The sequence below is a fragment of the Flavobacterium sp. genome, from assembly GCF_024710485.1.
Taxonomy (GTDB): Bacteria; Bacteroidota; Bacteroidia; order Flavobacteriales; family Flavobacteriaceae; genus Flavobacterium.
Map to the genome: position 1 here is coordinate 57,672 of NZ_JANJUQ010000031.1, position 87,144 is coordinate 144,815.

The following is an 87,144-nucleotide window of genomic DNA, read 5'->3' on the forward strand; positions in this document are numbered from 1 at the left end:
AATCAATATTACCATAAATAATGTAAATACCGGAACCTATTTGGTTAAAGTAGTTACCGACAAAGGCAATACAACTAAGAAAATTATAATCCAACATTAATAATATTCCTCTTCAAAGAAATTCATTTGTTAAAGAACGATCTGGTTTTACTGGGTCGTTTTTTGTTCAGTATAAACCCATTTTCAAGTTTTTCTAATTAATATATAACTTTAAAAAATCAATAATTTTGTAGTCTTTTTACTTAAACAAAATAACTTAATGTGCATTTCATCGATTTTTTTATGCTTTTTATCGATTATTTCAAACCTTTTACCTAGTTTTGGTTCGTCAAAATAATCAAATGAAGAATTAAATAATCTTCAAAAAAACAATAATGCATAATTAAGCCCAGAATTATGAAAAAATTATTATCCAATTTCAAAAAAAGAAGTTTATTACTGCTGTTTTTATTTTCAGCAGCAGCCTTTTCACAGGTAACTATTAAAAGTCAAACCTTTGAAAATGTAGCATTAGATAATTTAAGCTACATTGTAACCTCTGCAAGCAATATTACTACAGCACCGGGAACTGGTGTTGCAGGAAGCACCGCGTTGAGTTTTAGAGGAAATTTAATGTATGCCACTTTCGAAAACATCGACATCACCGGTTACACCAATGTTGAAGTCAGCACAAACTTCGCTTCACTTGGCGTTGACATGGATGAAGATCTGTTCATTCAGTTCTCCTATGACAATGGAGTCAACTACCAAACACCTATAAAACTGGTAGATGGTAACAGTAACAAAAACTTAGCCTACGGGACGGCAGACGCCTCTGCAAACCCTTTTGTCTATAATATACCCGCAAGTAACAATAGTGTAAGATTTCGCATTTACTGCGTTGGGGTTGACAGTGCTGAATTTTATTATATCGATAATATTACTGTTCGCGGTATTGCCAGTCCGGAAATTAACTTACAAGCTAACGGAACCAATATTGCTTCCGGCAGCACTACCATAGCTACAGCTATAAATACCGACTTTGGAAGTACCGATAGAAATACAGGTACAGAAACAAGAACATTTACTATTGAAAATACAGGAATTGCTAATCTTAACATATCCTCTGTTACCACCAACAACAGTGAATTTACAGCAACAGTTTCCTCAAGTACTGTTGCACCGAATGCTTCAGCTATCCTAACAGTGGTTTTTAATCCGGCTGTAACAGGAACCAGAAACGGAGTAATCCAAATTAACAATAACGATAATAACGAAGGAACCTATACTTTTGTAGTGCAAGGTATCGGAACAGAACAAGAAATCAACATTCAAGGAGGAACTGTCCCTACAGATATAATCAATGGTTCAACAACTATTTCTGATGCTTTGGGCACTAACTTCGGTTCGCAACCGGGAACTAGAACATACAGTATTCAAAATACAGGAACAAGCCCACTAACACTGTCATCAGCTTCATCTTCTATTGCTGACTATACCGTAACATTCACACCGAGTACAATCCCTGCCGGTGAAACCGGTACACTAACCGTAGTTTATTATCCTACAGCCACAGGGACTCGCACAGCTACTATAACACTTTTAAACAACGATGCCAACGAAGGAACATACACTTTCAGAGTTTCAGGTACGGCTACCGATAAAGAAATTAACCTGAAAGGCAATACTATAAATATAGCTTCAGGAAGTACTACTATCGCCTTCGACAGAAACACAAATTTTGGTAATGCAGATATCAATTCAGGTAGTGTAACCAACAACTTCACCATAGAAAACACTGGAATTAACAGTCTATCCATTACATCAGTATCATCTAATAGTCCGGATTTCTTGGTGTCTTTCCCGGCAACCACCATTCCGGCTTACAGCTCAGTTACCTTACCGGTAACTTTTAACCCTACAGCTGCAGGAACCAGAAATGGTGTGATTACCATCAACAATAATGATAGTAATGAAGGAACTTATACCTTTGCAGTACGTGGTACCGGAACGGAACAAGAAATCAATGTGCAGGGCGGTGCAGGTCCAACCAACATTGCTAACGGCTCAGTTACCATCTCAACAACTTTGGGAACCAACTTCGGGTCTTCGGCAACAACCAGAACTTTCGTAATACAAAACGTTGGTACCAGCAACCTAAACATCAATTCGTTAACTTCTTCTCTAGCAGACTACACACTGAGTGTATCTTCCAATGTAGTGGCTCCCGGAAGCACAGAAACACTTACAATTGTATTTAATCCAACTGTAACCGGAACAAGAACAGCCACCATCACAATTGGCAGTAACGATAGCGATGAAAGTAATTATTCATTCGCAGTATCAGCCAATGTAACCGACAAGGAAATAAATGTTAAAGGAAATGGAGCCACAATAAGTAATGGCTATACTGTCATTACCGCCACAAGAAACACCGATTTTGGTAGTGTGGAAGTTGAAGGTGGGAGCGCAACCAACAGTTTTGTTATCGAAAACCTTGGAGGCCTTCCGTTAACTGTTTCAGCAGTCACTTGCAGTAATAATTATGACTATACCGTTACTTTTACCCCTACAGTAATCCCGGCTGGTGGTACAGCAACTTTTAGTGTCGAATTCAACCCTATTACTAACGGAGTAAGAACCGGTACAATTTATATCAACAACAACGATGCTGATGAAACTAACTACCGATTCAATATTTCCGGAAGAGGTTTACAAGACAACGATGGCGACTCGGTCGACAGTAGTATTGATATTGATGATGACAACGATGGTATAACCGATATCATAGAATGCGGAACTTGTTTAAGTGACCCATTCGTAAACGGAAGTTTTGAAACACCTGTAATTGCTGCTTCAAGTTATGCTATCCTACCAACCAGCAGCGTAAACGGTTGGCAAACCAGTGCCGAAAACTTCATCGAAATTTGGAGTAGCGGATTCAATGGTGTGCCGGCGGCTAGTGGTAATCAATTTGCCGAATTAAATGCTAATGTACCCGGAATATTATACCAAACGTTTTGTTTAAACGGTGCCGGTGGAACAATCAACTGGTCTATCAAACACAGAGGAAGATCAGGCGTTGACCAAGCTTTCGTAAAAATGGGTAGTTCTTTAGCCGATGCATTGGCCTCAACGCCTATCGTGGAAATGGTAGACGGAAATACAGCATGGGGAACTTACTCAGGAATTTACAGTATACCGGTGGGACAAACCCAAATCGTTATTACATTCCAAGCCGGTTATACCGGTTCAGGTAGCGCCTCAATCGGTAATTTTATCGACGATGTACAAATTGTAATCAACCAAGGTTGTATCGACTCAGACGGCGATGGTATTCCGGATACAGAAGATTTAGATTCTGATAACGACGGTATTCCGGATGTTGAAGAGGCTGGGTTCAAACAATACAGCAACAATACTTCAACTTTCGACAAGAGCAATCCTTCTCTTTGGACTGATGCCAATAACAATGGTATGAATGATTACATCGCAGCTTTGATTTCAGGCGGAACATATAATGTATTGAATAGTGATGGAGACGGATTAAGAAACTATTTAGATTTTGACAGTGATAACGACTCTTTCTTTGATGTAAATGAAGCCGGCGTATTAAACGGCGACGGCGACATCAACGATGATGGAAAAGGGGACGGAATCGATACAGATAAAGACGGAATTTTAGACATCTACGACAACTCGACTAACTTCGGTACCATAGCCAGAAGCTATGCACAAGATACCGATGGTGACGGCACTCCTGATTTCTTAGAATTAGACGCAAACAATGACGGTATTTTCGATATTACAACTTCTTTATATGACAATATCGACACCAACAACGATGGTAAAGTAGACGGAACTGCCGACGCTGACCGAGACGGAATCCTAGATGCATTCGATACTAATCCGGCTGTAAAAGGCTCGCCAAGAAACTTAAACAAAAAATTGTTATTGGATTTTGACGGAAGAAACGACTACGCAGAAAGTGCTCCTATAGTGGGCGGATTGGCCAATGCCTCTCTAATGGCTTGGATTGATTTAAGAAACGGTTACAGCAATGAAGGTGTAGTAGTAGGTCAAGACAAATTCCAAATCAAAGTGAACAGCGACAGAAAACTCGAAGCTTTGGTTAACAATACCTCTGTAACAAGTACTGATGCGCTTAATACCGCACAATGGTACCATGTGGCTGCAACTATCGGAGGCGGTGAATTAAAATTATACTTAAACGGAGGGTTGATTGCAACAAAAGCAGTTTCCGGAGGCATTCAAGCCGATGCAACTAACTTCACTTTAGGTAAAAACCCCGCTGCTGCTAATCAATTCTTCAATGGTAAAATAGATGAAGTGCGACTATTTAATGTGGCTTTAACTGACAGCCAATTACAAAGAATGGTATACCAAGAAATTGAAAACAATGGATCACAGGTTCGTGGAACCGTTATCCCAAGAGACATTCAAGCACTACCTTATGCCAACTTGATTCGTTATTATCGCATGGATACTTACAAAGATGATATCGTAGATGACTTAGTAACACCGGGCTTCGATACAGTAACGGGTATGAAAATGTACAACCATAAAAATATTTACACCCAGCAAGCACCTATGCCTTTTGTAACCAGAACAACAGGAAGCTTTGCTACTGCGGTAAATGACAGCACAAAAGACATCAGAGGCTTAGACTTAAACGAATATGATTATGCAATAGTACAAGTAAACCACAACATCACTGAACCATCAAATGTAACAACAATGGGAATGATAATAAATCCGGGAGTTGCAGTAAACATGAACAACGACAATAAGTTGGAAAACAAATGGTATTTAAAATTAGACGGTAAAATCGACTTGAGCGGCAAATCGCAATTAGTGCAAACAGCCGACAGCGAATTGGATGCTGCAAGTGCAGGATTCATCGAAAGAGATCAAACCGGACAATCCAACAAATTCAATTACAACTATTGGTCTTCACCGGTAAGTAGCATTAATAACACTACAATAAACCACGGTTATACAGTAGCAGGTGTAATGAAAGACGGTACAACCGCTACACCACAAAACATGCAGTGGACAACAGGCGTAAACAGCAGTGCTACCAGCCCAATCACTTTGAGTAGCTATTGGATTTTCAAATTCCAAAACCTGACCAACAGTTACGCTAACTGGACTACAGTAGGCCAAAACGGTACGTTGTTAGCCGGACAAGGGTTCACTTTGAAAGGATCCAGTGCGGCTACTCCGAAACAAAACTATACTTTCGTGGGTAAACCAAACAACGGGACTATTACTTCTTCAGTAGCAGCTAACAATTTGAACCTTTGCGGAAACCCTTATCCGTCAGCCATTGATGCCGATAAATTTATCGATGATAACATTGGGTCAATATCCGGAACTTTATTGTTCTGGGAACACTACAGCACCAATAATTCCCACAATACTATACAATATCAAGGTGGCTATGCTACTTATACTAAAGTGGGTGGAACAGCTCCTGTAGCTCCGGCCGGTATCAGCGGATTAGGAATCAGTGATAAACTAGCTAAAAGATTCATTCCTGTCGGACAAGGATTCTTTGTCAGCGGAAATGCAACAGGTGGTACAATTACCTTCAACAACAGTCAACGCATCTTTATCAAAGAAGACAATGCGAACTCGCAATACTTATTCAGAAATGCCGGAATGATGACTACTGCTCAAGCGGCCATCAATGCCGAAGACACTTTTGAAACACAACAATTTACCAAATTACGATTGGGATTTGTGTCGGCTAACAATTACCACCGTCAATTGTTATTAGGGTTTATGAATCAATTTGCAACCAGTGGATTCGACAATGGTTACGATGCTTTGAGTGCAGAAACCTTAGCGAGCGACATGTATTTCATGCAGGGAACATCAAAATTGAATATCATTGGCGACAGTTACTTTAATGCCAACAACAGCTATCCGTTAGGCATCAAAAATGCTACAGCTGGAAATGTAAAATTCAACTTGGATGCCAAAGAAAACTTGGCGGAAGACCAAGAAGTGTATATCTTCGATAACACTACCGGTATTTACCACAGTATCAAATCGCAGCCGTTTGAAATTAACTTACCGGCGGGCACTATCGAAAATCGTTTCTTCTTGAGATTCTCAACAAGCAGCTCATTGGGAACCAATGATAATGAATTGCAAAATGGTATTGCTGTGATGCACACGCAAACAGACAACACCATTCACATCAAAAACGAATTGATGGACGCTACCATTAAATCGGTGGAACTATACAACTTATTAGGGCAAAAAGTAGCCGATTGGTCATTAGAAAACCAATCAGCAACCGAAATGCACTTACCGGTTAGCAATGTAAGTACCGGAACTTACATTGTAAAAATCGCAACCGATAAAGGCGATATCAGCAAAAAGATTATGGTTAACTAATGAATTGGATTTGACAAAAAAAACTCTCCGTTTTGCTGCGGAGAGTTTTTATTTATTTTAACTGTAAAATGTAAAATTATGCTATTACTAATCACACTCAAGCTAATTTCGCTAAAATACCCGCTACATCAGTTTCCGATTGTTCGCCGGTTATTAGGTGCTTCAAAGTAAATAAATCTCCTTTGATTTCTTTAACTACAAAAGGAATCTGACGACGCTCGGCATGCTTAAACTGCTTATCAATTTTAGCCGCATCCGGATAAACCTCTGCTTTAACGCCTTTTGCTCTTAAGCTTGTTACTGCTTTCATCGCTTCAAAAGCCTGACTTTCGCCAAAATTCAAAAACAATACTTGGGTCGACGTACTAACTGTAGGCGGAAACAAATTCAACTCTTCCAACACCAAATAAATACGGTCTAAACCAAAAGAAATCCCAACGCCGCTCATATTTTTCAATCCGAAAATACCGGTCAAATCATCATATCTTCCGCCACCGCCTATAGAACCCATGGCCACGCCTTCAGGTGCCGCTACTTCAAAAATGGCTCCGGTATAATAATTCAATCCGCGTGCTAAAGTCACATCCAAATCCAATTGGGCTTTTTGCAACCCTAATCGGGTGACGTTGTCACAAATAAAACGCAGTTCCTCAATACCCTTTTTGCCTTCCTCAGAGGTGGCTAACAACTGTGACAATTTTTCTAATTTTGCTGCTATGCTTCCGGTAAAACTAAACAACGGCTGCACTTTCAACAAAGCAGCTTCCGAAATGCCTTTCTCCAACATTTCTTTTTTAACGCCTTCCTCCCCAATCTTGTCTAGCTTATCCAAAGACACGGTAAAATCAATCAATTTATCCGAAGCACCGATAACCTCAGCAATTCCGGATAAAATTTTGCGATTGTTAATTTTAATCGTCACGCCTGCTAATCCCAAAGCCGCAAAAACCGAATCGTACAATTGTACCAACTCAACTTCCTGCCACAAAGAAGTAGAACCTACCACATCGGCATCGCATTGGTAAAACTCTCTGAAACGTCCTTTTTGCGGACGGTCAGCACGCCAAACCGGTTGGATTTGGTAGCGTTTAAACGGAAACTCAATCTCGTTTTGGTGTTGCACTACATAACGCGCAAAAGGCACGGTTAAATCGTAACGCAAAGCTTTTTCGGAATTTTTTCCCGTGAGTTTTTTATAATTGCGGTTTTGCAATTCTTCCGCCGGAACTTTATCCAAATAATCCCCGGAATTCAATATCTTAAAAATCAGCCTGTCGCCTTCTTCCCCATATTTCCCCATAAGGGTTTCAGAGTTTTCAAACGAGGGTGTTTCTATAGGCTGGTACCCAAATTGCTCAAAATGACGACGCATAATCGAAATGATATAATTGCGTTTCGATACCTCAACAGGTGAAAAATCTCTCGTGCCTTTAGGAATACTTGGTTTTTGTGCCATTGTTAATTTGAAATATTAAATTTTAGATTTTAAATATCTAATATCTGATATTTAATATCTGATATTGCTTTGCAAATATCTTATTTTTTAAAACTATTTCCACCCGCCTTGCAATATTCTTGTAACAAAAGCTGTATTTTCGTGTCAAATAACCGTTATGATTGGATTATTCAGAGAAAACGTTAAAATTGCGTTGGGTTCTATTCGGGCGCAATTGCTTCGCACCATATTAACGGTGGTTATTATTGCTATTGGTATCACAGCTTTAGTAGGTATTTTAACGGTGGTTACCGCCATTGAGTACAACCTCAACTCGAGTTTTGCCTCCATGGGTTCAAACACCTTCAATATCAACCAATACGAATCAACCGGAAGACGCCGCGGTAATGAACCAATTGAAAAAATCAATCCCATCATCAGTTATCCCGAAGCAAAGGCTTTCAAAGAAAAATTCAATACGCCTTTTACCCAAACTTCCTTGTCCTTCATGGCTACTTCTAACGCCGAAGTAAAATTTGAAAACAAAAAAACCGACCCGGAAATTTCCGTTTTAGGCATCGACGAATTCTACTTAACCAATTCAGGATTAGAAGTAACCCAAGGCCGAAACTTCAATTCTTTTGATATTTCCAACAACGTATATTCCTGTATCCTCGGCTCCGACTTTGCCACCAAAGGATTGCTGAAAGACACCAACCCTATCGATAAAATCATCTCCGTGCGCGGGGCGAAATTTAAAGTCATCGGCGTACTTAAGGAAAAAGGTTCCACTTTCGGAAACAGCCAGGATTTGCGAGTAATGATTCCGATTCAAGTAGCGCGCTCCCTATTTTCAGCACCCAATATCAATTACTCTTTAAGCAGCATGGTATCAAAGAAAGAATTGCTCGACGAATCTATCGACAATGCCATCATCACCATGCGAAAAATTCGAAAATTGAATCCGGTGGAGGAAAATAACTTCGGAATTTCCCGCAGCGATGATTTGATCAATCGCATTGGAGAATTAACCGGTTTTTTATCATGGTCGGCTTGGATTATGGGTATCATTACCATCTTAGGTTCTTCCATCGCCTTGATGAATATTATGGTGGTTTCAGTTACTGAAAGAACTCGGGAAATCGGTGTTCGTAAAGCTTTAGGGGCTAAGAAAAGTACCATCGCCTTTCAGTTTTTTATAGAAACCTTAACCATCGGACAAATGGGTGGCTTTTTCGGGATTATCTTCGGAATACTAATTGGCTTTATAATTTGCTTAGTCGCCGATTGGGATTTTGTCATTCCGTGGGGAGCCATCATGGCGGCCTTTGTCACCAGTTTTATAGTGGCACTGGTTTCCGGTTTGTATCCGGCCATCAAAGCCTCACAACTTGACCCGATTGAAGCCTTGCGTTACGAATAACAGTTTATTTTACAGCCGATACCATTCGGTCATTACCGTAAATATCCTGATGCAATTGCACTTTCGTGAAACCAAAACTTTCCACCAAAGCAACCATTTCTTTACCGAGATATTGGTTAATTTCGAAGTACAACTTACCGTTAGCTGTTAAATGCTTTTGCGCTAAAGCCGCAATTTTTCGGTAAAACAGCAAGGCGTCGTTATCTTCTACAAACAAGGCTAAATGCGGTTCGTACTCCAATACATTCGGCTGGATTTCAGCTTTTTCCAAATGCCTAACATAGGGTGGATTGGATACAATAATATCAAATGATTGCCCTAAATCTTCCATCACCAGAATGTCTTGCAACCTAAAATGGACGACAACCTGATTCAACTCCGCATTTTTCTTAGCCATAGCCAATGCTTTTTCGGAAACATCAATGGCATAAACTTCCGCCTCGGGTAAATTTTGCTTCAACGCAATCGGAATACAACCACTGCCGGTGCCGATATCCAAAATACTCAACTTTGTACTTCGCACTTCGTACTTTGTACTTTTCAAAATCAACGAAACCAACTCTTCTGTCTCCGGTCTCGGAATCAACACACTCTCATTGACCAAAAACGGCAAGCCATAAAATTCCGTTTCGCCTAATATGTATTGAATCGGTTTATGCTTTTTCAGTTCCGCCAAAGCACTTTCCCAGCGCAACAACTGTAAGGCATCCATCTCCATTGCAGGTTCCAACGCCAAATCAATGCGCTTTTTGCGGTGGAAACTTTCCAACATCAAGTAAAAGAAACTTTCTATTTCCTTTTCGTCATACCAAGAAGAAAGTTCGTTAAGGAAAGTGGTTTTATAGTCTTTAAGCAACATCGGATTTCGAATTTATTTTTTGGGACTTAATGTTGTAATCATCCAAACCGGACAAGTAGAATGACCTGTATTACCCAAAGGTTCACAAAGGTATTCAAAGCCCGATTTTTGATACAAATGCTGGGCTGCTTTCATTTCGGGTAAGGTTTCGAGATAGCATTTTTCATAGCCGAATTCGGTCGCTTGAGCCAAACACCGTTGTATCATTTGAAAACCCAAACCTTTCCCTCGGGCTTCGGGTAAAAAATACATTTTTTGCAATTCGCAAATGTTCTCGGTTGAGTGCTCCAACTGACTAATACCGCCACCACCAACTATTTTACCATCGTGTTCTACCACAAAATAAACAGCCCGTGGTTGATCATAGGTTTCAAACATAAAATCAAGTTGCACATCAGCAAAAGCGGTTCCGGTTTTCGGAAACTGATCTACGATAAAAACGGCTCGGATAACCGCAGCAATTTGCGCATTATCATGCGGTTGGATTTCCCGAATTATAAAGTCACTCATTCTAAAAGTAATGTCTTATTTTTGTGTGGTGAAGATACATGAAAAATACCTATCGCGCTGTATCCAATTGGCCAAAAATGGCTTAGGGACTACGTATCCTAATCCGTTGGTAGGCAGTGTCATTGTGCACAACGGCAAAATTATAGGGGAAGGCTGGCACCGAAAAGCCGGTGAACCTCACGCCGAAGTACACGCTGTTAATTCAGTCAAAGACAAATCGCTGCTAAAAGAGTCTACCATTTACGTTTCGTTAGAACCTTGTAGTCACTTTGGCAAAACACCGCCTTGTTGCGACTTAATCATAGCCCACAAAATTCCGAAAGTGGTAATAGGCACCATCGATCCTTTCAGCAAAGTAGCCGGAACCGGCATCCAACGCTTAAAAGACAACGGCTGCGAAGTGACCGTTGGGGTATTGGAAAAAGAATGCCTTTCGTTAAACAAACGCTTTTTTACTTATCACAATAAAAAACGACCTTATATCATTTTGAAATGGGCAGAAAGCAGTGACGGATTTATAGCGCCTTTGACAAAAAGTAAAAAAGAGCCGGTTTGGTTATCCAACGAATATTCCCGTCAATTAGTCCACCAATGGCGTGCGGAAGAGCAAGCTATTTTAGTGGGTACACAAACGGTTTTAGACGATAATCCTAAACTGGATGTACGCGATTGGACCGGAAAAAACCCGACGCGAATCGTTTTAGACCGCCACGGAAAAATCGACTCAAACTACTTTGTAAACGATGGCAAAACCAAAACAGTCGTGATTACCGAACAAGAAAATTTAACAATTGGCGAAAATGTTAGCATAGAAATGATTACATTTGATACACAACTATCGCACAAGATAGCTGAAATAGTTTACCGATTGGGCTTGCAATCCATCATCATTGAAGGCGGAAGACAAACACTGCAAACGTTTATTGATGACCGTCTTTGGGATGAAGCCAGGGTTTTTGTGAGTGATACAATTGTAGGAAAAGGCATTCCGGCACCGCAACTGAATCGCATCGGAAAAACTACAAAAATTAAAACCGACCAACTAAACATCATTTTGAACCATGATTAACACTATCATTTTTGACTTTGGCGATGTTTTCATCGATTTAGAAAAAGAAAAATCCATTGAAGAGTTCAAAAAATTAGGTTTGGACGGTCCGAATGAAGAGTTGTTAGCCCAAAATGATTTGTTCGAAAAAGGGCAAATCAGTGAACTCGAATTCATACAAAGTTTTCAAAAATTCATTCCCAACGCTTCTATAGAAGAGATTATCAAAGCTTGGAATTCGTTAATTGGCGATTTCCCCTTGCACCGATTAGAATTTTTGCAAATGCTATCCAACAAATACCGCCTGTTTTTGTTAACCAATACCGATTCGATTCACATCAGTCGTTTTGAGCACAAAGTCGGCATGTCCTTCTACACCGATTTCTACCGTTGCTTCGAAAAAGTATATTACTCCTATGAAATGGGCATGCGAAAACCCGAGCCGGAAATTTTCAGTACTATACTCAAAAAACACGACTTATCGCCTAAAAGAACACTCTTCATAGACGATAAAAAAGACAATACCGATATAGCGCAAAGCTTGGGCTTGCATGTTTGGAATTTACAACCCGGCGTGGAAGATGTAGTCAACTTGTTCGAACAAAAACACCTGCCGCTCTAGCGCCCAAAGTCACAAATTTCAAGTTTCATTTCATTGAAAGATACCTACAATACCATTGCTTCTGCGGCACCGGAAATACTGTACAAAGAAAAAAACAGTAAGTTTTACGGTTATGCCTTTCCGGTTACTTCCGAAGAGGAAATCAAAGTTCACTTGGAACAATTGCGCAAACAACACTACGGCGCGGTGCATTTTTGCTATGCCTTCCAACTGGGCACAGACACCCTTTATTACAGAGCTAATGACGACGGCGAACCCAGTAATACAGCCGGCATGCCTATATACGGACAAATTCAGTCATTTGGACTCACCAATATTGTAGTAGTAGTGGTTCGGTTTTTCGGAGGCATCAAGTTAGGTGTTGGCGGCTTGATTTCAGCTTATCGAACAGCGGCACAAATGGTATTACAAGAAGCCGAAATCGTCGAAAAAACAATCGACATACACTACAAAATAGCATTCGATTATAAAAACATGAATAAGGTGATGCGCATTATCAAAGAAAACAACCTGACAATAGTGACCCAAAACATGAACGAAAGTTGCGAAATGGTAGTAGCCACACGAAAAAAAAATGCCGAAAAAATCTTCGACATTTTTACTCATTTGTTTGAAATTGAGATTCAAAAAATTTAATGGCTCATCACATCCAAAATATATTGTGGCGGCGGAATGGCTTTCCCCAATTTTACATCCACAAAAACCAACACAAAATGTGCAGTTGTTAATAACTCATCATTTTCGTTGCGAATTTCGCAATCAAATTCTATCTTCACTGAGGATTGACTTTTGAACTTGGTTATAACTGTAAGTAAGTCGTCATAACGCGCTGGCTTTTTGTAGTTTATGGTCATCGAAACTATCGGAAGGGCTATCCCGCTTTCCTCCATCGATTTATATGAAATCCCTTTATTTCTAAGCCATTCCACGCGTCCCATCTCAAAATAGGGCACATAATTCCCGTGGTAAACTACACTCATTTGATCGGTTTCGGAATAACGAACCCTAACTTGAATTTGATGTTCTTTCATCTGCTTTTTTTGCTTTTAATCTAGTTTTTAAAATCTCATTACAACAATATTTTTAAAAAATCAATACCGTTTAAATTTTTTTTAAAGAATTTTATTCACATATTTGTTATCCCGAAAAACAGGACATTTATCCTGTCACTTTTGTTAAAGAAACCTATCAATAATTACACTAATTTTAGACCAAAATATGAGCAAAACTGCGCAATCGGTATGGGAAAACTGTCTAGAGTTTATAAAAGACAATATTCAGGAACAAGCTTTCAAAACTTGGTTCGAGCCGATTAAGTCAGTGGAACTTACTGATAATGCTTTGTACATACAGGTACCCAGCAAATTCTTCTATGAATGGCTCGAAGAACACTATGTTAAATTACTGAAAGTAGCGTTAACCAAAGAACTCGGAAAAAACGCAAAGTTACTCTATAAAATCAAAATGGAAAACACTTATGGCAATAAACAACCGTTTACGGAACAATTGCCAAGTGCGCACCGCAGCCCGATAAAATCGCAAGACGTTGACGCTCCGTTTAAAAACCTGAATCCCGAACTGAAAAATCCTTTCGTAATTCCGGGCATCAGAAACTTAAAAATAGAGTCGCAACTCAACCCTAACTACAGCTTCGACAATTTCCTCGAAGGTGATTCTAACCGTTTAGCGCGCTCTGCCGGTATGGCGGTAGCCAATAAACCGGGCGGTACTTCTTTCAATCCATTGTTAATATTTGGTGGTGTAGGTTTAGGAAAAACGCACTTGGCACATGCTATAGGCGTTGAAATCAAAGACAAATACCCGGAAAAAACCGTGTTGTACATTTCTGCGGAAGTGTTCACCCAACAATACATAGATTCGGTTAAGAAAAACAACCGAAACGATTTCATCCATTTTTACCAATTAATTGATGTATTAATTATAGATGATGTTCAATTCCTATCCGGAAAATCAGGAACGCAGGATGTTTTCTTCCACATCTTTAATTACTTGCACCAAAACGGCAAACAGGTTATCTTAACCTCCGACAAAGCACCGGTTGACATGCAAGACATTGAGCAACGCTTGTTGTCGCGTTTCAAATGGGGATTGTCGGCCGAATTGCACCAACCGGATTACGAAACCCGTATTTCTATCTTGAAAAACATTTTGTACCGCGATGGCGTAGACATGCCGGAAGAAATTGTGGAATACGTGGCCCGCAACATCAAATCTAATGTTCGTGAACTGGAAGGCGCTATCATTTCTTTAATTGCACAATCTTCTTTCAATAAAAAAGAAGTGACTTTGGATTTGGCCAAAAGCGTAGTAGAGAAATTCGTTAAAAATGTAAAACGTGAAATATCCATCGATTACATCCAAAAAGTAGTATCCGATTATTTCCAATTGGATGTAGACACCCTACAATCCAAAACCAGAAAACGTCACGTAGTACAAGCCCGTCAATTGGCGATGTTCTTTGCTAAGAAATTCACCAAATCTTCTTTAGCCAACATCGGCTCTCAAATCGGCGACCGTGATCACGCTACTGTATTACACGCTTGTAAAACAGTTGACAACTTGGTTTCGACCGACAAACAATTCAAAAAGTTTGTTGAAGACATTCACAAAAAATTATCGTTGTAATCTGTTTTTAACCTTTTTACAACTCACAAATAAACAATATGCCCGTTAAAATTTTAATGGTTTGTTTGGGTAATATCTGCCGATCTCCCCTGGCAGAAGGTATACTCGCGTCTAAATTACCAAAAGGCAAATTTATCGTTGACTCTGCCGGCACTGGAAATTATCACATAGGAAAACAACCGGACCATCGTTCGATTGTAGTTGCGCAAAAAAACGGTTTAGATATTACCTATCAAAAAGCGCGACAGTTCTCCGCTAAAGACTTTGACGAATTTGATTATATTTATGTAATGGACAGTTCCAATTACGATAATGTCTTAGAACTGGCTAAAAGCGATGACCACAAAGCCAAAGTAGACATGATACTCAACCATCTTTTCCCGGGAGAAAATGTAGACGTACCCGATCCGTATTTCGGTTTGCAAAACGGTTTCGATATGGTTTATGAAATGCTGGATGAAACTTGCACCATTTTAGCACAAAAACTACAAGAAAAACACCCTTAAAGATAGTTATCTTCAACAAACAAAGCCGCACATTCATGAAAACGGACAGCCCAAAAGGAAAACTGTATTTAATTCCGACCACTTTGGGCGAAAGCGACCCTATGGAGGTATTGCCGCAAACTGTAAAAAGAGCCATCGACTTCATTAACCATTACATCGTTGAAAACGAAAAAACAGCCAGACGATTCATCAAAGCGGTGAATCCGCAAAAAGTACAAGCCGAACTTAAAATTGCATTGCTCAACAAGCACACGGAAGTGTCTGAGCACAATGCCATGATTAAGCCTTGTTTAGAAGGCATCAATGTTGGTTTAATGAGCGAAGCAGGCTGTCCCGGCGTAGCCGATCCCGGCGCAGTAATTGTAAAAATAGCACACGAAAAAGGCATTCAGGTAGTACCGTTAGTTGGCCCTTCTTCCATCCTATTGGCCATGATGGCTTCGGGTATGAATGGACAAAGCTTTGCTTTCAACGGTTACTTACCTATTGACAAAAACGATAAAAAATCGGCACTCAAAAACTTTGAAAAAATGTCGAGCGACAAAAATCAGTCGCAAATCTTTATAGAAACTCCCTACCGCAACAACAAACTTTTAGAAGATATTCTTTCGGCTTTGCAACCCAACACCCATTTGTGCATTGCGGCCGATATAACGCTGCCTACTGAGTACATCAAGACATTACGGGTGGCCGACTGGAAAAAAACAAAGGTCGACCTGCATAACAGACCGACCATTTTTATCATTCACAAGATGTAACTTAATTGATCTTGGCGTTTTTTATCGCCCGGATGCCATTGGTATCAAAACCTCCAAAATCTCTAAGGTAGGTTCTCACGGAGGTACCGTATTGGTCTTTCATTTTTCGTTCCCCATTGGTATTCAAAAAACGCTTAACCGAACCAACTCCACCCAAATGCGCCGCCGCTAAAATTCCGGATTCCGTAATCTTAACTCCGTCAACTACTTTCCCTTCAAAATAACGAATATAATCTCTTAACTCGTATTTGTTTTTAGAAAGTAATGTGACAAACGCCTTTTCCTGTAGTCTCGGATTATTCAAAAAACCTAAACTATCATGGATACCAATTGACTTTAGAGTCCCGACACCAAATTGGTATTTCCCCAAATAGCCAAGCGTATTAATTCTTCTGTATTTTCCTTGGGATTCTTTGTGCGCAATGGCTTCTTTGTAGCCAATAAAATACCTTCCGGTATACGGCACTCTGAGATTAACGTAATCTATGTTGTTTTGAGAAGGAAAAACATAGTGGAGTTCTTCATTTTCATCAACACCAAAACTGAAGTTGATTTGGGCATTGTAAGGTTTAAAACCTGAGCTTATAAAAGCTACTGTTAGTAGGATAGTTGAGTAAAATATTCCTTTTTTAATCATTAATTGTTATTTCTCAAGCGCTGTCACCGACATGAAATTACCGGCTGCAAATATACAACTAATTTTATAAAATTGACTATCAAGCAGTTAAACTGCTTTAAAAGTAGACGAAATGCCATTTCGACCCTCCTAAACCCTTGATTTCAAACGTTGGAGCCGGAATCTTGATGGTATTGCAAATTGTTAAAATCGTCTTAAGAAAATGCGATTTGGTTTCAATTTTAGTCAAATCAACGTCGAGACTAAGGTAAAATTGACGGTATCTTTTACTTTCGGGAAGAAAAATAGTGTTGACAAAAGCGTCATCCCCGGTAATCATCCCCTCGGCTCCGTAACCAATAGCCACATTCAACCATTTCGGTACTTTGCTTTTAGGGGCAAAAGAATGAATGTTAAACGACAACCAATAAGTCTGACCATTGTAATCTTTCAAGATTTGCTCTTGTAGCGAACTGCCTAAAACTTCAGGTCGAGCAGCAGCATAAGGCGTGGTATGAAAAGAAAATTTAGGGACGATGCGTTGCTCTTGCCAAAGCAATTCTTGAGAAACATACAAAGCGGTACCCGAAACATTGGCTGCCACATCGCCAAGCGAGGCTCCCCAATTAGCCGAATAGCCATCAAACACTTCAACAGTCGTCAAAAAAGCCAAACCTAAAGTCGCCCCGTAAAGCAACTGACTCTTTTGGTTGGCACCGGCCCACTTCATGGCATTAGCCCCTAAACTACCCAAATGATAAGCCGAAAATACATGGCCTGCTTTGTCCATCTGCAACCACTCGGCATTGTCATTGATAAAATGAAAATTAGATTTCGGATAATCGGCATACCAAACCTGATTCAAACCAACCAAGGCAGCAGTTCCCAACGCGGCTTCGGAAATCACCAGAGTTTTAAGTCGACTTTTATGCAGCGTGTCCGAAGGTTTCAAAAAAGCATTCAACCCTTTTTGTGCCCAAAGTAGTGAGGTACAAAACAGAAAAAAAAGTATGTAACCCTTGTGCTTCAAGAGTTATCGTTTGGTGCCTTGAGCATTCAACCAATCGGCATATTTTTTAGCATTCACATCGTGTTGCGCCATGGTAGCGGCAAACTCATGATAACCAAAACGCTCTACGCTGGCACAGAAATACAAATAATTATGTTGTTCCGGATTCAAAACCGCATCAATCGCATCAATATCCGGCATGGCAATGGGTCCCGGAGGCAATCCTTCGTTTTGGTAAGTGTTGTAAGGAGAAGCGATGAACAAATCATTGTACAATACACGTTTAATCACTTGCTCAAAATTGTTGTCACGCAACTTTAAAGCGTAAATCACCGTAGGATCGGCTTGCAATTTCATCCCGTCTCTTAAGCGATTTAAATATACACCGGCCACTGTCGGTCGCTCGCTTTTCTTTACAGTTTCTTTGTGAACAATCGAGGCCAAAGTAATCACTTGCACCGGCGTCATATTCAACTCGGCAGCTTTAGCCAATCGCTCTTTGGTCCAGAAACGATTGTACTCCTCCAACATTTTATCTCTGAATTTTTCAGCCGAAACGTTCCAATAGAATTCGTAAGTATTGGGTAAAAACATAGCAAAAACAGTCTCCTTGGTAAAACCATTCTTTTGCAAAAAGATACTGTCGCGGAAAGTCGCCAACAATTTAGTAGTGTCAGGCTCAATCTGCGAACTGATACGCTCGCACAAATTCTCCAATCGCTCCTGATTGTTAAAAGCCAATTGCACCGGTACATTTCTTCGCATAGCGCTAACCAACTGAAAGGCACTCATTCCTTTTTTCAACAAAAATCTTCCGGGTTTAACATTGTCGGGATAAGAGCGAAGTTGGGCAATCACCTCAAAATCGGACATATTTTTGATATAAGGCGAAATGATGTTTTGTACCGCATCGTAGGTAGCGCCGGTTGGAACTTCCACATACACTTCCTCTTTGTCAAAAGTGGTATTAGCTGTAAAGAATTTGATATACACTAACAAAACGACCAATAAACCAACGGCCGCTGTAATTTTAAAGATTTTACTTTTATTCAAAACCGAAACTGTTTTAGATTTATTTTTTTATCAATTGAAAAAGGGCTTCATCATGAAAACGATTATGGGTAAAATTCCAATCCTTCTTCACACCGATTTTTTCAAAACCAAAGGTAGTAAAAAGCGATAAACTCGCTGTGTTTTCCGTACTGATATTGGCATACAATTGATGCAATTGCAATTGCCCAAAGGCATAATCAATTACCAATCCTAAAGCCTCTTTACCGTAACCCGAATGTCTGTCACCTTCATCTTGGATAATAATGCCTACACCCGCACGCTGGTTCTTAGGATCAAAGTCGAATAAGTCTATCAAACCAATCGCATCTGGCGATTCCTTTTTACAAACAGCCAAACGCAACTGCTTGGCTTCGTATATGTCCTGATGAGCATTTTCTAAGTATTGACGAATAAGAAACCTGCTGTAAGGCGTTTGAGTATTACTGACTTCCCAAATCGATTCATCATTCTCCACAGCATAAACAAACTCCAAATCTTCGGGTTCGAGCGCACGCAAGTTAATCTTAGATCCCTTTAATGTAATCATATGATTTAAATTTCAATGGTACCACTAAAGACAAAGGTGGCCGGACCTTTAAGAAAAACATGGGTGTATTGATTCCCTTCTTTAACAAACGAAACCTCTAACTTTCCGCCTTCCACATCCAAATAAATATGATGCGATTGCGTTCTGCCGGTAGCATGCATGGCAATAGCCACCGCAGTAGCCCCGGTACCACAAGACAAGGTTTCATCTTCTACACCACGCTCGTAAGTACGCAAAGCAAAATGATTTTCCGAAAGTTGCTTGACGAAGTTCACATTGCTTCCCGGTTTTCCGTACAAGTCGGAATATCGAATTTTAGCGCCTTCGGTTTTTACATCAAAATGCGACAAATCTTCTACCATAGTTACATGATGCGGCGAACCGGTATTGAGAAAAACATAATCTTCTTTGATATGTACTTCGCTTACGTCTTTCATCCCCAAAGAAACCAAACCATTGTCAAAAACTGCTGCATGATGCGGTCCGTCAGCAGCGATAAAATTGGTATCATTTTGAATCAATTGCAAGCTTTTAGCAAAAGCCACTAAACAACGTCCGCCATTACCGCACATGGAACTTTCATTGCCGTCGGAATTGTAATACACCATCCTGAAATCAGCAGCCGCATCTTGCTCTAATAAGATAAGACCATCAGCCCCGATACCGAAACGGCGATCACACATTTTTTCAATGAGTGCCACATCGTTTTTAGGAAACCCAGCAGTTCTGTTGTCTATCATGACAAAGTCGTTCCCCGTGCCTTCGTATTTGTTAAAATTGATTGTCATAGCTGTGTTAAGTACCACAAATATAGCAAAATTTAAGATTGACTTAAAAATTGTTAAACGACCGTTAAAGGGTATTGACATGGAAATTGAAACTTTATAACTTTACTAAACAATTAAAAAAAACCGACAAGACGATGAAAAGAGTATCAAGTTTATTTTTAGTGTCTTTACTAAGCGGAGCTACTACTTTAGGAGCTTACAAATTATTCTTTGATAACAATGGAAGAGACAGTATCGTTACAACAGCTTCCGGTTCCTACGGAAGAGCCGTAGGATTATCAGGCGAAGCCATTGATTTTACAGAAGCTGCCGAAGCTGCGGTACACACAGTCGTGCACGTTAAAAATGTTTCCATCAGAACGGTATCTAATCCGATAATGGAGTTTTTCTACGGTCAACGTGGCGGTCAACAACAAGAACAAATCGGCACCGGTTCAGGCGTTATCATTTCGGAAGACGGTTATATCGTAACCAACAACCACGTGATTAAAGATGCCACCGAATTGGAAGTAACACTAAACAATAACAAGTCCTACAAAGCCAAACTCATCGGGACCGATTCTAAAATGGACATCGCACTATTGAAAATCAATGCCGATGAAAAATTACCGTATTCCACTTTTGCCGATTCCGATCAGGTAAAAGTAGGCGAATGGGTATTGGCCGTTGGGAATCCGTACAACTTAAACTCAACCGTAACCGCCGGTATCGTTTCGGCCAAAGCCAGAAATTTAGACAACCGCAACGGCATCCAATCGTTCATTCAAACCGATGCAGCAGTGAATCCGGGAAACAGTGGCGGTGCTTTGGTCAACACCCGTGGTGAATTGATAGGCATCAACACCATGATTTCCTCTCCTACCGGAAGCTATGCCGGCTATTCATTTGCCGTTCCTTCTAACATTACCCGAAAAATTATCGAAGACATCATGGAATTCGGTGGCGTACAAAGAGGTATTTTAGGGGTAGAAGGCAACGAATTGAACAGCAAAGCCTCCAACGAATTAGGCATCAAAGATACCGAAGGCTTCTACATCAACAAGGTAACTAAAAATTCTGGAGCCGAAAAAGCCGGCTTGCGCAAAGGCGATGTGATTAAAAAAATCGACAGTCAAAAAATCACTTCTTTTGCTGAACTAACCGGCTATATCAACACCAAACGCCCAAGCGACAAAGTTCAGGTAACTTATGTGCGCGACAACGAAACCAAAACGGCTTGGGTAACGCTGATTAAAAACGATATTTTCACCACTGAATTCAAGGGCTTGGAGTTGGAAAATATTGATAGTGCCGACAAGAAAAAATTCAGAATAGATTACGGTGTACGCATCAAAGAAATCAACAACGATAATTTGAGACCGTATTACGACCAACTCAAAGGCAACATCATCCTATCCGTAGACAATGTTAAAGCCACGGATGTAGAGACCATTTCGCGATTCTTAAACCGAAAAGACGAAAACCAAAGTGTCAGCATCCAAATGATTAACCGATTAGGACAAGTGATACAAATTATCATCTAAATACAAAATCATCTTACTTATTTTTCGAAGAAACCGGCCCTGCATTAGGTCGGTTTTTTTTATGATAAAAAAGTCACGAAATCGTTTTCGTGAAAGACTTCTATTTCATATTTTTGCGGCAAATTTTAAAAATTTCAACACAACTAAACACTTTCTTTTTTATGAGCAGCAACACTTTGTACGAGAAGGAATTATCATTCCAAGCCGACAGACGAAAAGCCGGAGTAGAATTCATCAAAATCATCAGCGATTTATGGTACGATAAGTCTATTGAATTGGTCCTTTTCAGAAACCAATTAATCGATCGAAACGTGAGTGATATCATGAATTTACACGAATACGCCGGCGAATTTGTGCAAAAGCCTATCAATGTTTTTGACTCGGTGGAAATTGCCAAAGCAATTTTAAACTTAGACTTACCGCCGTCTCGTATCGATATCGGAAAACTGACTTACGAATACCACTTGGAAGACAACAAATACAACGATGCTCGTGCGTTTGTAATCGACAAATTGAAAAATGCCAAAGACTCTAAAAACATCCAACCTAAAGATGTGGTTTTATATGGCTTTGGTCGTATCGGTCGCTTGTTAGCTCGTGAAATGATGAGTAAAATCGGCAAAGGACAACAACTTCGTTTACGCGCTATTGTAACCCGTGATCGCAACGACGCTTCTTCTTTGGAAAAAAGAGCTTCATTATTGCGTTACGATTCTGTACACGGCGACTTCGAAGGTTCAGTACAAGCCGATGTGGAAAACAATGCACTAATCATCAACGGAACCACCGTACACATCATTACGGCTGCCGGTCCGGAAGAAATAGATTATACAAAATACGGCATCAATGAAGCGCTGGTTATCGACAACACCGGAGCCTTCACTACTGAAGAAGCCTTGAAACGTCACCTAACTTCTAAAGGGGTAGACAAAGTATTGTTAACTGCACCTGGTAAAGGTGTTCCGAATATTGTTTACGGGGTTAACCACAACGATTACAATCCGGATGAAGTAAACATCTACTCAGCAGCGTCTTGTACTACCAATGCTATCACCCCAATTTTAGCCGCTGTAGAAGAAACGCTTGGCGTAGTAAAAGGGCATTTAGAAACCATTCATGCTTACACCAACGATCAAAACTTGGTGGATAACATGCACAAAAAATACCGTCGTGGTCGCGCCGCAGCCTTGAACATGGTAATTACCGAAACCGGTGCCGGAAGCGCTGTAGCCAAAGCCTTGCCTAGTTTGGCCGGAAAATTAACCTCCAATGCGATTCGTGTTCCCGTACCCAATGGTTCCTTGGTAGTACTTAACTTGGAAGTAGGCAAAGAAACCACTATCGAAGAGGTAAACAGCATCATGAGAAAATACGCTTTAGAAGGCGAATTGGTAGAGCAAATTAAATATTCCTTGAACAACGAACTAGTTTCTTCGGATATCGTAGGCACTTCTGCCCCGTCGATTTTCGACAGTAATGCGACCATCGTTTCGGGAGACGGAAAAAATATCGTGCTTTATGTTTGGTACGACAACGAATACGGCTACAGCCACCAAGTAATTCGTTTGGCCAAATACATTGCCAAAGTAAGACGCTATACTTATTATTAATAGGCAAGATTAATTCATTTCAAAAATCTCGTTTTTCCGGTAGGGTCAAACGAGATTTTTTTGTTACCATTCATATAAATTGTTAATAAAATTAAGTTTTAGAAAAATATTTACTATTTTTCGCCATCCAAAACAAAGCCCTCTAACCTGCTTATGAAAAAGCTACTTTTAAGTTTATCAATTCTGACTTGTTTTGCGTTCTCCAATGAAGAGCCTAAAGTCAGTACTTACAATTACGGTCACAACGGTATGGAATATGTGGCACGCAACAAAAACGGAACCGTCATCATCAGTACTTTCAATTCGAAAATGACGATTCGTCAAGAAATAGCCACTCGCATTTATGAAATGTACATCGATAAAAAATTAGAGAGCGATAAAATCATAACCGTCTTCGGCTCCGAAGCCGATGTAACCGGAAAATGCATCATCAGAAAAAAAGACAACTTAACCACAGTCGATTTTTATTACGAAAGCGTACTTTGGTGTTCCGGACACAAGGAAATTTATCAAAAGAAAGCATAATAAAAAAGCTCAACATTTAGTTGAGCTTTTTTTATATTCAGTTCCAAATAATAGCTTAGGCTTTTCCGGCAGCAATCAAGTTCAAAGCTGAACCGGCTACAAACCAGCCAATCTGACTTTCGTTGTACGTGTGGTTGGCCAAGATGATGTCTTTAGAACCATCCGCATGAACAAACTCTAACGTTAACGGTTTGCCCGGAGCAAATTCGGTTAAATCTAAGAAATTGATAGTATCGTCTTCCTGAATTTTGTCGTAGTCTGCTTCATTAGCAAAAGTCAAGGCTAACATCCCTTGTTTTTTCAAGTTGGTTTCGTGGATACGAGCAAATGATTTTACCAATACCGCTTTTACACCCAAGAAACGTGGTTCCATCGCAGCATGCTCACGAGAAGAACCTTCTCCGTAATTGTGATCTCCTACTACTATAGAAGGCACCCCGGCAGCTTTGTAAGCTCTTTGTACCGCAGGAACAGCATCGTAAGCACCGGTCAATTGGTTTTTCACTTTATTGGCTTCTTGATTGAAAGCATTAATAGCCCCAATCAACATATTGTTGGAAATGTTGTCCAAGTGTCCGCGGAAACGCAACCAAGGCCCGGCCATCGAAATGTGGTCAGTAGTACATTTACCAAACGCTTTGATTAACAATTTAGCGCCTGAAATATTATTTCCGTCCCAAGCGTCAAACGGCGCTAACAATTGCAAACGATCAGACGTTGGAGAAACCACAACTTCTACTGATGAACCATCAGCAGCTGGTGCTTGGAAACCGGCATCTTCTACATCAAAACCTCTTTTCGGTAATTCATCACCCGTTGGCGGATTTAATTTTACCGATTCACCTTTGTCGTTTAACAAAGTGTCAGTGATTGGATTGAAAGACAAATCTCCGGAGATAGCCAAAGCAGCTACCATTTCAGGCGAAGTTACAAACGCATGTGTATTCGGGTTACCGTCAGCACGTTTAGAGAAGTTACGGTTGAACGAGTGAACAATGGTATTCTTTTCACCTTTATCCGCTCCGGCTCTGTCCCACTGTCCGATACAAGGTCCGCAAGCATTGGTAAATACTTTAGTCCCCATTTTTTCGAAAGTAGCAATGATGCCGTCTCTTTCAATAGTATAACGAATTTGCTCAGAACCCGGATTGATTCCGAATTCGGCTTTAGGCGTAATGCCGTGCGCTACAGCTTGCTCAACAATAGAAGCAGCGCGCGCCATATCTTCGTAAGAAGAGTTGGTACAAGAACCAATCAATCCCCACTCTACTTTTAACGGCCATCCGTTAGCAGTAGCTTCTTCTTTCATTTTAGACACAGGCGTTCCTCTGTCCGGAGTGAAAGGTCCGTTGATATGCGGCTCTAATTCAGATAAATTGATTTCGATCAATTGGTCGAAGTAATCGGCAGGATTAGCATACACTTCGGCATCGGCCGTTAAGTAAGAAGCTACTTTATCAGCGGCATTTACCACGTCTTGACGACCGGTAGCAGCCAAGTATCTTCTCATAGAATCGTCGTAACCGAAAGTGGAAGTAGTCGCCCCAATTTCAGCACCCATATTACAAATGGTTCCTTTTCCGGTACACGACATAGACGTAGCACCTTCTCCAAAATATTCAACAATAGCACCGGTTCCTCCTTTTACGGTAAGGATATCGGCCACTTTTAAGATAACGTCCTTAGGCGCAGTCCAACCGTTTAATTTTCCTGTCAATTTTACCCCAATTAATTTAGGGAATTTCAACTCCCATGACATGCCCGACATTACGTCTACAGCATCGGCACCACCAACACCAATGGCTAACATACCTAAACCACCGGCGTTAACCGTATGCGAATCGGTACCTATCATCATTCCGCCCGGGAACGCATAATTTTCTAAAACGATTTGGTGTATAATTCCTGAACCCGGTTTCCAAAACCCGATTCCGTATTTGTTAGACACCGAAGACAAAAAGTCGAATACTTCTTTAGACTGCGTATTGGCTACGGCCAAATCAGTCTTTGCTCCTACTTTGGCTTGGATCAAGTGGTCACAGTGAACCGTAGTAGGAACCGCTACTTTGCTTTTTCCGGCGTGCATAAATTGCAACAAAGCCATTTGAGCCGTAGCATCTTGACAAGCCACTCTGTCCGGAGCAAAGTCAACGTAATCTTTGCCTCGGGTAAAAGATTGAGAAGGCATCCCTTCCCATAAATGCGAATATAAAATCTTTTCAGATAACGTAAGCGGACGCCCAACCAACTCGCGTGCTTTGTCTACACGAGCAGCCATGTTGGCATACACTTTTTCAATCATTTCAATATCAAAAGCCATAATAAAACGGGTTAATTTGTTTGCCTCGCAAATTTACGAAAACGTTGTACTTCTGGAAAGTTTTTGCTGAAATATGTTGAGCCAAACCGCTGTTTTAAGGAAAAGTAATTTTTGACACTTCTTTTTTGACAATAACGTATTTTAAAAGTCAAAAAATAGCAATTATTAATTTTTATCCCTCAAATTCATCATCGGTAACTCGTAAAAACGGTAAAGTAAGTAACTCAAAACTAAGGTGATTGTAAAATAGCCGATGACAAAAAGACTCACCTCAAAAACATCTTGAACGTCATAAGAAAGATATTGCTTCATCAACAATAAAATCACACTGTAATGCAATAAATACATCGAATAAGAAACTTTACTGAGAAACACTATCGGCTTTTCCCAAAACAAGTTACTGCCTTTCCATTCGGATAAATACGGTAAAAAACAGGCCACCGCAACCGATAACAAAGGCAAGTAAAAAACATGCCACCACAACGGCTTCGCTTCTATTACCCAACCCAATGAACCGAGGACAAAAAACTGAAAAAAGAAAAGCAACACACCAACAACCACAAACATCATCTTGTACTTGCGCCACAGCGTCATAAAATTAAAATAAATCCAACTGCACAAAACGCCAATAAAAATGCTGTCCAAACGGTAAATCACCACGGCTTTAAGGGATAAGTTCCACTGGGCTAAAGTGGTGTTTTGAGTAGTAGCATGGTAATACAGCTTAGTGCCGATGAAGACCAAAATCAGCGTCAAAACCGCTCCTAAAAAAAAGCGAGAACGGTTTTTAACAGCAACGAGCCTACCCAAAACCAGTAAAAAAAAAGGCAACACTATATACGCGAACTCCTCAACCGAAAGACTCCAGGATTCCGGAAAAAAAGGCAACATGGTAGTGTTGAAATTCTGCAAAAAGAAAAAGTATTGCCACCACGACAAAGCAGCATAGCCTATCACAGAAGCAAGAATCAAATTAAGGACTAAAACCAAGAAATAATTGGGTAACGTTCGGTACCATCTTCGCTTTAGAAAAAAGAAAACAGTGGCCAAATTAAAATCGGATGTCAGGTACAATTGGTATAAAATCTTACCTATCAGAAAACCACTCAACACAAAAAAAACCTCTACTCCTAAAAAACCGAACAACTCCAACAATTGAAACAACAAGCCTTCACCTTTAGGCACTATCCAAAGGCAATGACCAACCACCACCATCAAAATAGCTGTGGCTCGCATCAAGTCGAGACCAAAAATCCTGTGGGCAATAGTGTTCGAACTTATTATTTTATTCATTCTTTAAATGTAATAAAATAATAAAGTCGGTTTACAATAATTGGCTAATGATTTGCTCTTCTGAAATGCCTTCAGCGTCAGCTTTGTAGTTTTTGATAATTCTGTGGCGCAAAATGCCGGTGGCTACGGCTTTGACATCTTCAATATCCGGCGAAAATTTACCATTAAAGGCGGCATGGGCTTTGGCTGCCAAAATAAGGTTTTGAGAAGCACGAGGTCCTGCACCCCAATCCAAATAGTTGTTCACATAATCGGAAGCCAAAGGACTTTTCGGACGGGTTTTACCTACCAACGTCACGGCGTATTCAATCACATTATCGGCTACGGGAACGCGACGAATTAAATGTTGGAAATCGATGATTTCCTGAGCGGTAAACAAAGCATTGATGGTTGGTTTTTCGTCACTGGTAGTACTTTTTACCACTTGCACTTCTTCTTCGTATGTAGGATATTCCAATTTAATGGCAAACATAAAACGGTCCAATTGCGCTTCCGGTAACGGATAAGTTCCCTCCTGCTCAATAGGGTTTTGGGTAGCCAAAACAAAGTACGGCAACGACAATTTGTAGTTCTGACCGGCTATGGTAACCGAACGCTCCTGCATCGCTTCGAGCAAAGCCGCTTGGGTTTTAGGCGGCGTTCTGTTTATCTCGTCAGCCAAAATGATATTGGAAAAAATCGGTCCTTTGATAAACTTGAATTGACGGTTTTCATCTAAAATTTCACTCCCTAAAATATCCGAAGGCATCAAATCCGGGGTAAACTGTATGCGCTTGAAATCTAAGCCCAAGGCCTGAGCCAAGGTATTAACCATTAAAGTCTTAGCCAAACCGGGAACACCCACCAAAAGCGCGTGTCCGCCCGAGAAGATACTCAGTAAAATCTGGTCCACTACGGCTTCCTGGCCGACAATGATTTTGGCAATCTCTTTCTTAAGTTCGATTCTTTTTTGAACTAAATTTTGAATGGCAGCTACATCAGACATTTGACTTTGGATTTATGAGGTTGGTATTAAATTTTAGAAGTCCAAGATATGGTAATAAACGGCAAACTATTTTTTAAGCCAATTGTTGATAAACAAACAATCTCTGTATTCGCCGTTGATTTTAATGTAGGTTTCCTTGATTTTTTCTTCCGTCCATTTAGCGATCGCTTTGATTTGTTTTTCTTTAAGCGCTAACTCTTTAATTTTGGTATAATCTTTTGCGTAGTCTGCCGTATGCTCATTAATACGATTGGTTACGGTAATGATTTTGTATTTTTTTCCGGTTCTCGGATCATCATCTAAAATAGGAGCTGTAACCGCACCGTCTTTCAAGTTAGACACTTCGCTGTATAAAGTCGGATCCATTTTAGTCAATTCGAAACGCGTGTCTTGTGTTTTCGGATTGATTAACGTTCCGCCGTTGGCTCTGGTTTCTTTCTCGTCAGATAACGTTCTGGCCGCTTCTGCAAAACTAAGTTCTCCTTTTTCAATACGCGATTTAATAGTTATAATTTTATCACGAGCATCTCTCAAGGCTTGGTCAGATACTTTAGGCATCATCAAAATATGACGCAATTCTACTTCTTGTCCTTTAATGCGCTCCACCATAATGATATGGTAACCGTATTCGGTTTCGAATGGTTCCGAAATTTCGCCTTCGCCCAAACTAAAGGCCACATCTTTAAACTCTTTTACGAATTGCGTCTTGCGGTTTATCTTGTAAAATCCGCCGTTAGCAGCCGAACCACGGTCATCGGAATAAATAACCGCACGGGTTTTAAAACTCGCTCCGGCCAGTACTTCCTCTTTGATTTCTTTAAGTCGGCGTATAACCCTTTGTTTCTCTTCCTCGGTAACCTTTGGGATAACTACAATTTGAGCCACTTCCATTTCGGCACCGAAAACCGGCAATTCATCTTGTGGAATCGATTTAAAAAACGTACGGGTTTCTTCCGGCGTAATTTCTACAGCCTCCACAATTTTTCTTCGCATTTCACCCGACAATTTGTTGCTTTTAATGATGTCAAACAAATCAGTTCTGAAATCTTCCTCACTGTCTTTTTTGAAATACTGAATTACCTTATCCATCGTGCCCAATTGCTCCACCATGTAGGCAATTTGTTCAGCCATTTTCTCTCTCACTTCTTCATCCTTAACCACTATACTGTCTTGAATAGCTTGGTGAGCATACAATTTGTCTTCCAACAAACTCCCTAACATTTGACAACGGCTGATATCTTTAACAGACTGACCTTGACTGGCCAATTCCAGGTAGGCTTTATCCACATCCGAATCCAATACCAAATAATCACCTACTGTAGCGATGATACCATCCACTTTTAACTTCTTCGAAGTATTAACTTGAGGTTTGGCTTTTACACTGTCTTTTATAATTTCTTGAGCATTCAGCGAACCAACGGAACAGAGCAATGCTACTACAGCTAAGGTTAGTTGGTTATTTATAAATTTCATAATCATTGTTTTTAATGGCATCATCGGTGATTTCTTTTTCAAACTGCTTTATTAATTCTAATTTTCTTTTGTTAAGGATTACTTCCTTCAGGGTTGGCTTGATATATTCAAATGGCGAAATTTGATTTTTATCAATCACATTGGTTATTTTAATCAAATACACATCGTCGTTCGATTGTATTTCGGCTCTTTTTCCGGGACGAATAATCTCATCTCTGTTGTCCGGGTTTATGACCGGTAATTTGTAATATACCTGACTCATATCAACCCAAACCGAATCATTCATAGCAAAACTTTTAAATTGCAAGCCATAAGTATCCCAGAACTTTTGGTCTTTCTTACTGTAATTAAAGAACTTGTTTCTGATAGTAGCAAAACGCGGATTGTCTTTGGTCAAATTGATAAAACGCAAACGTACTAAAGTAGTATTGGTTTTAAAATTATCTTTATTCTCCTCGTAATACTGTTTTAATTCCTCCTCCGTTACTAAAGTATCAACGGTGTTTCTCACCACCTCTTCAATATAAGCCTTAGTGTACAAATCAATTTTGTATTGTTTGATCAAAGCGTTGTACTCGCTTTTCTTTTTATCGCTCAAATTGCGCTCAGCCGCTTCAATAAGCAGTTTTTGACTCGCCCATCGATTGATAAAATCCCGGACTAACAGTATGCTGTCTGCCTTGGAAGTTCCTGCCGGAACTAACGTAGCTATATCGCTTTTGTACAAATAGTTTTTCCCGACTCTGGCTATCGACTCCGGTTTTTTTTCGGGCTTGAAATAATTACAAGAACCCAATAAAAACATCAGCAAAAAAAAACTACTTCTAATCATTTAAGGATGCAACTGTTTTTTTACACTTTCAAAAACGTCTTGATTGACTTTTACGTTAAATTCTTGTTTCAAATCATCAACCCATCTTTGCTCTAAATACTGTTGGTATTCATTAACTACTTTTCCTCTGCATTCTTCTAAAGTCTTTACCTCCTCAGGCATTACTTTGTCAACTTTTACCACAAAATAATATTCCCCTTCTTTGAAAATATCGGAAATACCCACTTCAAATTGAGTAGCTTTAGGCAAAGCACTATTGCCTTCTTCAAATTTTCCGGTATTGGCCATAACGTTCACCACATTCCCAACATTCAACTGATCTTTGATGGTTTGTACATCTTTATTCTTTTTCAACAGAGACAAGGCTTTTTTAATGGTCTCCATTTTAGTGGAAGACAAAATGGTAGCTTCTACCCTTTTTTTCCACATATGGTTGAATTTAGTCGAATTGTAAAAAGTTTGCAAGCCTACCGTATCTGTTTTGGCACGCTCCCAAATTTCTTTTTCCATCAAATCAAACAACAACAAACCATCGCGGTATTCTTCCATCACATAAGCAAACTCCGGAAACTCAGTCTCCAAATTTTCATCGTAATAAGCCGTTAATTGTTCGTCTAAAAATCTGTCATACAGCGTTTCCATAAGTACCGAAAGCGGCTTCACTTTCAATCCTGATTTTTGCTGTTTGTCAACAAACTCTAAGAATTTTTTCCCGTCAATTTTTTTAGTGTTGATAGTAAGTAACACACCGGCATAATCTTTAGCAGCTTCAGGTTGTGCCCACTTGCTTTCGTAAAAGTCAGCCGTGATCCATTTGGAAACCTGTGCAAACACTTTTGAATCTCTCTTGTAAGTGTATTGCTTCCTGAGTTTTTCGTTCAGGGAAGCCGTAATCTTTTTGGAGCGATCGTCTTTGCCGATTTTATTTTCCAATTCCGATTTCATTTCAGACAAGGTCCGCACCGGATGCTTCGCTATCAACTTCACAATATGCCAACCAAACTCGGTTTGAAAAGGCTTAGAAAGATCATTAGGGTTTACTAAAGAAAAAGCCACTTCTTCAAAGGCTTCCGAACTCAATTGTCCGGAACCGAATTTATTCAAAACACCGCCTTTAGGCGACGTAGATTTGTCCTCGGAAAATTGTTTGGCTAAATCTTCAAATTTTTCCCCTTGTTGGATTTTTTGATAAATTTCATTAATGGTTTGCTCCGGTTTTCCCTGATCGGCATCTTCAGGCTTGGCTTTTAAAATCATGATGTGTGCCACGGTCACTTCGCCTCGATTCGGTCTAATATCTTCCACTTTCACTATATGATAACCAAATCGGGTTCTGGTAATTTTAGAAACCTTGCCCTTTGCAGTATTATAAGCCGCATTTTCAAATCCATAAACCATTCTGAAAGCAGTAAAATAGCCCAAATCGCCTTTGTTTTCCTTAGCCGAAGGATCTTCGGAATACTGCACCGCTAAGGCCGCAAAATCTTCGCCGGCCTGAGCTCTTTTGGCAATATCTTCAATTTTTTTATAGGCTTTTAAGGTGTCTTCAGGAGAGGCATTCTCATCTGCTAAAATTAAAATATGGGAGGCTCTTACCTCTTTTTGCAAACGCTGATAAGCTTCCTCTATCAAAGCTTCCGTAATTTTAGTATCGTTAAAATAGTTTTTGGCCAATTGACTGCGATAGGACTTCAATTCCGATTGGTACTTGGCACTGTTCTGCAAGCCTAATTTGTAGGCTTTATTAACTTTCAACTTGTAACCAATAAACAACTCCAAATATTGATTCAAATCTTTTTGAGATTCGTCTTTCACCAAATCTAAGTTTTTCTTGTAAACCCTTGAAAATTCATCGGTATAATAAGACTTATCATTAATGGTAAACAAAACTTCTTTGGTATTGGTTTGCCCGAAACCGGCTGTAGCCGCTAAAAAAGACAATCCCAAAAAAAACGATTTTATACTCATATTGCTTTTGATTTCTTTTTTTAATCAGAATTAAATTTATAGTTAAGGTTCCCTCAAAAAAACACTCGGGTTTATCAAGGTTACAATCAACAAAAGTAACAATTCAAACACATTATACAAGTATAGCGCTGACTATTAACAAAATTTTATTAACAGAATTTTAGAACCTTTTTAACCCTAATTAATCTGCAAAATTGCAACTGCTGGAATTTTGAGTAAATAATAGTACTTTTGCAAACCATTTATCAAAAAAATCCATGAGTTTTTTAAAAGAAATACAACGTCGCAGAACATTCGGTATTATTTCGCACCCCGATGCCGGTAAAACCACCCTAACGGAAAAATTGTTGCTTTTTGGAGGTGCCATTCAGGAAGCCGGAGCGGTAAAAAACAATAAAATCAAAAAGGGAGCCACTTCCGATTTTATGGAAATTGAGCGCCAAAGAGGAATCTCAGTGGCTACTTCAGTTTTAGCTTTTAACTATCAGGATAAAAAAATCAATATCCTCGATACACCCGGGCACAAAGATTTTGCCGAAGACACTTTCAGAACCTTAACTGCCGTAGACAGTGTTATTGTAGTGATCGACGTAGCCAAAGGAGTCGAGGAACAAACCGAAAAATTGGTGGAAGTTTGCCGAATGAGAAACATTCCGATGATTGTTTTCATTAACAAATTAGACCGAGAAGGAAAAGATGCCTTCGACTTAATGGATGAAGTGGAACAAAAACTCAAACTGAGTGTAACCCCATTGAGTTTCCCTATTGGCATGGGTTATGACTTTCAGGGTATTTACAATATTTGGGAACAAAACATCAATCTTTTTAGTGGCGACAGCCGCAAAAACATCGAAGATACCATTGCGTTTTCCGACATCAACAATCCGGAATTGGAGAAAATCATCGGAGAAAAACCGGCCGTGAAGTTGCGAGAAGAATTAGAATTAATCGGAGAAGTATATCCGACTTTCGATCGTGAGGCCTATTTGAACGGTGATTTACAACCGGTATTTTTCGGCTCTGCCTTGAACAATTTCGGGGTAAGAGAGTTATTAGATTGTTTCGTGGAAATCGCACCGTCACCAAGACCCAAAGAATCCGAAACCCGATTGGTACATCCGGAAGAAGAAAAAATGACTGGCTTTGTCTTTAAAATACATGCCAACATGGATCCGAAACACCGTGACCGTTTGGCCTTCGTAAAAATTGTATCAGGCACTTTTGAAAGAAACAAACCTTACACGCACGTACGTTTGAACAAAACCTTAAAATTTTCAAGTCCGAATGCCTTCTTCGCCGAGAAAAAAGAAATTGTTGATATTTCTTACCCGGGTGATATTGTAGGATTACACGACACCGGAAACTTTAAAATCGGCGACACGCTAACCGAAGGCGAATTGATGAGTTTTAAAGGCATCCCGAGTTTTTCGCCGGAACACTTCCGCTACATCAACAATGCCGATCCGCTTAAAGCCAAACAACTGGACAAAGGTGTCGATCAATTAATGGACGAAGGTGTAGCGCAGCTCTTCACCTTAGAAATGAACAACCGAAAAGTCATTGGTACCGTTGGCGCATTGCAATACGAAGTAATCCAATACCGCCTCGAGCACGAATACGGCGCCAAATGCAGCTACGAAAACTTCCCCGTACACAAAGCTTGCTGGGTAAAACCTAATGATCCGAAAAGCGAAGAGTTTAAAGAATTCAAACGCATCAAACAAAAATTCCTGGCACATGACAAATATGGGCAACTGGTATTTTTAGCCGATTCAGAGTTCACCATTCAAATGACCCAAAGCAAATTCCCGAATGTAAAATTATTCTTTACCTCAGAATTTGACTAACAACCTCTAATTTATAAGGTATTCTTTTCAATTTAAAAAATGATTAGTATATTTACGCACCAAAATTCATGACTATGAAAGACTTTTCTAAAACATTACTAATTGCTTTTTTAGTGTTTACTGATTTTACTGCATTTGCCGGACCCGGAGACAATACCGGTGGCGGAGATTTAGGCGGCGGAGATGAACCGGCAACACCTATAAACACTTACCTAATATTTGTTATAGTATTTGGTTTGGTTTTGGCTTTCTACTCACTAAAAAAGAACAATAAACAAATAAAAGGATAGTTGGATTGTTGAAAAACTAATTCAAGAAACATAAAAAACCTTCTTTATCACAGAAGGTTTTTTTAACTTTTAGAATAGATTTAAACCAAAAAACAAAAAATAAATTGTATTTTAATTTAAAAAAAAGACCGCTCAAATGAGCGGTCTTTTTTTTAATTCCATAATTGATTATTCGTCTTCAGCCACTTGAATTGTGGAGATTTTGAGGTCTTTTCTGAGCGTTGTTCTTGGAAACAATACTTTTTTAGTTACCGATTTACCGTCTTGTGTTTTAATCTTCACCAACAATACTTCGGTAGCAAAACCAACCTTAATTAAAGCTTGACTATTGTTAATGTCTTTTTGTTGGAACAACAAGCGACCTGCCAAATCGTAAATCATTACATGGTCCATTACAAAGTTTCCGGTATTAATGGAAATCTGGTTAGATGGCGTTTTGTAGATAACCACTTGGTTCTCACTCAACACCGGATCTGTAACCCCTAAAGTTGACGCTTGGAATACTACTTCAAAACGAGCGTTAAAAGTACCCGATTCAGTAGCAAACGAGTAAGTACCATCGGATAAATTATGAACCGTACCGGTTACAGTATCTCTTAAATATACCGCTTGTCCTGAAGCGAACAAACCATCTACTCTATCCACAGCTATACTGTAAGTACCGGCTGTAGTAGCAGTAAACTGCATCGGGATAACATCAGAAGCCGCAAATGGCAACCCTTTACTCTGAATAGCGTAAGGCTCTGAATCCAATAAAGACGCCAAAGCAACTTCACCATCATTAATATATTTTCCGTCGTAGTTAACATCAAATCCATTGGTAGCGTTGGTCATATAACCAATCATCGCTTGCGAAAACAATCCGGCTTCGTTGGTTACATTCAACCAAACTCGATGGCGCTCTACAGTACCAATGTTGGTCGTGTTACCTGTTCTCAAGAAACTGTTGGTATGATCGTCAACACGCATACTATTATCAAAAATCACATTCCCCGAACCGGCACCCGTACCTTCTACAAAAAACCCTTGACCGACTTGAATTACTTGGTAAGGCAAACTGGCTACCTCATTAGCACGTTGCTCACCGTTACTAATAAATCCTCCTAGGTTAAAAGTACAATAAGAGGGCTTGTTGGAACCGTTGGTTTTACGCCACATGTATAAAGTACCGGTAATGGAAGCCGCATTATTAGGATGGGTAATAAAAGCTTCAGGATCAATTGGCGACGGATAAGGATTACCTACTAAGGTAAAACGCTTGCCCTGACCAAAGTTAGCCAACGGAATGCTATAGGTACCATTATTAGGCACCCCCGTAAAAGTACCCTCCCAAGCTTGCGGTTGCGTAGCCGAATGAGTATTAGACACGCGAATCAACACCCCTTTAGCGGTTTCAAATGCAGTAGTAGCCGGACTAGCCACTACCGTATAAAAATTGGTATTAGAATCGTAATTGTAAAAACGATTGGAAACGGTTAATGGCGAAAAGGCTTGTAACAGCTGTCCGGTCACCGGTGCCGACCACAAAGTGTAATCCAAACGTTTGATTGGCGATGAATTAGCCTTATAAACTATGGCACCACTATTAAAATTTGTAGGCCCACTTTGCAACAAATAAGCTTTAGGCTCAAAGGTCATAGTACTACCCGCACTCACAGTCAAGGCACCCGAAAGTACTACACTGTCCTGCGGCACTATAGTAACTACAGCATTATTTTGAACGGTTAAGGAACAGCCTTGTAAATCAAAGTTGGAACCCGGTGAAGTATAATTACCCGCTATCACCAAAGCTTTGTTTGAAGCAGGCACACCGTTACTCCAAGCCGATCCGTTCCAAGTGGTCGAGTTAAAACTTAGTGTCGCTGCTGTTGAAACAACCTCTCCGCATCCGGACAATACAGCTCTGAATTTTGTTTCCTGAGTTAATGTCCCACTAGTATAAGTAGCAGCCGTATGAGCAATCGGAGTCCAAGTGGTAAACGGACTTACAGCACTTTCCCAACGAACTATAGTGCCGGTATGACCTGACAGGGTTAATACACCACTATTGGCTCCTGAACAAATGGTAGCCGAACCGGAAACGGAACCGCCCACAGCAGCAGCTGTTAAAGCCACAGTAGTAGTAGCAGTAGCAGTACACCCAAAAGTGTTAGCTACCGTTACCGTATAAGAGCGGGCAACCGTTTGGGTAACACCTGTCGGATTTTGAACAGACGAAGTAAACCCTGCCGGAGTAGAGATCCAAGCATAAGCAACCTCAGGAGCAGCATAACTTCCGGTTATCGTTACATTATCTATAGCCCAGTAATAGCCCCAAACAGCAGCATAACGAAAACGAATAGCCACACTAGGTTGATTCAAATAGTCAGATAGATCAGTGGTAACTTGCACAAAATCGGAAGGACCTCCTTGTGTGGTAGTGTAAGTATTTAAAGCATTCCAATTGGTGCCGTTGGTTGAAATCTCAACATAAGCAAAATCGGAGGTATTATAATCTCTGTAAAAATGAAAGAAGCTCAAACTGGCAGCACTCAAACCAACAGTACTAAAAGTAGGCGACTGTAAAATAGTAGCCGCAGTACTGCCACTGCCCTGAGCATCGCTGTCAGACAAATAAAATTGTGAGGCATCATTACTGTTTAAAGTTTGCGTGGAAGCCTGATGACCGTTTGGACGTAAAGTCCAAGCCGCATTAGCAGGAGTACCACCGGTACTGTTGTTAACAGTAATCCAAGCGCTCTCCGAACGATTGAAGTTTTCGCTTACTATAGTTACAGGCGTACTCGAATTAGAAGAAGCACCGGAAGTTAAATTGAAACCAACTCCGGCACAAGTTGAAGCGGCCGAAGCAGCAGCAGTAACGGCAGTAGGTCTCGGATTAACCAATACAACGGCAGCATTAGAAGACAAAGTTTCGCCACAGTTGTTGGAAGCTATCACATGATAAGCCCCGGAATCAGCTTGAGTCGAATTAGCTTTGGTATAAGTAGCACCGGTAGCACCCGAAATAAGGGAACCGTTTCGGTACCATTGATAGGCGGTAGCATTACTAAAGGAAGAAGTTAACGCCAACGTATTTCCGGCACATAAGTTTTGGGCGGCAGGCTGCGTTGTTACCGCCATAGCAGGACAAGTAATCCCCGAAATCACAATATTTCTGTTGCGGTAAGATCTGTTATTTCCATCAGACTCCCAAGCGTAAATGCGAACCGCAAAAGTAACGCCTGATGGCACTTGTAATGTCAAACCGGTAAAAGAGAAAGCAGTTGAAGCAGCGTTACTGATGGTAAGGTTACTTCCAATCTGAGTGCTGGTAGCAAAGTCATCAAGAGAATAATAAGCCGCCACAATCCAATCTCCGTTAGAGCGACTGTGTTCACCTGTTAAGGAATTAACAAATAACGTTTGGCCTGAAGCTGGAGTAATTTTGTACTCATAATACTCAGTGGCAACCAAAGTTGGGGAATCATTTACCCAAGAACCGGTTGAAATCCCAACAGAAGAACTATAAGTTGGATTGTTAATACCCGAACCAATTGCAATAGAAGTTGCTGTAACATTTCCCAAGACAGAAGCATTACCATTAGACGTTAACGCCCAAGTTGCTCTAGCCGTGGTTTGTGCTTGGGACTGAAGCACAATAAAAACGACAAACAGCAGAACCATAAAAGCTTTTAACTTTAGTAACTTGTTTTTCATAGTGTTGTGTAGGTTAACTAATTTAAATTATTTTGTTATTTTGACTGCAAAAGTGATTCAAGACACAAGTCAGCAACAAAAAAAATCGATATCAGTTCAATATAATCGACAAAATCCTCTTTTTTGTAAGCTATTTTCCTCTAAACTAACAAAAACTGACCGAACGCGACAAGAATCAACAACCAAAAATAGAATAAAAAAATAATGCAAACCAAATTTTTTATCGATTAAATGCATTTTTTATCGATTATTTGCATTTTATTACTTTTTTTGTAATCTATTTATTATATTATTATAATTTTATCAACGAATTTTTAACATTTCGGCTTAATTTCATCTTATCTTTAATTACTTTTCTCCTAAAGTAATCGCAAAACCAAAAGCAGTACTTGATTTATTTTTTAGGGTTGTGGTTGAGTGTGCCTATAACTTTAGGGTAGCAGTATGAAGTTAATAGGGAAAAATAAAAGGTCATCCAAAAAAGCAAAATGAAAGACAAAACCCTATATAGAAATCATTTAAAATAAAAATATTACTTTTTTATCTAACGCACATGCAACAAAAAAACCCTCTTCCAAATGAAGAGGGTTTTTATCTTATAAAGTTACAAAAACTTAAGCCTGACCGGCAGGACCAAAATTCAAAGGTACCTGAGGTTGCTCTGTATCCTTGATTTCGCCGTTTGCCAACTCATAACGATGAATGTTTTCACCCAATGCTTTCAAAAATCGTTTAGCATGTTGCGGGGTAAGTACAATTCTCGATTTCACTTTGGCTTTCGGGACACCCGGCATTAGAGTAACAAAATCAACTACAAATTCGGAAGCCGAATGGTTGATGATGGCCAAATTGGAATAAATCCCTTCGGCTGTTTTCTCATCTAACTCGATGTTGATTTGTCCTTGCTGTGGATTGTGATCACTCATGATTAATAGATGTATTCTTCTTTGTTAGCCATGATTTCATTGTAATCTTCTTTCGAACCTACAATAAAATGATCGTAATCTCTCATACCGGTACCTGCAGGGATTCTGTGACCTACAATTACGTTTTCTTTCAATCCTTCTAAAGTATCTACTTTACCGGCTACAGCAGCTTCGTTTAATACTTTAGTAGTTTCCTGGAAGGAAGCCGCCGAGATGAACGACTTGGTTTGTAACGATGCTCTGGTAATACCTTGTAGTACCGGAGTAGCGGTAGCAGTGATAACATCACGAGCTACTACTAAATTCTTATCGTTGCGTTTCAACATCGAATTCTCATCTCTTAACTCACGTGGCGATACAATTTGACCCGGTTTTAAAGTCTCCGAATCTCCGGCATCCTCCACTACTTTCATTCCGTACAATTTATCGTTTTCTTCAATAAAGTCAGCAGTGTGAATCAATTGCTCTTCTAAGAACAAGGTGTCTCCCGGATCTTGTACTTGAACTTTACGCATCATTTGACGAATTACTACCTCAAAGTGCTTGTCGTTGATTTTTACCCCTTGTAAACGGTAAACCTCTTGAATCTCATTCACCAAATACTGTTGAACAGCCGATGGCCCTTGAATTCTTAAGATATCCTCCGGCGTAATAGCACCGTCAGACAATGGCATACCCGCTTTTACGAAGTCGTTTTCTTGCACTAAGATTTGACTTGATAATTTCACCAAGTATTTCTTAACCTCACCAAATTTAGATTCGATGATGATTTCACGGTTACCACGTTTGATTTTACCGAAAGATACTACTCCGTCAATTTCAGATACTACTGCAGGGTTTGAAGGATTACGAGCCTCTAACAACTCCGTAATTCTTGGTAAACCTCCGGTGATATCACCCGCTTTAGAAGAACGACGAGGAATTTTAACCAAGATTTTACCGGCTTTAATTTTCTCTCCGTCTTCTACCATTAAGTGAGCACCAACCGGTAAGTTGTAAGAACGGATTAATTCTCCGTCTTTACCGTAAACCAATAAGGTTGGTATTAACTTTTTATTTCTTCCTTCTGAAATTACTTTCTCTTGGAATCCGGTTTGCTCATCTATTTCAACTTGGAACGATTGTCCTTGTTCTAAATCTTCGTAAGCAATTTTTCCGGTAAACTCAGAAACGATAACTCCGTTGTATGGATCCCATTTACAAATAACAGCTCCTTTTTCTACTACGTCACCATCTTTAACATTGATTACGGAACCGTAAGGAATGTTGTGTGTACTTAATAGGATTCCGGTTTTAACATCTACCAATTTTAACTCTGTTGAACGAGACACAACGATATCCACTTTGTTTCCGTCGTTGTCTTCTCCAACCACTGTTTTCAAATCTTCGATTTCCAATCTTCCACCGAATTTAGCAATGATGCTGGACTCTTCAGAAACACCACCGGCAACCCCTCCAACGTGGAAGGTACGTAGGGTTAACTGCGTTCCTGGCTCTCCAATTGATTGTGCTGCAATAACTCCGACAGCTTCACCTTTTTGAGTCATTTTTCCGGTAGCTAAGTTTCTTCCGTAACATTTAGCACAGATTCCTTTCTTAGCTTCACAAGTTAATGGTGAACGTACATCTACTTTCTCTAACGGAGATTCTTCGATAGCTTTCACAATAGCTTCCGTGATTTGCTCGCCTGAGTGTACTAAGATTTCGTTAGTTAACGGGTTAATTACATCTTGTAATGCCACACGTCCTAAGATTCTTTCTCCTAAGGTTTCTACGATTTCTTCATTTTTCTTTAAAGCAGAAACTTCGATACCTCTTAACGTACCACAATCTACAGAGTTTACGATTACGTCTTGGGAAACGTCATGTAAACGACGAGTCAAGTAACCCGCATCAGCAGTTTTCAAAGCGGTATCCGCTAATCCTTTACGAGCACCGTGCGTAGAGATAAAGTATTCCAAAATCGATAGACCTTCCTTAAAGTTGGAAAGAATCGGGTTTTCGATAATTTCTCCACCTCCTGCTGTTGATTTTTTAGGCTTAGCCATCAAACCACGCATACCGGTTAACTGACGAATCTGCTCTTTCGATCCACGCGCTCCGGAATCCAACATCATATATACTGAGTTGAATCCTTGTTGGTCTTCACGGATATTCTTCATAGCCAACTCGGTCAATAAAGCATTCGTAGAAGTCCACACGTCGATTACTTGGTTGTAACGCTCGTTGTTGGTGATAAGACCCATGTTATAGTTCATGGTAATGCCGTCCACTTGCTCACGAGCATCAGCGATTAATTCATCTTTTCTTTGTGGGATGATGATATCCCCTAATGAGAAGGACAATCCACCTTTGAAAGCGAACTTGTATCCCATATCTTTCATGTTATCCAAGAAAGCTGCTGTGGTAGGCACATCGGTTACAGCTAAGATTTTACCAATAATATCACGCAATGATTTTTTGGTCAATACTTCGTTGATGTAACCGGCTGCTTCCGGCACTACTTCGTTGAATAGCACTCTACCGGCAGTTGTTTGGATAAGTTTGTATACTAATTCACCGTTCTCGTTAAAGTCTTTGGCTCTGATTTTCACACGAGCATTCAACTCTAATCTGCCTTCATTTAAAGCGATGTTAACTTCTTCAGCAGAGTAGAAAGTTAAGCCTTCGCCTAAAATTTTATGATCCGGTGTAGACAATCTTTCTTTGGTCATGTAGTACAGACCCAAAACCATGTCCTGAGAAGGTACGGTAATTGGCGCACCATTGGCCGGGTTCAAGATATTGTGAGAAGCCAACATTAACAATTGGGCTTCCAAAATAGCTTCCGGTCCTAATGGCAAGTGTACTGCCATCTGGTCACCGTCGAAATCCGCGTTAAACGCCGTACAAACCAACGGGTGTAATTGGATCGCTTTTCCTTCGATTAACTTTGGCTGGAACGCTTGGATACCCAAACGGTGCAAAGTAGGAGCACGGTTGAGCAATACCGGATGTCCTTTGATTACATTTTCAAGGATGTCCCATACTACAGGCTCTTTTTTATCAATGATTTTCTTAGCCGACTTAACGGTTTTAACGATTCCTCTTTCGATTAACTTACGAATAACGAATGGTTTGTATAGTTCTGCCGCCATGTCTTTTGGCAAACCACATTCAAACAATTTCATTTCCGGTCCAACCACAATTACCGAACGAGCAGAATAATCCACACGTTTTCCTAATAAGTTTTGACGGAAACGACCTTGCTTACCTTTTAAGGAATCCGAAAGGGATTTCAATGGACGGTTTGATTCGGTTTTAACCGCAGAAGCTTTACGGGTGTTGTCGAATAAGGAATCTACTGATTCTTGCAACATACGTTTTTCGTTTCTCAAGATTACTTCCGGAGCTTTGATTTCCATCAATCTTTTCAAACGGTTGTTACGGATGATTACTCTTCGGTACAAATCGTTCAAATCGGAAGTAGCGAAACGACCACCATCTAGCGGCACCAACGGACGCAATTCAGGCGGAATCACCGGAATTACTTTCAAAATCATCCACTCAGGACGGTTTTCTCTGTTAAGGTTAGCCTCGCGGAACGATTCTACTACTTGTAATCTTTTTAACGCTTCTGTTTTTCTTTGTTTAGACGTTTCGTTGTTAGCGCTGTGACGCAACTCGTATGATAAAGCATCTAAGTCCGTGCGAGCCAACAAGTCCATAATACATTCAGCACCCATTTTGGCAATAAATTTATTCGGATCTGAATCATCTAAATATTGGTTCTCCATCGGAAGGGTATCTAAAATATTTAGATATTCTTCTTCCGTTAAGAAGTCTAATCTTTGTAAAGATTCGCCATCTGCATTTTTAGCAATACCGGCTTGGATTACTACGTATCTTTCGTAGTAAATAATCATGTCTAATTTTTTAGACGGTAACCCTAGGATGTAACCAATTTTGTTGGGTAACGAACGGAAGTACCAGATGTGAGCGATGGGCACCACCAAGTTGATGTGACCTACTCTGTCTCTACGCACTTTTTTCTCTGTTACTTCAACACCACAACGGTCACAAACGATTCCTTTATAACGGATTCTTTTGTATTTACCACAAGCACACTCGAAATCCTTTACAGGTCCGAAGATACGCTCACAGAAAAGACCGTCACGTTCCGGTTTGTGGGTTCTATAGTTGATAGTTTCCGGCTTCAAAACCTCACCTCTTGACTCAGCCAAGATGGATTCCGGAGAAGCTAGTCCTATCGAAATTCTGTCAAATCTTTTGATAGTATTTTTAGTATCTTTATTTCTATTCATCATAGTCGTAAACTTTTAAATGTTACAGTCGCAGTTTTCAGTCACAGTCAGCTGGAATTGCCAACTGAGACTGATACTGGTTTACTGATTTATTCTTCTAATCTGATATCTAATCCGAGACCTTTCAATTCATGCATCAATACATTGAATGATTCTGGTAATCCCGGCTCCGGCATAGTTTCACCCTTAACGATAGCTTCGTAAGTTTTAGCTCTACCGATTACGTCATCCGATTTAACAGTCAAAATTTCTCTAAGCGTACTTGAAGCACCATAAGCCTCAAGAGCCCAAACCTCCATTTCTCCGAAACGCTGACCACCGAACTGAGCTTTACCTCCTAACGGTTGTTGCGTAATCAATGAGTATGGACCAATAGAACGTGCGTGCATTTTATCATCTACCATGTGTCCTAATTTCAACATGTAGATTACACCCACTGTTGCCGGTTGGTGGAAGCGTTCTCCAGTTCCTCCGTCGTACAAATACGTATGACCGAATCTTGGGATTCCTGCTTCGTCTGTCAAGGCGTTGATTTGGTCTAAAGTAGCACCGTCGAAGATTGGCGTAGCAAATTTTCTACCCAAGTTCATACCGGCCCAACCCAATACGGTTTCGTAAATCTGACCAATGTTCATACGCGATGGTACCCCTAGCGGATTCAATACGATATCTACCGGTGTTCCGTCTTCTAAGAAAGGCATGTCTTCATGACGAACTATACGAGCTACAATACCTTTGTTACCGTGACGTCCCGCCATTTTATCACCCACTTTCAATTTACGTTTCTTAGCGATATAAACTTTCGCTAATTTCAAGATACCCGCTGGTAACTCATCACCCACAGTAATGGTAAATTTCTCTCTTCTTAATGCCCCTTGTAAATCGTTTAATTTGATTTTGTAGTTGTGGATTAAGTCGTTTACCAATTTGTTGGTTTCGTCATCAGCTACCCATTGTCCTTTGGTTAAGTGAGCGAAATCTTCAACGGCGTGTAACATTTTTTGGGTATATTTTTTACCTTTTGGCAATACTTCTTCACCCAAGTCGTTCATTACACCTTGCGATGTCTTTCCGTTCACAATGTTGAACAATTTGTCAACCAATTTGTCTTTTAATTCAACAAATTTAGTTTCGAACTCCATTTCCAAAGCCGTCAAATCGTCTTTGTCTTTGGTACGTTTCTTTTTATCTTTTACCGCTCTCGCGAATAATTTTTTGTCTAAAACCACACCGTGTAAAGATGGAGACGCTTTTAAGGAAGCATCTTTCACATCACCGGCTTTGTCTCCGAAGATGGCTCTTAACAACTTCTCTTCCGGAGTTGGATCAGATTCTCCTTTTGGTGTAATTTTTCCGATTAGAATATCGCCGGGTTTTACCTCGGCTCCGATTCTGATCATACCGTTTTCATCTAAGTCTTTAGTAGCTTCTTCAGAAACGTTAGGGATATCGTTAGTCAACTCTTCATTACCTAATTTGGTATCACGAACTTCCAAAGAATAGTCATCAATATGGATAGACGTAAAGATGTCATCGCGTACTACTTTTTCAGAAATTACAATCGCATCCTCGAAGTTGTACCCTTTCCAAGGCATGAACGCCACTTTAAGGTTTCTTCCTAAGGCCAACTCTCCGTTTTGCGTAGCATATCCTTCACAAAGCACTTGTCCTCTGGTCACTCTGTCACCTTTTCTTACGATAGGTTTCAAGTTGATAGACGTACTTTGGTTGGTTTTTCTGAACTTGATTAATTGGTATGTTTTTTCATCCGGGTCAAAACTTACCATTCTTTCTTCTTCCGTTCTGTCGTATTTGATGGTAATGATATTGGCATCAACGTACTCTACAGTACCTTCGCCTTCGGCATTAATTAATACTCTTGAGTCAGAAGCCACTTGGCGCTCTAAACCGGTTCCTACAATTGGTGCTTCAGGACGTAATAATGGTACGGCCTGACGCATCATGTTGGATCCCATCAACGCACGGTTCGCGTCATCGTGTTCCAAGAATGGAATTAACGAAGCCGAAATTGAAGCGATTTGGTTAGGTGCCACGTCGGTGTAGTGAATTTCGGTCGGATCAACTACCGGGAAGTCACCTTCTTCACGAGCAATAACTTTATCAGCCGTGATTTTACCATGGTCATCCATGTCGATATTAGCTTGAGCAATCATCTTGCCTTCTTCTTCCTCGGCACTTAAATAGATTGGTTCAGAAACCAAATCTACTTGTCCGCCGTTAACTTTGCGGTATGGTGTCTCAATGAATCCCATACTGTTTACCTTGGCGTAAACCCCTAAAGAGGAAATCAAACCAATGTTTGGTCCTTCAGGCGTTTCAATCGGACATAAACGACCGTAGTGTGTATAGTGAACGTCACGCACCTCGAAACCGGCTCTCTCACGAGAAAGACCACCAGGTCCTAGGGCAGACAATCTTCTTTTATGGGTAATCTCGGCCAATGGATTGGTTTGATCCATGAACTGAGACAACTGGTTAGTACCAAAGAAAGAGTTGATAACCGAAGACAATGTTTTGGCATTGATCAAATCGATTGGTGTAAACACCTCGTTATCTCTAACGTTCATTCTTTCGCGGATGGTACGCGCCATACGAGCTAAACCTACACCAAATTGTTGAGACAATTGCTCACCAACAGTTCTTACACGACGGTTAGACAAGTGATCGATATCATCAATCTCTGCTTTAGAGTTGATCAATTCAATTAAGTATTTAACGATAGTGATGATATCTTCTTTGGTAAGCACTTGCTTTTCCATAGGGATATCAAGGTTTAGCTTTTTGTTCATTCTGTAACGACCAACTTCACCTAAGTTGTAACGTTGGTCTGAGAAGAACAATTTATCTATGATACCGCGAGCTGTTTCCTCATCAGGCGGTTCAGCATTACGCAACTGACGGTAAATGTGCTCAACAGCTTCTTTTTCAGAGTTGGTCGGGTCTTTTTGTAACGTATTGTGTATGATAGCGTAATCGCCTTGATTCGCATCTTCCTTGTGCAACAAAATAGACTTCACATTAGAATCGATGATTTCTTCCACATTATCTTTATCGATAATAGTGTCACGATCTAAGATGATTTCGTTACGCTCGATAGATACTACTTCTCCGGTATCCTCGTCTACGAAATCTTCATGCCAAGTATTCAATACTCTCGCAGCTAATCTTCTTCCAATGTATTTTTTTAATCCGGTTTTAGATACTTTAATTTCTTCCGCAAGGTCGAAAATCTCTAAGATATCTTTATCTCTTTCAAATCCGATAGCACGGAAAAGTGTAGTAACCGGTAATTTTTTCTTTCTATCAATGTAGGCGTACATTACGCTGTTGATATCGGTAGCAAATTCAATCCATGACCCTTTGAAAGGAATAACTCTGGCAGAATACAACTTGGTTCCGTTAGCATGGAAAGACTGACCGAAGAATACACCCGGAGAACGGTGTAACTGAGAAACAACCACACGCTCGGCACCATTGATAACGAAAGTTCCGCTTGGTGTCATGTAGGGAATAGTCCCTAGATATACGTCTTGTACGATAGTTTCAAAATCTTCGTGTTCCGGATCGGTACAGTACAATTTCAGACGCGCCTTAAGAGGCACACTGTATGTCAAACCTCTTTCAATACACTCTTGAATGGTGTAACGCGGTGGGTCAACAAAATAATCCAGGAATTCTAATACAAATTGGTTTCTTGTATCAGTAATTGGAAAGTTTTCCATGAAGGTGTTGTAAAGCCCTTCGTTGCCTCTCTCGTCAGATTTGGTCTCCAATTGGAAGAAATCTTTAAAGGATTTTACCTGAACATCCAAGAAATCCGGATATTGAGGAATGTTTTTAGTAGAGGCAAAATTCAATCTTTCAGTCTGATTTGTTATCATCAATGGACAAAATTTTGATTTAAAAAAAGTAATTTTTTGTGTGAGAGCACACTGTTTTATATCTACTTTCCTTTAAAATTAACCATTACCTCTTTAAAAATAAACCAGGAAATTTGTTTGTTTTTTTCTTCGTAATGGTTAAAGATGGGTTTCGTATTGGACTATATAAATGAGATAAAAATTTATATAATTTTATTATACGAAAAATGGTTTAGGCCCTTGGACGCTTTGTCCAAGGCCTAAACCTAGTTTTCAAACCGGTGTTGGATTACTTTAACTCAACAACAGCTCCAGCTTCCTCTAAAGATTTTTTCAAACCTTCAGCTTCTGCTTTAGATACTCCTTCTTTGATGTTTGCAGGTGCACCATCAACGATATCTTTTGCTTCTTTCAAGCCAAGACCTGTTAATTCTTTTACAGCTTTAACTACTGCTAATTTAGAAGCACCAGCATCTTTCAATACTACTGTGAATTCTGTTTGCTCTTCAGCAGCTCCACCGTCTCCAGCACCACCAGCAGCAACTACTACTGCAGCAGCAGCAGGCTCGATACCGTACTCATCTTTTAATATTGTAGCTAAATCATTAACTTCTTTTACAGTTAAGTTAACTAATTGTTCTGCGAATTGTTTTAAATCTGCCATTTTTTCTATCGTTTAAAATGTTCTTTTTTAATATTTATTTTTTAGTCTGCTCTAATTATTCTGCTGCAGCTTCTTCTCCTTTTTGTTCAGCATTGTTTAACAAAGCTGAAAGGATGCGTTTAGCAGGTGATTGAAGTAATCCAATGATTTCACCGATAACTTCTTCTTTAGATTTAAGGGAAGCTAAGCTATCCAACAAGTTATCGCCAATATAGATTTCTTGGTTGATATAAGCTCCTTTGAATACCGGCTTATCCGATTTCTTTCTGAAGTCTTTGATGATTTTTGCAGGAGCGTTAGCCACATCAGCAATAAAAACTGATGAGTTACCCTTTAATACAGATGGTAAATCTCCATAATCATTAGTTGACGCTTCCATTGCTTTCTCAAGCAAAGTATTTTTAACAACTTCTAATTTGATACCCGCTTTAAAACAAGCTCTTCTTAAATTGGAAGTAGTATCAGCATCCATACCTGATGTATCTGCAATGTAAATTACATTAGTTTCACCCAACTTTGCAGTTAAATCTTCTATCGCGATTGATTTTTCTTCTCTTGTCATAATAAAATATGTTTAACTACCAATTATACTGCTTTAGGATCTAAAGCAATAGCAGGACTCATGGTGCTTGACAAGTGGATAGACTTGATATAAGTACCTTTAGCTGCAGTTGGTTTTAATTTAACTAATGTTTGAATAATTTCGTGAGCGTTATCTACAATCTTATCCGCGTCGAAAGAAATTCTTCCGATACCAGCGTGTACGATTCCGGTTTTATCAACTTTGAAGTCGATTTTACCCGCTTTAACTTCAGCAACAGCTTTACCAATTTCCATCGTAACTGTTCCTGTTTTAGGGTTTGGCATTAAACCTCTAGGACCTAACACACGTCCTAACGGACCTAATTTACCCATGATAGCAGGCATAGTGATGATTACATCAACATCTGTCCAACCATCTTTAATTTTTTGAAGGTAATCGTCTAAACCTACGAAATCAGCTCCGGCTGCTTTAGCTTCAGCTTCTTTGTCCGGAGTAACCAAAGCTAACACTTTAGTATCTTTACCGGTTCCGTGAGGAAGGGTTACAACACCTCTTACCATTTGATTCGCTTTTCTTGGATCAACTCCTAAACGAACAGCAATATCTACCGACTCATCAAATTTTGCAGAAGCAACTGTTTTCAATAAAGATGAAGCATCTTTTAAAGAATACAATTTGTTTTTCTCAATTTTTGAAGCAGCCTCTTTTTGTTTTTTTGTCAATTTTGCCATGTCTTATCCTTTTTTTAGAGGAGAATCTCCAGTTACAGTTAATCCCATTGATCTAGCTGTTCCAGCAATCATGCTCATTGCAGATTCCATAGTGAATGCATTTAAATCAGGCATTTTGTCCTCGGCAATCGTTTTGATTTGGTCCCATGATACGTTACCAACTTTACGACGATTAGGCTCTCCTGAACCGGATTTAATTTTAGCAGCATCCAATAATTGCACTGCAGCAGGTGGAGTTTTCACGACAAAATCAAATGATTTGTCTTTGTACACGGTAATTTGTACCGGTAACACTTTGCCGGGTTGATCTTGGGTTCTGGCATTAAATTGCTTACAGAATTCCATGATGTTAACCCCAGCAGCTCCCAAAGCAGGTCCAACCGGTGGCGACGGGTTCGCAGCACCTCCCTTAACTTGTAGTTTAACTACTTTACTAATTTCTTTAGCCATTTCTTAAAAAATTTTGCATCTCTCAATTGGAAGCGATTGACGCGGGTTATAATGTATGTAACAAAAATTATACTTTTTCAACTTGCATAAAACTCAACTCCAACGGTGTTTTTCTTCCGAAAATTTTAACCATTACTTCGAGCTTACGCTTTTCTTCATTGATTTTATCAATGGTTCCGTTGAAACCATTGAAAGGTCCATCAATAACCTTAATTGTTTCTCCAACAGTAAAAGGAATGTTTTGAGTATCGGTATTCACCGCTAATTCATCCACTTTTCCTAACATTCTGTTGACTTCAGACATACGCAATGGCACAGGATCTCCACCTTTTACTTCACCTAAAAAACCAATCACCCCGGTGATTGATTTGATGATATGAGGAATTTCACCAACCAAATTAGCTTCAATCATTACATAGCCAGGGAAATACACTTTGTCCTTTGCTATTTTTTTACCATCTCTAACCTGAACCACTTTCTCTGTTGGCACCAGTACTTGAGAGATGTAATCTGACATGCCTAATCTGTTAATCTCAGTTTCAATATAAGCTTTCACTTTATTCTCCTGACCACTAACAGCTCTTACGACATACCATTTTTTTAAATTAATATCAGCCATTACAGAAAAATTAAGGTTTTAACCATTTAAAGAATCCAGCGATCACTTTGGCGCAAGCTTCATCAACTCCCCAAGTAGCTAGAGCAAAGACAATTGAAAATACAGCCACAATAATGGTATATTTTTGAACTTCAGCCCATTCAGGCCAAGTAACATTTGTTTTCAATTCTTCAAATGCTTCTGATATATAGTTAACAATTTTTGCCATTGTATATTTTTTTTGCACGGGCGGGAGGATTCGAACCACCATCAACGGTTTTGGAGACCGCTATTCTACCCTTGAACTACGCCCGTTTCATTAAAAACCAGTGTCGTCTTTTGTGACGACACTGGTAATTTATTTAATAGATAATTAGTCTAAAATTTCAGTTACCTGACCAGCACCAACTGTTCTACCACCCTCACGGATAGCGAAACGTAAACCTACGTTCAATGCAATTGGGCTTAACAAGCTTACTTCAATAGTTAAGTTATCACCTGGCATTACCATCTCTACACCTGCTGGTAAAGAAATAACTCCTGTTACGTCAGTTGTACGTACATAGAACTGCGGACGGTAGTTATTGTGGAATGGCGTGTGACGACCACCTTCTTCTTTTTTCAAGATATAAACCTCAGCTTTGAATTTAGCGTGTGGTTTTACTGAACCTGGTTTACAAATAACCATACCTCTTTTGATATCAGCTTTATCGATACCTCTCAACAAAAGACCTACGTTATCTCCAGCTTCACCTCTGTCAAGGATTTTACGGAACATCTCAACTCCTGTGATTGTAGAAGTTAATTTATCAGCTCCCATACCGATGATTTCTACCGGATCTCCAGTGTTAGCAACTCCAGTTTCGATACGACCTGTAGCAACAGTTCCACGACCTGTAATTGTAAATACGTCCTCAACAGGCATCAAGAATGGCTTAGCGTTGTCACGTACCGGCTCTTCGATCCAGTTGTCAACAGCATCCATCAATTCAAGAATTTTTGGTACCCAGTTAGGGTCATTATTCAATCCTCCCAAAGCAGAACCTTGGATTACAGGACCATTATCTCCATCATATTCGTAGAAAGACAATAAGTCTCTGATTTCCATTTCTACTAATTCTAATAATTCCGGATCGTCAACCATATCCACTTTGTTCATGAATACAACGATTCTAGGAATACCTACCTGACGTCCTAAAAGGATGTGCTCACGAGTTTGTGGCATTGGTCCGTCAGTAGCAGCTACTACTAAGATAGCACCGTCCATTTGAGCAGCACCGGTAACCATGTTCTTAACGTAATCCGCGTGACCTGGACAGTCAACGTGAGCGTAGTGACGGTTAGCAGTTTCATACTCAACGTGCGAAGTGTTGATAGTAATACCTCTTTCTTTTTCTTCCGGAGCGTTATCAATTTGATCAAATGATTTCGCTTGACAGTAACCTGCATCAGACAATACTTTAGTAATTGCTGCAGTTAAAGTAGTTTTTCCGTGGTCTACGTGTCCAATTGTACCTATGTTAAGGTGTGGCTTGGTACGACTAAAATTTTCTTTTGCCATTTTACTTAATTTTTAATCTTAGTTTATATATTAGTGTTCAAATTTTACAAATTTGAGCCAATGACGGGATTTGAACCCGTGACCTCTTCCTTACCAAGGAAGCACTCTACCCCTGAGCTACACCGGCTTTTGTATATTCAGAAGTTAGCATTCGGAATTCAGAAACGCTAAATCTCTATTGCTAAATCCCGGCTGTCATCTTAAAGGACAACTTACTACCTTTTAAATATCATCTTTCAGAAAATTAATCTCTGAAAAATATTTAAAAAGTTAGTGGGGAGAGCAGGATTCGAACCTGCGAAGACTTAGTCAGCGGATTTACAGTCCGCCCTCGTTGGCCGCTTGAGTATCTCCCCTAACCTTTTTATTTTCAATACTATAAAAGAACCGAGCCGATGGAGGGACTCGAACCCACGACCTGCTGATTACAAATCAGCTGCTCTAGCCAACTGAGCTACACCGGCAACAATAAAAAAAGTCCGCTATTTCTAACGGACTGCAAATGTAGGCATTTTATCTTTTAATCAAAACATTTTTGAAAAAATTTTCATTTTATGAATGCGCTCTGATTTTTTCTTTCCTTTTAACCAATAATCTTTCTAAGGATTCTGAGGATAATTCCACCGCTTCCTCAAAAGTTTTGCATTGTTTTTTTACCATAAAATCATCTCCGGGAACGTGAATTTTTACCTCCACAATTTTATTTTCTTTCTCACTAGTGTTGTCTACCTTCAAAAAAACATCTGAAGAAACTACTTTGTCGTAGAATTTTTCAAGTTTACCTAATCTTTCATTGATAAAATCAACCAGCTTTCTGTCGACAGTAAAGTTTACTGCATGAACATTTACCTTCATAATACTATTTTTATTGATTAAACATGGCCGAATTATTTTTGGTTTCTGGGATGCGCACTACCGTAGACTTTTTTAAGCTCTGCTAAACTGCTATGCGTGTAGACTTGGGTAGAGGCCAAACTGGAATGACCTAATAACTCTTTAACTGAATTAATATCTGCCCCGTTGTTTAAAAGGTGTGTCGCAAACGTATGCCTTAAAATATGCGGACTCTTTTTTACCTTCTCTGAGACATTACTAAAGTAGTAATTTATTAGCCGATAAACAAACGAATCATTCAATTTAACACCTTTTAACAGCAGAAAAAAATAGTCCTCATCGATAATCCTCTGCAAACGTGACCTTTCACTTAAATATTCCCTAATCTGATTTTGAACCACAGGCAATATCGGAATAATCCGCTCTTTGTTTCTTTTCCCCAATACCTTTAAGGTTCCGCCGGACAAATCAACATTGTGCAACTTCAGCCCTATCAGTTCTGCGCGTCGAATACCGGTCGTGTAAAACAAATCCACTACCAACTTATCGCGAACGCCTTCAAAACCTTCCGGATACACTATCTGATTGAGCACCAAATCCAACTCTTTCTCAGAAAAGGGGATTTGAAGCTTTTTGGGAGATTTTAAGGCTTTATGCTTAAGCAACGGACTCGTTTCGATTTGCTTACTCTTGAGCAAGAATTTATAAAACGATTTTAAAGAAGATATCTTTCTGTTAATGGAAGTATTGGAAACGCCGTCGTCCGACAATGAAACTATCCAGGCGCGAATTTGACTGTAGTTGACTCGGATTAAATCATCATCTTCAAAAGTGCCTTTCAAAAATGTCTGAAAAAAATTCAAGTCGTTCAAATACGCGGTTACTGTATGAGGAGAATAGTTTTTCTCCAAACCCAAATAATCGCAAAATCTAGCCTTAATACTTTCCATAAAAAAAAACCGCTGACCTCAAAGTTAAAAAACTTTAATAATCAGCGGTTATATCTTATCAGGAAATTAACTTATCCTTCTAAACTGTCTCTCAATGTTTGAATATAAGCAGCTTTTTGAATTTGTGCTCTTCTCACTACTGATGGCTTAGTAAACGCCTGACGCGCTCTAAGTTGTCTTACAGTTCCGGTTTTATCGAATTTTCTCTTGTAGCGCTTTAATGCTCTATCAATGTTTTCTCCGTCTTTAATTGGTATAATCAACATAATTTAGACACCTCCTCTCATTTAGTGGGTGCAAAAGTAATAATAATAATTAATTATGAATGATAAATTGTAAATTATTTTTTTTGGGCGTTCCCTTCGGGTCGCGCTGTCCGCAGTACATGGTACTTGCTCCCATCGCTAACGCAACATACCGTAAAGGGACAAGTCGCATTTACAACTTATCCCTTTTTACTTATCTCTTTTGCCTTGAAGCTTATTACTTCACCGCCGGCTGATAACTTTTATTGTCAATGATCAATTTGGACAAAATCTCTCTCAAAATTTCTGAAGTTCCACCACCAATTGGTCCTAAACGACTGTCTCGTAAAAGTCGCGCCAACGGATATTCTTCCATATAACCATAACCACCCAACATTTGCAAACAACTATAAATCACTTCATCGGCCACTTTAGTCGATTTCAACTTGGCCATAGTAGCTTCTTTAACCACATATTCACCTTGATTCAATCGGGCTACCGCCGCATAATTGAAAATCTTACAGTGCTCTACCTCGGTAGCATTATCTACCATCGCATGACGCAAGGCCTGGAACTTATCAATAGATTTACCGAAAGCTTCGCGCTGCGACATATATTCCAAGGTATAATGGATAGCATATTCCGCTCGAGCATGAGCATTAATCGCCATAATCAATCGTTCCAAAGCAAAGTGTTGCATGATATACGGAAAGCCTTTTCCTTCTTCACCCATTAAATTAGCCACAGGAATTTCCACATTGTCAAAAGAAATTTCTGCCGTATCGGAAGCTCTCCAACCTAATTTATCTAATTTGGTAGCACTAATGCCTTTAGTAGCTGTGTCTACTAAAAATATACTGATGCCTTTGTTCCCTAAGTCCGGACTGGTTTTCGCAGCTACTACATAGTAATCCGCATAAACTCCATTAGTGATAAAAGTTTTGGAACCGTTAATCACATACTTATCGCCATTCTTAATCGCCGTAGTTCGCATTCCGGCCACATCGCTTCCGCCAAAAGGCTCAGTCAAACACAAGGCTCCGATTTTGTCACCGGCTATACTAGGTGCTAAATACTCTTGCTTGATTCTCTCATCGCCTTCCGCATTCAAATGTGTCATGGCCAAATAAGCATGCGCCCACATGGCGGCCGCAAAACCCGACGATTTTATTTTTTGAAGTTCTTCTAAAAACACTACGGTATAAAACAAATCCAAGTTCATCCCGCCGTAAGCTTCAGGGTAAGTCAACCCGAAAAAACCCATATCACCAAACTTCTTCCAAATAAAACGTTCAATTGTCCCTGTCTTTTCCCATTTTTCGATGTGTGGCACCACCTCTTTTTGCAAAAAGTCTTGCAAACTCTTCCTGAACAACTCGTGCTCTTCCGTAAAGTATGTTGAATTCATATTAAATAAAACTGTTTTTCTTAGCTATTTTTTTAGAATTCCAAATATAAAGCAATTATTTTTATTTTATCGACAGGAAATCCTTTAATTTTTGACAAATCCTCAGCTTTTATATCGCCATTCATACTGCGAAAAACTACTATTTCTTTAGCCAAAGCATACTTGAAAAACGGAAATTGTGATAACTCTTTGATTGAAGCGTTGTTAATGTTGATTTTTTGAATACCGGCAGTGGATTTTACCTCAAAGTTCCGGTTGAGTTTGGCAATAACTTCGGGAGACAAACCCCAAACATCATCGAGTTGTTCCATCGACACAAAAGCACCGAGCTTATTTTTATACTCCAATATCCGATCTGAAATCTTATCTCCTATGCCATAGACTTTCATCAAATCTGCTTTAGTGGCTTGATTTATATCGATAACTACTACTTCCTCAGGCTTGATAAATATTGATTTAGCGGTTGACGTAGCATATTCCTTTTTGTTCTTCACCCAATCAGGGAACTTAAAATAAGGCGATATGGCGTTGAGCAACGAATCAGAAACCTTAGTGACCGCTTGGAATTCCGTGGCCGAATTAACAAACTTGTTTTGCTTTCGGTAGGCTAATAATCGGTCGATTTCCGCTACCGACATGCCGAGTTTGTACCCTTTAAAATCGGTTATAAAATTGGGATTGAACGAATAAATAGTCGGCTTTACAGTATGAGAATGCGATTTCAAACTATCCACCACAGCCTGATGGGCTAGCCATTTTTGGGCTTCTGCAGTATTTAACTCCTCGGATTTAAAATCGTGAAACACATAAAAACTTTGACAAAGCACTATGAGCCCAAAGAGCAAAATAATTCCGATTCGCTGGCTTTTCGAATAGTGTAAAAAAGTTGCCCAAATGGAATTAGATTGCCGCATACGTTATAAATCAAAAACTGAGGTTCGTTTACCCCGAATCAAATCTTTCAATTTGAGCCAAAAAGCTAAGGTCAAGTAAATCCCAAACCCTAAACCGGCTGTTACAAATGAGATGTAAATAAAAAACAAACGCACATTGGAAGCCCGCATTCCTAATTTATCGGCTAAGCGAGAAGAAACGTGAAAACCGTGTTTTTCGAAGAAATATTTGAGTTGGATTATTGGTGACATTTATCGTATTTTATTTTACCCCATAGGGTTTTAGTTATTGTTGGGGTAAGTTTTTGAAAAGTTCATTCATTACGTTTCAAAAGATTCACACCGACAGCACATTGTAAACACTTGCCTTTACTGCAATAATTGTTCTTTAGTTGCAAAAGCGACTGGGTTTCAAAAGCACTCTCGGCAGTAATGCCAAAATTAGCAAACTTTTCAATGACAATATTCTTTTCCGCCGGTATTGTTTGCTGGAGTTTTACCAGTGATTCCGAAATTTCTTTTCCTTGACTTTCTGCATAGGCAAATTGAATTGGGACTATAGTATTCATAACCAGCAAATCAACAAAGCTTTTTGACAACCGTTTCTTTTTTGGGGGACTGACTTTATCCAATTGGTAATGATTTTCCCAATAAGCTGAAACGCCTGAATTAAACAACTGATAAAAATCGTCCATCGATATTGCAGTTATGATTTTAGCGAACAAATTTTGCTGCAAGTGATACAACATGGCAAATTGTGCCAATCGAATGGTCGGAAAATTATCAGGGCGATGTTTGAAAAACTGTACCGGTTCAACCCAGTTTTTTTTCAAACAATATTTTTGTGCGAGATAAGATGCCCTAGCTTGCAAATCTTTTGCATAAGCATCTTCTACATCCTCTGACAGCAAATCCAGTTGACTAAAAAATAAGGCTTCCAGATTTTGGACTTCAAAACTTTCCTTTCGAACTACCGCAAACGGAATCGATTGAAGTGCCTTGAAAAAAATCTCGCCATTGGTATTCAATCCGAAGTTTTTGGCCAAGCTATAAAACAATACCGCTTCCCAATCGTTATTGGTGAAGGCTAATAAAGTTTTTATCGGAATCGCTTTGTTTTCCAATCGCTCAAAGAACAGCCGCTCCAACCAATTTCTCATAACAAAAGCGTCGGTTAACCGAATTTGACCTTCGCAAAAAATCCACGATTTAGGCGAAGTTAATGCCAAATACTGTTGCAAGACGGCTTTCGAAACAAAACTTTTAAGCGAAACCGTCGGAATAACCGAATTGTCTTTTCTAAAAACAGGTATATCATGTTCCCAAACCACGTGTAATATAACATTATTGTAACAATCGTCTTGTTCGTGTTGGTGCAAATACCAATCGGATGACTTGACATGAATTTCCACATTGCCTGCCCATTTTTGATTGTCTATAATGATTTGCGCATTGAAAAAATCCGGACCGGCTTGTTGTAAATACTGACCGGTATGAACAACAATAACCTTTTCTCCCGAAACTGTAGTTAGGTTAGGAAAATCAAACTTCTTATATTGCCATGCATAATGAAGGAAATCCTCTTTCACAACACCAAATTTTTATCTAAAGTAAGAATTTTACTTTATTAATAAAAACTATTTGTAATGAAAAAATTACTTTTTATTGTTTTACTGGGTTTTTCAGGCATTCTTGACGCCCAAAACTATCAAATCACCTATCAAAGAAGTTCGAACGGCACTGTAATTGAAGGGCAAGAACCCATCATAGTTGAAACCAATGCTTTGTTAACAAAAGTCTACAATAAGACTAAAGACGTGACTGTATCGTCTTACCCACAAGAGTTCACTATTATCGACAGAGCATCGACCTCTTTTCAACAATTTGCTATTCTTAGCATGGATAGGGCAATTTACATGAAAGACAGTACTACATTGGCCAAACAAAGCTTTGAATATCTACCGGAAACCAAGAAAATACTCGGCTACACTTGCAAAAAGGCCAAAACCATTGTCAACTCGAATACGATTGAATTTTGGTATACCGATGCCCTGAAAATTAAAGGAGCACCAACGATACTGGGACAAAACTTAGGATTGGTATTGGAAATGGTACGCAACGGCAATTTTGTAATTAGTGCTGTAACTATCGATAAAATTAAAACGATACGCAGCAATGGATTGAAAACCCAAAAAGTAGATGCGCTAACCTATAAAGATTTACTCTGGAAAAGCCGATTCAACACTATTCCGATTTTTAAAGACCAAGTGATTAACTTTTCAAACGAATCGAAATCGAATGACAGTATTTTGAGATTTGCCAACGGAACCATAGCAGTTCGAAAAGTAAAGTTCCCCGAAATCAAAATCGGCAGTCAAATTTTTGCCGATGTAACCGAACAATCTAACGGAGATGCTTACGACAGAACCGGTTCCTTTTTTATGATTCCAACTGATAAAGCACTTTCTTTCTTAGACGGATTAAAAAATGGCGCCAAAACACTGCCAATTTACACCAACGGAAACGGCAAAGAATACCAAGGCGTAGTAGCTACCGAGCATTACAATCCGGTGGTGGAATTGATGCGCTTTTTTACGCCTTTCGGTGTGAAGCAATACAATTATTTAGAACTGAAAGACAAAACCTGGGCAGAAAATGTTTTGTACCGACAAGACATATCCGACTTACTGCCTTTGTTGAGCGGTAAAGAAGTTTGGATCGGCATCAATATTGGGAATTATGACAAAGGCGGTCATAAAGTATCGGCGAATATTACCATCCACTCCGAAGGCGAATCGAAAGCCCAACCTACACGAATAGTGCCTTTGTTTTGCACCAACAACATCATGGAAATGGCCGGACAGGAATACGGCACAATGTTCAACAACGAAAAAGGATTGGAAGTCAGTTTTACCCTTGACCAACCGATGAAAAATATAAAATTGCGTTACATTACAACCGGTCACGGCGGTTGGGAAAACGGCGATGAGTTTGTCCCGAAAAAGAATACCATTTATTTGAACGGAAAAGAAACTTTTGGTTTTACACCTTGGCGACAAGATTGCGGTTCCTATCGCTTGTCGAATCCGGCTTCGGGGAATTTTGGGAATGGTTTATCATCTTCGGATTACAGTCGCTCTAACTGGTGCCCGGGAACAGTTACTAACCCAATATTCATTGATTTAGGCGATTTACCCGCGGGGAATCATACCCTAAAAGTTACTATTCCTCAAGGCTTGCCGGAAGGCGGTAGTTTTAGCTCCTGGAATATTTCCGGGGTTTTGATTGGCGAGTAATTCTGGGATAAGGGATAAGTAAAAAGGGACAAGACTTTTTTTGCCTTATCCCTTTTCTCTAATCCCTTTTGCTGCCGCGCCGTCTGGCCCGTTCGCTAAAAATATCTACCGGACATTATATTAACGCTCCGTCCTATTTAATCGAACTGATGATATCGTGTTTGGTAATAATATGGTGTTTTCCGTTGCCTAAATCAACCAATATCGCTTGGTTATCTTTATTGATTAACTTAGAAATTTCCTCTACCGGTGCGTTGGCATTCACAATTGGGTACGGTTTACCCATAATTTCTTTGATCGGTTTGTCGGCTATGTTTTTGTCTTCGATATAGCTACGGAACAAATCGGTTTCGTCTATGCTGCCCACAAAACCGGTGGTATCAATTACCGGGATTTGGGAGATGTTGTATTTTTTCAAGCGTTCGATAGCGTGTGACACTAATTCCTCTGTACGCACTATGACTAATGGTTTGTCTTTGTGGTCTTTGATTACGTCTTCTGCTTTGGTGATTTCTTCTTCCAAGAAACCTCTTTCTCGCATCCAGTCGTCGTTGAACATTTTCCCCACATAACGGCTTCCGCTATCGTGGAACAGCACTACTACAACATCATTCGGACCGAAATGCTCTTTTAATTGGTGTAAGCCTTTGACACAAGCACCTGCTGAGTTCCCCACAAAAATCCCTTCTTCCAAAGCAATTTTACGAGTGTACACGGCTGCATCTTTATCGGTTACTTTAGTAAACCCATCGATAACTGAGAAATCAACGTTTTTAGGTAAGATGTCTTCTCCGATACCTTCTGTGATATAAGAGTAGATTTCGTTTTCGTCGAATATACCGGTTTCGTGGTATTTTTTGAAAACAGAACCGTAGGTATCAATGCCCCAAACTTTAACATTAGGATTTTTCTCTTTTAAGTATTTTCCAATACCGGAAATGGTTCCGCCGGTTCCTACACCTACAACAAAATGCGTTACTTTACCATCTGTTTGTTCCCAGATTTCGGGACCGGTTTGTTGGTAATGTGCTAGTGCGTTGCTTGGGTTATCGTATTGGTTTACGTACCAAGAATTAGGAATTTCAGTGCTCAATCGTTTCGAAACCGAATAGTACGAACGCGGATCAGTTGGCTCTACATCGGTTGGACAAACGATTACTTTAGCGCCAACGGCACGAAGGATGTCCATTTTTTCTTTGGATTGTTTGTCGGTAATTACAAAAATACATTTGTACCCTTTTACAATAGCGGCTAAAGCTAAGCCCATACCGGTATTTCCGGAAGTTCCTTCGATGATGGTTCCGCCCGGTTTTAGTCGACCGTCGGCTTCGGCATCTTCTACCATTTTAAGCGCCATGCGGTCTTTGGTAGAATTTCCGGGATTGAAGGTTTCTACTTTGGCCAAAACCAAAGCGTCGATGCCTTTTACCACTTTATTTAATTTTACTAAAGGCGTGTGACCAATAGTGCCTAGTATGTTTTCTGCGTAGTCCATTTTTGAGTAGCTGAGTAGCTGAGCTTTTAATTTAGGTTACAAAGATATTGATAAAAAGAAGGTTTGCAAGTTTGAAGAACGTTAATTCAAATATGTTTGCGTGCGGGATGGGAACGGCATCCTTTTGTTGCGTTGCCCAACGAAACAAAAGATACAGTGGACAGCGCGGTAACACGCCCAAAAGAAATTACTGGAAGAAGTTCCACACTAACCCGAAGCGAATCATAAAATCGCGGTACGGATAGTTGGGTGCAGTGTAAAAAGTATTGCCCGTCATGCGAGAGTTCAAATGCTCTACTTTAAAGAAAATGCGCGTTTGACGGATTCGGGCGTTCACGAAGAAATCGACCATTGGAAACGCCCCTATTTCTCGGGTGTTTTGCACGAAGGCTTCGGCCAGGACCGGATTGTAATCGTTGGCGAAATATTTGGTGAAGTAATTGAAAGTAAAACCGGATTGTAGGAACAGCGCTTTTTTAAAAAAATAATCGGTGTAATACAAAGAGTTTCGGGTTACGATTTGCGGCACATTGAGCACGTCGTCTTCTTGGTCTACTTGTTGGTATAAAACAGTGTTATCGAGCGCCAATTTCCACCATTTGAATTCGCGGCTGACTTTAACCGACAAATAGTTGATGGTTTTATTGTATTGTTTTGGGGTAACGATTTGCTGTTGCGGATTGGTAGCATCATTGCTGAAGAACAAGTAATCGTTGAGTGAACTTATTTGCATGGAGGCGTCGAACCATTGGGTTTTGGCCATTACTTCCAGATTATTGATTTTTTCGTTTTTGAAATCATTGTACCAATTGTAGCCGATGAAACTGCTTTGGTGGAGGTTGTAAAGATGATCGGGGATTTTGTTGAGCATTTGGTATTGGAACTGCAGCTCGTTCTTGGCATTGAGTTGGTATTTGAGTTGGGCGTTAAAGTTTGTCAGTGATTGGTTAGAAATAGAATTAGAATAGGTAAACACTCCGTTCCATTTATTCTTGCGGTATTCGTATTGACCACCGACAGTGTTGATGGCATCACTTAAAGAACCGGGAACGATCCCGGAATCCAAAATCAGGACTTTATCGTAAAAGTAGTTGAATCGGTAATCTTCGGCGAAGAATTGGAATTTACCCAATAAGGCATTTTCATAAATAGCGCCGACTTTGTTGTGCATACGGTTATAGCGACTTTGATCATTGATACCGCCCGGGACGTAGGCATCTCCAAAACGCAAAACTTGGGTGTTACCCACAGCAGAGGTCAAGGTTTGCTGATTGTATTCGAAAAACTTGTGTTCGTAAGTGAATTGGTGTGAGAGGTACAAGTTGTTATTGCCTTTTTTGGGATTGATTCGGAAATTATGGTCGAAGAAGTATCTTTTACCTTTCATGAACGATTTGGCGTCTCTTAAATACACTTCTAACCTAGCTCGGTTTTGGAATGCAGGATCTTCACTTTCGAAATCTTCTAAGGTAGTAATCCCGCCGTTTTCTCCATTCAAGAAATCTTGACCGGTAAAATGGAGATTGAGGTAATATCTTTTGTTGAGTGTGTTGTAGCTGGTGGTGAAGCGGAAATTTCCGGTGCTTGACAATTGGTTAATGTATCTTCCTATGGAACGCAAACCCCTAAAGGCAACCGATATATTGAAGCGTTCGGAAGTATTTACCGCGATAAGTGCATCCACTGATTGGCCTTGTTCCATAACGGTTTTAAAATACAACTCGGTTACCGGTGTGGCCACAGAGTAATACTTAATATCGTCTATTTGGAGGTAATTGAAATGTTTTCCGGAATGTCCTAACTCGGGATAAGCGGCAAACTTTTTTAAACCATAGTCTAAAACAGTATAGGTCTGACCTTCGTTAGCAAACGGCAACAAACCGAAAATGTCTTTGCGCAAGTAATTGTACTCGTATTCTTTTTTTATAGTAAGTGATGTATCGACGTAAGTGGTGTCTTTTTGAAGGTTAATGATTCTGTATGAATCGTATGGTGCCGTTTTAACCTCTTTAGTTACTGTGGTATCTTTAACGGAATTATTCCTTTGAGATGTATTAGATTTCTGATTCAGACTACCGGATTTAGTTCCTCTGGTTCTCTGAGAGGAAACAGACTGAAATGAAAGAATTAAAACTATAAATAACAGATAGCGCATTGGACTGATTTTCGGAACAAAAATACACAAAACTATTGGTAATAAAATCATAAAAAAACCACCCGAAGGTGGTTTTCAAATATTCTTTTTAAACTTTAGTTTTTGACGAATTTTTTTGTCAAAGTTGCATTGTCGGTATTGAAGGTTACGAAATAAATCCCGGATGACAAACCGGAAACATCAATTTGGTTAGACGACAAATTTGATTCCTTGGTCAGTATTTTTTTTCCTGAGACATCATAAACAACAATATCTTTTAAAACAATTTCCTCCGAAAAAGAATAGTTCAATAATTGATTTGTAGGATTTGGATAGATGCTAATTGCACTAAGCTGAACTTCATTGGTATTTAAACTTGATAAGTTATCACCGCTGATAATTAAACTAAACCTTTGTCCAGAGGCTGGCAAGTTACCTTTATGAGATACTGTTATTGTATACGTTCCTGAAACATTCTCCAAATCAACTCTCTCAAAAATATCAACATTATTTGTTCCCAATCTGGTAGCAGCATTGTAAGGGAAATTCTTATCTAAACTCCAAGGAAAAAACACTTCTTGATTTTTAGTAACTTTCAAATCTAAATCATTAACCAAATATGTGGAATTTGGATCAACAACCCCTGAATTGAAATTTGCGGGAGCAGGATCTGTCCAACAAATAGAAACTTTTACATTGGAAGGATTGTCAACATTGAATGTTCTCGTATAGGTAGTATTATTACTCAATAACAATTCATCAATAACAGCTGTTCCGGTATTTTTTGCTGTTATAAGATTGGCCGCCGCAGCACTATCTACTAAACCCCAACCAAATTCATAATCAGGACCATTAAACAAACCGGCTTCTTTTGCTGTATGCATTACAAGTCCTTTGAGAGTGGAAGCTCTCATGAAATTAGAATTCAAATTATTATAATGTTGTTGAAGCAACAAACAACTACCGGCAACAGCCGGAGAAGCCATTGACGTTCCTTGGTAGGTATCATAAGAAGTGTCTGAAGTAGCTACACTGGAAAAAACAGCAACTCCTTTGGCTACAACCTCAGGTTTAATTCTACCGTCATCAGTTGGACCCCAACTGCTGAAACTAGACATCTGCACACTACCGGGATCGATATAACTTAACACAGAAGAAACAGCACCAACCGTTAGACTATTTTTGGCATTGTTTTGACCTCTAATTAAATCATAGCCAAACTTTAACTGATTTTGATTAGAAAGAATCGTTGAGGCATTACTATTTCTATCATTTCCTGCAGAAACAACCGGAAGGTAATATGGAGCTGCAAAAGTAATATTGTCCATTTGTTGAGCTCTTGAATCATAAGCTCCAAAAACCCAAGTATTTAAAGTAGAACCTTGCCAATAGGAATGATTGGACACTAACAGTCCGCCTGCTGCTTCAAAAGACATCTCAGCATAATCATTATTCCAATCAAAAGATTTACCATTTGCTTGAAAAGCTATACCTCTGGCATTGGTATTAATGCCTCCTGCTAAAATAGTACCTATTACATGGGTTCCATGGTTAGAATAATCCGTAAAATCAAAAATGGAAACTCTGGAATTATTAAATTCAACATGAGATTCCTTTGCTGGACCACTGTCCCACACACCAACTTCCATTCCTTGACCCTGAAGATTCAATCCTAAAACACCGCCGCTGTAGAGCTGATTAGCTGTTATGGTAATTGATGAACTACGATTGGTAGTTTCTGCGTAGGAAACATTACCATTCTCATCCACATCATAAATTTCTTTTTCAACTCCGTCAACGATAATTTTTTTGGAAACAAAATTTGATTGTAAATACTTATCAATTCTCGCTTGTCGCAGCTTATACTCTGATTGAAATATATTGCCCAACTCATTAAGCTTTACTACATCAGTGGCCTGAATGATTTTTTCTTTTTCTTTACTATTTTGACTGTAAATAGAAGTAGTTAATAATAAGGATAAAATTAAAGTAAATGAAATTTTCATGAAGTATAATAAGCTAAAAGTTTAATTCTGCACTAAAATTAAGCAAAAATTACAGAAACAGAATTTTATTGTGAAAAAATTAATACTAACGAACTAATTAATATATAAAAAAAAATGCCCCTTATAAATAAGAGGCATTTTAAGATTTATAATCAAATTAATTGATAGTAAATGTATATGGTGGTGTTTGGAAACCAAAATCACCTCCACCTGTTGCTAAAACAGAACCGTCTGAATCCAAACTTAAAGTAAACGTACCGTTACCTGGGAAAGACATACCGTCTCCGTAGCTATCAGTCATTACAAAAGTGTAAGTACCAGGCTGCAAACAAAACTGCTGAGCATGAGTAGCTTGTCCATCAGAGTAAGCACCCGCATTAGCAGAGGCAACTACACCTGAATCATTGGAAAGGGTCCAACCAATCTCACTACCGTAACCATCAAAATTGATGTTTAAGTTAACTCTAGTACCTTCACAAGCTCTTTGTATAGAAACAATATGGTTACTTCTGTTAGGCAAAGAATACAACTCAGAATCGAAAACTAAAACCAAGCTTACAGAACCTAGAGCAGGCAAACTTGCAAAATCAGCTGAATTAATTTTTACTCTTGCGGTTGTACTACCTGCAGGAATAACAGCTGTAGAATAATCAATTGAGTATTGACTAGGTAAAGCAGTTGAAAATGAACTAACTTGAATGTCAACTGGTCTATCCACATTAGAAATTGTTGTAGAGCTAACTAACACTTCAATAAATGAAGGTGTTGTAGGGCCAACCTCTAAAACAGAAGTACTATTATTGAACAATAATGCCTCTTGAGGACCTGAAAAAGACTTGTAGTTTTCGTCATCTCCACTACAACTAGTAATAAGTGAAAAGACAACTAAAAAACTAAATGCTGATAAAATTAATTTTTTCATATTTTATTTTTTTTAATAACCTGGATTTTGTTGAATAGTAACGTTACCTGCTACTTCTGCCTGTGGTACTGGCATAGTAAAGCGGTGATCAGTAAGAGGCAAAGTTAATGGAACATTCTGCAATGCATCGTCAGTAATGTTTCTGTCAATACCTTGAACACCAGCTAAAGCAGCTAATCTTTTGATATCGATGTAACGGTGACCTTCAAAAGCCAATTCCTTTCTTCTCTCTAATAAAATATCAGCCCAAGCAGCTTGTGCAGTAGTATATGCAGGAGTAGTTTGACCTGTACCTCTAGCTTGTCTGATAGATTGTACTCTTGCAGCTGCAGCAGCTAAATTTTGAGTAGACCCACCAACTTCACACTCAGCAATAATCAAAACCATCTCTGATGATCTGTACATCTTTAAATCATTTCTCAATGGTTGAGCAGACTTACCAGGATATTTATCGATAGCTATGATATCAGTTTCGATATAATTAATATCATTTAAGTACGAAGAATTAATCGAAGATGAAGGATCAACCCATGAAGCTAATCTAATATCATTTGGATGTTGAGCGTATAAATTGTACAAGTTTCTTCCCATATCATGGAAAGCACCTCCTGAAGCAGTAGTGGTATTAAAATACCAAGTACCCGCAATGTTAGACCATGTTCCTCCTGAAGGACGTGAAGCTGCGAAAATAATTTCACCTTGACCAGAGTCTCTCCACATTGCACTATACTGAGTAGGGTTTGTAGTAAGTGGTCTGGCAGCTAAAGCAAGAGTAGCATAATTTTTTGCTAAATCGTAATTTTTACGGTAAAGATACATTCTTGCTCTAATAGCATTAACAAGGTTTCTAGTTACAAATTTATAATCCGTAGCAGCTGATAAATTATTCTCAGCAAACAAAAGGTCTTCTTCAATAAAGTTATAAATAACACTATTAGGAACTCTTAATCTTGGCTCAACCACTAAAGGATCATACACTTGATCAGACAATATAACACCAAGGGCATTTGGATCTGACATGTCGGTTGAATAGTAAGCCAACAACTGAAGATAAGCATGAGCTCTTAAAGTTCTTGCCTCGGCAAGGATAGCATTCTTTTGAGCTGTTTCAGCAGCATTAGCTGGAGTAACTAAATCAGAAAACTCAATTAATCTGTTTACTCTGTTGATTAGAGTATAGTGAGTACTCCACAAACTTGCAGCAAATCCGGTAGTAGGATTTAATTGAAATCTGTGCTCTTCCAAATTTTGACCACCATTATCAGGGCCAATTCCAACCTCGTCTGTGAATACAGAAGTAAAAGCAATTTCTGTTGAATTGTTTACTCTGGAATAGATATCTCCATTCAAGTAACTTCTTAGATTGGCAACAGTTTTAAATGCTCCTTCAGGATATAATTCACCTTCCTGAACTATATCCAACGCATCATTACAAGAAGTTGTAAGTGCGGCTGAAAATGCAATAAATAAAAGGTATTTAATTTTTTTCATAATTATTTTTTTTAGAAACTTATAGATGTACCAAAAGTAATTGTTCTCGGGTTAGGGAAATTAGTTACTGAAAGCGCAGTAATCGCTTCAGGATCAAAACCTCTCCATTTTGTCCACGTTAAAAGGTTTTCTCCTTGAACAAAAAATCTTACATTAGTAATTGGAGAATTTTTAAGGAACTTAGAAGGAACATTATACCCAATGTTTACGTTTTTCAAACGTAAGAAAGACGAATCATATAAAAATCTGTCTGAATCAAAAAACACATCATTATTAGTAGCATTAATTGATGGTACATTAGAGGTAGTGTTTGTAGGAGTCCATTGATTTAAGAAGTCTGCAGTTACATTTTCTTCACCAATAAATGCTGGGTTTGAAGCCCATCTGAATTGGTTGTCAATTCTCCAAACATCATACATGTAAGAGAATAATGTGTTAACAAAGAATCCTTTGTAATCAATATTAAATCCAAATCCACCTTGGTATTTTGGTAAGTTACTTTTACCTGTAGCTCTTCTGTCTTTTGCAGGGTTTGGAGTCTCAGTCAAATTATTATTGATATCTAAGTATAATAAATTTCCGTTAGCTTGGTTAACCCCAACATAAGGTACTAAGTTCCACTCATTCAAGATATAACCAGGAGCAACAATGTTAGTAACACCATTAATATCTGTCTCTTGAATTGAAATAACTTGGTTTTTATTGTATGAAGTATTAGCAAACACTGAAAGTTTTAAATCATCAGTTTTAATAACATTATATTTCAATTGAACCTCGATACCATCATTTCTCAACTCACCATTGTTACCTGAAATAGCAAATCCAGTACCTACAACAGCAGAGTTAGGAATAGAGTTGAATAGGTTAGTTGTTGTTTTTCTATAAACATCAATGTTACCTTCAAGTTTTTTGTTGAATAATATGAAATCGATACCAACGTTTGCTTGAGAAATTTCTTCCCATTGAACAGCTGTGTTAGCAAACTGACCATATAGCAAAGAACCAGGTACGTTGTTATAACCAGTTCCCGGGCTAATAATCTCTCTAATTAAGTTTGGAGTAGTTAATAAAGATGGGAAACCATAGTTGGCAGCTGAGATATTTTGGTTACCATTAGTTCCGTAAGAAGCTCTCAATTTTAACATGTCAAAACCAGAATTCTTCATAAACTCTTCTTTGTCGATATTCCATCTACCGGATACAGACCAGAAAGTACCCCAACGGTTGTCATCAGCAAAACGGTACGTCGCATCTCTTCTTAAAACCCCACTGAAACCGTACTTTTCATTGTAATCATAATCCAAAGTTCCAAAAACTGATAGTGTTCCACCAGTTAATTTAGCAGCATTTACAGAAGAAATGTAAAAGTTTGGAGTTGCAGGGTTGAAAGCAATGTAACCAGTACCTGCTCCAGGTGAATACGTTGCAGGATTCAAACCGTTTTGTCTTGACCCATGACCTTCATAGTGTGCTTTGGTATACTCCATAAATAAACCTGCAGAGAAATCATGTTTTTCTTTAAATACTTTGTTATACCCTAAGTTTAAGATATTAGTGAAAGTCAAATCATTGAAAGTAGATTTGTCTTCAAAACCACCAAATTCAGCACCTTGAGTAGCAGCTACAACTAAAGCTAAATAAGACCATGGTGCTCTAGCGAACAATCTGTCATACTGCTTGAAATCAATACCTGATCTGTTAGACAAGGTAATGTTTGGCGTAATTTTATAAGATGCACCAATATTTAAAGTCATTGTCTTATCAGAATACATACTTGGAAGATTACCTTCTCTTAAGATATCTTGCAAAACATAAGTATCATTTGCTCCAGAAAAATCTGTACCAATAGCAGCAAGTAATTCAGCTCCTGTTTCATAAGGAGAAGACACTATATACGGTAACCCCATCAAACCTCCATGAAGTGGGTTTTGAATAGTGTTGTTATTAACACCACTGTTAGTTTCTTGATCTAACTGATTTCTCTTAGAGTAACCGATAGCCAACTGTGTGTCATAGTTGAATTTATCATTATTACTTTTACCTTTAAGGTTAGTTCTGAATGTAAAACGTTTAAAGTTTGTTGTTGGAACCATTCCTCCTTGCTCAAAATAACCCAAAGAAGTGTAAGAAGAAATATTTTTTCCTCCAAAAGTAATTCCTAAGTTATGTTGCGTAACTCTGTCTACACTGAAAAATTCATCCATCCAATTTGTATTAATATTGAAAGCAGCAATTTCAGCATCAGTCAAAGTTACCCCAAGACCTGTACCTTTGATTTTCTCAATAGCCAACAACTCTTTTGAGTTTGACATATTGTAATCATTCTTAGGTAAAGTATTGAAACCTGTAGTAGCATCATAAGTAAACTTAACCCCAGAATCATATTTACCATTTTTGGTTGTAATCACGATTACACCATTCGCACCTTTATTTCCATAAATGGAAGTACCAGACGCATCTCTCAAAGTGGTAACTGATTCAATTTCATTTTGGTTCAAGTTACGGAATTGGTTAGAAGTCGAAGGAACCCCATCAATAACAATCAAAGGATCTGTGTTTCCGTTGATAGAAGACGCCCCTCTAATAAAACCGTCAAACTTACCAGAACCTGGGGAACCAGAACTGGAAATCAAAGTAAGTCCCGGTGATTGCCCCTGTAAAGAAGCCAAAACAGAAACGTTTGCTCTGTTTTCGATTGTTTCAGAAGAAATTGTAGTTTGAGCAGTTGTTGAATTAGCTTTCGTTCTGGTTCTGTTGTAACCTTCAGAAACAATTACAACTTCACTTAAAGCTACCCCTTCAGACAATGTTACATTGTAGTTATTAGCGGCAGTAACACTAATAGACTGCGTGTTGTAACCGGTAAAAGAAACTACCAATACATCACCCTGTTTAGCTTTGATGGAAAATTTCCCGTCAAAATCAGTTTGAGTGCTGTTTTTTGTTCCCTTTACAATAACATTTGCACCAGGAAGCGGTCCAGTTTTATCTGAAACAACTCCAGTAACAGTTTTGTCTTGTGCAAACGAAAACTGCATAGTAAACGCTAACAAGAGCGTAAAAATCCATTTGAACTTCGTTCTCATATTAATTTTATTTGAGTTAGTTATTTCGCAAACTTCTTAATTATTTCTTAAATAAACAAATATTACTTCGGAATAATATTTTTTTAACACTTGAGAAACCCACACCATTAAGTTGTTTGGAAACACTAGACTTTGATGAAATAAATTTAAATTGGTTGCGTGAGTTTATTTATTTTTACTGAAAAAAATAAAATGTTATTAAATTATTACTCTGATTTCTCTTTAGAATGCGGAACAGACGAGGCCGGCAGAGGCTGTTTGGCCGGACCGGTTACCGCAGCCGCGGTAATCTTACCTGAACATTTCAGCTTGGATTACCTGAATGACTCTAAACAGATTTCTGAAAAAACAAGAAAGCAACTGAAACCTTTGATTGAAGACAAAGCCGTTTCATTTGCTGTAACACACCTTGAACCTTCGGTAATTGACAACATTAATATTTTGAATGCTTCTATTAAAGCAATGCAAGAAAGCATCCTAAAGTTGAATCCTCTTCCGGAATATATTATTGTAGACGGCAATCGATTTAAACCGCTAAATCAAATACCTTATACTACTATAGTGAAAGGCGACAGTAAATATCTCAGTATAGCTGCGGCTTCAGTCTTAGCAAAAACCTACAGAGATGAATACATGGACAAAATACACGAAGAATTTCCAATGTACAACTGGAAAAAGAATAAAGGATATCCAACCATCGAACACCGTGAAGCTATCAAAAAATACGGCCCCACTAAATACCATCGAATTTCGTTTCGATTATTGCCGGAACAATTAAAATTAGAATTTTAAATAAAAGCGGATTCGAAAAGCGCTGAAAAGTGTTTCTGAATTTTGGCTTTCACTTCTTGCTCGTCTACTTTTTGTCCAAGTTCAACATGCATGGAAGTAACTGCTTTCCCACGAATACCGCAAGGAATGATATTGTCAAAATAACCCAAATCGGCATTAACATTTAAAGCAAAGCCATGCATGGTAACCCAGCGACTGGCGCGCACACCCATAGCACAAATCTTGCGCGCAAAAGGCGTCCCTACATCAAGCCAAACACCGGTTTCCCCTTCACTTCTTGTACCTATAATATTGTATTCTGCTAAAGTGAGTATAATAACTTCCTCCAGCAACCTTAAATACTTGTGGATATCTGTAAAAAAGTTTTCCAAATCCAATATCGGATACCCTACAATTTGGCCGGGTCCGTGGTAAGTAATATCACCGCCTCTGTTGATTTTATAGAAAGTAGCGCCTTTGGCAACCAACTGTTTTTCGGAAAGTAATAAATTAGAAATGTCTCCACTTTTCCCTAAAGTGTAAACATGCGGATGTTCTACAAACAAAAAATAATTCGGAGTAACCAGTTGCGGATTGTTTCGTTTTTCCAACTTGACATCCACTATCTCTTTAAACAAAGCCTCTTGGTAATCCCAAGTTTCCTTGTAGTCTTTATTTCCTAAGTCGCGTAGTTGTATCTCTTTATTCATTACTCAAATTCTATTTCCAAATCCAATGATTTTGGTTTTTTCATATAATCCTCAAAAAGATAATCGATGGTTACGGTTTTTTTATCTTCACTAAGCACTGCATTTGGCACCGAAATGGTTTTGATTTTCTTTTCAAAAGTATAAACCACTTTGTAACTTGATTTTCCCATAAGCTCTTTCATGGCTTCTGTCAAACCTTCCGCTAATTTCTGCGCTTCCAGTTCTTCTCCCGACAGTTTGGTTTCCTTAGATTTGATTGTGTCTGAGGTTTTTTCAGACGCCTGCAACTCGGCCACTACCCTTTTGAAGATTTTCCCATTGTAATCATAGGAGGTTACTGAATTTTCTTGGGCTTCTTTTTGCGTCATGGCTGATCCTGCCTGGGCAGGTGCTACTCCGGCACTTTTCAAGGTAGTTAAAGGCGAAGTCATGTTTTTCAATTCTTCAATGGTTTTGAAATCGGAAAAAAGCGAGTACTTCATTTGATTGGCTTCTTCATTTACAATCATTCTCACACTGAAATGCTCCATTTTTTTGATGCGCTCCCGCTCTTCTGCCGGCAAAGCAGCTATACTGTCTTTTTTATCCGCAAACAATTCCTTGAAAGTGTAAGTACTATCGATAGTTTTGCCATTTCTCTGCTCTCCCTTTTTGCTTTTTCTTTTGCTTGCTTTTTTTTCGCTCCCATTGGAAAAAGAATTTCCAACCATTTCCATCACGGGAGAAGCATCAATGTCATAACTGAATTTTCCCGAACCGTCGTCTTTAATTAAAAGCGACTCCGTAATCATACAGCTTTGGAAAAAAGTAAGGAACACAACAAACGAGAACAGTTTAAGCAGTTTCATAAAAATAATTTTGCCAAAGATACAAATGATTTCCCAATTAGCCCCGATTACAGCGGCATCTTGCCTGTAAGGCGAGATAGAGCGAAAAGCGGGAATACGGATTACTGATTAAGCCCAAGCCATTCGCTCCAAAATCAAAAAAATTGAAACCGCGAGACTTTGATACTTTAGCACTTATCGTTATCTTTGCGGGCTTAAAAACCTTTGTATATGCAACTTTCGGAACAAGAAATTATCAGAAGAGAGAAACTTCAAGCCCTTCGCGACTTAGGCATCAACCCTTATCCTGCGGATTTATTCCCGGTAGACCATACGTCTAAACAGGTTAAGGAAACTTTTGAAGAAGGCAAGAAGGTGGTAGTTGCCGGAAGATTGATGAGTATACGTGACCAAGGAAAAGCGGCTTTTGTAGAATTACAAGACAGCGAAGGCCGAATCCAATTGTACTTTAACCGAGATGTAATTTGTCCGGGCGAAGACAAAACAAAATACAACCAAGTCTTCAGAAAACTGACCGATTTAGGCGACTTTATAGGTGTGGAAGGCGAATTGTTCTTGACTAAAGTAGGCGAAAAAACTATTCATGTAAACAATTTTACTTTTTTAAGCAAAACCCTTCGACCATTACCATTACCAAAAATGGACGACGAAGGTCACGTATTCGACGCTTTTACCGATCCGGAATTGCGTTACCGCATGCGTTATGTTGATTTAGTAGTGAATCCGCAAGTGAAAGAAGTGTTCGTTAAAAGAACCAAGTTGTTCAATGCGATGCGAAGCTTTTTCAATACAGCCGGTTATATGGAAGTGGAAACACCTGTATTGCAATCGATTGCAGGTGGTGCAGCAGCACGTCCGTTTATCACACACCACAATAGCTTAGACATTCCTTTATACATGAGAATTGCCAACGAATTGTATCTGAAAAGATTAATCGTAGGTGGTTTTGACGGGGTTTATGAGTTTTCGAAAAACTTCCGAAACGAAGGAATGGACCGCACGCACAATCCGGAGTTCACGGCTATGGAAATCTATGTAGCTTACAAAGACTACAACTGGATGATGGAATTCACAGAGCAGTTATTGGAATATTGCGCAATACAAGTAAATGGAACCACCGAAACCACTTTTGGCGAACATAAAGTTGATTTCAAAGCACCTTATGCTCGTGTTACGATGACGGATGCCATCAAACAATTTACCGGTTTTGACATTTCAGGCAAAAGCGAGGCTGAATTATTTGAAGCCGCCAGAAATATGGGTATCGAAGTTGACGAAACGATGGGTAAAGGCAAATTAATCGATGAGATTTTCGGCGCTAAGTGTGAAGGCAACTTTATTCAGCCGACTTTCATCACCGATTATCCTAAAGAAATGTCGCCTTTGTGTAAAGAACACCGCGACAATCCGGAGTTGACCGAACGTTTTGAATTGATGGTTTGCGGCAAAGAAATTGCCAATGCTTATTCGGAATTGAACGACCCGATTGACCAAAGAGAGCGTTTTGAAGCCCAATTAAAATTAGCCGAGCGCGGCGACGATGAAGCGACCCAATTTATTGACCACGATTTTTTAAGAGCGTTGGAATACGGTATGCCGCCAACTTCCGGTTTGGGAATTGGCATGGACCGATTGATTATGTTTTTAACCAACAACCAATCGATACAAGAAGTGTTATTCTTCCCGCAAATGCGTCCGGAGAAAAAACAATTAGAATTGACCGAAGAAGAGAAAGTCATTATTGGTTTGTTGAAAGCCGAAAACAATCAGGCTTTGAGTGCATTGAAAGAGAAATCGCAACTCAGTGGTAAAAAATGGGACGCTGCCATGAAAGGATTGGCCAAACACGGCTTAACCAAGGTAGTGGTTGACGGCGATAACAAAACCGTAGTTTTAAACTAAACACCGAAGAGCTCAAATGAGCTCTTTTTTTATATTTTTTTTACTTTTTAAACCTTTTTCGATTGGTAATGTCCAATACTTGTAATTCAAAAAAATGACAACATGAAAAAATTATTTTTAGCCCTTTTACTATTGGTAGGTGTAGCCACTTGGGCACAAGGAAAAAGAGAGAGAAAACAAGACGGTGAGCGTTTAACCAAAGAAGAGAGAGTAGACCTTCAAGTAAAAAGAATGACAAAGGACTTGGATTTGACAGAAAAGCAAGCCAAAGAATTTCGTGCATTGGCTACCAAACAAGTAGAAAAAAGAGACGCTAAAAGAGCTCAAGTGCAGGAAGAAAGAAAAGCAAAAATGGAAGCTCTAAAAGCCCAAATGCAAGAAGAACAAGCCGCTCACACTGCCGAAATGAAAAAAATCCTTACTCCGGAACAATTTGCCAAATGGGAAAAATTACGTGACGAACGCAAAGAAAAAGTCAAAGAAAAAATGGCTGAAAGAAGAGGCAAAGGAAAACCAAGCATACAAGATTCACAAAAATAAATTTTGAGATTTCAACAAAATAAATTAGTTTTGAAGCTATTATTCTTCTAAACAACTAAAACAATGAAAAAATTTATTGCTGCTTTAACCTTATTGTTAGCTTTTACGATAAATGCAAACGCCCAAGAGAAAAAGGAATTAACCTCTGCGGAAAAAGCTAAAAAAGAAGCTGTGGCTTTGTCTCAGTATCTTGGTTTAAACGAAACACAAACCGCTGATTTCGAAAGATTATTTGAACAAAAGCACAGAACACTTGAAGACAAAACGTTATCTCAAGAAAGAAGAGCTGAAGTATCAAGAATTATTGAAATGAAAATTGCCGCCACAATTTCGGATGATCAAATGACGAAATTGAAACAAAACAAAGAATTATTCAAAGAACTAATCACCAACTAATACTTGTGATTCAAAATAAAAAAACCTCTCGGAAATGAGAGGTTTTTTTATTTATAAACTTTTAGCAACCTTATCGACCGCCTTTATAGTAAAATCTAAATCTTCATAAGTCAAGGCGTCAGTAATAAACCAAGTTTCATATGCCGATGGCGCTATGTAAACTCCTTCTTGCAACAAACCATGGAAAAACTTCTTGAAAGTTTCATTGTCTCCGTTTTTGGCGGTTTGAAAATCCACTACCGGAACAGCATCAAAATGCACGGAAATCATGGAGCCGACTCTATTGATGGTAAAAACAATATCGTTGGCTTTTAGAACTTCATCGATACCCTTGTGTAAATAAGCGGTTTTAGCTTCTAACCTATCGTAGATTTCTAAATCGGCATTCAAAGCTTGCAACATCGCATAACCTGCAACCATTGCCAAAGGATTTCCGGATAAGGTTCCGGCCTGATAAACAGGTCCTAAAGGCGCCAAGAAGTTCATGATTTCCTCGCGAGCCGCAAAAGCACCCACCGGCAAACCGCCTCCTATTACTTTTCCGAAACAAACAATATCGGCATTGATGTTATACAACTCTTGCGCTCCGCCTTTAGCTAAGCGAAAACCGGTCATCACTTCATCAAAAATCAAGAGTGCATTGTGATTACTACATACTTCTCTCAAGGCTTGTAAAAAACCCTCTTTTGGCGGCACACAACCCATATTTCCGGCAACCGGCTCTATAATCACGGCAGCTATTTCGTTAGGATTAGCCTCAAACAATGCTTTTACATTATCAATATCATTGTATTGTGCCAACAAAGTATCTTTAGCTGTACCTTGTGTTACACCGGGACTGTTTGGCACTCCAAACGTACTCAAACCGCTACCGGCAGCAATCAGGAAAGAATCGGAGTGACCGTGATAACATCCTGAAAACTTTATTATTTTATCTTTATTAGTAAAGCCTCTGGCCAATCGGATGGCGCTCATACAAGCTTCTGTACCTGAATTCACAAAACGTATCTTGTCAATATTCGGCACCATAGCAATTGCCATTTCGGCGATTTTGGTTTCTAATTCGGTTGGCATACCGAAGGAAGTTCCCTTTTTTGCCTTTTCGATGACTGCATCTACTACAGGCTGATAAGCATGTCCTAATATCATCGGACCCCACGAATTGATATAATCAATCAAACGATTATCATCTTCATCATACAAATAAGCGCCTTTGGCACTTTTGGCAAAAAGAGGCGTTCCGCCCACTCCTTTGAAAGCCCTGACGGGAGAGTTTACTCCTCCGGGAATTACTTTTTCAGCTTCAGCAAACAACTGACTGCTTCTTTGATAAATCATAATAAGTGTGAAATTATAAAACTATTTAACGATAATGGTTTGTCCCAACGACAAGGTATTATCAACCAAATTATTTTTGCGTTTAAGCTCTTCGACAGAAATATTGAAACGTTTTGAAATCGAATACAAAGTATCGCCTTTAACAACGGTATATTTTTCAACTTCCGCAGAATAAGCGATTTCTTTTTTAGTCACTACAGCTACATATTCTTTCCCTAAGACTTCGGCATCATACTTATTCAATTGGTAACGCTCAATCAAGCCGATAAGTTTCTCAGGGTATTTAGGATCTGTAGCGTAACCGGCCGCCTTTAATCCTTTGGCCCAAGCCGCATAATCGTCTTTACCCAATTGAAACAAAGAGGCATAACGAGGACGGCTGGTTAAAAAATACGAATGGTCACGAAAAGAGCCGCTTGGTTCATCATATTTGCGAAAACATTCGTTTTCTTCATCATCGTTGTGACGGATGCTTGGCCCTGTCCACTCTTTGTGGCACTTGATTCCAAAGTGGTTATTGGCTTGCACACTCAAAGGTCCGGTACCGGCACCCGATTCTAAAATAGCTTGCCCGAGAGTGATACTAGCCGGGATTCCGGAATTAACCATATTTTCTTTGGCGATGTTTTTGTATTTTTCAATGTAAGCCAACACCATTTCTGTTGTTACTTTTACACGAGTGGTGGCTTCTAAAACTTCTGAGGAATTGTTTGTTCCCGCAGAAGATTTTTTCTGTGAAGCTACTCCGGTATTAGTTCCGTTAGAAGGTCGGTAAATAGGTTTTTTAACCCTTTGAGCTACAGGCGCAGCTGCTTTTCTCGGATCCGGTTGCGAAGTTCTCACAACAGATTTGTTAGTGCTGCAAGCCATCATAAAAACGGCTACTACTGCTAAAGAAAGTTTCTTAATCATAGAATTGTATTTCGATTTGGTTTTTCTGCTTCAACAAAGCATTCATTCCGCTTACTCCTTGCAAACCACCAGTGTGAATCATGAGTATTTTGGAGCCTTTCGGAAATTTCTTTTTTTCGATTAAATCTAAAACTCCGAAAGCCATTTTGCCGGTGTAAACCGGATCTAAAGGCAGTTGAAATTTTTGATAAAAATCGTTAATAAATTCAATCAACGGTTCATTTACTTTGGCATATCCGCCAAAATGGTAATCTGTCATTAATTGCCAATTGGATTGAGTTACAAACTTACGAATATCTTCTGTTAAAAAATCGCCTTTGAGTGCCGGAAATCCTAAAACTTGTTGACCAACTTTTGAACTATTGATAATCCCCGAAATGGTTCCTCCCGTCCCGACAGCACAACAAACAAAATCGAAATCCGCATCGGCTTCGACTAAAATTTCCTCACATCCTTGAACGGCTAAGGCGTTGGTTCCGCCTTCGGGCAACAAATAAAATTTACCGTATCGCTGTTGCAGGGTTTGGATAAAATCGGTTTCCTGTTTAGAGCGATAAACTTCTCTGGAAACAAACTCAAAAACCATTCCGAATTCTTGAGCCATCTTTAAGGTTGGGTTTTCCAAAATTTTAGACCGTAGTTCTTCCCCGCGAATAACCCCAATGGTTTTCATGCCATTCTCTTTTCCTGCAGCCGCTACCGCGAGTATGTGATTGGAAAAAGCACCTCCAAAAGTTAATAATGTTGTTTGGTCATCTGCTTTTGCTTTTTGTAAATTGTAATGCAGTTTTCTGAATTTATTACCGGAAACATAGGGATGCAACAAGTCTTCACGCTTGATGTAAAGCGAATAATCCGGATTTTGAATAGCGATTTTTTGGTTGTAACTCTTCAAGAAAAACCCTTTTTGCAAAGGTACGAATCACTTAGCTAACCCCAACTTATTTGTATGTAATAATTACTTGCAGACGGAATAGGCCATAACAAAGTAAAAAGTGAAATCAAAATTTTTTACACAATCAAATACATAAAACAATACTTTCAAAATTTACCCCATCAATAAACGGATGTTAACTTATATGGCATTTAAACGTTAAATTTTGTAGTTGAACGAAAAAAAGTAAATTTTTATATCTAAAAATCATATTTTATTGAAATAAAACAAGTTAATTAATACAAATGATTTATATTTCGTTGTTTTTTCGTTAAATCAATAATTTATGATTAAAAAAATACCTCTGTCAAAAAACAAATTTGTATTCAAAACCCAAAAAGAAGTAAGACGTTCTATTCTGATAAGTTTTATACTTTTTTTAATAAGCTACAGCACCAACTATGGTCAATGTTTAAATTATCAAGTTTACGAAAGTTTTAACGGGACTTCTATTCCAACATCCGGTGGAACTTGGGCTCAAACTTCTATCACTTTTGGCACAACTCTACCCAGAACAGGAAACAACAGTATCATCTTTAATGCCGCGGATGATGCTATACGCACACCTTTAATCAATAACCCGGGCGTTTTCTCATTTTGGTACCGAAGAAATACGAATACCACGGCACATTCATTCACTATTCAAACTTCTACAAACGGGACCACTTGGAACACAATAGGCTCAACTACAACACCAACAGAAACTTACCAACAATACACCATTAATGTTGGCGCCCTTGGACTCACCAATGTTTACATAAGAATTCTTGACACAAGAGCATCCGGTAATCACAATCGTATTGTTGACGATATTTCCTGGACATCAACAGTAGCATCAAACAATACTGTAATCCCTGCCTTATCCAACTGTTCTCAAACCATAACATGTGGTACCTCTTACACTTTTACGGATGCAGGAGGACAAAACGACGTTTACAATATTTCTACTGATTACACCATAACCTTTACTCCTTCTGTAGCTACCAATAAAATCCAGTTAGTTTTTAGCTCATTTATAACTGAAAATTGGGATGGAATGGTAATTTACAATGGTCCAAACACTTCATCCCCTATCATTTCATCAGGCTTACCAGCCGGATCCAGTGCAACCAACTGTCCGACCGGTTCTTTTTATGGTACAACGAATCCGGGCACAATTATATCAACTGATGTTTCTGGTGCTATAACCATACGCTTCCGCTCGGATGCAGACACGAATTTAGCCGGTTGGATTGCCAGCGTTAGTTGTATTTCCATACCTAACTGTGTTGCCCCGACGAGCCAGGCCAGCGCCTTCACGATAGGAACGGCAACCTCAAGCTCGTTACCGGCCACATTCAACGGCACAGCTAACGGCTATTTAGTAATACGTTCAACCAGTAGTACTCCACCAAGCCAACCGGTTAATGGCATTACTTATTCAGCCGCAAATATTACTACTTTGGGAAGTGGCTTATCATTTGTTCAGAGTGGTACATCAACCACAGTAGCAGAGACAGGTCTTACTGGTAATACTCAGTATTATTATTTTATTTATGCCTACAACAACACTAGTTGTTCCGGAGGCCCGGTTTACAATACCAACGGACCGTTAGTGGGAAGTGGCATAACTTGTCCCGCCACACCCAATTCCGTGAGCACTTCATCAGTAACTTCTAATAGCTTTACACTCAACTGGGCTTATCCAACAGGGGGTAATTCAGCAGCCATATCTTATACCATACAAATCACTACAGATGCTGGATATATTAACAATATAGCCGGGTCTCCGTCTACCCTCACAGCTCCCGCAACTAGTTTCAATGCAACAGGACTCTCTGTAGGTTCCACTTATTATTATCGAATATTAGCCAGCAACGGATGCAATAGTAGTTATGTAACCGGCAGTGCTACCACAACATTAACTAATGACGACTGTATTTCCGCAATACCGCTCACAGTATCATCAACTTGTAACTATACTTTTTACTCCAACAATGGCGCAACGAATAGTTCGGGAGTTACAGATCCCGGTTGTGCCAGTTATTCAGGTGGTGATGTATGGTTTAGCGTGACCGTGCCTGCCAACGGTATAATAGAAATTGACACAGATGACGCTGTTGTAACCGATAGCGGTATGGCCATATATGCAGGAACTTGTGGTAGTTTATCATTAATAGAATGTGATGATGATGACAGTACAAACGGGCTAATGTCATACATTACCAAATCGGGACTAACGCCCGGCAGTACTATTTACATTAGGGTTTGGGAATACGGCAATAACAATAACGGAAGCTTTGGAATTTGCGTTTCAACTCCGGTTCCTCCGATTAATGATAATCCTTGTGGCGCAATAGATCTTAATGTAAACACTAGTTGCAGTTTTCAAACATTCACTACTTTGGGGGCCACCAATACAACTATGGTAACAGCTCCAAGTTGCGGTAATTATCAGGGTGGGGACATATGGTTTATCGCAACTGTACCTAGTAACGGAATTGTCAGAGTCGACACCAACTCCAATACTATTGCCGATGGAAGTATGGCTGTTTACAGTGGCAGTTGCAGCTCATTAACCCCTTTACAATGTGACACCGACAGCAGCAACAATGGTTTAATGCCTTATTTAAATTTTACCGGATTAACACCGGGAAGCATAATTTACATCCGTTTTTGGGAAAGCGGAAACGATATACAAGGTAACTTTTCAATTTGTCTTTCCACAGATTGTACCTCAGGAAATGGTTCCGGTTCAACTACGGCGGCTTGCCCAGATATCCTAGCCGGAGGCTTAGGCTTAAACGGCACTGATCCTGACCCTATCACTTGTAGTTCATCAACCTGTGTTACCTTAGAAGCAGAATACCTTCAACTGGGTAACACTTCAAATTATACTGTTGAAAGCATCCCTTACAATCCGCCTTATCAATTTAGTTGTTTGTCCAACCCTGTAAGTGTGAATGTTGACGATGTTTGGTCGCCCATTGTTAATCTTCCTTTTAATTTCTGTTTTTACGGCACTAACTACAACCAATGTGTAATTGGCTCCAATGGAGTATTAACATTCAACACCAGTTACGCAGGGACTCCTTCGGGTTATGCTTTTAACGACAATCTTCCTAACAACACTGACGATCAATTGGTTGGTAACGCGATTTTTGGTGTATTCCACGACATCGACCCAAGCGAAGGTGGTGAAGTTGGATGGGAATTAGTCACTTTGGATACCGGATGTAGAGCATTAGTGGCTTCGTGGTCTAATGTTCCCATGTTCTCCGACAACTCAATTTTATATACTGGTATGATGGTTTTGTATGAGGACACTAATATCATCGAGGTTTATGTGAAAGAAAAAAACATCGATAACAATAACAGCTCGCCTTGGAACAGCGGCAATGCTATAATAGGAATACAAAATGCAGCAAGAACACAGGCAGTCGTAGCACCTAATAGAAATGGTTTAAGCACCAACTGGAATGCAACTAATGAAGCTTGGAGATTTATGCCTTCGGGAACTTCTATCACTTCTATCAAATGGTTCGAAGGTTCGGGAACAACCGGAACTGTTGTTGGAAACACAGATACCATAAGTGTTTGCCCAACTGCAACAACAACCTACACAGCCGAGGTAACCTACACCATGTGTAGTGGTTCTGTTGTAAAAGTATTGGATGAGACAACTGTATCGGTTTCCAATGTAAAAATTTGGAACGGATCAGTGGATAATGATTGGAATAAAAACAACAATTGGACTCCAAGCGGCATTCCTAATAACACCGACTGTGTAAGAATCCCAATCACTGCAAATAACCCGCTGATTTCAGGAACAAACTACATTGGCTATGCAGGCTCATTATTGGTGTATAACGGAGCCAAACTAACTATCAATTCCAACAACGTTCTATCGGTGACAGATTGGGTAAATGTTGAAACCGGTGGTACATTTTTAATCAACAATAACGCAAGTTTGGTTCAAATCAACAATACCGCTAATACCGGGAATATTGTTTACAAAAGAAACACTTCAATCAGGAAACTTGATTATGTATATTGGTCATCACCCGTAGCCAATTTTGTCATCAACAATATTACTTCTCCTTTGGCCTTCGGCAGTATTTTTAAATGGAATCCGACAATAGCCAATTCAAACGGTGGACAAGGCAACTGGGCAGGCGCTTCAGGGAATACCATGACAGCAGGTAAAGGTTTTATTGCCAGTGCTCCGAGTAGTTTCAGCGAAACAGTTCACTCCATTTTTTACGGTAGTTTCACAGGCGTGCCAAACAACGGACCAATCTCAATCTCGGTATCCAGAGGAAGTGACACCAATACAGCTTACCATATTGGTCTTAACGGCACAGAAATCAATAATTACAGTGATAATTGGAACTTATTGGGCAACCCTTATCCTTCAGCCATACGTGCCAGTCAATTTTTATACGACAACAATTCTAAAATCATGGGGAACATCCGACTATGGACACACGGAACGTTACCCACCAATATCTCTAGTCCGTTCTATGGGTCGTTTGTATACAACTACAGTCCTGGGGATTACCTAACCTATAACTTCACCGGAACCAGTTGTTGTCCGGCAGCCGGAGCCGATTTATTCATAGGTTCGGGTCAAGGATTCTTTGTGCAAATGGTAGATGGACCACCGGCTTCTGACACTGTAACGTTTAACAACAACTTAAGAAGCACCGGTTATGACAACAGCAATTTCTACCGATTGAGCAACTCCAATGCCACCGAAAGCTATGTTGACAGCTTGGAAAGAAACAGAATTTGGCTTGATATTGTAAATAGTTCAAACGGTTCAGATCGAACCTTATTCGGTTATATACAAGATGCCACCATGTCAGAAGACAACTTCTTCGATTGCTTGACCCAAAATACCGGCGATTTAAGAATCTACTCGTTGATTAACGATAAGAAATACATCATCCAAGGCCGATCTTTACCTTTCGATATAAACGACGAAGTGCCAGTAGGCATCAATGTTCCAACTACAGGAAGCTATAGCATCGGTCTGGCCGCAGTTGACGGATTATTCAACGAACAAAATATCTATTTAAAAGACCTTTTGCTCAACACTACTCACGATTTGAAAACGGCGCCTTACCAATTCACCGCTAATGCCGGAAATTATAACGATCGTTTCCGTGTGGTGTATTTGACGGCTGCATTAGGTAATGCCGACTTAGATCACAACAACGAAATCAAAGTCATTACCAACGAATCACTTAGCGTAAGTTCAAGCCATCAAATCATGCAATCGGTAACTGTTTACAATGTACTCGGACAAGAAATAGACCGCTACGAAAATGCCAACAGCAATTTCCTAACGCTATCTAACGTCAGAAAAAACAACACTACACTCTTGCTGAAAATAAAACTCGACAATGGTATAACTACTGTAAGAAAGGTAATTTACTAATTACAATAGTTCAAAAAATACCAAAAAGACCTTTGCTTCAAATAGTGAAGGTCTTTTTCGTTAGCATAAGCTTCACGCTCAAACGAAATGGAATAATACGCAGTTTTGACATCTCTTTGCCTCAGAAAATGCCATAAAAACTCCAAACTGTACCACACAAAAAAAGGCAAAACCAACAACTCCAATTGCTGGCGCAAATGGATTTTCTCATGGTTCAACAATACCGCATCCGCAACACTCTCCCGCTGTTTCAAAAACACAAACGGAAAAACGGTTAATCCTCTGTACCCTTTAGGCACTAAATATTTCGAAACGATGAGTATCATTACTTATAAACTCTTTAAATTTGCGTCTATGAACGAGCAAAATAAGGAAAATAAATTAATCGAAGGCGAAGACTATTACCTAACGCCCGAAGGTTACAAAGTTTTCACCGAAAAATACCACCTAAAACGCGGCTATTGTTGCAAAAGTGGTTGCCGTCATTGTCCGTACGGATTTGATAAAAAAACAGGAACCATTAAACCGAAGAAATAAAAATAGGCGTTCCCTTTCAGGTCGGGCTTTCCGCAGTACACGGTACTTGCTCCACACGAGCGAAGCGACTGCCGAAGGAATCCCTAACGTACCAACTTAGAACAATAACCTAAAAACATAAAACTCACAACATACAACCAAAATGACTTTTCAAGAACAAATACTACAAGGAATTCCGGCCGTCTTACCACAACCGAAATCTTACGAACCACAAATCAATCACGCGCCAAAACGCAAAGAAATACTAACTGAAGAGGAAAAAAAATTAGCACTTAAAAACGCTTTGCGTTATTTCGAACCGCATCACCATGCTACCTTAATTCCGGAATTCAAAGCAGAATTGGAAACCTACGGTCGCATTTACATGTATCGCTTTCGTCCGGATTACCGTATGTATGCCCGCCCTATTTCGGAATATCCCGGAAAATGCGAACAAGCCAAAGCCATCATGCTCATGATCCAAAACAATTTGGATTATGCCGTGGCACAACACCCGCACGAGTTAATTACTTATGGCGGTAATGGTGCTGTTTTCCAAAACTGGGCGCAATACTTGCTCACCATGAAATACTTGGCCGAAATGACCGAAGAACAAACCTTAGTCATGTATTCGGGTCATCCTATGGGCTTGTTCCCATCGCATCCTGATGCGCCAAGAGTAGTGGTCACCAATGGTATGGTGATTCCAAATTACTCCAAACCCGATGATTGGGAAAAAATGAATGCCTTAGGCGTTTCCCAATACGGCCAAATGACCGCCGGAAGCTATATGTACATCGGACCACAAGGCATCGTGCACGGAACCACCATCACCGTTCTAAACGGTTTCCGAAAAATCAAAAAATCGCCTAAAGGAGGTTTGTTTGTCACTTCAGGTCTTGGAGGCATGAGCGGTGCCCAACCCAAAGCCGGAAACATTGCCGGTTGTGTAACGGTTTGTGCTGAAGTGAATCCTAAAATTACGCATATCCGTCATTCACAAGGCTGGATCAATGAAATCATCGAAAACATAGATGAATTAGTACCAAGAGTTAAAAAAGCCTTAGCCGCTCAGGAAGTAGTTTCTATTGCCTATTTAGGGAACATAGTAGATGTATGGGAACGCTTTGACCAAGAAAATTTACACATCGATTTGGGCTCCGATCAAACTTCACTACACAATCCTTGGGCCGGTGGTTATTACCCTATCGGTTACACTTTTGAGGAATCAAATGAACTAATGGCGAACCAACCGGAAAAGTTCCGCGAAGAAGTCCAAAAGACTTTGCGTCGTCATGCCGCTGCGATTAACAAACACACGGCAAAAGGAACCTATTTTTTTGACTATGGCAACGCCTTTTTATTGGAATCATCTCGAGCCGGAGCCGATGTAATGAACGACCATCCTACTTTGGGAAGAGAATTCAAATATCCGAGTTACGTGCAAGATATTATGGGTCCAATGTGTTTTGATTACGGATTCGGACCATTCCGCTGGGTTTGCGCCTCCGGAGATCCGGAAGATTTGGCCAAAACTGACCAAATTGCCTGCGAAGTACTAGAAGAAATGATGAAAAATTCACCGGAGGAAATCCAACAACAAATGGCGGATAACATCCAATGGATTAAAGGCGCTCAAGAAAATAAATTGGTTGTAGGATCGCAAGCGCGCATCCTTTACGCAGATGCCGAAGGCCGCATCAAAATTGCCGAAGCCTTCAACCAAGCGATTGCCCGAGGCGAAATTGGTTACGTGATTTTAGGTCGCGATCACCACGATGTTTCAGGTACCGACTCCCCTTACCGCGAAACTTCCAATATTTACGACGGCTCTCGTTTTACA

General features: G+C 39.4%; 67 protein-coding genes and 4 tRNA genes (1 of these 71 cut by a window edge). 22 read left to right on the forward strand and 49 right to left on the reverse strand.

Annotation, left to right across the window (positions count from 1 at the left end; translation table 11 throughout):
- On the forward strand, positions 1 to 100 hold the 3' end of the coding sequence (locus Q0M21_RS07650; RefSeq protein ID WP_295336594.1) for a LamG-like jellyroll fold domain-containing protein. Its footprint begins 3,080 nt before the window's first position; only the last 100 of its 3,180 coding nucleotides appear in the window; its start codon lies beyond the left edge, outside the window; the stop codon is at positions 98 to 100.
- A gap of 296 nt (positions 101 to 396) precedes the next feature.
- Positions 397 to 6,408 (forward strand): choice-of-anchor D domain-containing protein, encoded by a 6,012-nt coding sequence (locus Q0M21_RS07655; RefSeq protein WP_295336597.1) that lies wholly within the window; start codon positions 397 to 399, stop codon positions 6,406 to 6,408.
- A gap of 97 nt (positions 6,409 to 6,505) precedes the next feature.
- Here the strand turns inward: Q0M21_RS07655 and hisS are convergent, their stop codons facing one another.
- The gene (hisS, locus tag Q0M21_RS07660) at positions 6,506 to 7,864 is read right to left on the reverse strand and encodes a histidine--tRNA ligase (RefSeq protein ID WP_295336600.1); all 1,359 of its coding nucleotides are present in this window, start codon (positions 7,862 to 7,864) and stop codon (positions 6,506 to 6,508) included.
- Positions 7,865 to 8,021: 157 nt separating this feature from the next.
- Between hisS and Q0M21_RS07665 the strand changes: the two genes are divergently transcribed.
- Positions 8,022 to 9,266, forward strand: coding sequence for an ABC transporter permease (locus Q0M21_RS07665; protein WP_295336602.1), 1,245 nt, complete (start codon positions 8,022 to 8,024; stop codon positions 9,264 to 9,266).
- A 4-nt stretch (positions 9,267 to 9,270) separates the two neighbouring features.
- On the opposite strand, the gene prmC is transcribed toward Q0M21_RS07665, so the two are convergent.
- Positions 9,271 to 10,125: a peptide chain release factor N(5)-glutamine methyltransferase gene (gene prmC / locus Q0M21_RS07670; RefSeq protein ID WP_295336605.1), complete on the reverse strand. Its 855-nt coding sequence runs from the start codon at positions 10,123 to 10,125 to the stop codon at positions 9,271 to 9,273.
- A gap of 12 nt (positions 10,126 to 10,137) precedes the next feature.
- Complete coding sequence (locus tag Q0M21_RS07675) at positions 10,138 to 10,635, reverse strand: GNAT family N-acetyltransferase (RefSeq protein ID WP_295336609.1); 498 nt, start codon at positions 10,633 to 10,635, stop codon at positions 10,138 to 10,140.
- Positions 10,636 to 10,663: 28 nt separating this feature from the next.
- Between Q0M21_RS07675 and ribD the strand changes: the two genes are divergently transcribed.
- From ribD to Q0M21_RS07690, 3 genes are read left to right on the forward strand one after another with little or no spacing between them, the layout of a single operon-like run.
- The gene (ribD, locus tag Q0M21_RS07680) at positions 10,664 to 11,704 is read left to right on the forward strand and encodes a bifunctional diaminohydroxyphosphoribosylaminopyrimidine deaminase/5-amino-6-(5-phosphoribosylamino)uracil reductase RibD (protein WP_295336763.1); all 1,041 of its coding nucleotides are present in this window, start codon (positions 10,664 to 10,666) and stop codon (positions 11,702 to 11,704) included.
- The gene (locus tag Q0M21_RS07685) at positions 11,697 to 12,305 is read left to right on the forward strand and encodes an HAD family phosphatase (RefSeq protein WP_295336612.1); all 609 of its coding nucleotides are present in this window, start codon (positions 11,697 to 11,699) and stop codon (positions 12,303 to 12,305) included. The genes ribD and Q0M21_RS07685 overlap by 8 nt, the downstream gene beginning before the upstream one ends.
- Before the next feature lie 27 nt (positions 12,306 to 12,332).
- Positions 12,333 to 12,941: a YigZ family protein gene (locus Q0M21_RS07690; protein ID WP_295336766.1), complete on the forward strand. Its 609-nt coding sequence runs from the start codon at positions 12,333 to 12,335 to the stop codon at positions 12,939 to 12,941.
- Here the strand turns inward: Q0M21_RS07690 and Q0M21_RS07695 are convergent.
- Positions 12,938 to 13,336: a thioesterase family protein gene (locus tag Q0M21_RS07695; RefSeq protein WP_295336614.1), complete on the reverse strand. Its 399-nt coding sequence runs from the start codon at positions 13,334 to 13,336 to the stop codon at positions 12,938 to 12,940. The two genes, Q0M21_RS07690 and Q0M21_RS07695, sit on opposite strands and share 4 nt — an antisense overlap.
- Positions 13,337 to 13,523: 187 nt before the next feature.
- Here Q0M21_RS07695 and dnaA point away from each other — a divergent pair, with 187 nt between their 5' ends.
- From dnaA to Q0M21_RS07710, 3 genes are read left to right on the forward strand one after another with little or no spacing between them, the layout of a single operon-like run.
- On the forward strand, positions 13,524 to 14,951 hold the full coding sequence (dnaA, locus tag Q0M21_RS07700) for a chromosomal replication initiator protein DnaA (RefSeq protein WP_295336617.1): 1,428 nt from the start codon (positions 13,524 to 13,526) through the stop codon (positions 14,949 to 14,951).
- 38 nt (positions 14,952 to 14,989) lie between these two features.
- A complete protein-coding gene (locus Q0M21_RS07705; RefSeq protein ID WP_295336620.1) occupies positions 14,990 to 15,457 on the forward strand; it encodes a low molecular weight protein-tyrosine-phosphatase in 468 nt (155 codons plus the stop codon).
- Positions 15,458 to 15,492: 35 nt separating this feature from the next.
- A complete protein-coding gene (locus Q0M21_RS07710; protein ID WP_295336623.1) occupies positions 15,493 to 16,215 on the forward strand; it encodes an SAM-dependent methyltransferase in 723 nt (240 codons plus the stop codon).
- A 1-nt stretch (position 16,216) separates the two neighbouring features.
- Here Q0M21_RS07710 and Q0M21_RS07715 read toward each other — a convergent pair whose 3' ends face one another.
- The 5 genes from Q0M21_RS07715 to dapF all read right to left on the reverse strand — a co-directional run bounded on the left by Q0M21_RS07715 (position 16,217) and on the right by dapF (position 20,228).
- On the reverse strand, positions 16,217 to 16,852 hold the full coding sequence (locus tag Q0M21_RS07715; RefSeq protein WP_295336626.1) for a peptidoglycan-binding protein LysM: 636 nt from the start codon (positions 16,850 to 16,852) through the stop codon (positions 16,217 to 16,219).
- Positions 16,853 to 16,949: 97 nt separating this feature from the next.
- Positions 16,950 to 17,738, reverse strand: coding sequence for a DUF2279 domain-containing protein (locus tag Q0M21_RS07720; RefSeq protein ID WP_367273715.1), 789 nt, complete (start codon positions 17,736 to 17,738; stop codon positions 16,950 to 16,952).
- 126 nt (positions 17,739 to 17,864) lie between these two features.
- Positions 17,865 to 18,893 carry an endolytic transglycosylase MltG gene (mltG, locus tag Q0M21_RS07725; RefSeq protein WP_295336629.1) on the reverse strand — a complete coding sequence of 343 codons (1,029 nt, stop codon included), beginning with the start codon at positions 18,891 to 18,893 and terminating at the stop codon, positions 17,865 to 17,867.
- Positions 18,894 to 18,912: 19 nt separating this feature from the next.
- Complete coding sequence (locus Q0M21_RS07730; protein WP_295336632.1) at positions 18,913 to 19,440, reverse strand: GNAT family N-acetyltransferase; 528 nt, start codon at positions 19,438 to 19,440, stop codon at positions 18,913 to 18,915.
- A gap of 5 nt (positions 19,441 to 19,445) precedes the next feature.
- On the reverse strand, positions 19,446 to 20,228 hold the full coding sequence (gene dapF, locus Q0M21_RS07735; protein ID WP_295336635.1) for a diaminopimelate epimerase: 783 nt from the start codon (positions 20,226 to 20,228) through the stop codon (positions 19,446 to 19,448).
- Between the two features lie 134 nt (positions 20,229 to 20,362).
- Between dapF and Q0M21_RS07740 the strand changes: the two genes are divergently transcribed.
- The 3 genes from Q0M21_RS07740 to Q0M21_RS07750 all read left to right on the forward strand — a co-directional run bounded on the left by Q0M21_RS07740 (position 20,363) and on the right by Q0M21_RS07750 (position 23,886).
- Positions 20,363 to 21,751 (forward strand): trypsin-like peptidase domain-containing protein, encoded by a 1,389-nt coding sequence (locus Q0M21_RS07740; RefSeq protein ID WP_295336638.1) that lies wholly within the window; start codon positions 20,363 to 20,365, stop codon positions 21,749 to 21,751.
- 161 nt (positions 21,752 to 21,912) lie between these two features.
- Positions 21,913 to 23,361, forward strand: a complete 1,449-nt coding sequence (locus Q0M21_RS07745) for a glyceraldehyde-3-phosphate dehydrogenase (RefSeq protein ID WP_295336640.1) — start codon at positions 21,913 to 21,915, stop codon at positions 23,359 to 23,361.
- Between the two features lie 153 nt (positions 23,362 to 23,514).
- A complete protein-coding gene (locus tag Q0M21_RS07750) occupies positions 23,515 to 23,886 on the forward strand; it encodes a hypothetical protein (protein WP_295336642.1) in 372 nt (123 codons plus the stop codon).
- Between the two features lie 55 nt (positions 23,887 to 23,941).
- Here Q0M21_RS07750 and Q0M21_RS07755 read toward each other — a convergent pair whose 3' ends face one another.
- From Q0M21_RS07755 to Q0M21_RS07780, 6 genes are all read right to left on the reverse strand, one after another.
- Positions 23,942 to 26,206 carry an aconitate hydratase gene (locus Q0M21_RS07755; RefSeq protein ID WP_295336644.1) on the reverse strand — a complete coding sequence of 755 codons (2,265 nt, stop codon included), beginning with the start codon at positions 26,204 to 26,206 and terminating at the stop codon, positions 23,942 to 23,944.
- A 165-nt stretch (positions 26,207 to 26,371) separates the two neighbouring features.
- A complete protein-coding gene (locus tag Q0M21_RS07760) occupies positions 26,372 to 27,499 on the reverse strand; it encodes an acyltransferase (protein ID WP_295336647.1) in 1,128 nt (375 codons plus the stop codon).
- 31 nt (positions 27,500 to 27,530) lie between these two features.
- Positions 27,531 to 28,484, reverse strand: coding sequence for a MoxR family ATPase (locus Q0M21_RS07765; protein ID WP_295336649.1), 954 nt, complete (start codon positions 28,482 to 28,484; stop codon positions 27,531 to 27,533).
- A gap of 66 nt (positions 28,485 to 28,550) precedes the next feature.
- On the reverse strand, positions 28,551 to 29,978 hold the full coding sequence (locus Q0M21_RS07770; RefSeq protein ID WP_295336772.1) for a peptidylprolyl isomerase: 1,428 nt from the start codon (positions 29,976 to 29,978) through the stop codon (positions 28,551 to 28,553).
- Positions 29,941 to 30,789, reverse strand: a complete 849-nt coding sequence (locus Q0M21_RS07775; RefSeq protein WP_295336651.1) for a peptidylprolyl isomerase — start codon at positions 30,787 to 30,789, stop codon at positions 29,941 to 29,943. Before Q0M21_RS07775 ends, Q0M21_RS07770 begins: the two co-directional genes overlap by 38 nt.
- On the reverse strand, positions 30,790 to 32,757 hold the full coding sequence (locus Q0M21_RS07780) for a peptidylprolyl isomerase (RefSeq protein ID WP_295336654.1): 1,968 nt from the start codon (positions 32,755 to 32,757) through the stop codon (positions 30,790 to 30,792).
- A 257-nt stretch (positions 32,758 to 33,014) separates the two neighbouring features.
- Between Q0M21_RS07780 and Q0M21_RS07785 the strand changes: the two genes are divergently transcribed.
- Together Q0M21_RS07785 and Q0M21_RS07790 are read left to right on the forward strand one after the other, a co-directional pair.
- Complete coding sequence (locus tag Q0M21_RS07785) at positions 33,015 to 34,604, forward strand: peptide chain release factor 3 (protein ID WP_295336657.1); 1,590 nt, start codon at positions 33,015 to 33,017, stop codon at positions 34,602 to 34,604.
- Between the two features lie 74 nt (positions 34,605 to 34,678).
- Complete coding sequence (locus tag Q0M21_RS07790; protein WP_295336660.1) at positions 34,679 to 34,894, forward strand: hypothetical protein; 216 nt, start codon at positions 34,679 to 34,681, stop codon at positions 34,892 to 34,894.
- 168 nt (positions 34,895 to 35,062) lie between these two features.
- Here the strand turns inward: Q0M21_RS07790 and Q0M21_RS07795 are convergent, their stop codons facing one another.
- From Q0M21_RS07795 to Q0M21_RS07900, 22 genes are all read right to left on the reverse strand, one after another.
- Positions 35,063 to 38,593, reverse strand: a complete 3,531-nt coding sequence (locus Q0M21_RS07795; protein ID WP_295336661.1) for a T9SS sorting signal type C domain-containing protein — start codon at positions 38,591 to 38,593, stop codon at positions 35,063 to 35,065.
- Between the two features lie 614 nt (positions 38,594 to 39,207).
- Positions 39,208 to 39,519, reverse strand: coding sequence for a DUF3467 domain-containing protein (locus tag Q0M21_RS07800; RefSeq protein WP_295336664.1), 312 nt, complete (start codon positions 39,517 to 39,519; stop codon positions 39,208 to 39,210).
- A 2-nt stretch (positions 39,520 to 39,521) separates the two neighbouring features.
- Entirely contained in the window at positions 39,522 to 43,826 is a 4,305-nt protein-coding gene (gene rpoC, locus Q0M21_RS07805) for a DNA-directed RNA polymerase subunit beta' (protein ID WP_295336666.1), read from the reverse strand.
- Positions 43,827 to 43,912: 86 nt separating this feature from the next.
- The gene (rpoB, locus tag Q0M21_RS07810; RefSeq protein ID WP_295336669.1) at positions 43,913 to 47,725 is read right to left on the reverse strand and encodes a DNA-directed RNA polymerase subunit beta; all 3,813 of its coding nucleotides are present in this window, start codon (positions 47,723 to 47,725) and stop codon (positions 43,913 to 43,915) included.
- Between the two features lie 268 nt (positions 47,726 to 47,993).
- Positions 47,994 to 48,368, reverse strand: a complete 375-nt coding sequence (gene rplL / locus Q0M21_RS07815; RefSeq protein WP_131476759.1) for a 50S ribosomal protein L7/L12 — start codon at positions 48,366 to 48,368, stop codon at positions 47,994 to 47,996.
- Positions 48,369 to 48,423: 55 nt separating this feature from the next.
- Positions 48,424 to 48,930, reverse strand: coding sequence for a 50S ribosomal protein L10 (gene rplJ / locus Q0M21_RS07820; protein ID WP_295336673.1), 507 nt, complete (start codon positions 48,928 to 48,930; stop codon positions 48,424 to 48,426).
- A 23-nt stretch (positions 48,931 to 48,953) separates the two neighbouring features.
- Complete coding sequence (gene rplA / locus Q0M21_RS07825; protein ID WP_290877166.1) at positions 48,954 to 49,643, reverse strand: 50S ribosomal protein L1; 690 nt, start codon at positions 49,641 to 49,643, stop codon at positions 48,954 to 48,956.
- Between the two features lie 3 nt (positions 49,644 to 49,646).
- Positions 49,647 to 50,093, reverse strand: coding sequence for a 50S ribosomal protein L11 (gene rplK / locus Q0M21_RS07830; RefSeq protein ID WP_295336677.1), 447 nt, complete (start codon positions 50,091 to 50,093; stop codon positions 49,647 to 49,649).
- A 67-nt stretch (positions 50,094 to 50,160) separates the two neighbouring features.
- Complete coding sequence (gene nusG, locus Q0M21_RS07835) at positions 50,161 to 50,712, reverse strand: transcription termination/antitermination protein NusG (protein WP_295336680.1); 552 nt, start codon at positions 50,710 to 50,712, stop codon at positions 50,161 to 50,163.
- Between the two features lie 10 nt (positions 50,713 to 50,722).
- Complete coding sequence (gene secE / locus Q0M21_RS07840) at positions 50,723 to 50,920, reverse strand: preprotein translocase subunit SecE (protein ID WP_295336683.1); 198 nt, start codon at positions 50,918 to 50,920, stop codon at positions 50,723 to 50,725.
- A gap of 15 nt (positions 50,921 to 50,935) precedes the next feature.
- Positions 50,936 to 51,006, reverse strand: a tRNA-Trp gene (locus tag Q0M21_RS07845).
- Between the two features lie 58 nt (positions 51,007 to 51,064).
- The gene (tuf, locus tag Q0M21_RS07850; protein ID WP_295336686.1) at positions 51,065 to 52,252 is read right to left on the reverse strand and encodes an elongation factor Tu; all 1,188 of its coding nucleotides are present in this window, start codon (positions 52,250 to 52,252) and stop codon (positions 51,065 to 51,067) included.
- A 55-nt stretch (positions 52,253 to 52,307) separates the two neighbouring features.
- A tRNA-Thr gene (locus Q0M21_RS07855) sits at positions 52,308 to 52,379 on the reverse strand.
- A 147-nt stretch (positions 52,380 to 52,526) separates the two neighbouring features.
- Positions 52,527 to 52,608 (reverse strand) — tRNA-Tyr (locus tag Q0M21_RS07860).
- A 34-nt stretch (positions 52,609 to 52,642) separates the two neighbouring features.
- Positions 52,643 to 52,716: transfer RNA gene (locus Q0M21_RS07865), tRNA-Thr, on the reverse strand.
- Positions 52,717 to 52,804: 88 nt separating this feature from the next.
- Positions 52,805 to 53,107, reverse strand: a complete 303-nt coding sequence (gene raiA / locus Q0M21_RS07870) for a ribosome-associated translation inhibitor RaiA (protein ID WP_295336689.1) — start codon at positions 53,105 to 53,107, stop codon at positions 52,805 to 52,807.
- A 32-nt stretch (positions 53,108 to 53,139) separates the two neighbouring features.
- Complete coding sequence (locus Q0M21_RS07875; protein WP_295336691.1) at positions 53,140 to 54,036, reverse strand: tyrosine-type recombinase/integrase; 897 nt, start codon at positions 54,034 to 54,036, stop codon at positions 53,140 to 53,142.
- 71 nt (positions 54,037 to 54,107) lie between these two features.
- Positions 54,108 to 54,302 (reverse strand): 30S ribosomal protein S21, encoded by a 195-nt coding sequence (rpsU, locus tag Q0M21_RS07880; protein WP_131476751.1) that lies wholly within the window; start codon positions 54,300 to 54,302, stop codon positions 54,108 to 54,110.
- A 217-nt stretch (positions 54,303 to 54,519) separates the two neighbouring features.
- Positions 54,520 to 55,689 carry an acyl-CoA dehydrogenase family protein gene (locus Q0M21_RS07885; protein ID WP_295336694.1) on the reverse strand — a complete coding sequence of 390 codons (1,170 nt, stop codon included), beginning with the start codon at positions 55,687 to 55,689 and terminating at the stop codon, positions 54,520 to 54,522.
- Positions 55,690 to 55,721: 32 nt separating this feature from the next.
- Entirely contained in the window at positions 55,722 to 56,495 is a 774-nt protein-coding gene (locus Q0M21_RS07890; protein ID WP_295336697.1) for a helix-hairpin-helix domain-containing protein, read from the reverse strand.
- A gap of 111 nt (positions 56,496 to 56,606) precedes the next feature.
- Positions 56,607 to 56,834 (reverse strand): PspC domain-containing protein, encoded by a 228-nt coding sequence (locus tag Q0M21_RS07895; RefSeq protein WP_290875149.1) that lies wholly within the window; start codon positions 56,832 to 56,834, stop codon positions 56,607 to 56,609.
- 62 nt (positions 56,835 to 56,896) lie between these two features.
- On the reverse strand, positions 56,897 to 58,171 hold the full coding sequence (locus tag Q0M21_RS07900; RefSeq protein WP_295336701.1) for a DUF2851 family protein: 1,275 nt from the start codon (positions 58,169 to 58,171) through the stop codon (positions 56,897 to 56,899).
- A 57-nt stretch (positions 58,172 to 58,228) separates the two neighbouring features.
- Here Q0M21_RS07900 and Q0M21_RS07905 point away from each other — a divergent pair, with 57 nt between their 5' ends.
- Positions 58,229 to 59,878, forward strand: coding sequence for a PNGase F N-terminal domain-containing protein (locus Q0M21_RS07905; RefSeq protein WP_295336704.1), 1,650 nt, complete (start codon positions 58,229 to 58,231; stop codon positions 59,876 to 59,878).
- Positions 59,879 to 60,011: 133 nt separating this feature from the next.
- On the opposite strand, the gene Q0M21_RS07910 is transcribed toward Q0M21_RS07905, so the two are convergent.
- From Q0M21_RS07910 to Q0M21_RS07935, 6 genes are all read right to left on the reverse strand, one after another.
- Positions 60,012 to 61,373 carry a pyridoxal-phosphate dependent enzyme gene (locus tag Q0M21_RS07910; RefSeq protein WP_295336707.1) on the reverse strand — a complete coding sequence of 454 codons (1,362 nt, stop codon included), beginning with the start codon at positions 61,371 to 61,373 and terminating at the stop codon, positions 60,012 to 60,014.
- A 187-nt stretch (positions 61,374 to 61,560) separates the two neighbouring features.
- Positions 61,561 to 63,528, reverse strand: a complete 1,968-nt coding sequence (locus tag Q0M21_RS07915) for a putative porin (RefSeq protein WP_295336710.1) — start codon at positions 63,526 to 63,528, stop codon at positions 61,561 to 61,563.
- Between the two features lie 95 nt (positions 63,529 to 63,623).
- Positions 63,624 to 65,513 (reverse strand): S8 family serine peptidase, encoded by a 1,890-nt coding sequence (locus tag Q0M21_RS07920; RefSeq protein ID WP_295336713.1) that lies wholly within the window; start codon positions 65,511 to 65,513, stop codon positions 63,624 to 63,626.
- 157 nt (positions 65,514 to 65,670) lie between these two features.
- A complete protein-coding gene (locus Q0M21_RS07925; RefSeq protein WP_295336716.1) occupies positions 65,671 to 66,435 on the reverse strand; it encodes a hypothetical protein in 765 nt (254 codons plus the stop codon).
- Positions 66,436 to 66,447: 12 nt separating this feature from the next.
- Positions 66,448 to 67,926 (reverse strand): RagB/SusD family nutrient uptake outer membrane protein, encoded by a 1,479-nt coding sequence (locus tag Q0M21_RS07930; RefSeq protein ID WP_295336718.1) that lies wholly within the window; start codon positions 67,924 to 67,926, stop codon positions 66,448 to 66,450.
- Between the two features lie 11 nt (positions 67,927 to 67,937).
- Positions 67,938 to 71,012 (reverse strand): SusC/RagA family TonB-linked outer membrane protein, encoded by a 3,075-nt coding sequence (locus Q0M21_RS07935; RefSeq protein WP_295336721.1) that lies wholly within the window; start codon positions 71,010 to 71,012, stop codon positions 67,938 to 67,940.
- Positions 71,013 to 71,204: 192 nt separating this feature from the next.
- Between Q0M21_RS07935 and Q0M21_RS07940 the strand changes: the two genes are divergently transcribed.
- Positions 71,205 to 71,804 (forward strand): ribonuclease HII, encoded by a 600-nt coding sequence (locus Q0M21_RS07940; protein WP_295336724.1) that lies wholly within the window; start codon positions 71,205 to 71,207, stop codon positions 71,802 to 71,804.
- Here the strand turns inward: Q0M21_RS07940 and lipB are convergent.
- Together lipB and Q0M21_RS07950 are read right to left on the reverse strand one after the other, a co-directional pair.
- Complete coding sequence (lipB, locus tag Q0M21_RS07945) at positions 71,801 to 72,493, reverse strand: lipoyl(octanoyl) transferase LipB (RefSeq protein ID WP_295336727.1); 693 nt, start codon at positions 72,491 to 72,493, stop codon at positions 71,801 to 71,803. The genes Q0M21_RS07940 and lipB overlap by 4 nt on opposite strands.
- Complete coding sequence (locus Q0M21_RS07950; protein WP_295336729.1) at positions 72,493 to 73,341, reverse strand: hypothetical protein; 849 nt, start codon at positions 73,339 to 73,341, stop codon at positions 72,493 to 72,495. The genes lipB and Q0M21_RS07950 overlap by 1 nt, the downstream gene beginning before the upstream one ends.
- A 210-nt stretch (positions 73,342 to 73,551) precedes the next feature.
- On the opposite strand from Q0M21_RS07950, the gene lysS reads away from it, so the two are divergent.
- From lysS to Q0M21_RS07965, 3 genes are all read left to right on the forward strand, one after another.
- Positions 73,552 to 75,243: a lysine--tRNA ligase gene (lysS, locus tag Q0M21_RS07955; RefSeq protein ID WP_295336732.1), complete on the forward strand. Its 1,692-nt coding sequence runs from the start codon at positions 73,552 to 73,554 to the stop codon at positions 75,241 to 75,243.
- Between the two features lie 102 nt (positions 75,244 to 75,345).
- Complete coding sequence (locus Q0M21_RS07960) at positions 75,346 to 75,783, forward strand: hypothetical protein (protein WP_295336734.1); 438 nt, start codon at positions 75,346 to 75,348, stop codon at positions 75,781 to 75,783.
- Positions 75,784 to 75,846: 63 nt separating this feature from the next.
- Positions 75,847 to 76,179 (forward strand): hypothetical protein, encoded by a 333-nt coding sequence (locus Q0M21_RS07965; RefSeq protein WP_295336736.1) that lies wholly within the window; start codon positions 75,847 to 75,849, stop codon positions 76,177 to 76,179.
- Positions 76,180 to 76,230: 51 nt separating this feature from the next.
- Here Q0M21_RS07965 and hemL read toward each other — a convergent pair whose 3' ends face one another.
- The 3 genes from hemL to Q0M21_RS07980 are packed head-to-tail and all read right to left on the reverse strand — an operon-like array spanning position 76,231 to position 79,324.
- Positions 76,231 to 77,517 carry a glutamate-1-semialdehyde 2,1-aminomutase gene (gene hemL, locus Q0M21_RS07970; protein ID WP_295336739.1) on the reverse strand — a complete coding sequence of 429 codons (1,287 nt, stop codon included), beginning with the start codon at positions 77,515 to 77,517 and terminating at the stop codon, positions 76,231 to 76,233.
- Positions 77,518 to 77,538: 21 nt separating this feature from the next.
- Positions 77,539 to 78,429, reverse strand: a complete 891-nt coding sequence (locus Q0M21_RS07975; RefSeq protein ID WP_295336742.1) for a glucosaminidase domain-containing protein — start codon at positions 78,427 to 78,429, stop codon at positions 77,539 to 77,541.
- Entirely contained in the window at positions 78,422 to 79,324 is a 903-nt protein-coding gene (locus Q0M21_RS07980; protein ID WP_295336745.1) for a 1-aminocyclopropane-1-carboxylate deaminase/D-cysteine desulfhydrase, read from the reverse strand. Before Q0M21_RS07980 ends, Q0M21_RS07975 begins: the two co-directional genes overlap by 8 nt.
- A gap of 325 nt (positions 79,325 to 79,649) precedes the next feature.
- Here Q0M21_RS07980 and Q0M21_RS07985 point away from each other — a divergent pair, with 325 nt between their 5' ends.
- Complete coding sequence (locus tag Q0M21_RS07985; RefSeq protein WP_295336748.1) at positions 79,650 to 84,785, forward strand: fibronectin type III domain-containing protein; 5,136 nt, start codon at positions 79,650 to 79,652, stop codon at positions 84,783 to 84,785.
- Here Q0M21_RS07985 and Q0M21_RS07990 read toward each other — a convergent pair.
- Positions 84,782 to 85,108: a hypothetical protein gene (locus Q0M21_RS07990; protein ID WP_295336775.1), complete on the reverse strand. Its 327-nt coding sequence runs from the start codon at positions 85,106 to 85,108 to the stop codon at positions 84,782 to 84,784. The two genes, Q0M21_RS07985 and Q0M21_RS07990, sit on opposite strands and share 4 nt — an antisense overlap.
- A 31-nt stretch (positions 85,109 to 85,139) precedes the next feature.
- Here Q0M21_RS07990 and Q0M21_RS07995 point away from each other — a divergent pair, with 31 nt between their 5' ends.
- Together Q0M21_RS07995 and Q0M21_RS08000 are read left to right on the forward strand one after the other, a co-directional pair.
- Positions 85,140 to 85,322, forward strand: coding sequence for a DUF5522 domain-containing protein (locus Q0M21_RS07995; RefSeq protein ID WP_295336751.1), 183 nt, complete (start codon positions 85,140 to 85,142; stop codon positions 85,320 to 85,322).
- Between the two features lie 142 nt (positions 85,323 to 85,464).
- Positions 85,465 to 87,144 (forward strand): urocanate hydratase (locus Q0M21_RS08000; RefSeq protein ID WP_295336754.1); only part of this gene is annotated, 1,680 nt, incomplete at its 3' end.

Bases quoted from the DNA above. Each gene is read 5' to 3' on its own strand.
- Q0M21_RS07655 (WP_295336597.1), top strand. From the start codon at position 397: ATGAAAAAATTATTATCCAATTTCAAAAAAAGAAGTTTATTACTGCTG.
- hisS (WP_295336600.1), bottom strand. From the start codon at position 7,864: ATGGCACAAAAACCAAGTATTCCTAAAGGCACGAGAGATTTTTCACCT.
- Q0M21_RS07665 (WP_295336602.1), top strand. From the start codon at position 8,022: ATGATTGGATTATTCAGAGAAAACGTTAAAATTGCGTTGGGTTCTATT.
- prmC (WP_295336605.1), bottom strand. From the start codon at position 10,125: ATGTTGCTTAAAGACTATAAAACCACTTTCCTTAACGAACTTTCTTCT.
- Q0M21_RS07675 (WP_295336609.1), bottom strand. From the start codon at position 10,635: ATGAGTGACTTTATAATTCGGGAAATCCAACCGCATGATAATGCGCAA.
- Q0M21_RS07685 (WP_295336612.1), top strand. From the start codon at position 11,697: ATGATTAACACTATCATTTTTGACTTTGGCGATGTTTTCATCGATTTA.
- Q0M21_RS07695 (WP_295336614.1), bottom strand. From the start codon at position 13,336: ATGAAAGAACATCAAATTCAAGTTAGGGTTCGTTATTCCGAAACCGAT.
- dnaA (WP_295336617.1), top strand. From the start codon at position 13,524: ATGAGCAAAACTGCGCAATCGGTATGGGAAAACTGTCTAGAGTTTATA.
- Q0M21_RS07705 (WP_295336620.1), top strand. From the start codon at position 14,990: ATGCCCGTTAAAATTTTAATGGTTTGTTTGGGTAATATCTGCCGATCT.
- Q0M21_RS07710 (WP_295336623.1), top strand. From the start codon at position 15,493: ATGAAAACGGACAGCCCAAAAGGAAAACTGTATTTAATTCCGACCACT.
- Q0M21_RS07715 (WP_295336626.1), bottom strand. From the start codon at position 16,852: ATGATTAAAAAAGGAATATTTTACTCAACTATCCTACTAACAGTAGCT.
- Q0M21_RS07730 (WP_295336632.1), bottom strand. From the start codon at position 19,440: ATGATTACATTAAAGGGATCTAAGATTAACTTGCGTGCGCTCGAACCC.
- dapF (WP_295336635.1), bottom strand. From the start codon at position 20,228: ATGACAATCAATTTTAACAAATACGAAGGCACGGGGAACGACTTTGTC.
- Q0M21_RS07740 (WP_295336638.1), top strand. From the start codon at position 20,363: ATGAAAAGAGTATCAAGTTTATTTTTAGTGTCTTTACTAAGCGGAGCT.
- Q0M21_RS07745 (WP_295336640.1), top strand. From the start codon at position 21,913: ATGAGCAGCAACACTTTGTACGAGAAGGAATTATCATTCCAAGCCGAC.
- Q0M21_RS07750 (WP_295336642.1), top strand. From the start codon at position 23,515: ATGAAAAAGCTACTTTTAAGTTTATCAATTCTGACTTGTTTTGCGTTC.
- Q0M21_RS07755 (WP_295336644.1), bottom strand. From the start codon at position 26,206: ATGGCTTTTGATATTGAAATGATTGAAAAAGTGTATGCCAACATGGCT.
- Q0M21_RS07760 (WP_295336647.1), bottom strand. From the start codon at position 27,499: ATGAATAAAATAATAAGTTCGAACACTATTGCCCACAGGATTTTTGGT.
- Q0M21_RS07765 (WP_295336649.1), bottom strand. From the start codon at position 28,484: ATGTCTGATGTAGCTGCCATTCAAAATTTAGTTCAAAAAAGAATCGAA.
- Q0M21_RS07770 (WP_295336772.1), bottom strand. From the start codon at position 29,978: ATGCCATTAAAAACAATGATTATGAAATTTATAAATAACCAACTAACC.
- Q0M21_RS07775 (WP_295336651.1), bottom strand. From the start codon at position 30,789: ATGATTAGAAGTAGTTTTTTTTTGCTGATGTTTTTATTGGGTTCTTGT.
- Q0M21_RS07780 (WP_295336654.1), bottom strand. From the start codon at position 32,757: ATGAGTATAAAATCGTTTTTTTTGGGATTGTCTTTTTTAGCGGCTACA.
- Q0M21_RS07785 (WP_295336657.1), top strand. From the start codon at position 33,015: ATGAGTTTTTTAAAAGAAATACAACGTCGCAGAACATTCGGTATTATT.
- Q0M21_RS07790 (WP_295336660.1), top strand. From the start codon at position 34,679: ATGAAAGACTTTTCTAAAACATTACTAATTGCTTTTTTAGTGTTTACT.
- Q0M21_RS07795 (WP_295336661.1), bottom strand. From the start codon at position 38,593: ATGAAAAACAAGTTACTAAAGTTAAAAGCTTTTATGGTTCTGCTGTTT.
- Q0M21_RS07800 (WP_295336664.1), bottom strand. From the start codon at position 39,519: ATGAGTGATCACAATCCACAGCAAGGACAAATCAACATCGAGTTAGAT.
- rpoC (WP_295336666.1), bottom strand. From the start codon at position 43,826: ATGATGAATAGAAATAAAGATACTAAAAATACTATCAAAAGATTTGAC.
- rpoB (WP_295336669.1), bottom strand. From the start codon at position 47,725: ATGATAACAAATCAGACTGAAAGATTGAATTTTGCCTCTACTAAAAAC.
- rplL (WP_131476759.1), bottom strand. From the start codon at position 48,368: ATGGCAGATTTAAAACAATTCGCAGAACAATTAGTTAACTTAACTGTA.
- rplJ (WP_295336673.1), bottom strand. From the start codon at position 48,930: ATGACAAGAGAAGAAAAATCAATCGCGATAGAAGATTTAACTGCAAAG.
- rplA (WP_290877166.1), bottom strand. From the start codon at position 49,643: ATGGCAAAATTGACAAAAAAACAAAAAGAGGCTGCTTCAAAAATTGAG.
- rplK (WP_295336677.1), bottom strand. From the start codon at position 50,093: ATGGCTAAAGAAATTAGTAAAGTAGTTAAACTACAAGTTAAGGGAGGT.
- nusG (WP_295336680.1), bottom strand. From the start codon at position 50,712: ATGGCTGATATTAATTTAAAAAAATGGTATGTCGTAAGAGCTGTTAGT.
- secE (WP_295336683.1), bottom strand. From the start codon at position 50,920: ATGGCAAAAATTGTTAACTATATATCAGAAGCATTTGAAGAATTGAAA.
- tuf (WP_295336686.1), bottom strand. From the start codon at position 52,252: ATGGCAAAAGAAAATTTTAGTCGTACCAAGCCACACCTTAACATAGGT.
- raiA (WP_295336689.1), bottom strand. From the start codon at position 53,107: ATGAAGGTAAATGTTCATGCAGTAAACTTTACTGTCGACAGAAAGCTG.
- Q0M21_RS07875 (WP_295336691.1), bottom strand. From the start codon at position 54,036: ATGGAAAGTATTAAGGCTAGATTTTGCGATTATTTGGGTTTGGAGAAA.
- rpsU (WP_131476751.1), bottom strand. From the start codon at position 54,302: ATGTTGATTATACCAATTAAAGACGGAGAAAACATTGATAGAGCATTA.
- Q0M21_RS07885 (WP_295336694.1), bottom strand. From the start codon at position 55,689: ATGAATTCAACATACTTTACGGAAGAGCACGAGTTGTTCAGGAAGAGT.
- Q0M21_RS07895 (WP_290875149.1), bottom strand. From the start codon at position 56,834: ATGTCACCAATAATCCAACTCAAATATTTCTTCGAAAAACACGGTTTT.
- Q0M21_RS07905 (WP_295336704.1), top strand. From the start codon at position 58,229: ATGAAAAAATTACTTTTTATTGTTTTACTGGGTTTTTCAGGCATTCTT.
- Q0M21_RS07910 (WP_295336707.1), bottom strand. From the start codon at position 61,373: ATGGACTACGCAGAAAACATACTAGGCACTATTGGTCACACGCCTTTA.
- Q0M21_RS07915 (WP_295336710.1), bottom strand. From the start codon at position 63,528: ATGCGCTATCTGTTATTTATAGTTTTAATTCTTTCATTTCAGTCTGTT.
- Q0M21_RS07920 (WP_295336713.1), bottom strand. From the start codon at position 65,513: ATGAAAATTTCATTTACTTTAATTTTATCCTTATTATTAACTACTTCT.
- Q0M21_RS07925 (WP_295336716.1), bottom strand. From the start codon at position 66,435: ATGAAAAAATTAATTTTATCAGCATTTAGTTTTTTAGTTGTCTTTTCA.
- Q0M21_RS07930 (WP_295336718.1), bottom strand. From the start codon at position 67,926: ATGAAAAAAATTAAATACCTTTTATTTATTGCATTTTCAGCCGCACTT.
- Q0M21_RS07935 (WP_295336721.1), bottom strand. From the start codon at position 71,012: ATGAGAACGAAGTTCAAATGGATTTTTACGCTCTTGTTAGCGTTTACT.
- Q0M21_RS07940 (WP_295336724.1), top strand. From the start codon at position 71,205: ATGTTATTAAATTATTACTCTGATTTCTCTTTAGAATGCGGAACAGAC.
- lipB (WP_295336727.1), bottom strand. From the start codon at position 72,493: ATGAATAAAGAGATACAACTACGCGACTTAGGAAATAAAGACTACAAG.
- Q0M21_RS07950 (WP_295336729.1), bottom strand. From the start codon at position 73,341: ATGAAACTGCTTAAACTGTTCTCGTTTGTTGTGTTCCTTACTTTTTTC.
- lysS (WP_295336732.1), top strand. From the start codon at position 73,552: ATGCAACTTTCGGAACAAGAAATTATCAGAAGAGAGAAACTTCAAGCC.
- Q0M21_RS07960 (WP_295336734.1), top strand. From the start codon at position 75,346: ATGAAAAAATTATTTTTAGCCCTTTTACTATTGGTAGGTGTAGCCACT.
- Q0M21_RS07965 (WP_295336736.1), top strand. From the start codon at position 75,847: ATGAAAAAATTTATTGCTGCTTTAACCTTATTGTTAGCTTTTACGATA.
- hemL (WP_295336739.1), bottom strand. From the start codon at position 77,517: ATGATTTATCAAAGAAGCAGTCAGTTGTTTGCTGAAGCTGAAAAAGTA.
- Q0M21_RS07975 (WP_295336742.1), bottom strand. From the start codon at position 78,429: ATGATTAAGAAACTTTCTTTAGCAGTAGTAGCCGTTTTTATGATGGCT.
- Q0M21_RS07985 (WP_295336748.1), top strand. From the start codon at position 79,650: ATGATTAAAAAAATACCTCTGTCAAAAAACAAATTTGTATTCAAAACC.
- Q0M21_RS07995 (WP_295336751.1), top strand. From the start codon at position 85,140: ATGAACGAGCAAAATAAGGAAAATAAATTAATCGAAGGCGAAGACTAT.